We start from the raw sequence: 108,895 nt of genomic DNA on the forward strand, positions 1-108,895 counted from the left end.
CCAGCCAATCATTACCCGATCACCAATTTTTAAAACTGGCACTGAACGAGCACCAAGCGCATCAAGTTCTTTGCGACCGCGTTGCATCTTAGCATTGCACAAACGATAGTTAATATTTTTCGAATCCAGATAACGTTGAGCATCTTTGCAGTGAGGGCATTTGTCTTTGACGTAAAGGACGACACGTTTCATTGAATTTCTCTCCATTATCATTGGGAGGCGAAGTTTAACGGCCTTTCGTCATAAATGAAAGGCGAAAGCTAAGGTGAAACTGTCCTTTATCTCAGGTATATTGAGCGCCTTTATTTTGTCATAACAGACGTTAACTCTATGCATCCGTCACTTCGATACATTCAAGGCTACCCACAAAACATCGTAGAGCAGGTGAGCTCATTGATAACGAGTGGCAAGTTTGTTCCTTGGTTCGAAAAGCGTTATCCCGATAGGCACCAAATCAAAAGCGAAAGGGCGCTCTATGAGTACGCCATGGCAATCAAAAACCGCTACATGAAGAAAGCCGCGCCAATCAGTAAAGTTGTCTACGATAAGAAAATTCATGCGGTAAACAATGCGCTTGGTTTGCACAGTGTTATCAGTAGAAACCATGGCGGTAAGCTGAAGTCGAAAAACGAGATTCGCATTGCCAATGTATTTAAGGATGCGCCCGAGCCACTATTAAGAATGCTGGTGGTACATGAGTTGGCGCATACTCGTGAGAAAAACCACGACAAGGCGTTCTATCAGCTATGTTGCTACATGGAGCCTGAGTATCACCAACTCGAATTTGATGCTCGTTTGTTTATGATTTACCTCGATTTAAAAGCGAATTTGAATGAAGAACAATAATCACAACGCGAAGCAAGCAAAGCCAAAGGCTTCAAAGGCGGCTCAGAATACAGACGCGAATAAAGCCAAGCCGAAGCGTGTTAAAGACAAAGTTGCGCGCAAATCTCCGCAGCCTGCAGGAAAGAGCGAAGTCGAGTTCATAAAAATAGCGAAGAATGGTTTGCATGAGCGTAATGTTCATCGAGGTCGTTACGATTTTAAAAAACTCGTGGAAAGTGAACCACAGTTAAAGCCATTCGTTATCAAAAATCCGAAAGGGGAAGACTCCATAAACTTCTCTGATCCTAACGCTGTTAAAATGCTCAATAAAGCATTGCTTGCTGCGTATTATGGTATCAAGTTCTGGGACATTCCCGACACCTACCTTTGCCCACCGATTCCGGGCCGCGCTGATTACATTCACCGAGTGGCAGAGCTACTTGATGGTGAAGTAAAAGGTCAGTACACGCACCAAAAAGTGAAAGCGTTGGACATTGGCGTGGGAGCAAACTGTATTTATCCGATTGTTGGTGTAACAAAATACGGTTGGCACTATACGGGCAGCGATGTCGATCCAAAATCCATCCAATCGGCTCAAACGATCGTAGAGCACAATCGTGTTTTGACGGGAAAAATTGCACTAATACAGCAACACAATGATGCCAATATTTATCGAGGTATCATTCAACCGAATGATCGTTATGATGTGACGACATGTAATCCGCCATTCCACCGTTCGGCGGAAGATGCCGCTATGGGCAGCCAGCGTAAAATCGATAATCTAAAAGCAAACCAGCGTAAGAAAGGGCTAAAACCTCAAACCGCACAAGTAAAGACAAGTAAGCCTGCGTTGAATTTTGGCGGTCAAAACGCTGAATTGTGGTGTGAAGGCGGAGAAGCGGCGTTTATCCGAAAAATGGCGAATGAAAGCCAAGCTTTTGCCGCACAGGTCTTGTGGTTTACGACACTTATATCCAAAAAAGACAACGTTCGCCCGATGCGCAAGCAGCTTGAAAAATTGGGTGTGAAGGCCATTCGTGTGGTTGAAATGAGTCAAGGGCAGAAAGTGAGCCGCTTTGTAGCTTGGTCATACATGGATAAGCAACAGCGCAAAGCATGGATTGAACTAAAGTAACGTTGACCGTTTCACACTGAACAATAAAGTAGAAAGCCCGCTGATATCAGTGGGCTTCTATTTTGGGAGATCTAAAACTTAATGATGGGCTCACAATCTAGTGAACTGAGAGAGACAAAAGTATCTGTTTTGGCATAGTACAAGCCACAGGTTTCACCTCTTATCTGCAACGTATATTGGTCTGGAAGATCCGTATAGCTGCCATCCAGCAGTTGATTGTTGTTACCTTTTACTCGTCCTTTTTCAATCAACAAATGCGGTGAGGATTCAAATACGTTATTTGCGATTCTAGGTGCTGGTGTCCCTTGGATTTCTGCGATCGCGTTTTGAATCTCTATGACTGTTTCCGGAGAGTTCTTTTTACTCAATGCTTCAACGGGTTCTTGTGACATAGCTTGGCATCCAATCAAAGAAATCGAAGTGCCTAAGAAAAGCGCAACCCGAATCAGCATTCGTAAAAAGTTAGTTGATCTCAACATGAATTGCCTCTGTTCGTAGCGGAGAGCGAAGATCGCTTAACTCCGGAGATGAAATGTTACGCGGCATGGCGTTGAAACTTGAAGGGGATACTGGCGGACAGGTTCCTGTTTCCATGTAGTTTAGCGCCGCAGAAAGCATACCTTCAGACGGATCGCCTAATGGTTTTGTTAGGTCGTCATTGACCCAGCAACCTTCCACTCTATTGTTTAAGCCTAGCTCGGTATTGATTTGGCTCTTTGGAGTAGGAATAAAACCATCAGCGAAGTCGCCAAATTTTTTCTCGTTCGCCGACTTGAACTGAATAGTGTAGTACATAGTGCCGCAGTTTTGTTCTGGTGAGAACCCGTACGGTTTACCTGTGGTTGTTGAGCCTATTTGGATAACCTCGACATCAATGCCGCGCAAAGCGTTGATTAACAGTTCACTTGAGGAAGCCGTGCCTCCTGAAGTCAGCACATATACGCGCTTTTTGTTCAGTGTCGGAAGCACTTGATCCGAATATTTCTGTGCTGCCCAGTCTATTGCTAGATTCGTAAAGCGATAGATGTTATCCCCATCTTTAATGGTACGCATCACTTTGTCATTATGAATCAACTCACTGAAGACTCGGTTCTGACCAGCACCGCTTAGCATGTAGCCTACTTGCGAGGACTGAAGGACTAAACCACCGCCGTTGTAACGTAAATCAACGACGATCTCGTCAACATTCTCTGCTGAGAGCGTACTGAATGCCTCAATAAGCGGGGCTTGAGCGCTTGGTTCAAAGGAGTTGTATTGCAGATAGCCGATCCGCATACCATTGTGTGTAATCACTTTGGCATTTTTAACTGGAGAGGTCATGACATCAGAGGCGGTAAGCGTCACGGTTTTCTCTAGACCGTCAACACTCTCAAATGTGAAGGTGTAATCTTGATTGATGTCAGGGTTAAAGAGCGTTTTGTTGATAAAATCAATGTCGGACTGACTACCGGTGTTAACCACATCAATATTATTGATTTTCAGAAGCTTATCACCACGAGCAATGCCGCTTCTATCAGCTGGCGAGGCTTCTTCAGTGTAGGAAATACGAACGTCTCGAGGTTGTACGCCACGTAGGAATGCCCAGTTAAAACCAAATCCAGCAACTAAACCGGATTGCGATGATTTCATATCATCCTCATAAGGGACGGTAAAATGGAAGCGATCTTTTGGTTTACCCGTCGCGGTAGTAGCAGAGGTGACCAGCGTATTGAAGTAATCAGTAACAGTTTTGTAGTTTGCTGGATTATTATCAGGAACCTCGTCATACCATAGATACGTTTCGTTAGTAAAAGCTCTTAAAAAGAGTTTTTCGTGTAATGCAGAGCCCAATTTATCTGGATAGGCGGCATAGTTGTCATATGGGTCCAGTCCGACGCGGGGCGTTTCACATTGGTTGATAAACGTTTTCGACGATTGGCTAAAATCATGAACTTTCCATGTTGGACCGTTTGCACTGCTAGTGGACGGAGTAGGTGATGAGCTATCACCGCCGCCACCGCCACAGCCTTGTAATAATGCGAGAGTGACTGCCGTTGCTAAAGAATACTTAAATTTCACTTTTCTATGTCCTTATAAATAATAGAATTATAATTATGTGTTTTGCTTTTGTTTTTATTAGCTAGGTGAATGTATTAATTTAATTTGTTCGTCTGCAAATTTATAGTTAAATAGTGTGAGGTAAATAACGTAAAAAAGTTGTCTTTTATCCTTAAGCTAAATTAGTCATTACTTAAGTTTTCTGTCTATTTCAAAAGATCTAACAAGACAATTAATAAGTGTGAAATTAAGACAAGTTCTTAGTTGACTAAGCGATGCTTGCTAAATAAAAATCAGAATTAGATTCAGGAAACGCTTTGAATCAATAGTTTGGTAGGGGTATATGATGTTATCTGGGATTTGTTTGATTTATTTGTCTGATGCTTTAACTTAATTTAGTGAGTTGAGCGACGTGCTTTAATAGGCTTCCGTCAATGTTAGGTAAATCATCAGCGAAAAATATCTGAGCACCGGGAGTGCAGCGCATTAATATATTTGTTAGTTCACCTTCATTGTTGGAAGTGTTAACTGCGTTAAGTTTCGCTAATTTATTACAAAGCTCGTCCTCTATTTGCACTTTCTGCTCTTCGGTGAGCCTAATGCGACCTATACATACGCCTGGGTTGATATCATGAGAAAGCGAATCTTGTTGAAATCGCTCTTTGAATAAGGTGTCTAATGCCGTACCTTCTTCCATAATAAATCGACGGCCAGAACGGTAAAACAAGCCGTCTCCGAAGTTTTCGACATATCCTAGAATTTCCGCGATACGCAAATAGAATCGTAAGCTTGTATCAGAAAGTCCGTAAGTTTGGGCTATCTCTTGCGGTTTAATATCACGAGAAGTCAGCATATAAATAAAATCAAGTAAATAAGGATGCTCAACGAAAAGGGCGCTCTCTTCATCTGTTAGCATTTGCTCGTTTTGGTGCTGAAGCTCGTTGGCTAAGGTTGCGAGTTCGATGAGATCGGTATTCAGGTAGTTCAGATAAATAAGTACTTTATCCAAACCTAAAGCTGGATTATGTAGGTGGCGTTTAATACTAGATAAAGGGATGCCACTTTTTTCTGACAAGGAATTGTAGCAAAGCCCTTCTTCTTTAATCTTTTGTCGTAGCGCTGCGAGTAAAAATTTTGGTCCAACATTCATCCTTGAATATCACCTTATTCGTTATTCCGTTTACAGGCTGATATTTTGCCTTTCAAGCAGCAGGTTTCGAATCGCTGTGCCTGCTTCTAGAATGTGTTTTTTCAGCAGGTACTTGGCGCCTTCGATATCACGATTTTGGCACATTTCAAACAAGCTTAAGTGCTCTTCTTCTGCCTTTTTAATGCCTGTAGTAAACAATAGCTGCATGCGTATGTATCGGTCACACTTTGTGTTCAGGTTGTAAATGACGTCCATAGTTTCAGGCATGTTGGCTGGCGCATATAGGGCTTTGTGGAACTCGTAGTTGTAGTTGCTCCATTCTTCTACTTCGTCGCCACTGTTCACTACTGACTCGAAACGTTCGCGAACTTCGCGCGCGCGTTCAAGGTCAGCGTCTGTCATATTTTGAATCGCGCGCTCTAAAATGTGGCATTCCACGACAGCGCGCAGTTCAAATAGCTCATTGATTTTCTCTGGAGATAGCTCAGTGACCGTCGCACCTTTGTGAGGTTCAAAGCTAACGAGTCCTTGTGCTTCCAATTGAACTAACGCTTCACGCACAGGAATTCGGCTAACATTAAACTCTTTTGCTAACGCATCTTGACGTAAAGGTTGACCAGTTTTTAACTCGCCCTTCAAGATCTGAGTTCGAATTGCTTCCTCAACGAGCTGAGTGCGCGTTTTAAAAACAGGTTTCTGTGACATTGAAGTCTCCCGTGAAATTAATATTGTATCCAATCCATTTTACTTTAGTAGTTTATTGTTTTTCTGGCACAAACCAACTAGGAAAGAAGGTTTTGAGAAGTAGAGTGAAATAAAAGGCATCAGTTGATGCCTTTTTGAGCCATTTGTTGATCTTATTGGGACACACTGCCATCTATGGCGCGTTGGATACCCAGTGGGTTCGACGCTTTTAATGAATCCGGCAATAAAGATTCTGGCAAAGCTTGATAAGCGACCGGACGCAACCAACGATGAATAGCCTCCGCACCGACAGATGTTGAGGCAGAATTGGTTGAAGCCGGATATGGTCCACCATGAACCATAGCGTAACCAACCTCGACGCCAGTTGGCCAACCGTTGAATACAAGGCGTCCGGCGATTTCTTCCAAACTTGGAAGCAGTTGCTTGGCTTGTTCTTCGTCTTCAGCGGTAGCGTGAAGGGTTGCGGTGAGCGATCCAGTCAGTGAATCACTCAGTTTCAACATGTCATCGAAATCTTCACAGATTACGATTAACGATTGAGGACCAAATATTTCTTCCTCCCATTGTGGGTTTTTACGCCAGTTTTTACTGTCCGTCACGAACAGTGCTGGTGAGACATTGGTCGCTTCTGCTTGTTCAGAACGAGTGACGTTAATGCCTGTTTCGGAAGTTCGCTTATCCACTTCGGATTCATATGTTTCTCGGATTCCTTGCGTTAGCAAAGTGGCCGTTGATTGTTGTCGAATTAACCCTTGAGCGGTTTCGATAAAGGCTTGCGTTTCTGGGCAATTCAAGACAAATACAACGCCTGGTTTTGTACAAAATTGTCCACAGCCCAAAGTCATAGAAGCCACAAATTCTTCAGCCAATGATGCGTTTGCCCGTATGGCTGAAGGGAGAATAAATGTTGGGTTAATCGCCCCTAGTTCACCATAGAAGGGGATTGGCTCTGGTCTTTGCTGAGCTAGATTGAACAGCGCACGGCCACCACCGACGGAGCCTGTAAACCCAACCCCTTTAATTTTTGGATGGGTAACGAGTGCTTGGCCAAGTGCGCGTTTGTTGCCTTGCAATAGCGTGAAGATGGCTTGCGGTAAGCACTCTTTCTCAAGTGCAGCCTCAATACACTCGGCAACAAGTTGACTGGTGCCAGGGTGGGCGGTATGGCCTTTTACAATCACAGGACAGCCAGCAGCCAGTGCCGAAGCCGTATCACCACCTGCCGTAGAAAATGCGAGCGGAAAATTAGACGCACCAAACACGGCGACAGGGCCAATTGCGATTTGTTGACGACGAATATCTGGTTTTGGCAGTGGTTGGCGGTCTGGGTTTGGCGTATCGAAGATTGCTTGATAGTGATTACCCGAGCTCACAACCTCGGCAAATAGTCGTAATTGGTTGGCGGTACGTCCTATTTCACCGCTTAAACGTGCTTCGGGAAGGGCAGTTTCTAAATGAGCACGAGCAACGATTTCTTCACTCTTCTTTTCCAATTCAGAGGCGATAGAGCAAAGTAAGCTCGCTCGCTTTGCATTGCTTAGTTGGCGAAACTCACGCGCAACGCTTTGGGCGGCTGAGGCGGCTTGATTAACTTCTTGCTCCCCATGCACCGGAAACTCTGTGGGTAGAGGCTCACCAGTAAAGGCGTTGACTGCGTAAAAAGTGGTTGGTTCTTGTGGGGTCATCATTCTTCCTTACTATCCTTATTACTTCACTTCAAATCCGTACGCATATGGGTCTTCATCGTTTACCCATATCGTGTTGTGACCGTATACTTGTGCCCATCCTTCAATGCTTGGCAAAATAGCGGCTTTGCCATTCACTTCGGTAATGCCTTCTATACGTCCTTGAAATAGGCTGCCGATGATACTTTCGTGAACAAAGTCTTCTCCTTGATTGAGTTTGCCTCTTGCATGCCATTGCGCCATGCGCGCACTTGTTCCCGTACCACATGGCGAGCGATCCAACGCTTTGTCGCCGTAAAACACAGCATTTCGAGCGGTAGCGTTTTCTTGAGTGGGCTCTCCGGTCCATAGCACGTGAGAAACACCGCACACTGTCGGATCTTCTGGATGTACGCACTCAACCGCTCGAGATACCGCTTCGCGAACTTTTGGAGAAAGCATCAAAATTTCATCTGGAGAGTAGTGTTCAAGTCCGGCGTAGTTTTCTTGAGGATCGACGATTACGTAATAGTTTCCGCCATAAGCAACATCGACAGTGAGCTCACCTAAGCCCTCTATGTTCACGGTTACGTCTTGGTGGGCAAGGTAAGCTGGTACGTTAAATATCTTCACCGACGTGACCTTGTCACCTTTTGTTTGGTAGTGCACTTCGATTTGTCCTGCTGGGACATCAAGTATCAAACGACCTTCTTTTTGGGGAGTGATAAGGCGATTTTCGATAGCGGTGGTGACGGTTCCAATGGTGCCGTGGCCACACATTGGTAAGCAGCCACTGGTTTCAATAAACAGAATTGAAGCGTCTGCGTTATCGCTGCAAGGAGGCAAGACAACGGACCCCGACATCATCGAGTGTCCGCGAGGCTCAAACATGAGTGCCTGACGAATCCAATCATAATGCTCAAGAAAGTATTGGCGCTTTTCGCTCATGGTATTGCCTTCGAGTGGAGGCACACCGCCTGCTACCAGCCTAACTGGGTTGCCACAGGTGTGGGCATCAATACAGAAAAAAGTTCCTTGTCTCATTTTTCGCTCCTTGCTGAAAAAATGGTTGAATTAAACAATAGTGATGTTAACGTAATGTAAAATATATTGTATACAATCTACGTTTTCAAGTGTGACTCGGAGCATATTTATGTTGGTCAAGGATGAAACTAAAAAGGAAAGGATCGCTGTGATAGGTGCGGGGATTATTGGCTTATCAATTGGCTTGAAATTGCAGCAGCAAGGTTATCAAGTCACGATTTTTGATCCCAATGGCGTGGGGAATGGATGCTCTAAGGGAAATGCAGGCCATATCGCGACTGAGCAAATCTTCCCTCTTGCAACGCCAGCGCTGCTTCCACAATTACCTAAAATGCTGCTAGATCCCAAAAGTCCGGTTTCGATCCGTTGGCAAGATATTCCAAACACAATCGGGTGGATGATTCGTTTTCTATTACAAACCAAGCCATCAGCCGCGGAGCGGGCAAAAAACGCGATTAAGAGTCTTAACGAGCGGTCAGTGGCAAGTTGGCGTGGCGTGCTTGATTCAATCGGAAAAGCGCATCTAATAAAAATGAATGGTTCATTGCTCACTTTTGAAAACGAGAAACTGTTTCAGAATTATCAAAGCACGCTTAACTCACTGGCTAAAAACGGTGTGGCGTATCAAGTTTGGACACAAGAGGAGATTCGAGAGCGGATACCTGATCTCAGCCATAAGGTTCGTGTCGGCGTCTTTTTTCCCGATACAGGTCATACGCTAGACCCCTATCAGCTCTGTGTTGAGCTAAGTGAAGCTTTTGAAGTTATTGGCGGTAAGGTTTTACAAAAAGATGTATCTGCGTTGGCGAAAAATGGCGAGGTGCTGGTTGAGTCTCAAACGTATTCATTTGACCGAATCATTGTTGCTGCTGGTGTACATTCTAAGCCTTTGATACGGCAGCTAACCGGAGTCAAAGTGCCTATTCAAGCCGAGCGTGGTTATCACCTAATGGTGGATGACAAGCGTGATGTACTGCCATTTCCTATTAGCTCTGCAGATAGAAAATTCATCATGACTCCGATGTCTGGCGGGCTACGCTTGGCAGGCACTGTTGAGTATGCCGATGTAGAATCACTACCCAATATGAAACGTTCAGAAATGCTTTTTCAGTTAGGTGATGAGATGTTTGAATCGGAGTTAAATCCACTCAAGCAAGGAGAAAAGTGGATGGGTAATCGGCCTTCAACAGTCGACTCGTTACCGGTTATTGATAGCATTTGGGATGGAAATGTATTACTGGCATTTGGCCACCAACACCTTGGATTAACTCAAGCGGCGATTACGGCAGATCTCCTTTTAGAGCTTATCGAAGGAAAGCCGACATCGATTGATCTATCACCTTTTTCATTACAACGATTCGCCTGAAAAATTTAATATTAAATATTGTATAAAATATATTAAATGCTAATGTTAACTTAATTTTAACAAAAATGGTGTCCAACAGCCGTACTCGGATGCCTCCAGAAAAACAACCAAAAGGAGTAAAACATGTCACGAATGACCAAAGCACCATTGGCGCTGTTGATTTCAGGAATGCTGTTGGGGGCCTCTGCTTATGCTGAAGACAAATTGACGGTCGTATCTTGGGGTGGTGCATTCACCAAGAGCCAAGTGGAGGCATATCATAAGCCTTTCATTAAAAAAACAGGTGTTGAGATCGTATCCGAGGATTTCAGCGGCGGATTAGCTGAAATTAAAGCACAGGTGGAAGCGAACAACGTGCGCTGGGATTTGGTTTCTCTCGACAAGCCAGACATTGTTCGTGGTTGCGCCGAAGGGTTACTAGAACCAGTGAGCCCAAGTATTTTGCCTCCGGGCGCAGATGGAACACCAGCACAAGAGGATTTCATTGATGGTGCGATTCACGAATGCGCAATCAATACCATCGTTGTGTCCACAGTATTAGCGGTGAACGAAGACGCGTTTAAAGGTAAGGCTTTGCCTAGCAAGTTGACCGATCTTTTTGACCTAAAAACTTTTCCAGGTCGACGTGCATTGCAAAAACAACCTCAGGGCAATCTTGAGTGGGCACTATTGGCTGATGGTGTAAAGCCAGAAGAGGTCTACAGCCTGCTCGAAACCGAAGCGGGGCGTGAGCGTGCTTTTGCTAAGTTGGATACGATCAAATCAGAAGTGCTGTGGTGGACAACAGGTGCCCAGCCACCTCAAATGCTTGCAGATAAAGAAGTGGTGATCGCCTCGGCGTTTAACGGCCGAATCCACAATGCCCGTAAAGATGAAGGTCAACCATTTCGGATTATATGGGACCGTCAAATGGGTTACATGAATGGATGGGCGATACCTAAAGGGAGTGAGAACACAAAGCTTGCATTGGACTTCATTGCTTTTTCTTCAGGAACAAAACCATTAGCTGATCAAGCTAAGTACGTTGCCTATGGGCCTACGCGTAAGTCGTCTTCGGCGGAGGTGAACCCAGACATTTTAGCGAACCTTCCTACCGCACCTCAAAACTTCCAAACCGCCTTCCTGATTAACGATGAATGGTGGTCAGACTACGCTGATGAACTCAATGAAGAGTTCAACACCTGGCTGCTTAACTAGGCGTTAATTTTTGTATGGGGCCGAGTTTTCATCCATAAGCGAGGTTCCGTACTTTTCCTCAACTGTATTTATGTTTTCGGAGAAATGATGAAAGTCATCGAAGCACAGCAAGTCGCGCAATGTTTAACAATGAAGTCTCTTATTGAAACGATGCGTGAAATGTACTCGCGGCCAGCAACAATACCTCAACGCCGAGTCATGCCCTTAGAAGAGGGAGAATACGAGGCGTTTGCGCTACTTCCAGCTTGGAACCAGGAGTTGATTGCGGTGAAAGCCTTTACGTATTTCCCGCATAATCCCGAGCAAGGCAAAGATACGCTTGCATCTAAGCTGCTTGTTTTCAGACGAAACGATGGTGAGCCGCTCGCACTCGTGGACGGTAAAGTTTTAACGTTTTGGCGCACCGCCGCAGCTTCTGCGTTGGCAGCTGACTATTTGGCGCGTCCCGATGCTGATCGTCTGTTGATCTGCGGAACGGGCAATCTTGCGCCTTATTTTGCGTGGGCATACGCTGCGGTTCGCCCACTTAAGCAGGTTTATATTTGGGGGCGTAACTCAGATAAAGCCGAGGCGACGGTAGATGCCATTGTGTCATCTTCAGAGTATCAGTCGCTTCCTGATGAGCGTCGGTTCCGTGTTTCAGTCGTAGAAAAAGTGGACCACGTTATCAAACATGTTGACATCATCAGCTGTATTACTGCATCAGCAGAGCCTTTGTTTAATGGCGCAGACGTGCAGCAGGGCACCCATATTGATTTGGTCGGTAATCATGACTTGGACAAGCGTGAATGCGACTCCGAAGCAGTGCAACGAGCACAGGTGTATGTTGATAGCCGTATTAATGTATTAGCCGAAGCGGGCGATCTTCTCATTCCAATTCAAGAGGGCGTGTTCACTTCAGACGATATCAAAGGGGAATTACCGCAGCTTTGCGTCCAACAAATCTCAGGACGTCAAAACGATGAGGTCATTACTTTATACAAATCAGTTGGCAGTGCTTTGGCTGATTTGGCCGCTGTAAAGGCGGTGTTGTTAGAAAATGGCATAGATAGCCATGTCTGAGCATTTTCGCTCGTTCATTTAAATTGCATACAATATACATATAAGGAAAGTAGTTCATGAAAATTGATTGGAAAGGTGTTTATCCGGCGGTCAGTACGCAATTTCGTCAAGATCAGTCAATCGACTTAGACGCAACGCAAACCGTTATAGATAACCAAATTAAAGATGGTGTGAATGGTATTATCTGCCTGGGTACCGTCGGTGAGAACTGCGCGTTGTACCCGGAGGAGAAACGCCAGGTCTTGCAAGCGGCAAAAGAAGTCGTAAATGGTCGTGTGCCTTTGATTGCTGGTACAGCAGAGTCTATTACCACAGCAGCTGTTGATTACATGCAGGATGCGTACAAAATTGGTATCGATGGTTGTATGGTGATGCCTGCCATGGTTTACCGCACGTCTGAGAGCGAAACGTTCGAATATTACCGCACACTAGCAGAAGCAACGCCAGAAATGCCAATCATGATTTACAACAACCCGGTTGCTTATGGTGTCGATGTAAACCTCGACATCATGGCGAAACTGGCTGAGTTTGAAAGTATTGTAGCTATCAAAGAGTCGACCACTGATACTCGTCGTATCACCGAGCTTTACAATAAATTTGATGACCGCTTTACCGTGTTCAGTGGTGTTGATGACATCGCTCTTGAATCATTGATGCTAGGTGCGACCGGCTGGATTTCTGGTTTAACCAACGCATTCCCAGAAGAGTCCGTTGCGATTTATAAACTGGCAAGCCAAGGTCGTTATGCTGAAGCGTTAGAGATCTACCGTTGGTTCTTACCCCTACTGCGTTTAGACACCATTCCTACGCTGGTTCAGTGCATAAAATTGGCCGAGCAAGTCTGCGGACGTGGCTCTGAACAAGTTCGTGCGCCACGCCAACTCTTACAAGGTGAAGAGCGTCAACAAGTCATTCAAATGGTTGAACATGCGTTAGAAACCCGCTTAGACCTATCCAAATACAATCTGTAATTGTGCTGTTTAGTAGAGCGTTAACTGACGCTCTACTCATTCGTAATATTCAAAAAATGAGAAGAGGGAAGTCATGAGCACGGAAAACAAGGACTATGTCAGCTTTCAACACGTTAAGAAAACCTACGATGGCACGAATTTGGTGGTGAAAGACTTCAACTTAGATATTGCTCCTGGAGAATTTGTTACTATGTTGGGGCCGTCAGGATCGGGCAAGACCACTTGCTTGATGATGCTAGCAGGCTTTGAAACTGCGACCGGTGGAGACATTTATATCGATGGCGTTCCTGTCAATCATCTCGCGCCGCACAAGCGCGATATTGGTATGGTGTTTCAAAACTATGCGTTGTTTCCACATATGACCATTGCTGAGAATCTTGCGTTTCCTTTAAAGGTGCGAAAACTCGACAGTGACACGATTCAAAGCAAAGTTCAGAGTGTATTAGAAATGGTCGAGCTTGAGCATGTTGCGACTCGATACCCGAAGCAGTTATCAGGTGGTCAACAACAGCGTGTTGCGTTAGCGCGAGCATTAGTGTTTGAGCCTAAACTCGTATTGATGGATGAACCACTAGGCGCGTTAGATAAGCAGCTGCGTGAGCAAATGCAGATGGAAATTAAACATTTGCATGAAAAGCTTGGCATTACCATTTTGTATGTGACGCACGATCAAGACGAAGCTCTCACTATGTCCGACCGTATTGCGGTTTTTAATCACGGTGAAGTGCAACAACTCGCGACATCAACCGAGCTTTATGAATCTCCGAGTAATACGTTTGTTGCGCAGTTTATCGGAGAAAACAACCAACTCTCAGGTTTAGTCAAAGAGTGGAACGGAAAGTATTGCCAAGTGCTCGTTGGGAAAGAGTTATTTACTGCGAAACCTGTCAGAGTCTCTGAGCAAGGGCAGAGAACAACACTTTCCATTCGACCAGAAAAGATTGTTATTCAACCAGAGAAAGCGTCTTGCGAGAACCAAGTCTCGGGCGTCCTACGAGAATTGATTTATCACGGTGATCATTATCGTCTGGTCGTCGAAGTAGAGAGCGTTGGTCACTTCATCGTTAAAGTACCTAACGATAATCGTAAACACTTGCAGTTAACGCCTGGCTCAATTTGTCGTATTGGTTGGCAAAGTGACGATTGCCATGCTCTTGATGGGACACAAACTCAAAGTAGCGAGGTAGCAGCATGAGTCGAGAGCTAACCGCATTAGATTCTGTATTGGAAATCGAACGCCAAGTTCATGAGCAAGAAACCAATCTGAAAGCGCAGTTGCAAAAGGCCGAGCGCCGAAAAAAGCTTCGCTCCATTATGCTCACAACGCCATTGGTGTGTTTTATTCTGCTTACGTTTGCTTTTCCTATCCTCGACATGCTTTATCGAAGCGTGGATAACCGAGAAATATCCCTGTCACTACCACAAACTATTCAAGCCTTAGAAAGTTGGGATTATCAAGGTCAGCCTCATCAAGAAGTCATTGAGGCATTCTCTGTTGAGGTACTTGCGCTTTATCAAAGCAAAGAGCTACCGAAAATAGCCAACCGGATGAATATTGAAGAGTCTGGTATGCGCAGTTTACTCATGAAAACCGGCAGAAAGTTGTCTCGTTTGACGTCGCTGCCGAGCTCGGTGACACAACTAGCTAAGCTGGATAAGCGTTGGGCTAATCCTAAATATTGGGCGGCGTTTAAGAATCTTAGTGGCGCATTAACATTCAGTCATTATCTTGCAGCGCTAGACTTGCAAGTGAATGAGTTTGGAGACATTGAGCCCCAACCAGAAAAACGCCAAATATACGTCGACCTTTTCTTTAAAACTTTTTGGATGTCTATTTCAATCACCTTAACTTGTTTGGTGATGGCGTACCCCGTTGCTTACCTGCTTGCCAATTTACCTGATAAGCGCGCGAACTTACTTTTAATTATTGTGCTGCTGCCATTTTGGACATCATTGTTAGTCAGAACCACGTCTTGGATTGTTCTGCTGCAAAACCAAGGGGTCATTAATGATCTCCTTATTTGGTCGGGTTTTACTTCTGAGCGAATTCAGATGATTCACAATACCTTCGGAACGGTGGTGTCTATGGTGCACATTCTGTTGCCTTTTATGATCCTGCCTCTGTATAGCGTAATGAAAGGAATTAGCCCAACTTATTTCCGAGCCGCTCGTTCTCTAGGCGCGACGCCTTTCATTGCGTTCATCAAAGTTTATATGCCGCTTACGTTACCGGGTATAGGTGCGGGGGCCTTGCTTACTTTCATTCTTTCTATTGGCTTCTACATTACGCCCGCTTTGGTTGGTGGAAGAAGCGGACAGATGATCTCCAATATGATTGCCTATCATATGCAGACATCACTGAACTGGGGGATGGCTGGCGCATTGGGTGGACTGCTTTTGTTCGTTGTACTGGTTCTGTTTTATATGTTCAACCGTGTGGTTGGCATTAACAACCTTAAGGTAGGGGGATAACCATGGCATTACCAAACTATGCATCAAAAGTAGAGCGAGTTGCTTACGCAGGTTACTTAGCTTTTTGTGGGGTGGTGCTGTTCTTTTTAATCGCTCCAATTCTGACCATCATCCCGTTATCGTTTAATGCAACGCCTTACTTTACTTTTACCGAGGGGATGTTAAACCTTGACTCGGCAGCGTATTCTACTCGCTGGTATCAAGAAATGTTTACTAGTGATCAGTGGCTGTTGGCGCTGAAAAACAGCACGTTTATTGCTTTTATGGCGACACTCGTTGCAACAGGGCTAGGAACTCTGGCGGCGTTGGGTTTAGCAAGTAGTAACTTGCCTTTTCGCAATACGATTATGGCGCTGTTGATCTCACCCATGATCGTACCAGTCATTATCTCTGCTGCTGCGATGTACTTTTTCTACACACGCTTTGGCTTATCACAAACTTATTTAGGCATCATTTTGGCACACGCTGCGTTAGGTACGCCTTTTGTCGTCATTACCGTTACTGCGACGTTAAGCGGCTTTGACCATAGCTTGGTAAAAGCGGCGGCTAGCTTAGGCGCAAACCCTGTTTATACTTTCAGACACATTACCTTTCCGCTGATTCGTCCGGGGATGATATCTGGCGGCTTGTTTGCTTTTGGCACCTCGTTCGACGAGGTTGTGGTGGCGTTATTCCTGACTGGGGCAGAACAAAAAACCGTTCCGAGGCAGATGTGGTCAGGAATTCGAGAGCAAATTAGTCCGACCATATTGGCGGTCGCTACGTTGTTGATTTTTATGTCGGTGTGTTTGCTCGTGACATTAGAAGTTTTGCGTAGACGTAATGTACGCATTCGAGGCATTCAAGAGTAACCAAACTTTTTCTTTGTTGGTCACTTTGCACTTTTGTTTAGGGGCACCTCAATTTTTGACCAAATGCGCCTCATTGTAGGCGCTTGTCTTTTTTGTGTATCTTCAGCGATGACTGACATATCACTCTGGTAGCTTAATGCCAGCTTGCTCGAAACGTGCCAAAGGCGACTTGTTTGATTGCTGATACCAACTAGCTGGCATGTTTGATTTAAGTCGCGCTTTTTCTTCCTTGCTAATCACAACATAATGCAAAAACGTATCAAGTGTGGTTCCCATCACGTCAAATGTCATTTCCCCATCTTTGCTGATGGCTTTCAATAACCCAACCACGGCTTCCTCGAGGACTAACGGTTCAACCACCGCCTTTTTTCGCTCTTTTATTGATGTTGAAGCGGGCAGTCTTGCACGTGCCGTCTCCCAGCAAACTTTGTTGGTTTTACTGACAAGGTTGTGCTTGTAGCAGTAGTAACTGAATAAAAAGCGTGGCAGATTTTGCCAGCGTTCGGTTTGGACTTCTAACCAAAGGTGTTGTAGCTCAATATCAGCGTCGGTCATAAATATTATGGAAGATTATTAAAGTAGTGGCATTCTAACGTTTCATCAGCGATGCCGTCTATGATTCGGTTACTTCCCATCTTTATGTTGACACTTTGATTTTCAATGAAACAGTGACTTCTTATTACTGTAAATAGTGAGTGATTTGTCCAGTTTCTGACATTAGTGTTTGACTTGGGTAGTAGAGTGTGGGCGTTTTTTGTTTTGAAGCGTCAATATACATCATCACATACTTACGTCTTACTCTTTCTGAAATAAATACTTTTATCAAAGTAACTGTGTGATTTTCATTCAAATAGTATGTGTTTCATGGTGATGAAAATTCTGTTTATTGCGCTACAATCGAGTGTCGTTCGTAGAATGTAGCCTAATGACGAAAACCTTGCGTCTTCTATCTGGCTTTTTGTGTGCTACTTTTTAATAAGTATCTTTTGGGTGGGTTTTTATGTTTGGAGTTAAAAGAAATGCTGCTATCTCTGGCTTGTACCAAGCGAGTGAACTTAAAGCAAAGCTGTTCTCCAAGGATTTGGAAATCTTAAGACTTAGAGCTGAAACTGAGTTTAATAAAGTGCTTGATGAGCTACTAAGAATTAAAGATAACAATTCAAGGCTTCGTGAAAGTGGGCTTATTGATAAGCTTGAGCAAGAGAAGTCTAAATGGAACAGTGATCAGCTCAAAGACATCGAGCAACGTATAAGTAATGTCGAGTTCTGTATTAAGGATTGTGCTTTATATGTCAGCAACATTGAGTCCCAATTCGCTGAGGATAGCGGTTTAGGATATGGTGAACTGAGCAGTCGTTCCCTTGAAGACGAGTTGGAAACACTATCTTTTAGTAAGATCCTTAACGCATCTGCACATGAGTACTTTTATAACTCTAAAGAGTATGAAATGTACCTTGAAAACACACCAAATACCGAATTTTTGCACGCGTTAAAAGAGCAAATTACCGCACTTTTCGACCACAAAGCAGCCTAGAACCTACAAAGTATTCGCCCATTGCCCGATTCCTTCTGCAGGGGCTTTGATTCGCGAATTTTTACCGACCCGCTTTGGAGTATACCTGGCCATTTAACGTGCTGGGTATACCCGTTTAACTACACGTTTCTTCTCTAGCTCATCTCTATTTTTTAACAAATACGAATTTTAGAAGCTCACTCCGTGTTCCTTCTAGTACCAAAAACTGACACCGCTACGTTTGGTTGTTAATAAAATGTTTCATCTTGTCTTGCGAGTAGATTATATGGAGATGCTCTTGCAGTAATAAGGGCAGTGGCGATGCAAAAGACGTAATGCATCTAAGGAAAACTCAATATAGAAGAAATTAGATGGAACTGAAGACTTTGAGTGTCGCGATTGCGACAACATTAACCAGCACTGGCGTATTTGCGTTAAGCGAGCCAGTTTCTCAAGTTACAGAGCAACATGCACATTCGGCTCATACACACGGTGTTGAATCCAATCGAGTTGAATACCAACCAACCGCAACTCTCCCTATTCAGCCTTCCAAGGCAACTCGAGTACAGTCACTTGAAAGCCTTGATGAGTCGAGCACTGCTTGTGATTTGGAAGCATTGGTTACCGAAAGCAGTAACCAATTGATCGGCGAAATTTTAAGTCAGGGCGCGACATGTGTGAACCAGCTATTCTCTGCTGAAAGTCGGATTCAAGAGTCGGTATTTAGCTCCGCTCATATGTACAACATTGCGAAGCGTACTACGACATTGGCGAAGGGGTATACAGGTGGCGGGAGCGATGAACTAGAAACGTTGTTCTTATACTTACGCGCGGGTTATTACGCCGAGTTTTACAATGACAACATCTCATTTATTGAATGGGTCACACCAGCGGTGAAAGAATCCGTGGATGAGTTTGTTAATAACGCAAACTTCTATGAGAACAGCGACCGTCACGGCAAAGTGCTTAGTGAAGTCATCATCACTATGGATAGTGCGGGCTTGCAGCACGCGTACTTACCGCAAGTGACCCAATGGCTTACACGTTGGAATGATCAATACGCCCAGCACTGGTATATGCGCAATGCAGTTAACGGTGTTTTCACTATTTTGTTTGGTGGGCAGTGGAACGAGCCATTTGTGCAAATAATTGGCAACCAAACGGACCTTGCCAAAGCTTTAGGCGATTTCGCTCTAAGGGCGTCATCAATCGGTGCTGAAGATGAGTTCATGGCCGCGAATGCGGGGCGAGAGCTCGGGCGTCTGACCAAGTATACGGGTAACGCGAGTTCTGTTGTGAAGAGTCAGCTGAGTCGAATCTTTGAACAGTATGAAATGTATGGTCGGGGTGACTCGGTTTGGCTTGCGGCGGCGGACACCGCCTCATATTACGCAGATTGTAGTGAGTTCGGAATTTGTAATTTCGAAACTGAGCTAAAAGGCTTGGTGCTATCGCAAACTTATACTTGTAGCCCGACAATCCGAATTTTGTCTCAGAATATGACGCAAGAGCAACACGCGGCCGCATGTTCTAAAATGGGCTACGAAGAGGGTTACTTTCATCAGTCTTTAGAAACTGGTGAACAACCAGTAAAAGATGACCACAACACTCAGCTCCAAGTCAATATCTTCGATTCAAGCACTGATTATGGTAAGTACGCAGGGCCAATTTTCGATATTAGTACTGACAATGGCGGTATGTACTTGGAGGGCGATCCTTCCCAGCCGGGGAATATTCCCAACTTTATTGCTTATGAAGCCTCTTATGCGAACGCGGATCACTTTGTCTGGAACCTAGAGCACGAATACGTGCATTACTTAGATGGTCGATTTGATCTCTATGGAGGGTTTAGTCATCCAACTGAAAAAATAGTGTGGTGGAGTGAAGGCATTGCAGAGTATGTCGCTCAAGAAAATGACAACCAAGCAGCACTTGAGACGATTCTAGACGGTTCGACATATACCTTAAGTGAGATTTTCGAGACTACTTATGATGGGTTTGATGTCGATCGAATTTATCGTTGGGGGTACTTAGCTGTACGTTTTATGTTTGAAAATCATAAAGATGACGTAAACCAAATGCTGGTGGAAACACGCCAAGGGAATTGGAGCAATTACAAAGCAACGATCACCCAATGGGCGAATTTATATCAAAGTGAGTTTGAGCAGTGGCAGCAAGCCCTTGTCTCAAATGGTGCACCTAATGCAGTCATAACCGCAAACAACAAGGGGAAAGTCGGTGAAAGCATTACATTTAGCAGTGAAAACAGTACAGACCCAAACGGGAAGATCGTCAGCGTCTTATGGGACTTCGGTGATGGCTCGACAAGTACACAAACCAAGCCGACGCACCAATATGGGAGTGAAGGGGAGTATTCGGTCAGCCTAAGTGTGACAGACAGTGAAGGCTTGACGGCAACCGCCACTCATACTGTTGTTATCTCAGCGTTGGGCGGTAATGACACATTGCCACAAGACTGCGCGGTGCAAAGTAAAGTAAGCGGTGGGCGCTTAACAGCAGGAGAACCAGTTTGCTTGGCAAATCAACAAACCATTTGGCTGAGCGTGCCAGCGGTGAATGAGAGCTTAAATCTGGCGATAACGACGGGGAACGGTACGGGTAACTTAAAGCTTGAATACAGTAACTCCGGTTGGCCGGATGATACTAATCTTCACGGGTGGTCAGATAATATTGGTAATGGAGAGTGTATTACGTTGTCAAATCAGAGTAACTACTGGGGCTACGTTAAAGTCTCTGGGGACTTTGAGAATGCCGCCATCGTCGTTGATTTTGATGCTCAGAAGTGTCGTCAGTAGGGCATTTTAACTGCATCATTTTAATTTAATTGATCGCCTCGCTAACATTGCGGGGCGTTTTTGTTTTTCACGCCGTTATCTCTATAAAAAAAACCAGCCCGAAGGCTGGCAAACAAGGAGTTTGAGATGAAAATGAAAACGTTATAAAGCTTGCTGATATCCTATTTCTCAATAAGTTGGGTTGTGCGTTGAAGCCAGTTTTTATCTTGCGTATCAAGAAAAGGGCTAAGTGCTTGATAGACTCGTGAATGGTAATGATTGAGCCAGTCTAGCTCTGCTTGATCTAGCATTGATAAATCAAGGGCGTTGGTCGCAATTGGAGCAAGAGTGATGGTCTCAAAACCGTAAAACGTGCCGAACTCATTTTGTTCTACTTCTACAACTTTAAGAATGTTCTCTATTCTTACTCCGTACTCACCTTCGCGATACACGCCTGGTTCATTAGTAATGACCATACCCGGTTTTAGCTCAACCTCGCGGTGGCTTTGCGAGAAATTTTGTGGGCCTTCATGAACATTCAAGCAAATGCCTACGCCGTGTCCAGTGCCGCACTTGTAATCAATACCATGTTGCCATAAGACGCCGCGCGCCATGATATCAAGATTGGCACCCGTAGAGCCTTTCATGAATCGAGTCTGAGTCAGTCGGATGACCGCTTTGAGCACCAAGGTATAATCTTTGCGCTGCTTAATGGTCGGTGACCCGAAGTGGAAAGTACGGGTGATGTCTGTTGTCCCGCCAAGGTATTGGCCACCAGAATCGACAAGAAAGAAGTTGCTTTCATTGACCGCCGCATTACTCTCTTCATCGGCGGCATAATGCATTTTTGCCCCGTGAGCTGCGAAGCCTGCGATAGTGCGGAAACTGTCACTCACATAATGTCGGGTTTGACGGCGATAGTGGTTCAGTTGTGCCTCAGCAGACAATTCTGTAACGAATCCGCTTGGAACTTGCTCTTCTAGCCAGTTCATAAACCTTACGATTGCCACACCATCATCTGTTAATGCCTGCTCTAGGCTGGTTAGTTCGGTCTCATTTTTTATGGCCTTCATTGCCGTTACAGGGCAAGCCATTGGTTTTAGATTCACATTCCGTTCAATCGAACTTACCAATAAGCTGTCTGTGTGGGTAGGGCTAAAAGCGAGCGATAATCCCTCACATTGCTGATTCAAATACTGACTTACGTAGCTGTAATGGCGAATGTGTACACTCTGCTCGGTCAGTGCTCTTTCAACTTCTTGAGGCAGTTTGGCTTTATCAATAAACAGTGTCGCAAGTGATTGCTCTACGATTAGATAGGCTTCAGAAACTGGGCAGTAATTAGTATCACCACCTCGAATATTCATTGTCCACATGACATCATCTAGCGTTGACACTAATAAGCTATCTACTTGGTTCTCGGATAACCAAGAACGGATTCTTGCTAACTTATTTTCTGTGTCAACGCCAGCAAAAGCGGTGGGATGCTCGAATACGGGTGTACTTGGGCGAAGTGGTCTTTCAAGCCAAATCGGTGCGAGTAAATCCAGGTCGAGAATGATCTTAATACTTTTCGCTTCAAAGGCATGTTTGAGGCCTTGATAAAAAGCGTAACTGATGGCGCGCCCGTCAACCGCGACAATACTGTTTTCTGGGAGCGTGGTAGCTAGCCATTTGGCAATTGTCGGCGTTTCTGGTTGTTTGGCTTTAAACAGTTCCAACCCTGTGCCGTGTAACTGTTCTTCAGCTTGAATATAGTAACGACCATCAGTCCACAGGCCACCACCTTGTTGGGTAATGACGACATCGCCTGCAGAACCGGTAAAACCTGAAATCCAGCTTCGCGCTAACCAATGATCCGCTGAGTATTCACTGTTATGTGGGTCATTGTTGGTCACGATATATGCAGACACGTTGTGAAAGGACATTGCCTCACGCAATAACGTAAGGCGTTGGTTTACTGAGTTAGTATTGTTCATTAAATGGTTCCTAAAGTCATATTTGAGCAATAGATATGATGCTGCTCCGAGCCTGTTTTTATTGGGTTCTGTTGCCCGCATACTTCTGTGGCTTCTGGGCATCGAGTACGAAAAACACAACCGCTAGGTGGGTTAAGTGGAGAAGGAAGATCGCCGGGCAATAGTTGTATTTCACGGTCACGTGCTAATTGCGGATTAGCTATCGGGACAGCAGATAACAGTGCTTTGGTGTAGGGGTGCTGTGCATCATCAAATACTTTATCGTAACGTCCTACTTCCATAGGTTTACCAAGATACATCACCATAACGCGGTCGCTGATATGGCGCACCACGCTTAAGTCATGCGCAATCATCACCAGTGTTAACCCCATTTCTTGTTTAAGATCATCTAGAAGATTGATGACCTGAGCTTGTATGGAGACATCTAGCGCACTAACGGGTTCATCACACACGACCAAATCTGGATTGAGAATTAATGCTCTGGCAATGCCCACACGCTGGCATTGACCTCCGGAAAATTCATGTGGATAGCGGTTTCGCTGGCTCGCCAAGAGACCCACTTTATCCATCATAGCGATGACACGCTTTTCTACCTCTGCCTGTTTAAGCTTTGGCTCGTGGGTGAGCAGTGGTTCGGCGATGCATTCTGAGATGGTTAATCTCGGATTCAAACAAGCGGATGGGTCTTGAAACACCATCTGAAATTCTCTGCGTCGAGAGGAAAGCTCTTTTTTACTAAACCCGAGCATGTCTTGACCTTTCCAAGTCAACTCGCCATGTGTAGGTTCAATTAAGCGAAGTAAGGCGCGTGCAAGTGTTGATTTTCCGCAGCCTGATTCCCCCACAATGCCAAGTGTCTCACCTCGGTAAACATCTAAGTCGATACCATTGACCGCTTTCACGATTTTACGTCGACTTGGAATAAGATGACGTGAAACAGGAAAGTGGACGTTTAAATCACGAGCAGACATGAGGACTTCTTTTTTATTCATAACGCCTCCTTAAGCTTTTATTTGAATAGGAGTGATAACACTGGGTGCGTTAACGTGACAGGCAATGGACTGGCTCGTGTTTAATGGAGAAAACCGTGGGGTTTCGTATTGGCAACGCGTCTCTCGATGCTCGCACCGCACTCTAAACGGACACCCTTGATGGTTAATCAACGCACTTGGTGGGTTACCTGGGATGGTTGGTAAACGTGGCATATCTTCAGTGATAGAAGGAATTGCCTTTAGCAAGCCTTGAGTGTAGGGGTGCGCAGGTTGAGCGAACAATGTCTCCGTATCGGATTGCTCCATTTTTTGACCACCATACATGACCAATACGCGATCACACATCTCGGCGACGACGCCCATATCGTGAGTGATCAGTAAAATGGCCGTATTGAACTCTTGTTGTAAGTCTCGTAATAGCGTCAAAATTTGAGCCTGAACGGTTACATCTAATGCGGTGGTTGGTTCGTCTGCAATTAACAACTCGGGCTTACACAACAACGCCATCGCTATCATGATTCGCTGACGCATTCCGCCAGATAATTCGTGAGGGTATTGATTCATCCGAGTTTCGGGAGAGGGAATACGCACCGCATCCAACATGTGAATCGATTCAATTTTTGCTTGTTTTCGGCTCATTCCTTTATGAATCATGAGAACTTCACAAAGCTGCTTGCCAATTTTCATGAATGGATTAAGTGACGTCATCGGATCTTGAAAGATCATTCCGATTCTCTCTGCACGGATGCGGTTGAGCTGCTTTTTCGACATCGCGAGTAAATCATCACCGTGGAACATTGCGCTTCCAGACACGGCGCCGTTATCCGCGGTTAACCCCATTAATGCGAAAACAGACTGGCTTTTTCCCGAACCTGATTCCCCAACAATCCCAAGAGTTTCGCCCGCTTTAATCGAGTAGGAGAGATTACTGACCGCTTGCACTTGCCCATCTGGCGTATCGAAGCGAACGTTCATGTTTTCAATAGATAGCATGGGTTTGTCCTTATCGGTCTTTCGGGTCAAGAGCATCACGCAAGCCATCGCCGATGAAGTTAAAACAAAAGAGGGTGGCAACCAAAAACAGAGAGGGAAAAAGCAGCATCCACAATGCAACGTCAATCGTTTTTGCGCCTTCGGAAATTAGGATTCCCCAGCTCGTGTCGGGTGGTTGAACACCAAGCCCTAAGAAGCTCAAAAACGATTCGAACATAATGAATCCTGGTACCATTAAGGAGGAATAAACCATCACGATCCCAAGCACATTAGGCAGAACATGGCGTCGGACAATTGTCAATTTAGAAACCCCAATAGAGTGTGCGGCTTCGATGAACTCTCGCTTTTTTAGACCGAAGGTGACACCACGTACAACACGGGCAATGCCCAGCCAAGATACCATTCCGATCACGATAAAAATCAGGTAGATGTTGTTGCCAAAAAGGGTAACAAACAGGATAACCATAAACATAAATGGCACCGAATCGAGCACCTCAATAATGCGCATCATTACGCTATCGACAACGCCGCCAAGATAGCCGGAAATACTTCCCCAAATCGTACCAATAACAACGGCGACTAAGGCGCCAACAAAACCTACCAAAATAGAGAGCCTGCCACCTTGCATCGTGCGAGCGAAAACATCTTGCCCGAGATCATCGGTACCAAAGTAATGGCCACTGCTCAGTGAAGGTTTCCCTAGCTCGTATGGATCGATGAGCACTTCCCAGTCAATTTCATCATGGCCAAAAGCGGCAAGAGAGGGGCCGAAAGTGATGCATAAGGTAATGAAAGCCAAAACATACACTGATGTCATCGCGGCTCTGTTTTTACGAAATCGAGTCCATGCATCCTGCCAAAGACTGCGACCTTCGACGGCTTCAATATTGTCGACGACTTGATCTTGAAGAGCTTGTGTATCCAGTTTTTTTATCGTTAACATGCCGGACTCCTAAACGCGTATACGAGGGTCGATAATCGTATATAGCAAGTCGACCACAAGGTTAAAGAAGATAGTGAGTGAGGCGACAATCAGAGTAATGCCCATTACTAGGCCGTAGTCGCGGTTGAGAGCCCCAGACACAAAGTGTTGTCCCATGCCACCTGTACCAAAGAAAATGTCGATAATTACCGAGCCTGTCACGACAGACACAAACGCAGGGCCGAGCATCGCAACGACGGGAATCAGGGATGGTCGCAAAGCGTGATGGAATAAAATGTAGGTTGTGGACAAACCTTTGGCTTTTGCCGTTCGAATGTATGGTTGGTTGAGCGTTTCAATCATTGCGCCACGCATGACGCGTGCAATACTCGCAATGGAGCCAATCGCCAGGCTGAGCACGGGAAGAACAAGAAAAGCCAGCTTTCCTCCTTCCCAACCACCAGCAGGGAACCAGCCGAGCTGAATAGCGAAGATCATGACTAAAACTGGAGCAAGCACGAAAGCCGGAACTACAACTCCAGTCATCGAAAGTGTCATCAGGCCGTAATCTAGGCGGCTATTTCGGTTCAATGCCGCAATGGTGCCAAGCAACATGCCAAGTGGAACGGAAATACAAAAGGAGAGTACGCCTAATACTGCTGAAACTGGCCATGATTGTGCGACGAGCTGTGTAACACTGAAGTCTTGATAAACGAAGCTCGGACCGAGATCTCCTTGTATGAAATTACCAATGTAAATCCAAAACTGAGTAAGGAAGGGCTGGTCCAAATGGAATTTTGCTTCGATATTCGCACGTACCACCTCTGGCATAGGCCGTTCCATATCAAATGGCCCCCCTGGTGCAATGTGCATCAGCCAAAATGATACGAGTGCGATGAATAGAAGCGTGGGGATAGCGATAGCTAATCGCTTAACAATGTACCAAATCATGATCCATCATCCTTTGGTCATCCGAAATCACTTCGAACGGTTATGAATAAAAAATGGTCTGAGCTCAGGTTGCCTTCTCCACCGAGAGATATGAGGAACGGCAAATAAACATTGAACTTGCCGACTCAGACCGAAACATGCTTTTAGTGGGCTTTTACATAGACATTCTTGCGGTAGTACGACGACTCAGGGTTTGTCAGTTCGTAGCCGCCCACGTAAGGCTTGATGAGGTATTGATCGTTACCCGGACGATAAATAGGAATAATGGCCATGTCTTCAATCAGCATGCTTTCTGCTTGTAGATACAGTTCTGATGGGTTGCTCATGGTCTTTGAGCGAGCCATTAACTCGTCGTATTGCGGGTTGTTATAACGAGAATCGTTGTACTCGCCACTAGAAACGAAGATATCCAACCATGTAGAGGCTTCATTGTAGTCGGCCGTCCAGCCGCCGCGAGTAATGTCGGTCGGCTCTTTAAGTGCGTAGAACACTTTCGGTTCTAGCTGTTTTATCGTGACTTGCGCACCCAATCGGCTTTTCCACATGCCTGCCATGGTGGTTGCCATTTTTACGTCCATCGAGAAAGTTGGTACGGTAAAGGTTAACTTAAGCGGATTGCTTTTATCGTATCCAGCTTCTGACAGTAATTGCTGCGCTTTTTCGATACGTTTATGGCGGTTCCAAGTTGCGAACTCAGGAGTGTGAGATTTAAAACCATCTGTTTGAGGTGGCACAAGGGTATACATTGGAACCCCACCGTTTCTCAAAATAGCACTCGTTAACAGTTGACGGTCAATGGCATATGAGAGGGCTTTACGAACTCGCACGTCTTTTGTTGGTCCTTGTTGAGTGTTGAGGTAATAGAATGTGGAGCCAAGAGACGCACTGTTGCTTGCCACTTCTTGTGGGCGTTGTTGAATTAACTTTTTCTTCTGAGCGGCAGGAATGGAAACCGCTTGGTCTATCTCACCAGCTAGGTAGCGGTTTAGCACTACGTTTGCATCACCAATTGGTAGCCAGGTGACTTTTTCCAGCACTACATTGCTTGCGTCCCAATAATGTGGATTTTTAACCATCACCAGTTTTTCGTTAACTTTCCATTCAGAGACAGTAAACGCACCATTTGTAACGATATGCTCAGGCTGGGTCCAACGGTTGCCATGTTTTTCAATGGTCGCTTTATGAACGGGGGCAAGCACTGGATGACTTAATAGTTTCGTAAAGAAGGGAATAGGCTCTTCGAGTGTTACCTGGAACGTTTTTTCATCCAGCGCCTTCACGCCCAAGGACTCGGGTGCGGCGTCGCCTTTCATAATGGCTTGCGAGTTTTCGATATTTGGAATGGCCGCAAACCAAGCGTAGGGTGAAGCAGTGCTTGGATTCAGTAAGCGTTGCCAGCTGTAGACAAAATCTTGTGCAGTGACCGTTTCGCCATTTGACCATTTTGCATCACGTAAGTGGAAGGTATAAACCGTATTGTTGTCATTGACTGACCAAGACTCAGCAACACCAGGAATGGTTTTACCTTGCTTATCTTGAATGACCAGACCTTCAAACAGGTCTCGACCAAGATTAAAAGCGGGCTCTGCGGCTTGCTTGGCTGGGTCAATAGAAGTAACTTCAGCCCCATTGTTTAGCGTAATTTCTTGTGTCTCATCGAGGGTCACACCTACGGGATACGGCGCGGCATAGCTTGATGTTGCCAGTATTGGACTCATCATCGACGCTAATAAAAGCAACTTAGGTAATTTCATCCTTGTCTCACTCTTTTCATCCTGAAAGATGCCAAAAATGTATATTGTATAAATTGTCTACACAATCGAGTTTTAACATTACTGTAACAGGGTGTCAGGTGTTGAGCTGTCGGGTCTCAAAAAGTGAGCTAGGGGAATTTCTTTGAAGATCTGATATCAAGTTGGCATGACGGGAAGTAATTTTGCTTCGATACAAATTAAAATCCCCTTCAAGCACAGGCTAGAAGGGGAAGATAGTCAGTCTGCTCTTCAAAAGGCACGACGTTAACTGACTAGGAAATGTTTCACGAACTCAGTGATTTTGACCATATCACTTACCGCGATAAACTCTTCTGTCGTGTGTACTTTTGCCATGCCAGTTGAAAGGTTGACCGTTGTGAGACCTTTCTTGTTAAAGTTATTGGCATCGCTACCGCCGCCAGTGCCTTTTGTGAAGGCGTCAATTCCCAACTCTGAAAACGCTGTTTTTATAGCGTTTAAGTGTGGGTGGTTTTCTTCAATAACAAAAGCGTCGTAGGCTCGGCTAGATTCAATTTCGACTTCTGCACCGTGTTTTTTACAGACAGACTCTAATGTTGAGATCATATGATTGACCTGAGCATCTAGTTTATCGCCATTCAGGGAGCGTGCTTCTGCCACGATTTTTAATTCAGGCATAACAATGTTTGTGGCCTGACCGCCGTTAACTATACCGATGTTGGCTGTCGTTTCTTCGTCGATGCGAAGTAGCTTCATTTGGTTGATGGCATCTGCCGCCACCATGATCGCACTGATGCCTTCTTCTGGCGCAAGCCCTGCGTGTGCTGGTCGGCCTTTGATTTTTGCCATGATCTTTTGCTGGCCTGGGGCTGCGGTCACAATGGTGCCAATAGGGCCACCTGTGTCTAACACGATTGCTTCCGTTGAAGTGACGTGTGACATATCGAAGTATTGTGAACCGAATAAACCGCCTTCTTCATACACGGTGAAAGCAAGTTCTAACGTTTTGTGCTCACGGTTTTCCGCTTGAATACAACGAACGGCTTCCATGATGGCAGCAATACCAGATTTATCATCGCCACCAAGAATCGTATTGCCTTTTGAACGGATAACGCCGTCTTCGATGATTGGCTCAATGCCAATACCTGGAGTGACCGTATCCATATGACAGCTCATTAGAATAGAGCCGTCTTTTTTGCCGTCTAAACGGGCGTACACGTTAAAACCGTTAGAAATGTGCTCAGGTACTGGAAGTTTGCGTACGGTAAAGCCTAGCTCGCCTAGCTGTTCTGCCAGTGTTTCTGCAATTTGTTTTTCGTTTTTTGATTCGCTGTCGATACGTACTAGTTGGCAAAAGTGTTCAACTAAGCGTTCTTGATTGATGTGTGTCATTAGATGTCTCTTTTTCTGATCGAGCGTGAAGCCTTGTGGCTCGGCTCGATAGGGAACAGAGCACCACTTATGGCACAGTTACTTTTGAATAAAACTGAGGTGAATCAATAAAGGGGTATCCATGACACGATTCTGACCGATGAGCCTTTCGAACTGTATGAAGCGTCACGAAACATTACTTTTGATGTTTTGTAGGACCAAATGAATGAAGCAGATAGAAATAGGGGGCAATAGGCTTTCTATCCCTCTTTTACTTTTTGAGCTACGTTGCCAAGATAAAATGCCAAAGTAACAACTTGTTTACATTTTTCATGTTGGCGTAAAGCCGAAAATATCAATCTAATGTATTGAAAATAAGCAATTTGTTTGATTTTTGCGAAAGTGGATTCGATGCGCCTTCTGTGTGTAACATATATTTTACAATTATGCGTAAAAGTCGCCAAGATAAAGATTTCTCCCCACGTATTCCAATTTCTCAAGACCTGCGCCAAGTTAGACAAATAAGTCCAAACAAAAGCTACTGAGACAAGGAGAAAGTCATGGTTGATGCATATAACCCACTAGGAACAGACGGATTTGAGTTTGTTGAATATACCGCTGCAGACAACAAAGGCATTCAACAGCTTAAAGATCTGTTTATATCGTTAGGTTTTGCGGAGATTGCAAAGCATCGCTCAAAAGAAGCGTGGTTATATCGACAAGGTGACATTAGCTTTATTGTGAATGCGCAGCCGCATAGCCAAGCTGAGGGATTCGCCAAAGTTCACGGTCCGTCGGTTTGTGGCATGGCATTTCGTGTGAAAGACGCCACCGTTGCTCTGGCGCATGCGTTAGAGAATGGCGGTAAAGAATATAAAACGGAAATTGGGCCGATGGAGCTAAGCATTCCTGCTATTTATGGCATCGGTGAAAGCTTGCTTTATTTTGTCGACCGTTATGGAAAGCAGAGTATTTATGATGTCGATTTTCGTTTTTATGATGATGCTGATGAGCGTTTATCAAAAGCGAATGTTGGTCTTTACGAAATCGACCACTTAACGCACAACGTTAAGCAAGGCAACATGGATGTCTGGTCTGGTTTCTATGAGCGCATTGGTAACTTCCGCGAAATTCGTTATTTCGATATCGAAGGTAAGCTGACTGGTCTTGTCAGCCGTGCGATGACCGCACCTTGCGGCAAAATCCGAATTCCTATCAATGAGTCGTCAGATGATAAATCACAGATTGAAGAGTTTATCCGTGAATACAATGGCGAAGGTATTCAACACATCGCATTGACCACAGACGACATCTACGAAACGGTCAAAACCTTGCGTGAGCGAGGCATGGACTTTATGCCAACGCCAGATACTTATTACGAGAAAGTCGATCAGCGTGTTGAAGGCCACGGTGAAGATGTAAGCAAGCTTCGTGATTTGCAGATTCTTATTGATGGTGCGCCAACGAAAGATGGCATCTTGCTACAAATCTTTACTCAAACCGTTATCGGCCCTGTGTTCTTCGAAATCATCCAACGTAAAGGCAATGAAGGCTTTGGCGAGGGTAACTTCAAAGCGTTGTTTGAATCGATAGAAGAAGACCAAATTCGCCGAGGAGTATTGAGCGATGCATAAATGGATCACATTCCCTCATCGGGAGGGAGTCTGCTCTAAACAAGCACATGCTGACTTCCCGGAAGAGGCAATTTATGAACGTGAGGCAGGTCGAAGTGGCTTCTTCGGCCCCGCAACACATTTTCATCATCAACATGCCCCAACGGGGTGGTCTGAGTGGGAGGGCGAGCTACGTCCACGAGCGTTCGATTTTAATCTAGTGGAGAAAGTCAGCCATATTACCCCGTGGGCAGTCCCGCATCTATTACACAACGCGAATTGTAAAGTTCGTGTTTGGCGTATGGATGAAAAAATGGATTTCTTGGTGAGAAACGCTGATGGCGACGAACTGCTATTCATCCACCAAGGTACGGCAGATCTCTACTGTGATTATGGTCATTTGAAAGTGAGCGAAGGGGATTATGTCATGATCCCTCGCTCAACGAGCTGGCGTTTAGAGCCAAGCGAGCCGATGTTCATTCTGATGATCGAAAACACCGATGCGGCTTATACATTGCCCGAAAAAGGCATGGTTGGAAACCACGCGGTGTTTGATCCGGCGGTTTTAGAAACGCCGTCGATCAACGATCAGTTCCGTGCTCAATATTCTGAGAATCAAACACAGGTTCAGGTGAAACGCCACGATAAAGTCAGTGTTATCACTTACCCATTCAACCCGCTGGATGCGATTGGCTGGCATGGTGATTTGGCGGTAGTAAAAGTGAACTGGCGTGATATTCGTCCACTTATGTCACATCGTTACCATTTACCGCCTTCTGCACATACTACATTTGTAGGAGCAGGATTTGTGGTGTGTACCTTCGTTCCTCGTCCAATTGAAAGTGATCCTGGAGCGCTCAAAGTACCGTTCTACCACAACAATGACGATTATGACGAAGTCTTGTTCTACCATGCAGGTGATTTCTTCAGCCGTGACAACATTGAAGCAGGTATGGTGACATTCCATCCAGCAGGATTTACACATGGCCCTCACCCGAAAGCATTCAAAGCAGGGCGAGAGCACAAGAAGACTTTCACCGACGAAGTTGCGGTCATGATCGATACGCGTCACGCACTTCAGTTTGCGGATGAGCTGGAAAAAGTAGAAAACAAAGAATACGTCTATAGCTGGCAAGAGAAGTAAGAGGCAAGGATGAAATTAGCAACCAAGAAAAATGGCACTCGTGACGGTTTGTTGATGGTCGTGAGCAAAGACTTAACGCGCTGCGTACCTGCGACAGAAATTTTCCACCCCATGAACTTAGCTCCGACGATGCAGGTGGCGCTTGATAACTGGGATACGCTAGCACCACAACTGGAAGAGCTATACGTTGCACTGAACAATGGCACGGTTGCAGGGTATGAAGAGTTTGAAGCGCACTACTGTGAGTCGCCGCTTCCTCGCGCTTATCAGTGGGCTGATGGCAGTGCTTACGTAAACCACGTTGAGTTGGTTCGAAAAGCTCGCGGCGCTGAAATGCCAGAGAGTTTTTGGACGGATCCGTTGATGTACCAAGGAGGCTCTGATGCCTTTATTGGTCCTTGTGACAACATCGAGTTTGCGAGTGATGAATGGGGTATTGATTTCGAAGGTGAAGTTGCTGTGGTAACTGGTGACGTACCAATGGGCGCGAGTGTTGCAGAGGCTCAGGAGTCGATTCGTTTGATCATGCTGGTGAATGATGTCTCACTACGTGGCCTAATTCCGGCAGAGTTAGCTAAAGGGTTTGGTTTTTTCCAATCTAAACCTTCTTCTGCGTTTTCTCCTGTGGCAGTAACACCTGACGAACTCGGCGAAGCGTGGTACGAAAGCAAAGTGCATTTACCATTGCTCTCGACCTACAACCACAAGCCGTTTGGTCGCCCAAATGCGGGTATCGATATGACGTTTGATTTTGCAGACTTAATTGTTCATGCGACTAAAACGCGCCCGCTATCTGCTGGGGCAATTATAGGTTCTGGCACGGTATCTAATAAGCAAGGCACCGAACATGGCACTTCGATTGAGGAGGGTGGTGTTGGTTATTCATGTATCGCGGAAGTTCGCATGATTGAAACCATTCGTGATGGTAAGCCGTCGACTAACTTTATGTCGTTTGGAGATTCAATCAGATTGGAAATGTTCGATGCGGATGGCAACAACATATTCGGTTCGATTGACCAACAAGTTAGCCAATATCTCAAGCACTAATAGTGCTGGTTGGGAGACGATATGAGCGATAGCATGATTTTATACGGATACTGGCGATCATCGGCGGCGTATCGTGTGCGTATTTGCTTGAATCTTAAAGAGTTATCGTATGATTCAAAATCGGTACACTTGGTGCGCAATGGTGGCGAACAACATAGTGACGAGTACCATGAGTTAAACGCTTCTGAACTGGTTCCTTTGCTGGTGGATGGGGAGGTTCAGTTAACCCAGTCACTGGCGATCATTCAATACTTAGAAGAACACTACCCGGATGTCACTGTGATCCCCGAGCAAACGCCGCTTCGATACCAAGCGCTAGCTTTGGCTCAGGATATTGCAATGGAGATTCATCCCCTGAATAACTTGAGAGTTCTACAGTATTTAGAGGGGGAGTTAGCTTGCGAGCCAGAGCGCAAAGTCGCTTGGATTCATCACTGGATCCACAAAGGTTTTACAGCATTAGAAGAGAAACTTCAGAAGCATCGTAAACTAAATGGTGATTGCAAGTTTAGCCTGACAAGCTCGCCATCTATTGTCGATATTTGTCTGGTACCACAATTTTATAACGCACAACGCTTTGGTGTAGATACCTCTCTTTATCCAACCATTAACGCTGTTGTGCAGTCATGCAATCAACTGCCCGCTTTTATTGATGCGATGCCAGAGAATCAGCCAGACGCTAATAGTTGATTCTTAGCATACATAATGTATTAACAAAATTTAAACGAGCCAATCCAAGTGTGTGATTGGCTTGTTTTTATTGGTGAGCAAAATTTTCTGTTTCTCGCTATCGTCGTGGCGCCTCAAAATTGCGAGGTTTTGTTGCTCTGCATAACATTTCCATTTACGCTTTGAGCAACGAGTTGTTTTGGATGCACTTTATTTATGACCAACATTTTTATCATTGTTGTTCTTCTGGTTTTATTCTTCTTTGTTATTCAAAAGTACGTGATTAAGCACGATGACACGCGTGATTATCCTTATCGCTCGAAAGGCCCTCTGCTCAGAGGTCAAGAGGGTGCGTTCTATAATGCGTTAAGAGCTGCGGTCGGGGAGCATGCCGTAGTATTCGCGAAAGTAAACATGTCCAGTTTGGTTACGCCAAAAGAAATCAAAAATAAGAAGCAGTTTTTTGTCGCGAACAATCGTATATCTCGAAGCTATTTTGATTACGTTATTTGTGACCCAAGGACACTAGAGCCGCGCGTTATCGTTGAATTGGATAATGGGCAGGAGCTAAACAAGGGTAAGATAGAAAGACAAAAGTTATTGATTCATGTTTGTAAGACGGCCAACCTGCCTTTAATTGGCGCCTCGGTAAAGCACAGTTATCAAGTTGGGCGATTACGTCGTTTGCTTGCGGCACACATTGATTTGATTGAGCCTGATAAAGAAGTGCGCTTTTGCAAAAAATGCGGCAGTCCGATGATCATTAAAACCGCAAGCCAAGGTGAGTTCAAAGGGAGACGTTTCTTTACTTGTAGCCGTCAGCCGAATTGTACATACACCGAAAATTATAACGTTGTGTTTGAGGCGGACGACTAAACACGACAATTAACCTGCAGAAATAAGGGGCTTTGATTAGAGATGATCAAAGCCTTTTTTGTATCTGTCCTCAAGGCAAGACCTATACTTTGAAAAAGAGTGCAGAATAGGGCAGCCATATGCGATACGGATGGATTTTGTCAGCATTGTTCATCGCATCTAATGTTAGTGCGATACCTAATTTGAAACCACTGGAGTGTGAATTGACAGAGACACCCCAAGATCATTTCTTGTTTTACCGAGAGCAAATGGTTTACCACAGTGAGCAGTTTGTCATATTTCAAAACTTCAAAGGCAGGGTGAGCACTCAAGTGGACGTCAAAACAGGAGAGTTGATTCGTACAACCTATATCGGCGAACCATTTAAACCTAAATATCAGATTTTGTTCGGCACTTGCCCTAAGGTATCGCAAACCTTACAGATTTGGATGCTCAGTGAAGTGCCTTACGACAATTAAGTGAGATAATAAAAGTTATATAGATCACACTTTTAAACCCTGCAGGCTCAGTCCTTGTCGATAAAATCATCTGAAAACGCGTGTTGAGTTTACATTTTCGCCAAACGGTTCAAAGTTGGTAAATTTGTGCTTGCACCGTCGTTCGCTTATAGCTAATATCCTCGTCGTTCCAGAGAAATGCGTCCGTAGCTCAGCTGGTTAGAGTATCGCCTTGACATGGCGGGGGTCGGTGGTTCGAGTCCACTCGGACGCACCATTCTGAATTGAATGGTTAGGAACATAAAAATTTGGGTCCGTAGCTCAGTTGGTTAGAGTACTACCTTGACATGGTAGGGGTCGGCGATTCGAGTTCGCCCGGACCCACCAAATTTTAAAAAAGCCCACCTTTTGGTGGGCTTTTTTGTGTCTGTAATTCATTGATACTCAAGTAAAACTACTTCTTTTCTTGCCCCTTGTTTTTGCTCTGCTTTAGCCCCTTGTCAGAGATAAAAGCGCACTACTTGATCCGCAACACAACCTCAAAACCCTAAATGCAATGCATAAGGTGCATACGCTTCAAACCCACTAGAGCCGTCTATAAATCATGTTGCGTGCCACTAGCCGTGGCATTAGAGACACTGACTATTAATCTAAATTATCTGGCGTGTGAAGATTGGTGCCGCATATTGTACATTTGTAGTCACCAGTCGCTTCGCCTTCCATTAATGAGCTAATTATTGCTGCAAATAGACCTGAGAAGAAACCTTTAGCTTTTTTCTCGGTCTTTTCCTGCGCTTTAGAGAAGCTTTCGTACCGATGTAGCGTTACTTCTTTACAATTACAGCAAAACGCTCTTGTCTCTTCAGAACCGTACATTTTTACCAATTGATTTACTCCCTGTAAGTTAATTTCCCCAAGTGGCGTTATGTTCAAGGGTAAGTCACACAAGACTGATGTGTGACTTACCCTAAACACTAAAACTAACGTAATGTAAAACACCACATGTTATGAATGATTATTTAACGCCTTGTTATCCGAGCTTGCTAACTCTGCTGATTGAATAGTTGTGGCAATAAGCTCTTCAAATAGAGCTAATTGCCCAGCAGGTATCAATTGATTTTGTATAGCTTTTCGTTTGTTTGAGTCAAATAGCCGCTCTGTTAACCAACCAATTAGATACATCAGTGAAAGACAGCCACCAGCCGTCGCTACATTACCGTCTATCACGAGAGGCAGATCCTGAACATCTCCTCCCATACTTTGTAGAACGTCCTTTGCATCTGGGTTTGTTGTTAATCGCTTGCCTTTTAGTAAACCGAGTTCATGGAGGATGAATGATCCCGCACAAATCGAACCTATTAGCTGCCTATTTGGATCAAGATTCAACGCCGACATAAATTCAGCATCTTTTAAAGCGGCTGGAATACCCCGTTTGCCGCTTGTAATAAGAACGACATCTTGATTCGTCACCTCAGAAAGGTGTCCGTCTGTTTTAACTTTCATACCGAGGTGGGAATGATGTTCAGATTTAGTTCCAAGTATACTTACTGTCCAACTGTCGGTTGTGCGCCCCAGCAAGTCATACATAAGAAAGAAATCGACATCCGTGAAATCATCAAATAAAACAACGCCGATTTTATACATAACATTTATCCTTTTGGACTTACTCGTAAGTCGCAAAATCTGTAGTAGGAGGGGAGGGGCATTCGATACACAAGCTTCTGCTAAGCACCTTAAATACCAAAGGCGGTGCAAACTAACAATGCCATGTGTACCAAATCCCTATTATAAAACTTTGTTATGTTTGTTTTATGAGCCCGCCCAGAAAAACTCAACCCTAATACCACTTGGGTCGTAACACATTAAATGTTTTGCGGGTCCTGTTTTAACAAGCTCGGGACCAAACTCAATTTCGATTCCCGACGCCATAAATTGATCACGCAACTCATAGAGTTGCTTCTCAGTCTCTACGAGTAAAGCTAAGTGATGCAAACCAATATTCGTTTTTCTGTCAAATGGAGTGGCGGCATCAGCCTTAGCCGCCCATAGTGTAAGCATGATATGCCCATCACTCACAAATATTGCCGGGTAGTCTGGATTTCTTTTTACTTCACTCCAACCTAATTGTTCAGTGAAAAACTTCGCGCTTGCTTCTAGGTTAGATACGGTTAAACCTACGTGGTGTATGCCTTTTGTTAACACAGTCACTTTGTTTCCTTACTCGTTTTAATGGCTATCAAACAAAGATAACTCGATAAAAAGTAAGCATCAATACACATATATTGATTAACTTCGTCAATCTATTCGAATACGGTAATCCAACTGGAAACATAACATTGTAAACAAGAAACCCAATCTTGAACTAAAAATTAAACTTAGAGTTCATTCTTAAGTCCTGTATTAATCAAATACATTAATAGCCATAATATTTAAGCCAGCCTATAGGGCATATCATTCCATTAAAGGTTTGAATGTTCTTATTCAAGCTAACGTCTTCCAATTTGTAACAGTGAACAACATTACTAGTCGAAGTAGATGCTGGTGTTGAATACGTCACAGGTTTAGAAGCGTTTGCTTTATGTATTTCATGTGCTCGCTGTTGGTCTATCGCCACTTGATTCTTATGATTGTTAACTTCTCGCAATCCAGATTCTAGGGATAGGTGCCAATCCTTACATGTTGTTCCTAAACCATCATTCTGAGACTGATATTCTGATAACGCTACACGAGCTTCATTTACCGACTGATCGATATCGGACTGATCGACTAGCCAAGTAGAAAAAGAATAGTTAATGGCTTCTCGATAGTTTACCGATTGCTCTAAGCTATAAGCATCGGAATGAAAACAGGCCTCTACCACTGCCCATTGAGTCGATAGGTTTGATAATACGTTTTCAGGTATAGGCTGTAGCTGGCTTTGCGTAGACTGGCAACCGGCTAGAAGAAAAGGGACAGGGAGTAGTTTTAGAAAAAATTTTTGGTTCATTTTAATCTTAAAATTAATGCAATCTTTTTCATTATCATAATACAGGACGATTGAAGAAAGTAGCATTTCTATCAGTAAGGGAATGTGGCTAACGCACTGATAAGGTGTGAGTAAAGCGATATCAAAGCCCTCAACACACCTTAACTACGAATACTACCGCATAACAAAGATGCTATGCGGTAACGGTAGTATTCAGGCTTGAACAGTTTGTCGCACGTTGTTCTCGCCTGCCAGCACGGAAATTCTCTCAAAATCTCGACTCGGGAAGTCAGGATCTACGTACACAAACATACGACTTATCATTTTTCCTTCAAACTCAAATACACTACAAAAACGCCCTGTGGAAACTTTGTTGTCCGGCCAAGAGGTACCATCACTCATTACGCCGCCTTCCTGTCCTTCAACAATGACCTTGTTTCCAGCAGTCGTTATTTGAAAGCCGTCTATGTCGTGCCAGATATTAATCAACGAGCTACCAATCCTATTGCCAAACTCCACTAAGGCACTCTTTCCTTTCGCTTGCCCAAATTTAGGAAAGAAAAAATCAACATCCTCTGAGAATAGATCCAGATAGCTAGGATCACCGGCATCTATTTTCTCGAAATACTTAACTACTAGCCCAACTAAATCGTCTTTTTCCATAATTATTTCACACCCATATTAGCTTTACGCACAACGCAGAGTTAAATAGTAAGCGGAGCGACCACTCAACCTGAACGTTTGCATCTTAAACACCGAGTACATTTAAACTGAAATTGCCAAGAGTTGCGAATCTTATTGAAGTGCTTTGTTAGATGTAATCCGTTTAGCCTACGTATACACCATTGAAGTATTCGACGCGTTCTAACGTCATTCTTAACTTACATTCTTCAATCTGGACACCTTGCCAGGGTGAGGGCGTGGAAGACAGGCCCGTAAACTCACATTCGGCGTCTCTGTATTTTAGCCAAGCTCTTTGGGCCTTTCGAAATGGCTCTACCAGTTCGGTCTGAGACCATGTTTCCCTTAGTGCTTTTTCTTCCTCACCTATTCTAGCGATTGCTTCCTTGTAACTTTCGTTAAGCTCTTTATCTGCAGATTCCATTTTCTTTTCTACACACTGATAACCAGCCATAACGCCACCGCCTTTTACTTTGCAGGGATCTTCAACATCATCAGAGGCCAAGCAAGGTAAAGAAACCAACGCAAATATCATAAGTAATTTGTTCAAAATTGCCTCCAAGCTCCGAGTGCTTGTTAAACCGTTATCAGCTATTTTTCCTTTTTAATCATGCAGCTTTTTGCCTGTGCCTTCAAAGATAAAATAGAAGGTTAGTGATTCTAGTGCCTAAACAGAAGGTAAAAGAAGATTGATACACGGGTTAAATGACGCCTTAATCTGAGTTATTTTTAGTGGGCGTTTTGTATCAATTTTTTCTGTGGAATCATTAGTTTGATGGCGTCTGAGGATGTTAAGATGACTCCCATTGAATTTATTATCGCCCTGAAACACCTAGGTTGAATTAAGTGGTGACTATTCCCCTCCAATCATGGAGTTGATTCAAAGGTAGGGCGATAAATGTTGCGATTCGTAATAAAAATTTATGCCAAGTGCAGTTCGCTATCGCGGCTTATATTGAGTTGGGCAATAACCTCTAATGATGTCTGAGTTTCGTAGCTTGTTGTGTTTTGTATTGCGCCCCGAAACCCTTTTACGCCACAATTTAAAGCTACTTGATTTGAGCCGGCTACGCATAAACTGAATCACGTCGGATTCATTCAAACCAAATTGAAATTCGATAGCCTCATATGGGGTGCGGTCTTCCCATGCCATTTCTATTATTCTTGACTCAGTTTCCGAGGTCAGTTTCATTTCAAATAACCTATTTTAGAAAAGAGAATTCTACGACGGAAATTGAGTCTTGGTTCAAATGTTCTTATATGCGTGCTTAGTGTTTAGCGACTTAACACCTACAAAAACTTCTCAATGAGGACTTCGTCTACGTATCTCCCACGAACTTTTGCATGCTTCTTCGCGGTCCCTACGATTTCAAAGCCTTGTTTGAGATAGGCTGATAACGCTCGCTCATTATCGCTGCGAACGTACGCAAATAGTTTTTCGTAACCCTTTTGTTTGGCTACTTCGAATGTCGATTTGAAAAGCTGTTTAGACACACCTTGGCCACGAGCACCGTCACTAACAAACGTACCAATTATGCCAACATGGTCAAAAGCTTTTGTATATTGTGCAAAGGGCTCGATATTTTGGAAACCAATGACTTGTGAGCTATTTTCGGATAAAGCGACTGTAAACACGCCCCGTTCTGGGAAATGAGTAATGAACTCTTTTTCTTCTTCAGGTGTGAAAGGCGTATCTAATACAGTGTATAAACCTTCAATAATGATGGGATTGAGGACGTTTGTAATGCCTTCAGCATCACCTAAAGTTACCTGACGTACAATTAAATTCATGCCACTTAGCTCCTATTAAATTTAGGGCTGTTTTGTACATGAGTTGGAGACTTGCAGCAACAAGTAACGTCATTAAGTCGTAAAGAATATACCTATTGCACTTAAACGGCGGTTAATAGTGCTGATTGTTATTTGGTATTTCTGATATATCACTTTTTAAGTGACGGCTTAACTTCTACAGAATATTTCCACATCACGACCCCGTTTTCTACAAGATCATAACTCGCGCTTTGACCCTCGGAGTTGAGTACAAATACCGGCATTTCCATCCTTGACGTAGCGCCATCTCGGTTGCATGACATGGTAGCTTCAAGCTGTATGCTATTTTTGCTCGGTTCTGAAAGGGTTCCTAAGTACGCGCAGCCGTCGACAAAACTGGTTTTGCTTTTTCCTTTAGAGGATATTTCAAAAGTCGGAAAAATGAATGTTGATTGAGGCTCTGTTACTACCACATTGACTTGATAGTTCGTCGCTGAAAAAGCATTGAAATGAGCTCCAAGCATAAGTAAGAACAAGATTTTTGATTTCATAAACTCTTCTTTATTTCGATATTACTAGTTTGGTAACGGCGCTATTAACGTGACCACTTAATCTAAAACTTTACTGCGTAAGCATTAAAAAGGATACAAAGGTAGAGTAGTTGAATATGGTTAATCGGCCGTAAATAGTTTTATTAAGCGATCTTACATACCTAAAAGAGGTAAGTTCTTTCGCTTTTGATAGGTTAATGCTAATTCTAAACAGGTCTTGATTGAAGCTTCTGGCAAAGGAGCGGATAAAGATAGAATTATTGCTCGATTACCCTGAAACTCAAGTGAGTCACTATACAGTTCGCGGAATGTGTCGACGAGCTTAGTTTGGCAATTAAAGAACAGATAATAACGACTAGGCGTTTTCTGTTTCCAATCCATCCTTACCGGGCTACCTGTTTTCACACTGTAGCTTGGCTCTCCCCATTTTAGAGATTCTTCAACTTCCCCCAGTTTTAATTCAGAAGCGATAGTTAAGACGATATTTCGTAGCTCTTCTATCCGAATACGCACATGTTTTGGATACTCATCAAATCTTGCCTTCACTGCATGGTTCATTGGTATCTCCTATAAATAGCGCTGTTTTGGGGTGAAGCCCAAGCATACTTTGGCTATGTAGCAATTACGTCATAATGTTATTAATCAATAAATCTAGCACATAGCCAAAATACTAAGCGTAAGGGTTTCCCTCGGTTACGTTTAGGATGCTCTGGGTGAAAACATGATGATTGACATGCCAAGCATAGCGACAGAAACCCCCACTATGTCCCAGAGCGTTGGTTGAACGCCGTCGATACACCACAACCATAGAATTGCGACAAAAATATAGACACCACCGTAAGCGGCATAAACTCTGCCAGTTGCGGTAGGATGTAAAGATAGAAGCCAAGCAAACATAGCAAGGCATAGCGCTGCTGGTACCAAAAGCCAAACTGACTTATCTTCCTTTAACCAGAGATAAGGTAAGTAGCAGCCTAATATTTCTGCAATGGCGGTTATAAAGAAAAGCCCAATGGTTTTGACTTCAGTCACTTAAACATTCCTATCTTTCTCTACAAATATATGATGCTTGTTAAATGGGCAATTGTTCGGCTCATTACATTTCGCCCAGCTTAATCTTGGATTGAGCCTCACTCACGGTTTGTTTACCGAATAACAGATCCATCATCGAAATGATTCGTTTGTTGTCTTTACCCCATTTATCTGGATTCGCGCTGTTTGGTGCTTTAAATTCAACTTGTCCTACTTTTTCGTTATTTTTGTAGGCTTTGATCTGAGCATCAGCGATAAATGTTCTAAAATCCCAGCTCCAGCGTGATACGTAAGTAAGTGTCAGCTCAGAGCTAACAGGAGGCGTGCCGTCGCTTACGACTGTGCATTTATGGGCGGTATCCAAACACCAGTCTTGCATCGAATCTAAGAAAACATCTCGCGTGGCGTTGTCTTTTACGATGGTGATTTCCTTGCTCTGATTTTCTTTCGAGATTGTTTCTACCGTATACTTTGGTGCCGCACATGCAGCTAATAGAATAGGCAAGCTTAGAATGATGAGTTTTTTGTGCATCTTATGTCTCTTTTTTTTTAAATTTATATATTCAAACAACTTCAAGATACTGAGTTCAACGAGAATAACTAACAAGCATGGCAACTGTTATTAACAAAACCTTTAGAGTAGAAGGGTTTGTTTCGGGAGTATGCCAATGTCTCGATGCAAAATAATTAGTAAGAGATTGCTATTGCGTTACGTTAACTCTTGAACTTATGTCCGTATCAATGTCCAGAATTCTTCGCATTGAAGTTTTTGAAGTGCAATTCTAACGGAATTTTAAATTGCTGCATAATGCTCAATTAAGAGGAATAGGGGAGCTTATCGTTAAACATAACGTGTAGTGCTGTAAATTCGTCCCTAAGACTAAGCTAAAAGGGCCTAATGTTTTAAAATAGCTTCTTGTCTATTCTGTTGAGTGAGTTTTCAATGTTGTCTCATACTAGCCACTTAAAAGAGCGCTGTAAGAACTCGTCTGCATTATCAAGGACGATTTCACCGTGAGCCATAACCAATATATTAGGTTTCCAAGACAGCAATTTATTTAAGTGTTTTCGAGCCTCTTGTTTGCTAAACATAAAACTTAGGCGCCAATCCAAAGGCATTTTTCCATTCGGAGCAAGAATACCGGCCCCTTTAGCCACAAACCGCTGCCAGTAGTTAAAGTCCTGGCCAGAAAAATTCTCGACGAGGTCAGTAACAATTAAGGTCTTTGAAAGTCGATGATAAAACACACACTCTTCCATTAATGGAGAGCCAGAAAATAGTTCTTGTTCAATCTCAGAGTTCCAAGCATTACCGCCTTGGTTAAGTGAAGCGTGAAAGTGTATATCACGGCACTTCTTAATGACTTCATTTGTGCCATAAACTTCTGCGCTAGGATAGGCAGATACCCATTCAGATAAGAACAAGTGGTGTAAATGATTAGGAGCGATTAAGTATTTCACTTGGCCTAGATTGTTGATTTGCTCTCTAATCGAATTTGATAACTTAATTGGACTATGAATCCAAAGGCCACCATCAGAAAGCCTAACAATAGTCATACGAGTGGTGTATGGGAGTCCTAAAAATTGGACGGGATCTCCGTCAAATATCCATATCTCATGGGCTAGCTTTTTCATGTCTCTCCAACCGTTAACACTGTATTAAGGCGGCATTTAAGTTACTCAAAAGCTGCCTTGTTGCACAATAAACGCTTCGCTAAGCGTAAACCAAAAATATTAGGTTTACCAAACCCTTATTGAGTGCAGCTGTATATCTTTGAGTATTTTTATACTGAACGGGCGTAAAGTAGTTTTAAGAGGATCATTTGACTTGATAGAACAAAACCCCGCTATTTTTGAGCAGGGTTTTGCAATTAGATAAAGGGGCTAACCGATGATGAAGAAGAAAATCGCGGTTGCAACAATACCAATCAACGCATAAGGAAACTGTGTGGTTGCGTGTTGCATTGCTGTACAGCCCGAACCTTGTGCAGATAACACGGTTGAGTCACTAAAGAAACAAGAGTGGCTCCCTGCCGCTGATGCTGAAAGCAGCGCTGCAACGGTTAAGTGTAGAGGCACACCAAGCTGTTCGCCCAAAGGTAGAACAATTGGCATCGCTACTGCAAACGTTCCCCAAGACGATGCCGTTGCAAATACCAACGCACCCGTAATCATAAAGATAATCGCCGGGAAGTAAGACGCTGACAGGTAAGGGCTGACGGTCTCAATGACATATTGTGTGACGCCCAATGAGTCGTTGACCGATTTCAACATGAAACCACCAATAACGGTCGCAAGCGGCAGTAGCATAACTTTAATGCCATCATAAACAGCTTCGAACATGTCGTTCATCGAGATCAGTTTTTGTGCGCCGTAAAAGCTAATAGTAAAGATTAACGCGACGAAAACACCAGCAAGTAGATCGATACCAAAGTACCAACTTGCGGCAACAAGTACGATCATTGGTAACAAGAAGTTGACAAGGCCCATGGTTGGGTTGGTATGTGCAGATACATCGGGACCAAAGTCGACATCTGTTGCACCGTCTGGACGAACTTGACCATTCTTCGCACGCTTTTCTGCCTTTTTCATCGCACCTAGATCTGGGATCTTTTCCATTGCAACCAGCAAAACAATCACCAGCGTTACCCAGCCGTAAGCCATGTATGGAATAGCTTCAATGTATGCTTTGATACCATCTCCCGCTTCTGCTACTCCGTTTGCTTCTAGCAACGAACTGAAGAAAATTGCCCAAGTGGAAATTGGTACGAGGATACAGATAGGTGCGGCGGTTGAATCCACAAGATATGAGAGTTTTTCACGCGAGATTTGGTAGCCGTCCGTAACTTTTTTCATTGAGGAAGAAATTGCAATCGCATTCAAATAATCGTCGATAAAGATCAGAATACCTAAAGCAAAGGTCATCAGCATCGATTGCTTACGGCTTTTTACTTTCGTGACTAGCATGTCGGAGAAGCTTAAGATACTGCCGCCTTTCTCCAAAATAGCAATTAGGCCGCCCATCAAACCACAAACTAGGATGATCCAGGCAATAGTTTCATCCATCATTACACTCATGGAAATATCAACAATCTGTTCCACCGCTTCAGTTGGGTTAAGCAGAAGAACACCGGCAATAGCGCCGCTAAAGAGGGCTTCCACAGTTCGGTGTGTTGTCAGCGCAAAGACCAATACCAACGCCGTTGGTAAAAGACTCATCCATCCGTAGGCTTCGCCTTCCTCATGGTTCAAACCGATTGCGGTAAAAAAGACAAACGTCGCAACCGAGATTAAAGAAACAATAATGTGTTGAGAGTTGATTTTAAGAGGCGCATCCAGCGCCTTGGTCTGCGTAGTCATAAAGTTCATTTCCTTTGTTTATGCCGAGTGCAACATCCAGTCGATTTCCAATGGAGTAATCGCTCGCTCAAATTCTGCGAGTTCACTCTGTTTGCAAGCTAGATACAAATCGATAAAGTCTCTTGAGATGTATTGAGCCAGCTCACTGTGCTCCAGTCGCTCTAGAGCTTCTGACATACGCAGAGGTAACTCAATTGCATCATCACTGAGAGTCGGTGGACATTGATCTTTGGTGTAGCTTTCACTCGCTAATACTGCGGAAAGTACTACTGCAGCGAGAATGTATGGGTTAACGTCAGCGCCTGCTATACGATGCTCTATACGGCGATTTTTGCTATCGCTGATAGGCACACGCAACGCAACACCGCGGTGGTTTTCTCCCCAATCGGCTTTGGTTGGGACGTAAGCGCCAGGAACAAAGCGACGGTAAGAGTTAACGTTAGGACAGATTAGGGCCATGGCATCGGATGTTTGTGACAGCATCGCTGCCATGGTTTGATAGAAGAAGGCGCTCGCTTGACCGTCTGATTGGCTAAAGTGGTTGTTACCATCTGTATCAACCAAGCTGAGATGAATGTGCATGCCATTACCCGCTTGCTCACTAAAAGGTTTCGCCATAAATGTGGCGTCAAATCCGTGCTGATGAGCGACCTGGCGAATCAAGCGTTTTGCGATGATGATTTCATCACATGCTCGAAGTACATCTTTAGAATGGTTGAAGTTGATTTCGAACTGCCCTGGTGCCGATTCAGATAGGGCTCCGGAAGTGTTTAAACCTTGTTCTAATGCAATTCGATTAAGGTCGGCCAAGAAATCAGCGTAGTCATCTAGTCCATCAAGGTCGTAAACCTCGGTATCTTTTTCTCGAGTTTTTTTCGTGGGGTTAATTGCCGTTAATGGTTCGCCATTTTCGCCGCGGGTTTTGTCTATTAAATAGAACTCCAGCTCGAGCGCGACACAAGGATATTGGTCTTTAGCATGCAGTGTTTGCAATATAGAAGCGAGAATGTTTCGGATGAACAGTGGGTTAGGGTGCTGCCCGGTTTCATCCATCATACTAAGCAGTAGCTGACCAACTTGTTCTTTTGCCGTCGGCATTAAGGTGCCGCTGATTGGATAGCAGAGATTATCTGGTTCTCCGAGATCTTCTCCCAACCCGGCCGTTTCAACGACGTTACCTTTGGTATCTAGGGTGATGGTCGAAAGGGGGAGGGCAACACCTTTATTCAGTTTTTCTAGAGCATCTATCGGGATGCGTTTTCCTCTTGGGGTGGCATTTATATCGGTAAAGATGAGATCGATAAATTCAATATCGGGCCATTTTTGTTTAAAATTTTGTACTTCCTGTAGATACGATTCCATTTTCTTCTCCAAATAGCCTGACGAGTAGAAATTAGAAATAACCAAATTAACAAATAAATTACAGCACTCTGAACGAGTTGTTTGTTTTTTAGGTTATTTTTAATTTAAACATGCACTTACACTGTGTTTTTGATGTTTAACGGCTGGTTTTTATGTCTTTCTGTTAACTATTTTGTAACAGTTGGTTTTGTTTTGTTCAATATAATGAGCATAAATATTCAGTTTTGAAGCCTAAAAAGTGCGTCAGATCACGTTGTGACGATAATAATGGTCATCTGTGTTGATAATTTTGTACATGGTTTGTAGGGTTTGTGTTAAATAAATTGAACACGGACATATCATGGCAGATACACACAAACCCATCATTGGTGTGGTTAGCTGCGCTAAAGAGTTGGGTGGCTATCAGATACAAGCGGTCAACGACTTTTACCTTCGCGCCATAAAGGATTTTGGAGGACTACCGATTATGTTGGCTCCCGACATGTCGGGCGATGACGTAACCACCATCCTAGACATATGTGATGGTTTTCTTTTTCCTGGCAGCCACTCTAACGTTGCGCCACATCGATACAATGCAACGCACGAAGAGAGCTACAAAGATGAAGCTCGTGATGAGCTCTCATTCACGTTAATTCGTCATGCGGTTGACCAAAACATTCCGTGCCTTGGTATTTGCCGCGGTTTTCAAGAGATGAATGTCGCACTTGGTGGCTCGTTAAACCCAGCCGTTCATGACTCCGGCTTCAATGACCATCGTGAAGCGCCTGTTGAAGATTTCGAACAAAAATACGCGCCAGCACACGCTGTGCTAGTTCAAAAGCAGAGCTTATTTGAACAATGGCTGGTGCAAAATCATTGGGAAAATACCACCTTCTTTGAAGTGAACACACTACACAACCAAGGCGTCGATCAGCTTGCTCCTCTCTTACAAGTAGAAGCTAAAGCCCCGGATGGCTTGGTAGAAGCATTTAGTCTTCCTAATCAAAAATTTTTCGTTGGCGTGCAGTGGCACCCAGAATGGGAAGCAAAAACCAATCATTTCTCTCAAATTTTGTTCAATGAATTTATGATGGCTACCTCTCGTTAAACGTTTGGAGCTGTATGAATGGACAATCAAGAGATTGGTAAAAATATTGTTCAGTTACGAAAAAAACATGGATTGTCACAAAGGGAACTAGCCGAGCGCGCTGGTATTACCCATAGTGCAATCTCATCCATTGAAAATGGCAAAGTGAGCCCGTCGGTCAGCTCACTACAAAAAATCGTTAATGTATTTTCTTTATCGTTATCAGAGTTTTTCACTTTTGAACAACCTTCGAACGATGAAGTGAAAGTAGTCATCAAGCCGTCAGATCTTGTGGAAATCGGGAGCGAGACGGTGTCCATGAAACTGGTAACGAATGGCGACAAAGATCAAGTCATCGGATTCTTGATCGAGGAATACGCACCTTATGGAACCACTGGTGCGGCAGAAATCAAACACGAAGGCGAAGAGATTGGCACCGTATTAGAGGGCGAAATCACTCTGGAATATAAAGGGCAATCTCATGTCATAACAGCGGGCGAGTCGTACATTATTGATACGACGAAGCCCCATCGATTTACAAATCACACAGACAAGGCTTGTCGAATGATAAGTGCGCATACGCCAACCACATTTTAGTGGGGGCTTGCCTTGTGTGATCACAAGGAGAGCGTATGAAAACCCAAGAGCAATGGATTGAACTAAAAAACAATCTAAACATCGAAAACAGGGCGTACATTAACGGTGAATACAGTGCCGCTTTAACAGGGCAAACCATCCCGGTAGTTAACCCAGCAACAGATGAGATATTCACCGAAATCGCCCGTTGCCAAAATGAAGATGTTGATCTCGCGGTTTCATACGCTCGCCAAGCATTTCAATCCGGTCAGTGGAGCGAGAGTAGCCCAGCTCATCGCAAAGCAGTGCTTAAACAGTTTGCTGACTTGATTGATCAAAACCAAGAAGAATTGGCTCTGCTAGAAACGCTTGATACCGGTAAGCCTATCTCTCACAGCTTCTCTACCGATATTCCTGGTGCGGCGAGTGCATTACGCTGGTACGCAGAAGCAATCGACAAAGTATACGGCGAAGTTGCCCCAACCGAAAAAGATGTACACGCTTTTATTTCTCATCAACCAATTGGTGTGGTTGCTGCGGTTGTACCGTGGAACTTCCCCCTTTGGCTTGCGTGCTGGAAGCTTGGTCCTGCTTTAGCCGCTGGTAACAGCGTGATTCTAAAACCGTCAGAAAAATCTTCTCTCACCGCGATATTTCTAGGTCAACTTGCTTCTCAAGCGGGCTTACCAACAGGCGTTTTCCAAGTCATTACGGGTTTTGGTCATGAAGCTGGCGACGCGCTGGCGAAACACCAAGACGTAGACTGCATCGCCTTCACAGGCTCGACGCGCATTGCAGGTCAACTGATGGTCAGATCGGGTGAGAGCAACCTAAAGCGCGTGTTTGCAGAAGCGGGCGGCAAGAACGCGAACATCGTGTTTGAAGATTGTGATGATTTAGACCGCGCAGCAGCAGAAACCGCTGCAGGGTGTTTCTACAACCAAGGTGAGGTGTGCGTCGCGGCAACCCGCCTGCTTATTCACGAAAGCATCAAAGATCAGTTCATAGAAAAAGTTATTCAAGCGTCGAAAGCGTTCACGCCAAAAGACCCAATGGACCCAAGTTCATCCATGGGTGCGCTTATCGACCAAGATCATAAATCAAAAGTGTTGGAATACATCTCGTTAGGTGAATCAGAAGGTGCAAACGTACGTTGTGGCGGCGATGTCGATGGGCAAGGTGCATTTGTTTCCCCAACCATTTTAGACAACGTCGACAACAAGATGCGTGTTGCCCAAGAGGAAATTTTTGGTCCGGTGCTGTGTGTCATTCCATTCAAAGACGAAGCGCAAGCAATCGAGATCGCTAACGATTCGAAGTATGGCTTAGGTGCTGCACTTTGGAGTAGCAACATCAACCGCGTTCATCGCGTAGCAAAACGACTGCAAGCCGGCTCGGTTTGGGTCAACAACTACAACGAAGGTGACATGACGGTCCCATTTGGCGGATTCAAAATGAGCGGAAATGGTCGAGACAAGTCTCTCCACGCGATTGAAAAATTCACCGAAACGAAAACCACTTGGATTCGCCTCCATCCTTAAGCCTGCTGACGATTAAGATAAATAAAGGAATAGTTCTATGAACAAGCATACGGATTCGTTCTACGCGCACTCTGTGCCAAACATGCCGGAATACCCACAACTGCAAGACAACATCGAGTGCGATGTGTGTGTAGTCGGTGCGGGATTCTCTGGTCTTTCTTCTGCGCTGCACCTTGCAGAAAAAGGTTTTAAAGTTGTTGCGTTAGAGAGCGCAAAAGTGGGCTTTGGAGCAACTGGTCGTAACGGTGGCCAAATCGTTAACAGCTACAGCCGAGATGTTGACGTGATTGAAAGCCGTTACGACCAAAACCAAGCTAAAGCTCTGTGCGATATGATTTTTGAAGGCGGCGATATCATCCGTGGTCTGATCGACAAATACGACATCAACTGTGATTACAAGCAAGGCGGCTTGTTCACGGCACTGAATAGTAAACAACTCAAAGGGCTAGAAGAACATAAGAAGAACTGGGAGCGTTACGGCAACGACCAACTGACTCTGCTTGACGCAGGAGAGGTAGAACAAGCGGTAGGCACGAAAGTGTACACTGGCGGTTTGCTGGATATGCGCGGTGGTCATATTCACCCGCTGAAACTGGCATTAGGTGAAGCCGCTGCGTTCATTTCTCTAGGTGGTCAAATCTTTGAGCAGTCGGCGGTCGTGTCGATTGACAAAGGGATTAACCCAGTAGTCAAAACGGCGCAAGGTAGCGTGAAGAGCAAGTACGTGGTTTTGGCAGGTAACGCGTATCTTGGTGGGTTGGCTCCAAACATCAGCAACAAAGCGATTCCGTGTGGCACACAAGTGGTGGCGACTCAACCTTTGAGTGATGAGCAGCTAAAACAAGTGCTGACTAGCGACTACTGCGTTGAAGACTGTAATTACTTACTTGACTACTTCCGCTTAACTGCCGACAAGCGTTTGTTGTTCGGAGGCGGCGTGGTTTACGGTGCACGTGACCCAGAAAACATTGAAGCACTGATCCGTCCGAAGATGGAAAAGGTCTTCCCACAATTGAAAGGCATCAAGATTGATTACACCTGGACAGGTAACTTCTTGCTGACTTACTCACGCATGCCGCAATTTGGCTCGTTTGCAGACAACATTTACTACCTCCAAGGCTACAGCGGTCACGGTGTAACGTGTACTCATCTAGCAGGCAAGTTGTTGGCAGAAGCATTGACCGGACACGCTGAACGTTTCGATGCGTTTGCTGCACTGAAACATTACTCCTTCCCAGGTGGCCGCCACTTCCAAATTCCGTTTACGGCAATGGGTGCGGCTTACTACAACCTACGTGACAAACTGGCGATTTAAGAGATAAGGAATATCCAATGAGCAAAGTGGTGAAATTTGCAGCCCTTCAACTGACGAAAAGCTGGGATCTGGAAGATAACTTAGCCAAAGCAAAAAAGGCGATTCGTGAAGCAGCACAAAACGGTGCGAACGTGATTCTTCCGCAAGAGCTGTTCGCTGCGCCTTACTTCTGCAAAAAACAAGAAGCAAAGTATTTCGAGCTTGCAGAAGAAACGGAGAATTGTCGTCTTATTAAAGAGATGAGTGCACTGGCTAAAGAGCTCGGCGTCGTTATTCCAGTCAGTTACTTTGAAAAAGCGGGCAATACGTTTTTTAACTCGCTAGTAATGATAGATGCCGATGGCACGGTACTAGATAACTACCGCAAGTCACACATTCCTGACGGCCCGGGCTACAGCGAGAAGTACTACTTTAGCCCTGGCGATACCGGTTTCAAAGTGTGGCAAACCAAGTTCGGTAAGTTCGGTGCTGGCATTTGCTGGGACCAATGGTTTCCAGAGCTTGCACGCAGCTTGGCTCTGCACGGCGCGGAAGCGATTTTTTACCCAACTGCAATCGGTTCTGAGCCTCAAGATCCGACACTGGATTCACGTGACCACTGGCAACGTACAATGCAAGGTCACTCGGCAGCAAACCTCGTTCCAGTGATTGCGTCAAACCGAGTGGGCACTGAAGTCGATGATGGTATCGAGACGACGTTCTACGGCTCTTCTTTTATCACTGACCACACTGGTGCAAAAATTGCCGAAGCACCGCGTCAAGGTGAAACCATCATTTACGCAGAAATCGACCTAGCTACGACAGCGAAAGCGCGTCACGCGTGGGGCTTGTTCCGCGACCGTCGTCCAGACCTTTACACCAGCGTTGGCAAACTAGCCGTTTAAAGAGGCGTTAAAATGAAGTTATCGACAACACCAGCGCAAGATGGCTTCTATTTTCCGGCTGAGTTTCAGCCGGTTAGTGAAGTTTGGCTAGCGTGGCCAGAAAGGAAAGACAATTGGCGTGATGACGCATTACCCGCGCAAGAAACCTTCGCCAGAATCGCGAACTTAATCGCGGAAGTGACCAAAGTGTGTGTGGCGGTGTGCTCGCACAACTTTGACCGAGCGCGTCAAATGCTTCACTCAGATGTACGTTTGGTGGAAATCCCATTTAACGATGCGTGGATGCGAGACATCGGGCCGACCGTGCTTGTTAACCAAGCGGGCGAGCGCCGTGGGATTAGTTGGCAATTCAACGCGTGGGGCGGCGAATACAACGGCCTTTACGACAACTGGCAGCAGGACGATCTTGTCGCTGGTTCGGTGTGCGACATCATCGGTATTGATCATTACCGCGCACCGTTTGTACTTGAAGGTGGGGCGATTCACACCGATGGTGAAGGCACCCTTTACACCACAGAAGAGTGCTTACTTAGTCCGGGGCGAAATCCACAGTTGAGCAAAGCGCAAATTGAAGAGCAGTTAAAGGCGTATCTCGGTATCGAAAAAGTCATTTGGTTGCCAAATGGTTTATTCAATGACGAAACAGACGGCCATGTTGACAACCTGATGCACGTTATCGCTCCGGGTAAGGTGGTACTGAGTTGGACCGATGACCCAAGTGATCCGCAATACGCGTTATCTCGTCAAGCGGAACAAGTACTGAAATCTCAGCACGATGCGAAAGGGCGCAATATTGAAATTGTCCGTTTGCCATTACCGGGTCCGTTGCATTACAGCGAGCGCGAAGCCAATGGCATTGACGCCAGTTCGGGAATGAGTCGACAAGCTGGCGAACGCCTAAGTGCCTCTTATGCGAACTTTCTTATCGTCAACGAGCATGTGTTCTTGCCGATGCTGGACGAAGAGACCGACGCTATGGCGATCGATATTTTGCAAAACGCGATGCCGGAATACCAAATCATCGCGATACCGTCGAGAGAGGTTCTACTCGGCGGAGGGAACATTCACTGTATTACGCAGCAGATCCCTGCTTAAACATGAACTCGCCGCTGGCTTAGCGGCGATGATGAGTTGTCAAAAGGAATGACCATGCAACAGATACAAAACCAAAGCCTTGTTTCGTTTATGGTAGCGAATCCACAACAGGGCATTGCAGTGACTAATCCGGCGACCGGAGAACTCCTCGGGTACGCACCAGTTTCAACCGAAAACGACATTTTAAATGGCATTGAACGTGCCAGTGTGGCGCAGAAAGAGTGGGCGGCACTGCCAGCAAAAATGCGTGCTGGCATGCTCAATCGTTGGTTCCAACTCCTGTTAGAAAACAAAGCCGACCTTGGCCGTTTGATGACGTTAGAGCAAGGTAAGCCGCTAGCGGAAGCTCAAGGTGAAGTGCTTTACGGCGCGAGCTTTATCGAATGGTTTGCTGAAGAAGCGAAGCGTACCTACGGTGAGACGATTCCTGCGCCAAGTGCGGACAAGCGTTTGGTGACCATCAAACAGCCAATTGGTGTCGCCTGTGCGATTACACCTTGGAACTTCCCAATTGCGATGATCACGCGCAAAGCAGGGCCAGCTTTAGCAGCAGGCTGTAGCTTTGTGGTAAAACCATCTGAATCTACGCCGCTGTCTGCGTTTGCGGTTGCAGAGCTTGCCTATCAAGCGGGTATCCCACGCGATGTGCTGCAAGTGGTATTGGGGGAAAACTCCCGTCAGGTCGGTGCTATCTTCACTTCACACCCGTTGATTCGTAAGTTGTCTTTCACTGGCTCTACTCAAGTCGGTAGCGTGCTGATGCAGCAAAGCGCGGCTGACATCAAACGTACCTCAATGGAGCTCGGTGGCAACGCGCCATTTATCGTATTCGATGATGCGGATATTGATGCAGCTGTGGCAGGCGCGATGGCGTCGAAATTCCGTAACGCAGGTCAAACGTGTGTTTGTGCGAACCGTTTCTATGTACACAGCAAAGTGTATGACGAATTCGTTGCTAAGTTTGACGCTGCGGTTCAGCAGCTCAAAGTTGGTAACGGATTGGAAGAGGGGGTCAACATTGGTCCAGTGATCAGCGAGTCAGCGAAGCAAGGCATTCAGACGCTTATTGATGGTGCTATCGAGCAAGGCGCGAAGCCGGTTTCAGAGCTTAAAAAGCTCGATGGTCTATTTATGCAGCCAGTGGTTCTCAAAGACGTTACTCACGACATGAAGATTGTTTCCGAGGAAATCTTTGGCCCTGTCGCGCCAGTGATTCGTTTTGACAGCGACGAACAGCTAGTCGAAATGGCGAACGACACCATCTACGGTCTCGCGTCGTACTTCTACAGCCAAAACATTCACCGTGTTTGGAAAATCGCAGAAGCGCTCGAATACGGCATGGTCGGCATTAACGAAGGTATGATCTCTACTGAAGTGGCTCCTTTCGGTGGTGTTAAGCAGTCCGGTATCGGACGTGAAGGTGCAAAACAAGGTATCGATGAATACATGGACGTGAAATATCTCTGCTTTGGCGGCAACTAATTAAGGACAAAACAATGACAAACCAACAACTACACGAAAGAAGAAGCCAAGTTATCGCTCAAGGTATGGGCGCACTGTACCCACTTTACGTCGAGAAAGCAGAAAACGCTTACGTATGGGATATTGAAGGCAATAAATACATCGACTTTGCAGCGGGCATCGCGGTAACTAACACCGGGCATTCTCACAAGCGCATTAGCGAAGCGGTAAAAGCTCAGCTGGACAATTTCTCACACACGTGTGCGATGGTTACGCCATACGCGTCATTCGTAGAGCTGGCTGAAAAGCTGACAGAACTTGCACCGGGTGAGACTAAGAAGAAAGCGATCTTTCTAACCACTGGCGCCGAGGCGGTCGAAAACGCAGTGAAAGTAGCGCGCGCTCATACTGGTCGTAGCGGCGTGATAGCGTTCAAAGGCGGCTTTCACGGTCGCACAAATATGACGATGGGGTTAACCGGTAAAGTAGCGCCGTACAAAGCAGGTTTTGGTCCTTTCCCGAATGAAATCTACCACGCGCCGTACCCAAATGCGTTCCACGGCATCAGCATTGAGCAAAGCTTACAAGCGATCGACGACCTATTTGCGTGCGATATTGAACCTTCACGCGTTGCGGCGATCATCTTCGAGCCAGTACAAGGCGAGGGCGGCTTCTACAAAGCACCTGAAGCGTTTGCACAAGGCTTGCGTCAGCTGTGTGATAAGCACGGTATTATGCTGATTGCCGATGAAATCCAAACGGGTTTTGCTCGTACCGGTAAAATGTTTGCAACAGAATACCTAGGCATTGAACCTGACCTAATGACAATGGCGAAAGGCATTGCTGGTGGTTTCCCAATCTCAGCGGTAGTTGGGAAAGCGGATGTGATGGATTCTGCACTACCTGGTGGTTTAGGTGGCACTTATGCGGGCTCGCCACTTGGCTGTGTTGCTGGTCTTGAAGTACTGAAAATTATCGAAGAAGAAGACTTGTGTGCTAAAGCAATGGGTATCGGTGAAGTGGTCAATGCTCGTATGACAAAACTGCAACAGTCAGTGCCTGCTATCGGTGAAATCCGTACTACAGGTGCGATGATGGCGATTGAATTTACTGATCCTGAAACGGGTGAGCCGCTACAAGAGATGACCAAAGCGGTGATTTCTAAAGCGCAAGAAAATGGTCTGATTTTGCTTTCTTGTGGGGTAAAAGCGAACGTGATTCGCTTGTTGCCGCCGCTAACCATTGAGCCTGAAGTGCTTAGTGAAGGTTTAGATAAGTTGGAAAAAGTGATTCTTGAAGTGGCGTAATTCACGCGCTTTTAAATAGCAATAACAAATCAAGGAAGCGGTTGGTATCAATCGTTTCCTTTTTGTTTTTTAGCGTATCTGCTGCCTATCTAAAAAGTATTGCTCAAGCTCCAAGTCGTCACTTTTATTACGGATGACTTAACAATTGGGCTCGTTCTTACTTTCCACTTAGTCGCTACTTTGTTCTCCTCGAATGTGGTTTGGTGCTCACATTCTAAATCCCGACATCTGAAAGCCACTTGAGTCTATAATTTTATTGAGCGTCATTCCTCACTTTTTGGACTATAAAAATGAGATAGTATTCATATCCCACTTAGGTTGCTTGACAGATTAGCAGGACGAACTTTGATAACAAAGAATACAAGGTATGCCATTTTACTCGGCTTAGTTCCCATCGCCATATTTGTAGTGGCCTTTCATTCGATAACCAACTTTTACGTCAACTCGGTAAAAGCGTCGAAAATAGATGCTTACGTAGATTATTTAAATCAAAGGTCTGCCTATTTGGACGGAGCAATAGTGAAGCAGATTGCTCAGTTAGATTTTACTTGTAGTGATAGTGATGTAAGAACTTTACGCGACCCACGTTTTTATAACCGTTACATTCGTTTTATTGCGATGACCACAGAAGGCGGAAAAACGTGTTCCACGGTTGGTAGTGAAGTGTCTCGCCCATCTAGTAGTGAACGATTTCAGATGGATGAAAACTTTTTCGCATCACTTATTTTGCCGCAACAGAATGACCAAATAGAGTGGATGGTCATTTATGATAATGAACACGTTGAAGTCTTCTGGGTACTTGATAACAGTTGGGTTAACGAGGTAATAAAAACGCCTTGCAAAGACTGCCTATTTGTAGAGTTTAAGTATGATGAACCAATATTTGGTGATTTAACGATAAGCCGTGGCAAAGCGAATATTGCAGGAGAAGAAAACGCACTGTCAAAAGAGTTTTTCTTTTCAGGAGAGTCTCAAGCCAACATGCTCATCAAGATATACAGCGGTGAAAAACTTAAAAATTATGCTCAGGAAAGAGTACTTTTGTGGGGCGGTCTTGTAAGTGTGCTTGCTGGTCTTGTGACTGCCTTTGCATACATATCTGGTAAAAGCTTGAGAAAATCCATTACAGGTCTAATTGAAAATGGGATTAGTAATACAGAATTTATTCCTTACTACCAGGCGATTGTCGATAGTCGCGATGGTAAGACAGTAGGATATGAAGCTCTGATTCGATGGTCGCGACGTGATGGAATGGTGCCACCAAATATGTTTATTGGTGCTGCAGAAGAAAGTGGCCTGATTATCCCGATGACCAATCAGCTTATTCGTAAAATCATACAAGACTTAAGTGACTTGCCCGAGCATACGTGGGTCAGCATCAATATTGTTTCCTCCCATTTAGAGTCAGGCGTATTAACGAAGTTGCTGTCGGAGTTAAATTGGCCAATCTCGAATAGAATTCATTTTGAGTTGACCGAGAGAATACCAGTAAAAGACACTGAGGCCGCGAAAAAAGAGATTTTGTATTTAACGAATAAAGGCTACAAGTTCAAAATTGACGATTTTGGTACCGGATATGGTGGCTTTTCTTACCTACAAGATTTGGGCATCCGGTGTGTAAAAGTGGATAAGATGTTCATTGATCCAATAGGATCTGACGATCAAAAGTTGAAAGTGCTGGACTCAATTGTGTCTGCAGCGAACAAAGCGGAATGTGAGATGATTGCAGAAGGTGTAGAGAGCCAGGCTCAAGTCGAATATCTGGCTCAGCATGCGATTTACCTTATTCAAGGTTATGTTTACGCTAAACCAGAGCCCCTGACTAACCTTGCAAGCGCTTAACAGCCATAATGTCAAAACGTACCGTTTTAAAGGTGTCAGTTGCCTAGGTTAGCGCTGATTTCTGCTGATGGGGTTACACTTGAGGATTCCTAACACTCTCATTACTTCTAGAGTGTTAGGAATTAACGTTACTTAGGAGGAGAGTGCGGCTCTTTTCGTTTTGATTGACGTAATGAGCTGAGGTAGTAATGACATTACGATCATTCCTAGCATTAAGCTGTATTGCAGAGGAGTGAACGTTTCCCCCAATAGCAGTAGGCCCGAAACAATGCCTGCGACTGGGTTTGCAATACCACCAAAGGTAAAATCTACGACCGACATCCGCTGTAATAACCATACATACATGCCATACCCTAATGCGGTGTTCAGAATAACTACCCACAGTAACCCTAGAATATTCGTCATGGATACGTCCTGAACGACCGTAACATATGGCTCTGGATTGTTTATCGCCAGCACACTTGTTGCGATAGACATAATCACGCCACCCAAAATGAGCTGCCATGTTAGCACTGTCCACCAGTGCATTTTTGTACCTAGTGACTTTGTTACGCTACTTCCTATCACGATGCACATAATGGCGGAGATCATCGCAAGTAAGCCCACGGGTTCGAGAGAAATAGAGCTAGGATCAAATAAGAACCAAGCTAAAGCAATCAAAGTTGCGCCGCTTATCGCTTGAGTGCCACTAGGCTGACGTTTGTAGACCGCCCAACCAAACAGCATCGCAAAAACGGGGACCGAAACCATACCAACACCAGAGATGGCAGAAGGAAGCGTCAACGCCATGACAAAAATGAGACCAAAGAAGCAAGCGATGTTGATGGTTCCTAAAACAAGCAGCACTTTCCACTCACTTCTTTTTGGAAACGAGGGCTTTATTGCCAGCAACAAAAGACCCGCAGGCAGTGCCCTTAGAGCACCAAGTAAAACGGGAGGCCAGTCCGGTAGAGTAAACTGAGTAACAGCATAAGTCGTCCCCCAAAAAAAGGCAGGAATCATCGCAAGTAAAATGTTCATGTTAAATATCTTTATGTAGAGATAATTAAATGTAACGATATCGGCAAGGTGGCTTTTTGTAAAGTATCTTTATGTTAAAATAAAAAATATATGATGTTTGGAGAGAAATAATGGATGCAATTGATAGAGTGGTAGAGCAGTGGGCTAGGGAGAAGCCAGACCTCGACACTGAACCGATGGCAATAATGGGTCGACTAATGCGAATTGCAAAACACATGGAATCTAGGGTCGCCGAGCTACATAAGAAGTACGATCTGAAAATGGGTGAATTTGATGTGTTAGCGACACTGCGTCGAGCTGGTTCACCATATTGTCTTACTCCCTCAGCGTTAATAGAGTCAATGATGCTCACTTCGGGTGCGATGACCAATCGCTTAGATAAACTAGAGAAGAAAGGGTTTATTACCAGAACCCATAGCAAAGAAGACCGACGTAGCGTCACCGTTGAACTAACAGAGCAAGGCTTAACCTTAATTGACAAGCTAATTTTGGAGCATGTAGACGTTCAGCAATCGTTATTGCATGGTTTAGAAGGCAATGAAAAAGAGCAGGTTAACCAGGCGTTAAAATTGCTATTGCCACAATTTGAGTGAGAACGCAGAAGGAGGTAGGGGATATGAAAAGCAAAGAACTAGAACAATACTTAAGTACCTTCATGTGTGCAGAAAGTGATTTCCCATTTGGGCCTGAAGCGCTTGTATACAAAATCAAAGGCAAGATGTTTGCCATCATTGCAGAGAGAAACGGTCGGGAGTATGTCAGCGTAAAAGTAAAACCAGAAGATGGAGAAGTCTTAACGTCGCAGTTTACGGATATTATCCCGGGTTATCACTTAAATAAGCGTCATTGGATAACGGTTTATTTTAACGGTGATGTCGAGGATGGGTTGATTCAAGATTTGTGTGAACGCTCTTATGCTCTTGTCGTTGCCAAGCTGCCGAAAGCACAACGAGCGTTGCTTGGTGAGTAATCGGCAACGCACTGGCCTCTGTTGTCTTGTCGCTCGTTGCTCGTAGCCTTTACGGAAAAATTCGCACCTTTTTCATCCTCGGGCTATATAAGAATAAGAAGGTGGAAAAGGGGAATGATATGCGAGCATTATCTGAATGGCTAAAAGAATATGGTGAGAGTCACCAAAACCCTATCAACCAAAAGATTCACACAATCGCAGTTCCAGGTATTTACCTTTCTGTGGTTGGACTTATTTGGTCGATTCCCCAGATTTCATTATTAGGCTTCGAACTTAATTGGGTTTGGGTAGCGGTGATCCCCACTTGGGTTTTCTATTTTCGTTTGTCTCTGAGCGTATTCATGATGATGATCGGCTACACATTAGCGTGCATTGGCCTTATTTGGTCTCTAGAGGTATTGATGTTGCCCGTTCTGCATATTTCTATGCTTTTGTTTGGCGTATTGTGGATATTGCAATTTATCGGTCACAAGATTGAAGGTAAAAAACCGTCGTTTTTTGAGGATTTACAGTTTCTACTCATCGGCCCGATTTGGGTGTTCAGAAAACACTAGCGATAAGCAAAATCAGGCATCATCCGAATGACACAAGACATATAACGTTCAGAGATTATGTAGCTCTTACTACAGAATACCTCTCCTTCTTATTGCCACGACAAGCATTCACTTTAGATACGCACTATGATTAAAGAGGTGCCAACGCACTTTACGCTATCGAGATGCTTAAACTTACGGCAAGTTTACTTTAGGGGGGGATGAATGTACGATCGACAATATAAATATGCCTATTGGAGAGAAGAGCGTAAAAAAGGCAAATGGCACTATATATTAAAGTCCTTCTTTATGATTTGTTGTGCATTACTGCTTGGTAAAGTCATCGGTTTGTTCATTTTTGGAGAGCTGCATTCTTTAAGCGACATTTGGGAACAACTCCCAGCGGATGTTTTTATTATGATGCTCGTGGGCTTTCCAATTAGTGTCCTTGGTTGGTACCACGAAGAGTCAAAGTTTTTCCGGGCACTGCGACGCAAAGAAAAGCGGTTAAAAGGCAATCAAAATAAACCGAAATAGAGTAACCTTTGTCTCTGTTTGGATTGCCACTTACCTATCTGATCGATTCTATCCCTTCCAGTTGTTTAGCGTTTAGTTACGTGTTGCAAAAAGCCTTCTTAATACAACAAACAGCCCCCAGTGTTGTGGAAGTTGGTACTGTAAGAAACATTAAAAAACGAAGTTGAGCATTAGCGTATAAAGGCTCGCACTGTCATCCTTTGGGGCTGATGAAAACGCGCCAGAGCTATTATTGTAGGCGTTGAACCTTTGCCATTCTGCGTTTAGGGAAACGTTGTAATCTAGGTCGTATCTCAATCCGAGTAAGAAACTGTCTCCACTTTTTTTATCCCGACTATTAAACTGCTGACCGTAAACAATATAAGGAGTCAGCTTGTTTACATTATAACTTGTTGTCGCGTACCAAGATGAGGAAAGATTGCTGGTCTGTCCTTCTACCATAATCACAATGTTATCGAGCTCGTATCTTAACCCTAGAGAGAACAGATCGATCGTGTTGTTTTTTTCTGTTTCAACTAGACGGTCAATGATTGTGGTTCCGCCACCGGGAGTGGACTGCTCAATGTTAGAGAGCGTCGTTGTTTGATCATAATCGCCGTGGAGGTAGGAAAAATTCCAACGATAGCTCTCTCCGCTTAGCGTTAAGTTCATCCCTGCAGTATTGTTTGACTCAATTTCCAATTCAGTACGTTCATTGATGGTTACGTCACTATTGTCTTTAAACCCGACAAACGGCATGGCAGTAAGTACGACTTGCTCATTGAGGTCATGAATCCAGCGTGCAGATAGGCCGTTATAAGCCGTGATACCTAGAATGCTGTCATATACCTCATTCGGTGGGCGGGCTTGGGTAAAAGCGTGGCCGACATAGTTGTACTCAGACATCAAAAACAGTGGCAGTCTTAAGCGTCCTCCTCGTATTTCTATGTTTTGATAGGTATAAGCCAAATACGCCCACTCGAGCTGAGGCGAGCTCCAATGGTCTTGCGGGCGCTTTACGACTTGTGCGGATGCCCGAAATGCCTTGTGAAAATAATCGAGCTGCATGCCGAAAGTGGTATCGCAATCGAAACAAGATTCATCGCCAATAAAGCGGTTAACTAGTAACGTAGTTGGGTTATCGGATTTTGCCCACGAAGTAGAGCCAAAACCACTTAAAGAAAGTTGTTCTGTTAGTTCAATCGTGGCTGAGCTCGGAAAGGTCGCGATACTCAGCGATAACATGGTTAAATATTTTTTCATATCAATTCTCCGAGCTAACCACACATAAAACATGAGCATTACTAGGGACGCTCGATGTTGGGGCATAACCAATTCTATTGGGCTTCTCTTGCATCCATGCTATGAGGTCATCAATGCTGGAGCGTGCAATCACTTTTGGCGGTCTAGCTTTACCTGAAAAAGACAAGCTTGCCCAATGCGCGTTCATTTGCGCTAAATTTTTGTTGAGAAGATAACGATAGAACTCAGCTCTTTCTGTTGATGTCGCAGGCCAGTCAGAGAGTTCAATTCGCTGGCCTTGTAAAAGTTGCGTCTTCCCTCTGTACAACTTTCGCGCTTTATTGACAGTGAGCGGAGAGAATTCGTCATTAAATGAGAAAACGGCGTAGCTCTCTGCAGCGAGAGCTTGGCAATTTAATGAAAGAAGGGCAATCAGAATAAACAGATAGCGTTTTATGTAACGCAAAGGAAAAGCAACGCGAGAATGATTTCTACTCATAGAATCCACCTACATTGCTTGTTCAATTTGATACAACAGTTTTTCTTTGCGCACAGGCTTTGGTACGTAGGCATCCATTCCTGAATCAAAGCAGCGTTGAATATCATCATCAACGACGCTTGCTGTTAATGCGATAATGGGCGTCTTAGCTAATCCTTTACTCGCTTCATAAGCTCTAATTTGCCTAGAAGCTTCAAACCCATCCATTATGGGCATCATGCAATCCATCAAAATAACATCAAACTTTCCATCTTTTTGGAACATTTCGACTGCAATTTGTCCGTTTTCTGCGACTTCGAATTGATAGCCTGCTTTAGATAGCAATAGAGAAGCCACTTTCTGGTTCACTCTATTGTCTTCGACAAGCAAGATACGTTCGGAGCGAATAGGCGTTACCGTTGCTTCTGGTTGCTCTGAACTCGCAGGTAGTTTATGAGTTGTATCGAGAGTAGTGTTCTCTTGGTGTGGTTCAGCAGGCGTCGTGTTGGAAACACGTAACCCAATTGCCTTATCTAACTTCTCTTTAAGCAATCCTGCTTTAAACGGTTTGGGCACATAGTCATCCATTCCAACGTCAAAGCATTTTTGTATATCGTCATCGACCACACTTGCCGTTAGAGCAATAATCGGAATTCTGAAAGCGCGTTTTTCTTTTACTTCTATTTGACGAATTATTTGGGTGGCTTCAAATCCATCCATTACGGGCATCATGCAGTCCATTAAAATTAGGCTGTATTGATTCTGTTGAAATTTCTCAACCGCTTCTTGTCCGTTTACTGCGACATCAAAGTCGAAGCCAGCTTTTGTGACGTGTAGCCCCGCGATTTTTTGATTGACCGTATTGTCATCAACGACCAAAATTTTCGGCAAAGATTTAACATGTTGCGCTGAAATGCTCTCTTGTTGTGCGTGCGAGAAATTTGCCGCACAACTTTCAAGTGCTTTAATTAAGCGCTGCCCTAGTAGTGGCTGAGTGACCAAGGCGCTGATACTGCTTCTAAAGTCGAATTGTGGGCTATGAAGGTGCTTGATGAGGCAGACACGAATGTTTCGTTTACAAAGGCTTTCTATCTCATCGATATGCATCGCCGCTGCATTTGGTGATCCTTCTACATGAATAACGATAACGCGCTCGTTATCAATCCACGTTGGCAACGCACTTAAGGTATCTACTGACTGCGTTATATTGATGTTGAAAAAACTTAACTCGTTACGCAGTTTTTGTTCTAGTTGAGTACTGCTGCATACAATCCATATGTCGTTGTGATTCAGAGCGTGATAAGCGTTAAACTCTTGCGTCACAACAGGAGCAGTTAGTTCAAAGAAGAAGCGACTGCCTTTACCTTTCTCGGATTCAAGTTGAATTTCTCCACCCATTAGCTCAACTAATTGCGTGCTAATGGCAAGCCCAAGCCCAGTTCCCCCAAATTGTCGGGTAGTAGAGTTATCCTCTTGGGCAAATGGAGCAAATATTTTCTTTTGCTGCTGGGCATCAATACCAATCCCAGAATCTTTAACGGAAAACTCGATGACCGCTTCACCATTTTTTATTTCGCGGGTGATGACCGATAGCTCTACACTGCCTTGTTCGGTAAATTTTACCGCGTTAGACATGAAGTTCATGACAACTTGGCGTATACGATGGTCATCCAACATTACGTGGTAAGGCGTGTTACGGCTAATGTTGACTTGCACATCGATGCCTTTTTCCTTTGCTTTCGGTGAAATGATAGAAGCAATGTCATAGATAGACTCTCGAACACAAGTTGAATGTGGGCTAATGAGCAACATCCCAGATTCAATTTTTGAGAAGTCTAGAACGTCATTAATTAAACTCAAAAGCAGTTGGGAGGAGGTTTCAATCGTATCGACGTAATCGCGTTGTGTGGCAGTCAGGGAAGTATCGGATAAGACTTCAGAGATACCAATAACGCCATTTAGCGGCGTGCGGATCTCGTGGGACATGTTGGCCAAAAAGCTACTTTTGGCTTTACTCGCCTTAATTGCATCATCTTTTGCTTGTTCTGCATCTTCTTTAGCTTGTGTGAGCTTTAGTCTGGACAACATCCGCTCATCACTAAGCTTTTTTACCTCTCGAGCAAACTTACTCAGCTCGTCTTTACCCTTTATTAGTTGAGCAAGAGGTGAATTTTCAGTGTTACTTTGTTCATTGCTTTCGTTACTGAGAAATTTGAGGACTAGATTCAAGTTTCCAGTAACTTTTCGCACCAATCTTAGCGTTAAACTTACGACCAACAGCGTTAAAAGGCTCATCATTGCGATAAAGGTAAAGCGGTGCTGTGTCGTCGTGTTGATTGTCTTTGATATATCATCACTCAGCTGCTGTTCCATTTTGTCGTCAACACTTTGTAATAACGATAAGCGTTTGTTGAGTGCAGATAACCCCGCATCAATCTCATCCGGGGTTAATGATTTGAGTTGAGCTGGTTGCAATAAATAAGCACGAAACTCTTGGCTTTTGATAAAGACTTCACCCGTAAACGTCTCAATGAGCAGATCTACTTGTTGTTGATTGGCATTTAGCGTCACAAAACGCTCTAGAAATAGTTGTTGGTTCTGGATTAAAGATTGGATAGAAGCCTGTGTTGTGAGGTCATACTCGTTATTTTCCTCTGAAGATCGAATCAAATATTCGCTTAATCTATGCTCTTCAGTGGACCAAAACATCAACCATTCAAGTTGCATCAAAGAAGAAAGGTGAGTGTTTGTTTCATAACTCACATTTCTAAAATAGACTTTGTCTAAGCTCATGAGGATTTCTTTGAACGTATCAGCGCGCCACTCTGCCGCATCTAACTTTTCTTCTTGATTTTGCGAAGAGAGCATCGAGAGGGTTGCTTCCTCAAAGCTTGTCAACTGGTTTAGTATCTCAGCGTTTTCACCGAATACTGGTGCTGCAGTGTCGCGTAACAATTGAGATATCTGCTGAGTTTTTAGTTGCTTATCTATTACATCAGGGTTATTCGGTAGGTGATAAAGCGAAGATACGCGGTCTATGTAGACAGAGAATAACTGTGCTTTTTGTAGTTCCTGAGCCTGGATAGAAAGGCTTTGTACATGTTTACCCGCGAGGACAAGCAACAATAAAATTGGCAGCAAAACCAACCCAAATAGCTTTTGTTTTACCGACAGGTTGTTCCAAGAAAAGATTCCTACCACGCGCATTTCCATATCCAAGAAGTTGATATGAAAAGTGTAGTTTATTTATCTCAGATGTTAGATTTTAAGAGAAAATTCATATTAATGAGGTGGGGAAGTGTGACCGATATTGCATTACGAGTACTAACGCGCTAAGCGGCAATAGTTAACAAAACGGCGTTCTAAGCAAAGTGATTGACGCTTTGAGCGCCACTCCCTCGTTGGTATTCAAATGCAATCAATTCCTCGGCAGGTACAGGTCTACCTAAGAAAAAACCTTGTACGACGTCACAGTGGAGAGACTCCATTCGTGTGAGTTGAGTTTGAGTTTCTACGCCTTCGGCGACTACTTTCATTCTTAGGTTGTGAGCCATGGATACAATCGCGCGAACTAATGAATCGTCTTGATCGCTTTTTCGAATTTGAGCGATAAATGAACGATCAATCTTGAGCCCGTCAAAAGCCATATGTTGCAGGTAGGCAAGGGCAGAATATCCTGTGCCAAAGTCATCTAGCCAAACTTCCACTCCGATACTTTGTAGTTTTTTAAGCACATATTGAGCTTTCTCTGTATCATCAATAAAAAGTGACTCTGTCACTTCAACATGAATGGTTTGAGGGGCGACATCATGTCGTCGTAAATACTTAGAAAATAATTGACTTAAATCTTGGCGATAGATTTGTCTTGGGGACAAGTTTAATGCGATGTGAAAATCAGTACCGAAATGTTCTGCCCACATTGCCCGCTGAGCAACTGCTGTCTCAATGATATGTTCTCCAAGCTCCAATATTAAATCACTTTGCTCTGCGATCGGGATAAACGATTCTGGACTGATATAACCTTTCTCGGGATGATTCCACCTAACCAATGCTTCGACCCCAATTAGGCGATAGGTTTTTAGATCAAATTGTGGTTGATACCACAGCTCGAATTGAGACAAGTCACGTACTGAACGACGCAGTTCTCGTTCTATGTATAAACGTTGTTTAATCGTTTCATCAAACGTGGAATCGTATATCGTCATAATGTCTTTACCGCGTCTTTTAGATTCCTGCGCCGCAAGAGAGGATAGCTGTAAAAGAGACTCAGCGTTTGAACCAAATTCTGGATACACAGCAATTCCGAGGCTTGCCGTAATTTGAATATCGTTCTCTTCCAAACTAAAGGGAGAGAGTAGTTGGCGATGAATATCGTTCGCTTTTTCTCTAGCTTCATGACTGCCCGAGCACGGAAAGGCCAGTACAAATTCATCCGCACCTACTCGACTTACGATGGTCGAAAGGCGGTAAAGCGGCTTAAAATAACTCGGCAAACGGCCTTGAAGCTCTGAGGCAAGATGGCCTAGCAATTTATCCCCAATGTTATGTCCGTAGTTATCGTTAATGTGCTTAAAGTCATCCAAGTCAATAAACACAACCGCGAGTGAGGGGGATTTGTGGTCAGTTATTTGCGTTTGAATATCAATGAGTAACTTTTCTCGGTTTGGCAGGGAAGTCAGAATATCGTGGTACGCCATGAACTCAACTCGGCTGGTGTATCGGTTCACTTTGTTTGACATTTTGTTGTACGCCGAAATAAGTTCTCCCACTTCATCTTTGCTTTGTATGTCGGTGACTGGCAGCGCTTGGGTATTTGACTCTGAAAATTGATCTTTTAGTTGCTTGAGTGGCTTAGTTAACGACCGCCCCAAAGCATAAGCGATGATGCTACCGAATAGAACGGATATCCCACTGATCGTTAGCAGCAAGTTAAACATCTTCTGTTTATCGTTTGAGGTAATCGCTTGGACTTGTTCAATGTTCTGTTCTTTCTCTTCCAGTAGATGTATCAAGTTAAGCTCAAGATATACCGCCCCAAGAGTAATGTTTGATTGCTGAATCGGCGCTGCGATCTCCAACTGATGCTTGGAAAAGGAAACGAGAGTTCTGGATTCTTCTATTGCTTTCAAAATAAAAGGAGAGCGGTAATGAGGTTGGGCAAACATCCTTAGCTGAGTAGTGCCGTCGTGAAAGATTAGCCCTTCATTGTCAACAACATGTATTTTCGAGACATCTGGCTGGCTCAATGTTGCCTTAATTTGCTCATACGCTTGACTGATATTGTCTGTATAGAGTGGATCAAAAAGCTGTTTTGATAATAGCTCTGCATAAACCAACCCTTTTTGCTTAACGTAAGATTCTGTTTTTTCTTGAGAGTTGTTCGTGATCTGTTGAGTTAAGCTATTTGAATACGCATCGTAACCGTGCATGTATAACGCAAGATTTATCACCACAACAAACAAGACAACGAACATTGTCGAGCAAATGTATTTGGTTTCGAGTGAGAGCTTTTGAAACATCAATCCACCTTCGGTAACAAGTGAACTGACTTGCGCACTGTACTTAAGGAGGCTCGCATTTCTGGAGTAAGCGCGCTGAATTTTTTGGTGTTCTGAAACTTTTTAAGTGCGAGAGAGCCTTCGTGAGTTGTATCCATATCAAGCAGTATGGACGTGATTTTACGCTGTTGCTCTAGGCTCATGCTTGGAGAAGCGAGAATTAAATCCCTGGGTATTTCAACAGAACGAGAAAAAATCGCTAGTTTGTCTTTCATGTTCTCTGGCAAATCTTTGGGATTGTTCCAGTTGAAGTTACTGAATGCTCCTGCTGCAACTCTCTGTTTATATACCCATACAGATAGGTTGATTTCATTTGACTGAGCGAGTTGCTCATCAAGGAATAAATAACCAATACTGTCTTTGGCCGGTTTGTCATCAGGAGAGGGAAGGTATTGCAGTTTTTCTCCGTGGTTCAGCAATGTAATCGCAGGTAGGTAATAGCTGCTGGTAGACGTGCGCTTTTCGAAAACAAGCGTTTTTCCGCGCAGGTCAGAAAATGACTCAATGCCACTCTCTTTATTAGTAAAGAACACCGTATGATATTTTTGCAGGCCTTTTTTCCATCGTATAGCGAGGACTTGGCTATTAGACTCCTTTTCTAAGGTCATCGCATTAAAGGGGGTCGCCGTTGCAATTTGAACGGTGCCATTTTCAAGCGCAACCGCGAGCTGACGATAGTTTTTAAATACCTTTACCGCCCCTTTTGCGTAACCATATTCAGCCATATTTTCAGTTACATACTGAGTAAGGGGCGTCGCTTTTTTGATTTTGCTTTGGGCTTTATTGGACACAATGCCAAATGTGAATGTTTTCTCAATATTTTCTTGTGCACTGACGACAAAAGGTGAACTCAGCAAAGTGAGTAATAACAGAGTGCAGGCAGGTTTCATCCGGCTTCAACTTCCTTCTGGTGCATGTCAGTAATATTTAGTATTTATCAATGTGCCGAAATCAATCTTAAAAACAGTATGATGTACAAATTTCGTTGTGTGCGCACTTTTTATAATGTGACTTGGTCACTTATTCCGTTCAAATAGTACCGAATTTGACGTTTATGTACAGGATGAATGTATCACCGTGAGTCTGAATTCACTGGATTCTTGGTCAAGCGCTGTATTGGCTGTGAGCTAATGCGCCTTATGTATCGCTATTTTGTACTAAGAAAATTTTTCCAATTGTTTTTGATACTTTTTCTCGAGAGCTTCATTGCCTGCTGCACGTTCAAGTTGAATCATGAGTTGCAAAGAGGGCTTCTTCACGCCATACATTTGATTGAATCTCATTAATCGAATTCTAGCTTCAGTATAATCACCGCTATCAATTTCTATTTTAGCGAGTTGCAAAATCGATTTTGGTCTATGGGGATCATGATCGATAGCTCTAGTAAAGTAGTATCTCGCTTTGTCTTTATCTTGTGATTTTAGAGCACAAAAAGCTGCATTCTCATAGCTCGCTGGAATAAGGTAGTAATAAGGCTGCTCAATGGCTCGATTAAACATCTGATCGGCTTTTTCGAAGTCACCTCGCTTGCAAAGAAAAGTACCGTAGTTATTGAGCACATTTCCGTTTTTAGTGTGTTGGCGTAGAGAGCGTTTATACATCTGTTCGGCTTTAATATCTTCACCAACCGTTTCGTAGTAGTGAGCCATAGATAATTGCGCGCGATAGTATTGAGGTGCGTGGTTTAAGGCTTGTTGTAAGTTATCATGCGCGCGAATCATGTTACCGCCGTCTAAATAACCTAAGCCAAGTGCGATACGTGATTCTGCCATTGCCACAGGATCGGCTTTAACGACAGGGCTTCCATCTTCTTTCACCGTCACGCAACCCACGAGTGCAAACTGAGACAATAATATTAGTGCACCGAGCTTTGCTGTTTTCATTCTTTATCCCTACATCCCTGAATCTTTCTGCATGATATGAATTACTTAGCAAAAGCCTATTGAGGAAAAAACACTATGCGATCAGGTTTGCAAACTGTTATGAAAAAGCCGCCATATGGCGGCTTGGTTCACATATTACATTTCGGTAATGATGAGTGCTTTGTTTGCTTATTTTGAAGCTAATCGTCTTTAGTGAAAGCATCTTCACTGAAGTGATCGAGGTCGTACGGTGTTTGCTGATAAACACAGTAGTTCAGCCAGTTTAAAAAGAGGAGGTGTCCATGGCTTCTCCAGCTTGCAATTGGTGGGTTATCTGGGTTGTTGTTTGGGTAATAGTTGACAGGAATAGCGGGCTCCATACCTTCGCTTAAATCTCGGATATATTCATTATGTAAGGTGTGAGAATCATACTCAGGGTGTCCTGTGACAAAGACATTGCGTTTGTCTTTTGTGGTGGCCAAGTACACACCTGCGACATCCGATGTCGCTAAAATGTCTAAGTCAGTATGCTCTTCTAGAAAGTGAGGCGAAAAATCTGCGTAACGCGAGTGAGGAGCCAAAAACGTGTCATCAAATCCACGTAAGATAGGGTGAAATTGATGATGGATTTGGTGATGATACACGCCTGAAAGTTTTTCTTTACGCGTTTTTTTAGGTAGATCGTAGAGTAGCTTTAGTCCCGCTTGCGCAGCCCAGCAAACATAAAGAGTGGATGTCACATGATCTTTTGCCCACTCCATGATGGTTTTGAGATGATCCCAATAAATGACATCTTCAAATTGTACCAAACCTAATGGAGCCCCAGTAATGATCATGCCATCGAAGTTTTTATCTCGCACCATTTCAAATTGGCGATAAAACGTGTCTAAATGTTCAGTTGGCGTATTTTTACTCGGGCGGTTATCAATGCGCAGTAATTCGACGTTAACCTGTAGTGGGCTGTTTGAGAGTAGACGCAGAAACTGAGTTTCAGTCTCTATTTTTTTTGGCATCAGATTAAGGATCAGCACTCTTAAAGGACGTATTTCCTGACTCGCTGCACGCGTTTCACTCATCACGAAGATGTTTTCTGTCCTTAATACATCGGTAGCTGGTAATTGATCTGGAATTCTAATTGGCACGACTTTCTCTCCCTAAGTATAGTCAATCTAGACGTCTATACTTCTAAAGCTAACTTAATTAAGTTTAGATGTCGATACGAAATCCGACTTTTCAATCTACTCTTTACATTATGGTAAACCGTACTCGGGGTTGTCACACAATTGTGACTAAAGCAGAGTTTCTGATGAGATAGGTTTGAAACGCAGTGTGTACTATTTGCTGGTAATTATGCGATCACGTTAATATGTGAAGGTGACTTCGTAGTAAGGAAGTCTCAAATTAATGAGCCATACTAAAAACAATCAGCTCACCATTTTGCATTAATGTGCATATTTGGAAACATCGTCAGTGGAGGACATTATGTTCGGTATTTTCAAGAGAAAGACAAAGATTCAGAGCATAGCTCAAGAAGTTCCTTGCGTGCTACTGCATTCGTTTGGTGATAAAGACATTTATACGCCGGAAGAGATTGATCAAGCTCTTCAAAAGCTGGGTTATGATAAGAGCAAGGATATCAGTCATTATCAGTATGCGTATGGAATGTTTGCCGATGAAGCCTCTTACGAGCTCCTAGAACTAACGGATGAGCTAGGTAATTATGCTCATTTCCAACGTGAAGTAGGTAAGATGCTACTCAATACACCTGAGCCGATTGATATGCATATCTACTTTGAAATTTCTCGTCAGCACCAAAACGTCAGCCTTTCACCTGGTCATCAAAAAGTAAGCGAAAGTGATGGTGTGTAAACATCGTTAGTGGTATTCCATCGTGAGATGAGTTGGGTATAATGCGCGGCCTAATTATCCGGACATGTTGTCGGTTACATTTCTGTTGAGCGTTAATGCCTTATGTTCAAAATGCTTGTCTCTATGCCACCAATGTTGGCGCTGTCGATAGCGATTGTATGTGAAGTGATTGCCACTTCTTATATTCCCAAAACAGAGCAATTTACGAAAGTAATGCCGAGCACAGTCGTTTTGATTGGTTACGGCATCGCTTTCTTCTTGCTTTCCGTCACAGTGCAAACAATGCCTGTCGGGGTTGTTTATGCCATATGGAGTGGTGCTGGGATCGTTTTGGTTGCGACGGTTGGTTACTTTGTTTACGGACAGCGTCTAGACTTACCAGCCCTAGTTGGTATTGGGTTTATCATCGCTGGTGTGTTGATCGTAAATTTATTATCCAAAACAGTAGGGCACGAATAACGCCACTCTACTTGTTAAGTGAATAAGAAGCCGCAGCGAGAAATTGCTGCGGCTTTTTAGTACAAATTCAATCGCTAATGGCGAGTATTGATATGACGTCTTATTGTTGTATTCATCACGGTCGCATTATGTGATTGAAAAACAGGCATTATTTAGCGCATTGAAAATACAAAGTTATGTTTCTTCAAACTTTAGGAAAGGGCAGTAGATAAATCACTCCGATAGATGTTAACGTGGCGACTCATCTTTACTGCTTTTTCATTCCCTACATATTTCTGCAAAGTTCTTATTGTGTAGTGTGTCGAAGAACCATAGAATCCGCGCGCTTTAATTTATGTTATTAGCGTTATCAATGATAAAAGTGCAGTCCATTATCATTGTTTTTATCACTTATAGATGGGCACATCTGACAATACTTACATGAACAAATACAAAAAGCCTGCATTCAAGGCCGAATTTCTTTTGCCTCGTTACTGGGGAACGTTAATTATCATTAGCGTGATGTACTTACTTAGCCTCCTTCCTTTTAAAGTTCAACTAGCTTTGGGACGCAACATTGGTCGTTTAGCTATGCGAATCATGAGAAAACGTCAAGTTACTATCAGACGCAATCTTGAGCTTTGCTTCCCTCATATGGAAGAATGCCAACGCGAAGCAATTCTAAAAGACAACATCGACAATACTGGCATCGCACTTTTTGAGACCGCAATGGCATGGTTTTGGTCAGATAAACGGGTAAACAAACACGTCACGATAAAAGGCATGGAGCATCTAGAGGCTTTAGAGAAGTCAGGCAAAGGTGCATTAATGTTGGCCGTACACTCAATGAATCTAGAGTTAGGTGCTCGAGCTTTTGGCATTAAAAAGTCTGGAACCGGTGTTTATCGCCCAAACAATAATCCGTGCTTTGATTATTTTCAGTATAAGGGACGCTCTCGCTCTAATCGTACACTGATTGATCGTAAAAACGTCAAAGCCATGCTTGAATCACTTAAAACGGGTGAGCGGGTTTGGTATGCACCGGACCACGATTATGGTAACCGACGCTCGACATTTGCACCGTTATTTGCCGTTAAAAATGCTTGTACTACGACAGGTACAAGTTTGTTGGTTGATTCTACAGATTGCGCCATTGTGCCTTTTACGATGGTAAGAGGAAAAGACGGACACTATACCCTAACCATTAGTGCGCCCGTCGACGGTTTCCCGAAAGAGGATCATCAACGCGCCGCCGCATTCGTGAATCAAATAGTTGAAACATCAATCATGGCAAGTCCGAGCCAGTATATGTGGCTTCATCGTCGGTTTAAAACTAGACCAGAGGGTGAGGACTGTTTGTACAAGCCTAGGCTCATCCCTAGCTTGGCATAACACATAGATAGCCTACAAAAAGCCCAAGGAACATACGAACCTTGGGCTTTTACTTTCTATTCTTTTCGCTTTATAAGTAGCGATCTTTTAGGTGAGCTTGAAAGTGTTTAGCATTCAGTGTTTCACCCGTGGCTTGTTTTACCAACTCATCAGTGGTGAATAAGCTACCTTTACTCCAGATGTTTTCCGAGAGCCAATTGAATATCAGAGCTAAGTCGCCAGAACGAATAACCGCATCTACATCGACGGTTTGTTTCATTGCTGCCATAAATTGTGCAGCGTACATCGCACCGAGCGTGTAGGACGGGAAATAGCCAAAACTTCCGTCTGTCCAATGGATATCTTGCATACAGCCATTTTTGAAGTTTCCTTCGGTTGATAGCCCCAAGTACGCTTTCATCTTTTCGTTCCAGAGTTCTGGTACATCTGTATGTTTGATGACGCCGTTCATGAGATCTCGCTCAATTTCATATCGAAGAATAACGTGAGCAGGATATGTAAGTTCGTCAGCATCTACGCGAATAAAGCCTTTTTCTACGCGAGTGTAAATTTTGGCTAAATTGTCTTTTTCGAATTCACTACCAGAAAAATGGTTAGAAGCCAGTCGAGCGAGGTGATCGATAAACGCGCTGCTTCGTCCTATTTGCATTTCAAAGAAGAGTGATTGTGATTCATGAATACCCATAGAGCGAGCTTCTCCCGCGGGTGTTCCTGATAAATCTTTTGGTAGCCCTTGCTCGTATCGAGCATGGCCAGTTTCGTGGACAATCCCCATCAATGATTGGACAAACTCGTTTTCATTATAACGTGTCGTAATACGTACATCTGTCGGTACACCGCCACAAAATGGGTGGGTACTCTCATCAAGTCGACCGTGTTCAAAATCGAATTGAAGTAGCTTCATGACTTCCAAACCGAGCGCTTTTTGCTTTTCCGCAGGGTAGTGTGCAGTTGGCAATAAGATGTTGTCTGATTGTTGTTTTTCAAGCGCTTCATCGATCAAAGTAGGAAGCCAGGTTTTCACGTCAGCAAAAAGAATGTCTAACGACGCAGACGTTGTGCCAGGTTCATAAACATCGAGCATGGCATCATAAGGAGTCGTGCCATTTGCTTCGGCTCTAATTTGCGCTTCTTCCTGCGATAGCTTTACTACTTCAGCCCAGTTCTTTTCAAAACCAGCCCAGTCATTTTCTCCACGTTGTGTACGCCATGCATGTTCACATTTGGAGCCAGCAAGAGATTGAGCTTGAACTAATGATTCTGGTAGTAAGTTAGCTTGCTGCCACCCACGCTTCATTTCTCTTAGGATAGATTTTTCTTTTGTAGACAGCGTCTCTTCTTCTGCCTGAGCGAAAAGCTCTCCCAAGTGCGGTTGAGTCATTAAAGAATGGATATGTACATCAAGCTCTGCCGTGGCATTCGAGCGTGCTTCAGCGCCACCAGGTGGCATGACCGCTGCTTGATCCCAATCTATGATGGCAGATAGATGCTCAAAATTTGCCACTTTTTTGGAATGTTCAACGAGTTTTGTAAATGCGTTCATGTGACTACTCTTATTCTTTTGTTCTTTCCCTAAACACCCGATAACGGGTCCTTCATATGGTGTTGCACTAAGCAACCTGCGTTAATTTACTAATAATTAACAATTAACTCCAACCCATTGTCCATAAACTCACCCAGTTGTATAGCTCTCTTAAAAAAGAAGCTTGCGAATCTTGTGGATTGGCGGTATTGATGAAGGATTGACAATTAATTATCACGATAATATGGATATTTTGAATTTCGAGGCATTTATTATTGCCATTACGATTTTAACGTTAACGCCAGGTTTAGATACTGCACTTGTTATCCGTAACACTAGCCGCTCGGGCCTAAAAGATGGATGTACAACCAGTCTAGGGATTTGCTTTGGCTTATTCGTACATGCTTTTTTTTCTGCGGTTGGTATCTCGGCGATTCTTGCGCAATCAGCAGAGTTGTTCCAAATCGTAAAAATGATTGGCGCAGCTTATCTTATCTGGCTTGGTTTGAGCAGTTTAAAAGCGCTAATGTCGTCGAAAGATGGATTGACCGTGACCGAGCAGATTCACGAAGTGTTTAATGGTAAGCGCTCTTTTAGAGAGGGCTTTCTTTCTAACGTCTTGAACCCGAAAACGGCGGTCTTCTATTTGGCTTTCTTGCCACAGTTTGTGAATCCAGAAGGTTCACCCTTGCTTCAATCAATGATGATGGCATCTGTACACTTTGCTATTGCGATGGTTTGGCAGTGTGGTTTAGCTGGCGCGCTTAACTCGGCTAAAAATCTACTAAAGAATGCAAGCTTTATGAAGTGGATGGAAGGCGCGACGGGCGCAGTATTAGTCGCACTTGGTGTGAAGTTATTAATTGAAAAACCCGTTTAATGCGTAATATTTATCGATTGTTGATACTACTCGCTGTATTTATTGTGGGGATAGGTGCCGCTGTTGCTTGGCATACGTGGCCACAAGTACAGTTTGCGCAACGCGGCATGATCTGGTCTTGGCACTGGGGCTACTTCGAACCTTTTGCTAATGGAATACAACAAACGCGAACTCAAGACACTAAACAGTTATTGCTCAGGCGTGTGTATTTGCATGACGCTATTGTCGTTTTTGTTTCGACAACTATGGACAATAAATTTGAGGTCGACGTTGTAAAAGAGCAAACCTGTGAACCTAAAACGACGACTTGGGCTTCGGTCTCTGTCAATCATCAACGTGTCAGGCATGTACCTATGGTGTGCGATGCGTTTGGGCAAGGCTACTTTTATCGCTACATCGGGAAACATCTGGAATCGATTGAGGTTGGTGTCGGCGACTCGTTTGTAACAGAAGCATTTTTAGACTGGCCGCTATCAGAGTTGAAAGCGGATCAATTCAAGCAAAAAAATGCGAAGTTTTTTGAAGAACGTGGAGAAAACGTTGAGCATCAATGGTTGAGAGATTAACCATTTAACCGAAGATAAATAAAGCCCGCTAAATAATAGCGGGCTTTATGTTTTTACCATTTCTAATGTGCTTTGCTCTCCGTTACTGGTAGTTTGTGACCGAACAGCTGTCGTTTCACTAAGCTTTCACTGCTTCACCTGATTGCGATGTTGAGCTAAAGAACAGTTTGGTTTCTGCCAGTACGACGTGACGCAGTGCGATCAAACCAATCAGGTTAGGAATTGCCATCAGACCGTTTACGATATCAGCCAGTAGCCAAATCATATCGAGGTGAAGGAATGCACCAGATGCCACCAAGCCAACGAAAATCAGTTTGTATGGAAGCACAGCTTTAGTTCCGAACAGGAACACAACGCAACGCTCACCGTAGTAGTTCCAACCAAGAATGGTGGTAAAAGCGAAGAACATCAAACCGATTGAGACGAGCATAGGGCCAAATGTATCTGCATTTAAACCCACCGCAAAAGCATGAGTCGTCATCGCGGCACCAGCAAGGTCACTTTGCCATGCACCGGTCAGGATTAGAGCAAGGCCTGTCATGGTACAAATAATGATGGTATCGAAAAAGGTACCCGTCATTGAAATTAGGCCTTGTTTAACACAAGAGTCTGTCTTCGCTGCTGCTGCTGCCATAGGCGCGCTACCCAAACCAGATTCATTTGAGAACACACCGCGAGCGATACCTGATTGGATTGCCAACATGATGCTTGCACCTAGAAAACCACCAGTCGCTGCTGTTGATGTAAAGGCTGAAACCAGCACTAATTCAACGGCATTGAACAATTGGTCTGCATTCATGATGATCACGCTTAAACACGCCAACACATAAAATACAGCCATGGTAGGAACCACTTTTCCTGCAACGTTAGCAATGGATTTGATGCCACCCAAAGTTACGAAAGCAACCAAAAGAGTTAGTACGAAGGCAGATAGCTCACGGTTAACACCAAGAGATATCTCACTTGCATCCAGAATCGCGTTTACTTGTGGAAACGTACCGATACCAAAACAAGCAACACCCAAAGCAAACACTGCAAACATGATCGCGAGAGCTTTTGAGCCAACACCGTATTGCAAGTAATACATTGGGCCACCAATCATTTGGCCTTTATCATCGACTCTTCGGTACTTAACCGCCAACAAACATTCGGCGTATTTAGTCGCCATTCCGAAAAGGGCAGCGAGCCACATCCAGAATAGAGCGCCTGGTCCACCGAGTTTGATTGCTGTGGCAACACCAACAATGTTACCAGTACCAATTGTTGCTGAGAGCGCAGTACAAAGAGCTGCAAAGCTAGAAACGTCACCTTGAGTATTAGATGACTTATCTTTACTGAATACCATCGCTAGCGCTGTTGGGAGGTGTTTAAACTGGATCAAGCCAAGGCTAAAAGTGAAGTAAACACCTGTACCTACTAGCAAAATAAGCAGCGGTGGACCCCAGACAAAATTATCGATGGTTTGTAGTAAAGATTGTAGGTTGTTCATGATTTCCCCTTAATAAAACAACTAATAAGGAGAAGAGGGAAAGGACGAGATCAACGATCTCTAAAAGAACTAAGCTATTGGTTGTAGGCGGGAAGGCCAAGCAAAATAGTTAGGTTGTAACTTTCCACTCCTCTGTCCTTTTGCCTGAGAGTTTCACCTTGCGTGAGTGCAAGACTTGCTCCTTCGGCGACCGATTTAACGGTTCTCTCCAGAGGTTCCTCCAACTACAGTCCCCGCTACCTAGGTAGCACCTGAAATAGTTAATTCTTCGGCGAGTTATGCTAATCAAATGTTAAAATTTGATTAATAACCACTCTCCTGCAGTCTTCATCGGAACAATTACTCAATTAAATGAGTAAAGGTTAGTTAATGATGCTGGTCATCATTAACGTGTGAACTCTATCATGTTTTTGGTCCATTTCAACACCCTATGTCAATTTATTTTTAATGAAATAACCTCATCAATTTTCATGAAGGTATGTTTGCCAATCTTTTTGTGCGAGTCACGGCATAAATAAAATTTATTGGGTTAGGGAATGGAACCCAAAAACACTTCAGAACGATAAATGTGTTTCGATTGTTACGACATAAGTTATTCAATTAAGGACACAAAATTGATTAAAATCGGAGCACTTATTTTAAAATCTACGCTAAGTTGACCTTATGGTACGTATAAATGGGTTACAATGAACCTTTGTGAAACAGTCTACGGACCTAGGCAGTTTTTCATGAGTGGACAAGGAGGCGGTATGACCAGATTATTAGCCATTGCGGTGTTGATTGCAGTAGCATTTGTGCTGTTTCGTTATCGAACCAATGAAAAAGTCCAAAAAGCGACCGTTATAACATTAATTGGCGCATTTCTGATTTATACAGCATCAATTATGTTTGCGGAATTGATCCGCTAGCAAAGTAAAAGAGTCCTTGGAGTAGTATACGGTGAGTTCTCAGAACAAAATGGAAGAGCAAGACGACGTAGTTGTCATTGAAGAGCGTGACAAACGTACGCATATCTATATCGCAATCGCTGCGGTGTTAGGCTTGGCATTTGGTGGCCTTGTTGGATCGGTTGTCACTGCGAACAAGTGGGAATCGACTTACCACGTATTAGAAGAAAAGTATCAAGCACTAACGCAAGATAAAACCCAGTTGGCATCTCAAGTAAAAGTGCGTGAAGAGGCGCTCGACCAAGAAATACAAAACCAAGTTAGTGAGTTACTCGCCGCGAAAGATGAAGCTCATCAGAAAGCACTTAAGAAGTTGCAAAAGCAATTGACTGAGGTCGAGAAGGTCAACTTGTCACTAGAGTCTCAATTGAAGCAGCAGGCAGATAAGATCAACACGACGAAGTCAGAAAATGAGAAGTTGAGTCGTCAAGCGGATATGCAAGCGACTATGTTTGAGCGGTCCCGCGAAGTATTCCAGAAAGAGCTGAAAATTTCGCAAGAATTAGAGTCTCTCGAGAAAGAACGGTCGAAATTATTACCTAAGATTGAGAAACTCAAGAAAGAGTGTGACGTATTTTTAGAAGGCAAATCTTGGGACGTGAAGTCGGACGCGTGTGATAAACATGATGAAGCTAATTCACGACTAAGTCAGGTCGATCAAATGATTGAAGTCTATAAAATGGACCTCAAACAAATCAAAGCAATAACGGAAGATATCGGCCTTTAAGTCTTTTGTATCCGATTTTTGAAAAGCAAAAGGAGCTCTTTAAGAGCTCCTTTTTCGTTGTTAGCTATGACTTTTAGCCTGTCGCGTATATTAGATTCGTGAGGCGTCATAGCCTGAGGCGAGCAGGAGCTCTCGTTCGTGTTTAATCAGCTGAGCTCGATCTTCAATTAGTTCATTGAGTGCTTGAGATGGCTTACCTGCTAATGCTTTGAACGAAGCAAAAGATTCCGCGGTGTCGATTTTATCAATCATCTGACTGATGACATTACGAGCCTCACACGGGTTACTCGTCGTTGTAAAGTATTCTACTTGCTTTGCTGCCGATTTCATCTCAGTTAATAGCTCAAGCGGGCTACTTTCTTTGGCTACTGCCATGTAGTTATCCAGCACGCGCTTTGCGTAAAGCAGTTCTTTGAGGGGGATATCTCTTCCGCTCTCGATTAGGGATTCGCTAAGGATCATACTTGAGCTCATGGGCATTCCTTCTTATTACTACGCCGCTTTTAATGTTTCCTTGAGTCTAATTTATTGAAGTCACATTGGGAATGGGTAAAAAGCATTTTTAACGCATTTTTATTCATTTATGAAAACACGAATGCGATGCTTATCTGGATCGATAGCCATAAAATTTAACCCATACACTGATGTCGCTGGTGGTTGAACAAACTCAACACCTAGGTCTTTCCAGCGCTTGTAAATGCGCTCTAACGTATGCCTGTTGGGCACTGATAAAGACAGCTCGGTGCCACCACCTCTAATTCCGCTGTGGGGTGAAAGATTATCTCTTTGCTTGAGTGTCAACGTTAAGCCTTCGGTCATTGGAATAGCGGCAAAGGTTGGAGACAACTGCGTGACTTTGCGTTCGAACAGTTTCGAATAAAAAACTTGGCTTATGTGGATGTCCTCAACGTAGAGAACGAATGAATTGATAGTCAGCATGGTTTGTTCCTTAATCAATTAGAAGTAGTAGGGGCAATCTAACGGAAAGGAACGACAGGAGTTGTCAGTAGAACATTCTCGAAGGTAAGTGAAAGAATAAGAAAAAGGAGCCGTTTAGCTCCTTTTTATCAGCGCAATCATTGGTATTAATGAGTGTGTTTGGAGGAATACCAGTTGTTTTGATACGCTTTAGATGCAAATAATGCGTTTGCTTTTGCACGCTCGACAATAGACTCGTCCACCTCTAGCGGCTCCATGGTTTGGTCTTTAAAGTCGTACGCCAGGGTCGATACCTTTTCACCAGGGGAAAGCACAACGAGATTGTCGCGCGTTAAATAACCAAAGTTTTTGTCGTATTGCATCATTGCGCGTTCATCTTCGCGAGCCAGTGGCTTCGTTAAATCACGACCAATCATCGGTGTTTTAGCATCTACCCCAATCAGAGATAACAGTGTAGGCGGCATGTCTATGTTGTTTGCTATGCGGTCATCTTTACGTGGTTGAATGCCTTTACCAAGGATCAATGCTGGAATGTGAAAGTGCTTAACCGGAACAAGGTTAGCGCCAGAAACACGTGCATCATGATCTGCAATTACAATGAAAATGGTATCATCCCAATAAGATGACTTTTTCGCCTTTTCAAAGAAAGTGCCCAAAGCGTAATCGGAATATTTTACGGCGTTGTTACGCGTCATATATTCTGAATCGTATGGCTCAATTTTGCCTTTCGGATACTCATAAGGGCTATGATTACTTGACGTAAAAACTAAGCTAAAGAAAGGTTTGTCGCTTTTTGAAAGGCGTTCAAACTCTTCGTTTGCTTTGTTATATAGATCTTCATCACTAACACCCCAAGAGCCAACAAAGCTTGGGTTGTTATAATCATCTTCTTCTACTATTTGATCAAAACCGTTACCAAAGAAGAAAGTTTTCATGTTGTCAAAGTTGGCTTCACCGCCGTAAATAAATTGCGTGTGATAGCCTTGAGCTTTCAGTAAGTCCGCGATGGTAAAGAAACCCGTTTGGCTTTTACTCAGCTTCACTACCGCGCGAGACGGAGATGGAGGAAAGCCCGTGGTTACAGCTTCAATTCCACGAACAGAACGAGTACCAGTGGCGTACATTTGTGTGAACTGCCAACCTTCCTTCATGAGTTCATCAAGGTTTGGTGTTAGAGGCAAACCACCCAAAGCACCGACAAATTGGGCGCCTAAGCTTTCTTGTAGCAAAATCACTAAGTTTTTATGTTTACCTTGGTAAGTCGCGGGGTTACTGTTCATGGTTGGGAGTAATGAAGGGTTGAAGTCGGATTTTGTTGATGAAGTGCGAACTAATTCCAACATCTTTTGAGTGTCCATTTTTCCGTAGAACTGCTCCGCACTCTTTTCTGACTTCATGCTATTAACCGCAAACAACAATGAGTAAGATGAGTTCAGTGCTAAGTCGTTAAGCAGTGGATCGTTAGAAAAGGCGACCATAGCAGGATTTAGCGGGCGGTGCCCTAAAGATGAGCGAGCACCTGCAACCCCAAAAAGAACAACGAAAAGTGCCAATAGTGGTCGCCATTTCCAGTTGACCTGCTGCGCCTTATCGGTCAGTTTCTTACTCCACTTCCAACCTAAAGTGATGGTTAAAACTGTACCTAACGCACCAATAAACAGTTCTAATTTGTAGCCAATCCAGAGCATACTCAAGACTTCTTTTGGGTAGATTAAATATTCCACAAACAGGCGGTTTGGACGTAGGTCGTATTCCTGAATGAATGGCGCTGTTGCTAGCTCCATGTATACAAGCACCCAAAGCCCTAAAACCATCCATATGCGTAATATTCGCTTCCAACACTCTCCCATCTTACCGGTTAATGGCATGAAGGTTGAAACCAGTGCTGGAAGAATAAATAACCAGCAAAGCGTTGCAATATCTACGCGCAAACCTTGACCTAGGATGTAAATTAAGTCGTTTAGAGAGTCAATACGGTCAATCTTCCAAAAGGCTAGCAAAACTCTTGAGATAGACAGAAATAGAAGCGAAAACAAAGAAAAGGCAGCAATTGGCTGCAAAGGCCCCCACACAGAGCTCTTTGATAAGTTTTTCATATTTATTCGAATAGTTTAATTGTTATGTTGTGTTGTTTTTAGCAAAGCAAGCGTGAAATAAACGTGAATTATAATGTGGGTTTATGGTCGAGTAGTGTAAGTGTTGGTATGTCTATGTAAGGGGGAGGGGCGTTTGTGTAAAAAAAAAGAGCCAGTTGATAACACCAACTGGCTCTAGAGGTTGATAAAGGCATGATTACATTGCGGCTTTCTTCGCTTCTTCGACCCATGCGTCGAACTTTTTCTGGTTCGCTTTGATCCAGCCATTTACATGAGACTCGATGTCCGCTGAGCTGTTCTTACCTTGGCTCATCATCATATTCTGAGCACTAACATCATTGATATTTAGTTTGATGATTTCAAACAGCTTTGCAGCAGCAGGGTTGTTTTCTGTAAACTCTTTATTAGCAACGATGCGCATAGAGTTCATCTCGAAGCCGTAGTTCTTACCGTTCTCTAGTGTCGTATCAATGTCCTTACGCTCACCAGGAAGTGAAGAGAATGGCACTTCTAACCACACAACATCTTTCCCTGGAACTAAAACGCCACTTACCCAGTACGGTGTCCAAGTGTAGTAAAGAATCGGATCGCCTTTTTTGTAACGTGAGATTGTATCAGCGATAATCGCCGCGTAGTTACCTTGGTTGTGTGTTACTGTGTCACGAAGTTTGAAAGCATCCAACTGATGTTCAACAACCATTTCACAACCCCAACCTGGGTTGCAGCCAGTTAAGTCCGCTTTGCCATCGCCGTTTGCATCGAATAGCTTCGCCAATTTTGGATCTTTTAACTGACCAATGTTCGTGATGTTATATTTTTCCGCGGTTTTCTTATCGATCAAATAACCTTGCGCAGCACCACTTACGTATTGGCCTTTACGGAAGAACTTATCATCACCGCCAGACATCGTGTACTTATCGGCGTGAAGAGGGAACCAACCAACCGCTAAGAAAGTAGCATCACCTTTAGCAATAGAGGTGTAGCCTACGTTGTAGTCCACTTCTTTGGTCGGTTTAACATCGTAACCAAGCTCTTCAAGTGCGCGGTTTACGATCAACGTTTGAAATGTTTCTTCTGCAACGGTTGATTGAACAGGCTGAACAGTGACACCTTCACCCGGTAGTTCACTTGCCACACCATAAGTTGAAAATGCGATAGTACTTAGAGCTCCAACAGAGAGCGCTTTCTTCCATGAATTATTCATTGATGTTTCTCCTAAGTTTTAGATCGTCTTGGTTCGTCTTTGTTTTCAGTTTTAATAGGTATGAAACAGGACCTGTGTGATACCAGCGAAGTTTAGTGTTTCCCGCATTAACCCCTAACACCTGGGTGATACGGTCTAACAAAATCGCAAGAATAACGATGCCTAAGCCACCAACGGCAGCAAGACCCATATCAAGTCGGCCAATACCACGAAGTACCATTTGGCCTAAGCCGCCAACAGCAATCATTGAAGCAATCACTACCATAGAAAGTGACAGCATTAAGGTTTGGTTTACACCTGCCATGATGGTTGGTAACGCCAACGGTAACTGGATGCGATAAAGCATCTGTTTTTTGTTTGCCCCGAAAGAGTGGCCAGCTTCGATAAGCTCTTCAGGTACTTGCTGAATACCCAAAATAGTCAGGCGCACAACGGGAGGCAGGGCGAAAATGATCGTTACTACTACGCCAGGAACGTTACCAATACCAAACAACATAACAATTGGCACAAGGTAAACGAACGCGGGAGTCGTTTGCATTGCATCTAATATTGGCCTAACAAATTTGGCAGCGGTTTGGCTCCTTGCCAACCATATCCCCATTGGTAGCCCTATAAGCAAACAGAAGAAAACGGCGGTTAACACCAGTGCTAGCGTTGTCATCGCTTGTGACCACGCACCAATTAGGCCGATGAAAACAAGGGATACAAGAGTAGAAAAACCAAGTTTTACATTGGAAAACTGCCACGCTAGCAAAAATAAAATGAGTACCATTATAGGCGCAGGTGTAGACACCAAAGCAGTTTCAAACGACGTTAGAATAAAGTCGATTGGAACTCGTATTGCTTGGAAAACAGGTCGACCATGTTCCACCAGCCAGTTCAAACCGGACTCTACCCAGCTATCGAGGGGTAAAACCGCATCTTGGAATGGGTTCATAATATCGAATGGTGCTTGCTCTAAAGTTTCTGAGTTGAGCCAATCATTACTTGGCGCGGCCTCTGTACCTTGCGACCAAGGATCATCTTGCGCAGGAGCAGTATTTGACCAGGGATCATTGTTAGTTTGCTCTGAAGACATCGTGTTAATCCTTATCTAGTGTTTGTAGAAGACGTGATTTAGTCACGACACCAAAGTAAGTTCCTTGCTCATCTACGACAGGCACGGCATAAGGAACACCAGCAACCAGACCCAAAATGTCATTAATTGACTGATCAGGCTGAAGAGTAACTTCATCCGGTAATTGAGCACTGGCTAACGAACGGTTTTCTTTATGAGCCAAACGTAGTGAATCAAGAGATACGATGCCGGAATATCGGCTAGATTTATCGACGACAATACCGTAATCACGGTCGTGATCCATCAGAATCTGCATCGCAGAGCCTGGACCGTCATTTTCCGATTTCTTAAAAACAGCCGCTGGCTTCTTGCGCGCGATATCTTTTGCTGTCAAGACACTTGCGATGTTTACGCCGCGGAAAAAGGCTTCGACATAATCATTTGCTGGACTGTGTAATATTTCATCAGGTGTACCAACCTGAACAACCTCACCGTTTTGCATGATGGCGATACGGTCGCCAATGCGCATTGCTTCATCCAAATCATGAGAAATGAAGACAATTGTGCGTTTGTCATCGTTCTGTAGACGAATAAGCTCATCTTGCATCTCAGAACGGATCAATGGGTCTAAAGCGGAAAACGCCTCGTCCATTAATAGGATGTCTGGATCACAAGCTAACGCTCTCGCTAAACCAACGCGCTGTTTCATACCACCGGATAATTCGTCAGGGAAAGATTCTGCATAAGGGTCTAAACCCACTCTTTCTAAGGCGGAAAGGGCACTTTTCTGACGCTCATTAACGTCGATGCCGGCAAGTTCTAAACCAAAGGCGGCATTTTCAATCACCGTCATGTGTGGCATGAGTGCGAAACTTTGAAACACCATTGAGATATTGTTACGACGAACTTCTCGAAGTTCATTTTCGGAGATGTGGGCGATATCTCTTCCTTTGAGATAAACACTGCCTTTAGTCGGCTCAATGAGCCGGTTAAGAAGTCGAACAAGGGTGGATTTCCCGGAGCCAGAAAGGCCCATGATTACGAAAATTTCCCCTTCATTTATGGTGAGAGATACATCGTTTACGCCGACTGTTAAACCTGTCTGTTCAAAAATACCGTCTTTATCGACGCCTTTGTCGATAAGCGAGAAGGCTCTCTCTGGGTCTTCTCCAAACACTTTATACAGTCCCTTAACTTCCAGTATGGGATCCATGTTATCTGTCCTTTTCGTGTGTTTATAACTGTTTAACGATTTGTACTCTAATTAATTTTAGTTCAACTTTCAACGAAAGGGGGTTGGTTAACTAGTTCTGCCGTGCATAGAGAATTCGTTGAGCAAGGTATGTTCAATTCTTATTTTTTATATTTAAAACAATTGCTTGAGATGCGTTTTTATTCGACATAACGTTGCCCTGACGTAGGGTTGAATTTATTTTGAATTTTTTTGTACATTTCAACTCAACTCGCTTGCATAGATATAAGCTGTGATAGCTTAGAACTCTACATATAAAAAGGTTAGAGCTCTAATTTTTGGTTAAGGCTTGGTCCTGTGAAATCGGTTAGGTACTGTTATCCTTAGATTTATTTATTGCTTGATTTCACTCAGGGTGATATTTATCGCTGTAGTTTAGGCAACGTATGGAATAAAAAATGGAAGCCGAACAGTTAGAAGTGCTCAATTTCATTAGCCAGTACCCACCTTTTGATGACCTACCTGAAGAGCAGCTTAGAAAAATTGCTCTCAATGCCGAGGTTGCATACTTTCGGCAAGGAACAAAAATCCTTAACTTCGGAGATACGATCCGCGACTTGTATATGGTGAGAAGTGGGGCGGTAGAGATTTATCGACGTAAAGGTGAACTCTATAACAGGATTGATGCTGGTGGACTGTTTGGTCAGATGGGGTTGTTGATGAACAACCGCGTACGGATGCCAGCCAAAGCGATAGAAGACACTCTCGTTTACTGTATTCCGGAAAACATCTTCAATGAACTTTGTGATGAGTTTGAAAACTTTGCGGACTACATGGAACTGGAAGATAGCGCGCGTTTGCGAAGCGCAATATCTAGCCGCTCCGAAAGCAATGACTTTACCACCGCTAAGGCACGTAAAATCTTAGCAAGAGATCCAGTAACTCTGGAGGCAACGGCTTCAATTCAGGAAGCTGCGATACTAATGGCAGAGGAAAATGTCACCTCTCTGCTCATTATTCGCCCGACAGAGGAGCTCACAGAAGAAGATGACGAACAGCTGCTTGGAATATTGACTGATCGCGATCTTTGCATTCGCGTACTAGCTCAGGGTATTGATACCAATATTCCAGTGAGTGAGGTCATGAGTTATGACGTGGTTTCATTGGATTATAACGCCTATGTGTTTGAGGCCATGTTAACCATGTTGCGTTACAACGTGCATCATTTACCAATTTTAAAAGATAAAAAGCCGATAGGAATTATTGGCATGACGGACATCGTTCGTTATGAATCTCAGAACAGCCTATTGCTAGTGAGCTCTATTTTTCAGCAAACCAGTGTCGAGGATCTCAAGCAGGTTTCTGAACAAGTAAAAGACTGTTTCGTAAGAATGGTCAATGAAGATGCCAACGCGCACATGATTGGTCGAGCCATGTCGGTTATAGGCAGTAGTTTCAAACAACGCCTCGCTGAATTAGCTGAGCAAGAGTTCGGCCCAGCGCCCATTCCTTATTGTTTAGTCGCAATGGGTTCAATGGCGAGGGATGAGCAGCTAATTGTAACGGATCAAGATAACGCGCTTATTCTCGATAACAGTTATGACGTTGAGATTCACGGAGAGTACTTTGAAAAGTTTGCTAAATTTGTTTGTGATGGTTTAGCGGTATGCGGCTATGCTTATTGTACTGGAGACATTATGGCTACCAACCCAGAATGGCGAAAAACTCGTGCAGAATGGGAAGAATGCTTTGGAAACTGGATAGACAATCCAACCCCTGAGAGATTGTTAAATAGTAATATCTTTTTTGATCTCCTCGGTGTGCATGGGCGAGTGAAATGGGCGGAGCAATTAAGCAGCTTTATTGTGAGACGAGCGAAAAGAAATAACCGCTTTCTTGCTTGTATGGCGTATAACGCAATACGTAGGACGCCTCCACTGGGCTTTTTCAAAGACTTTGTGATGGAGAAAGATGGTCGTCATCGCAACTCGATTAACTTGAAGCGAAGGGGGACGGCTCCGTTGGCCGATTTAATACGGGTGCATTCTCTGGCAATCGGTTCCCGATCGCAAAACTCTTTCGACCGTTTAGATGACATTAATGATGCTGGCATTTTACCGAAAGGTCGAGGTTTGGATTTAAGGGATGCGATGGAGCTAATCTACATGGTTCGAATTCGTCACCAAGCCCTTGATATAGAAAATGGAGAAGAGCCAGACAACAATATTGAGCCGGAGAACATGTCTGAATTTGAACGTCGAAACTTAAAAGCAGCATTTCAAATTCTAAGTAACGCTCAGAACTTCATTAAGTTTCGATACCAGAGAAGTAGCAAATAATGTGGTTCTCAAAAAATGTAGAAAAAGAACAACCGTTGTTGGATACATCCCAGACGCCAGAGTGGTCAATGTTGTTCAAACAACTCGCTAAAGAAGCGAAAGACGAGAGGCTCAAACGCTATTATTCGACACCGATGGTTAATGGGGAAACACCAATTGAACAAGTGCCATTTGTCTCGGTAGACTTTGAGACAACAGGATTGAACTCGGAAGAGGATGTTATTCTCACGATCGGACTTGTGCCGTTTACTATTGATCGTGTTCAATGTAATGGCTCTGCTCATTGGGTCGTTAACCCAAACAGAGAGTTAAACCACGAGTCTGTCATTATTCACGGTATCACTGACTCAGAGGTAAAAAACGCGCCGCAGCTGTCTCAGATCTTGGGTGAAATATTGGATGCGTTGTCAGGCAAAGTGGTACTTGTTCACTATAAGAACATTGAAAGGCAGTTCTTTAATAACGCCTTGCTAAATAGCATCGGAGAGGGGATACAGTTTCCTGTCGTTGATACGTTAGATATTGAGTATGCGATACAACGCCGTGAATGCAGAGGTTTTATCAATAAGTTGAAAGGCAAGAAACCCGGTTCTGTACGATTAGGGCACGCTCGTGAAAGATATGGCCTCCCTGCTTATCAACCTCACCATGCCCTGACGGATGCGTTAGCAACTGCGGAGCTGTTTCAAGCACAACTGCAGTATCACTTTAATCGAAACATGCCAATATCTTCGGTTTGGCAATAGGCGTTATTTATGGTGAAAACAATAAAATGCAATGAGAGATAGGGGGCTTTAAGATTATGATGGCGGATTGAGTAACCGCTTATAAGAACAATGTTTTATGAACATGTGCTTGGTAGTGATGAAGACGTTTCATTACTCGAACTCCGACGAAAGTAATTTAAACTTGGTCACGTATTTTTAAGGAGATTATCCGTGAGCACCGATAATAACGGTGGCATTCAACGCCCCGATGGAAAAGTAAACGCAATAGATACTGACTATCAAATTGGTCAGGATAACGTTGCGCTAAAGGTAGGCCCATTTGGCCTTGATATTCACAACCGTGTTTTTGCAATTTCTGGCTTAGCAATCGTCATGTTTGTTGTGATAACACTATTATTCCGAGAACAGGTAGAGCCGTTTTTTGCAGACCTACGAGCGGGTTTGTTGCACAATTTAGACTGGTTTTTTCTCGCTTCAGGTAATATTTTTGTCATTGTCTGTGTCGGATTGATCTTCACACCATTGGGCCGTGTGCGAATCGGTGGTACTGAAGCAACACCGGATTACTCCTATGCCGGATGGTTGGCAATGCTATTTGCTGCAGGTATGGGCATTGGTCTCGTGTTCTTCGGTGTATCAGAACCGATGTCCCATTTTAGTTCTGCGATTGGTGGCGTGAGCGTTGAGAATGGTGTACGTACTGACTGGGCACCGCTAGGTGGTGCAGAGGGCGATGCAACTGCAGCTTCGGCATTAGGGATGGCTGCGACGATTTACCACTGGGCACTTCATCCGTGGTCAATATACGCGCTCTTGGCTCTTGGGCTGGCTATCTTTTCATTTAACAAAGGTTTGCCACTCACCATGCGCTCAATTTTTTACCCTTTGTTTGGTGAGCGTGTATGGGGTTGGACTGGTCATATTATCGATATTCTTGCAGTGGTAGCGACGGTTTTTGGTTTAGCAACATCGCTAGGCTACGGTGCATCTCAAGCCGCAACGGGTTTGAACTTCCTGTTTGATGTCCCAATGACCAATACGACGCAGGTTATATTGATTATTGGTATTACTGCGCTCGCTTTAATCTCTGTTGTGGCTGGACTCGATAAGGGCGTGAAGATCTTATCTGAAATCAATATGGGTCTTGCAGCACTGCTATTGCTATTTGTTATTGTTGTTGGCCCGACGATTGCGATTTTAACTGGTTTCTTCGAGAACATCGTTTCCTATGTGGCTAATATCCCTGCCTTATCTATGCCATTTGGACGAGAGGATGTGAATTACTCTCAAGGCTGGACGGCGTTTTACTGGGCGTGGTGGATTTCTTGGTCACCATTTGTGGGTATGTTCATCGCACGTGTGTCTCGCGGTCGTTCGGTTCGTGAGTTTATTATTTGCGTTATTCTTATCCCATCTTCAGTTTGTGTGTTATGGATGACGGCTTTTGGCGGTAACGCAATTAGCCAATACGTTAATGATGGCTATGAGGCGGTGTTTAACGCAGAACTGCCTTTAAAACTTTTTGCCATGTTAGATGTTATGCCATTGGCTGAGATAACATCTTTTGTCGGCATTATCTTAGTCGTGGTGTTCTTCATTACCTCTTCTGACTCAGGATCACTGGTTATTGATACTATTGCTGCGGGCGGTAAGGTCGATGCACCAACGCCACAACGCGTGTTCTGGTGTACGTTTGAAGGTTTGGTTGCGATTGCATTGATGTTGGGTGGTGGTCTAGCTGCTGCTCAAGCAATGGCGGTGACGACTGGTTTACCATTTACTATTGTTTTGCTTGTTGCAACGGTATCTTTGATAAAAGGTTTGATGGATGAACCTCGTCCAAAGGCGGTTTCTAAGAAATCAAAATAACTAGTATCAGCAGTTAAATTATTGATAAAAGCGGTATGCGAAAGCATGCCGCTTTTTTTTGGATTTCTATTTTTCTCTGAGAAATGAACAGCATGGAAAATGGTCTTATTCTGGTTGTTTTTTGTACTGTGCATTTAGGTGACTATTTAATAAATTAGACCTCGAACTATTTTAACTTTTGGTTAATAGGTTTATTTTTGTGATCTATATCACAAAAATACCGATAAAAAGGCGGATTATTTGATTTTTAGTCGCGAGGGATGCCCATAATAAAAAGGAAATTTAATTAGACCTCAAAGGATATGTATTTTCACATGATCACATCAGCACCTTGGGTCCTTTATCCAGAGATTGGAGAAGACTCAAGTAAAAAATGGATTTTTCGTGAGCCTAAAATCTCTGATGGTGACGACATTTACAGCTTGATTGCAGACTGTCCTCCATTGGACATGAACTCATCTTATTGCAATTTCCTACAGTCTACGCATTTCAGCAAAACCAGTATTTTGGTTGAGCAAAAAGGCGAAATCGCAGGTTTCATTTCCGGTTATCAGAAACCAGACGAGCAAGACGTTTTATTTGTCTGGCAAGTTGCAGTCTCACCTCGCTTTAGAGGTCATGGTTTAGCATTCCGCATGTTGAAAGAACTTCTCACCCGAGAGGAATTAGGCGGTGTTAAATCGGTAGAAACTACCATCACGGAAGATAATAAAGCCTCTTGGGCACTGTTCAAAAAGTTAGATGCGATTAACGGCAATTCTGGCCAAGTAAGCACATTTTTGGATGAAGAAGCCCACTTTAAAGGCAAACACGATACAGAATATTTGTATCGCATTCCTCTCAAATAATCCTCAAACAATAGGAATTAAAAACGGTCTCATCATGGATATTTTCAAAAAGCAGGAATCCAACGTACGCTCATATTCAAACAATTTCCCGGTCGTTTTTCGTAAAGCGAAAGGCTGCTGGCTAGAAACAGAACAAGGTGAACGATACTTAGACTTCCTTGCTGGAGCGGGATCTCTAAATTACGGCCATAACAATCCAGTACTAAAACAAGCGTTGCTTGAGTACATTGAAATGGACGGTATTACTCACGGTTTGGATATGCACTCAGAAGCGAAAGCATCGTTTCTGGAAGCGTTGGATACTTACATCCTTAAACCAAGAAACTTGGATTACAAGGTTCAGTTTACGGGCCCAACAGGTACTAACGCTGTTGAGGCGGCATTGAAGCTGGCTAAAAAAGTAAAAGGCCGCGACAGCGTCGTTGCGTTTACTAACGGCTTCCATGGTTGTACTGCTGGCGCACTGGCTGCAACGGGTAACCAGCATCACAGACAAGGTAATGGTTCTAGTCTAAGTAACGTCACTCGTATTCCATTTGAAGGTTACGCTGGCGTAGATGGTCTCGCGCTGTTCGAAACCATGCTAAATGATAACTCTGCAGGTATGGATAAACCAGCCGCTGTACTTCTTGAAACTGTGCAGGGTGAAGGTGGTTTAAATGCTGCTTCAAACGAGTGGTTACAACGTTTGAGCAAAATCTGTAAAGCCAATGACATTCTTGTGATTGTCGATGACATTCAAGCAGGTTGTGGACGTACCGGTACTTTCTTTAGTTTCGAGCCGTCTGGTATCCAACCGGATATCGTGACGCTATCGAAGTCGATCGGTGGTTACGGTTTGCCGATGGCTGTCGTATTACTTAAGCCTGAGCTTGACCAGTGGAAGCCAGGCGAGCATAACGGTACGTTCCGTGGCAATAATCACGCCTTTATTACTGCTGCAAAAGCACTAGAAATTTACTGGGCAAACGATGATTTTGAAACACACATCAAGCAGTGTTCAGACAAGGTAAGTGCTGTTATTGACCGTTGTGTTCGTCGCTTTCCACAAATGTTTGTGCAGAAAAAAGGCCGCGGCATGATGGTTGGTATTGAATGTATCAATGGTGACATGGCATCTGAAATTGCGAAAAACTGTTTCGAGAATGGAATGGTGATAGAGACAGCGGGTCCAGACGATGAAGTTGTGAAGTTCTTCTGCCCACTAACCATTAGCGAATCAGAGCTAGATCAAGGACTAAGCATCTTTGAAAATGCAGTAGAGACTATCGCTGCGAAACATTTCAAACAAGCATCTTAATAAGGATTTTAATTATGATCGTCAGAACTCTAGATGAATGCCGCAACAGCGAACGACGTGTTGTTTCAGATAACTGGGAAAGTGTCCGCATGTTGTTGAAAGACGACAACATGGGTTTCTCTTTCCACATCACAACGATTTATGAAGATACAGAAACTCATATTCACTATCAAAACCACCTTGAATCGGTGTTTTGTATGAGTGGTGAAGGTGAGATTGAAGTTGTAGGTGGAGAAACGTACCCAATCAAACCAGGTACATTATACATCCTTGACAAACACGATGAGCACTACTTGAGAGCTTATAAGAATAAAGAAATGGTAATGGCGTGTGTGTTCAACCCACCGATTACCGGCGCTGAAGTGCACGATGAAAACGGTGTTTATCCTCTCGTTGACTAAAAGATGATGGTGGGGTGCTTTGCCACCCCACACTTTACTATCTCTTCTTTTTTCTTTTTAAAGTTACCAATCAAAAAAGGCTTATCATGACATTTACCGTAGAAAAAATCGGCGGTACATCAATGACAGCATTTGATGCTGTTCTCGACAATATTATTCTTCGTCCCAAAACACCATACAATCGTATTTTTGTCGTATCTGCATACGGTGGTATGACCGATGCGCTGCTCGAGTGTAAAAAAACCAATAAACCAGGCGTTTATCAGCTTATCGCGAAACGTGACGACAAATGGGAAGAAGCGTTAGCGTACGTTGAAAGCCGTATGCTGCTGACCAATGAAAATATTTTTGCTGACCCAATGAATCGTATCCGTGCGGATAAATTCATTCGCTCCCGCATTGCTGAAGCGAAAAACTGTATCGCGAATATTTTAGAAACCTGTCAGTACGGTCAATTTTCGTTGCGCCAGTACTTGCCTCAAATTCGAGAGTTTCTCTCGTCTATCGGTGAGGCACATAGTGCTTACAACACAGCACTAAAACTAAAAAATATGGGTATTAACGCTAAGTTCGTTGACCTGTCTGGTTGGGATAATCAAGCGCCAAGAAGCCTTGATGAGTCGATCAGTGACGCGTTTGCTGATATCGATGTATCAAAAGAACTGCCAATCGTGACAGGTTATGCTTACTGTAAAGAGGGCCTAATGCACACTTATGACCGAGGTTATAGTGAGATGACATTTAGCCGAATTGCAGCAATAACAAAAGCGGATTTAGCAGTAATTCACAAAGAGTACCACTTGAGCTCAGCAGATCCACGCGTTGTTGGCCCTGAAAAAGTATTACCAATTGGTAGTACAAACTATGACGTAGCAGACCAACTTGCCAACCTTGGCATGGAAGCGATTCACCCCAATGCCGCTGCGGGTTTACGTGAAAGTGGTATTGAGCTACAGATTAAAAATACATTCGAACCTGAACACGAAGGTACTTTGATCTCTTCAAGCTACCGCCCAGAAGAAGACAAAGTCGAGATCATCGCAGGTAAAGAAAAAGTATTTGCACTGCATTTGTTTGACCAAGCAATGGTGGGAAAAGCCGATAACGTTAGTTACGAATTGATGGAAATCATCTCAGATGCTCGTGTAAGTTTGGTTGGTAAAGAGATGAACGCTAACTCTATTACTTACTATCTAGGTGGCAGTTCTGATAGCTTAAACAAAGTATTGTATAAAGCCGAGAAACGTTATCCGAATGCCTCGATTAAAGGCCGTATGGTCGCGCTTATCTCAGCCATTGGTTCTCAAATTGATACCAACAAGACGTTGGCAAAAGGTGTACTTGCATTGATGAATAATGGCGTTACGCCAGTTGCACTGCACTCATCGTTGAGAAATGTAAATGTTCAATTTGTTGTCGGTGATAAGGAATACCAGCACGCGATTTGCGCATTGCATGATGAGTTTTTCCAAAGTAGCAGTTTAGCTAAATCGGTTAATGTGGCTTAGTTTATCCACGGTTAAAATACAAAGGAGAGCAGGTTAGCTCTCCTTTTTTGTTTTTCAGTTTGTACTCACAATGCCCACTTTGTATAGGCTAAACAGGCGATTGAAGTAAGTTCCTATGTGGCGATACACATAAGCCAGCAGAATGGTCTGCTGGCTTATGTTACTGATTAACTAACGTTAACTTAGTTTACTTAAACTTGCTGATTTCTTGTTCAACTTTGTCTAGTTGTTGCAGCTTCTCTTGCATTTTTAGAGAGTTGTAGTTTAGTGAAGCAGGGTTCATCGCTGTGCCACGTTGCATTGGGTATTCTGGAAGTGTTTTAAAGAACTCCCCCACAACGTCTTGTACAGGTACAAATAGCCACATGTTGTCAGCCATCCAACGCAAGTACATTTGTGATTCGCTTGGGCCTTTTTCGAATGGGTCAGCGCGTAGGTGGATGATTTTAGGCCAGTTCGGAGCAAAACGAACTGCGTTACTTAGGTTCCCTTCAAGCGTTGCAAAGTGAAGTTTCCAGTCATTCCAGCGGACAGCGTTTAATTCACCATTAGACGTAAAGTAAAGCAGCGACTCACGAGGGCCTTTTTCTTCCTTACCTTCAAAGTATGGCATGAAGTTATAACCATCTAAATGTACACGCCACTCTTTGCCATTTGCTTTGTAGCCTTCTGCCAGTTTTTCTTTTACATCAGGTACGCCAGCAGCTGCCAATAATGTAGGCAACCAGTCTTGGTGTGCCATCATTTCATTGATCTTGGTTCCTGGCTTAATTACGCCTGGCCAACGAACCAGTTGAGGAACACGCATACCGCCTTCCCAAGTTGTACCTTTTTCACCATGGAATGGTGTTGCGCCACCATCTGGCCAAGTCATGGTTTCTGCGCCGTTGTCCGTTGAGTAGATAACGATAGTGTTGTCTGCAACACCTAGCTCATCCAGCTTGTCGAGTAAAACACCTACATGATCATCGTGTTCCAGCATACCATCGGCATAAATGCTTACGCCTGATTTACCTTGGTATTTTTCCTGCAAGCGAGTCCAAACGTGCATACGAGTGGCGTTATGCCAAATAAAGAAGGGTTTATCCGCCTTAACTGCTTTTTCCATAAATGCCAAAGAGCTCTCTAGGAACTCTTCATCTGCGTGCTCCATACGTTTTCGTGTCATCGGGCCAGTGTCTTCAATCTTACCGTCGGCATAAGACTTAATGACACCACGAGGGCCATAGTTTTTACGAAACTCTGGGTCTTTAGGGTAGTAATAAGTTTCAGGTTCTTCTTCTGCGTTTAGGTGATATAAGTTACCGAAGAATTCGTCAAAGCCGTGTTTGGTCGGTAAGTGCTTATCTTGGTCACCTAAGTGGTTTTTACCAAATTGACCCGTCATGTAACCTTGTTCTTTTAACAGATCTGCAATGGTTGGCGCCCAATCAGGTATGCCGTGGTCAGAGCCTGGCATACCAATTGTTAACAAACCCGTACGAAATGGCTCTTCACCCGTAATAAAGGCCGCGCGACCAGCAGTACAAGACTGTTGTCCGTAGTGATCTGTGAACAACGCACCTTCATTCGCGATACGGTCGATGTTTGGCGTTTTGTAACTCATCATACCTTGGTTGTATGCGCTGATATTCCAGTAGCCGATATCGTCACCAAAAATTGCCAGAATATTCGGTTTGTCGGCTGCCATAGCAGCACTGGACGCCGCTAACAGTCCTGCGCCCACAGCGATTTTGCTCAATTGATTTGCCATAAAAACTCCAGATTGTTGAGAGTAAAGATAAGCACAAGTGAGCCTTATGCTTAGTTGCTGCATAAGTTAATGATGTATATAGAAAAATCCTCTTATACTCGATATAACCATAAGTTATTGCTAGGTTGTAACCATTTGTTAATTAAGAAGAAATAGGATTGTTCTATTAGTTTGTAGAGATTCGTAAAGTAGATTTAGATCACTTAAGAGCCTTATTTTTATTGCGTAGTAGAAGAGGGGATGGAAATGAAAAGCAATAGGATGCTCGCTTGTTTTACGGTCCTAAAGCAATACTAAAGTCGTTATGTATTGCTTGTAATTATTTGTATAACCAGTGATTTAGTGTCTATATTGATTTAGGTTGTACATTATAAATATAAGGATATCTATGAGTCAGTGGGCAGGCCGGTTTCGCATTTTATTGCTGGTCAACGTTGTTGTCAGTTTTATGGCTTTTTCTCAAGAGTTATTAACAGAGAAACCAAATATTCCTTTAGGCTTAAATCCAGAATATGCTGGCACACAAGCTTGTATAGATTGCCACCAAAACGAGGTGGAGGCCTGGAAAGGGTCACATCACGATATGGCCATGAAGCATGCAAGTACAACCTCTGTGCGTGGTAATTTTGATAACCATGTTGTAACACACAAAGGAATGCCTAATCGTTTTTTTAAAAAAGGCGGCGAATATTGGGTCAACATTCAAGGCTCTGACGGGCAATGGCATGACTATAAGATCAGCTATACATTTGGCTGGGAACCATTACAGCAGTACATGGTCGAGTTTGAAGATGGCCGCGTGCAGCTTATTCCTTTTGCTTGGGACACAAGAGCTAAAGTTGAAGGGGGACAGCGTTGGTTTCATCTTTATCCAGAAACGACAACAACGGATGAATTCTATTGGACCAATACCGGGCAAAATTGGAACTTCATGTGTGCTGATTGCCATTCAACGAACCTAAAGAAGAATTACGACGCTGACAAAAACACTTACAACAGCTCATGGTCAGAGATTAATGTGGGATGCGAAGCATGCCATGGTCCCGCTAGTCAGCACATAGAACTGGCCAAGAAATACAAAAATGCTGGCACTTCTTTTGAGCATGACAGCCATTATGGCTTTGATCGAAACTTGTCTAAAGCAGTGTCGGACTGGGTGTTTGAGGAAGGCCATAGTACGTTACAGCCGAAATCAATTGAAGCAACCAATCAAGTGCAAACATGCGCTCAATGCCATAGTCGCCGAACCCAGTTAAATGAAACAGGTGATCATGTTAAAGGTTCCTTTTTTGATAAATATCGCTTAAGTCTTATAACACCTGAACTCTACTATCATGATGGACAGATTTACGACGAAGATTATGTTTATGGTTCGTTTCTTCAATCTGAAATGGCGGAGAAGGGGGTCACGTGCACTAATTGCCATGATCCACACACGGCAGAATTAACGATCCCAGAAGAGGCAGTATGTTCGCAATGCCATATTGCATCTGAATATACACCTGAAAAGCATACCTTTCATAAGGCTGGATCTGAAGCATCGCAATGTACGACCTGTCACATGCCAGAAACGACTTACATGCAAGTCGATCCTCGTAGAGACCACAGTTGGCATATTCCACGACCGGATTTGAGCAAACATATTGGAACGCCCAATGTTTGCATGTCATGCCATGAAGATAAAAGCAATCAATGGGCCGATGAACAGATAGCAGAATGGTACCCGAATTCGAAGTATCGTAATCAGCAACATTTTGCTGTCGCATTTTATGCGGATTCAATTGGTCATCAAGGAGCAGCAAATGCGTTGGCATACTCTGCTCAGGATTCGTCTTTAAAAGACATTATTCGCGCCTCAGCCCTGGAGAGAATGGGGGGCAACACTGACCAAAATACAACAGTATCTTTGGCTAGGGCCGTTAAGAATGAGAATGAAATGGTTCGATTAGGGGCAATTTCAGGCTCGTCTGGTTATGAATTTCATGATCGGTGGCGGATTCTAGAGCCATTGCTTGGTGACCCGGTGCTTTCAGTGAGAGCGGAAGCTGCCTCGGTGCTGGTAGCGAACTACGCACAAATGACCCCTTTACAAAAAGATATCATTAAATCACCTTTAGAAGAGTACATGGAAATTCAAGAGTTTAATGCCGATCGTGGTTTCGGAAGAACCAATTTGGCGAATGTGTACCGCAGCTTAGGTGAAATCGACAAAGCGGCCGAGCTGTATAAACAAGCGATCAGCATCGAACCCTATTTCGAAAATAGCTACGTTAACCTAGCAGATTTGTATCGTCACCTAGGTAAAGAAGAAGCTGCGCTCACGGTGCTACAACAAGGGATGAAAGCTCAACCTAAATCCAGCACGTTACCATACAGCGCAGGTCTTTCTTTGTTGCGTCAAGGCAAAGCTGATGATGCGAAAAAGCTACTTAGACGCGCCGCAGAAATTGGTGAAACTAATGCTCATTATTGGTACGTGTACGGTCTAGCCCTAGAAAAAAGCGATGTTCTAGAAGCCAGTAAAGCGTTGCAAACAGCATTTGAAGTCGGTGGCAATCCACAGCACTTGTATGCTCAATGCGAGGTTCTAGCGAGAAATCATAAAAAAGGTGCTGTCGCTTTTGCTTTCGATAGGTGCATACAAGAGCTTAGTCACTATGCACCTAAACAAGCTATTGATCAGCTTAAAGCCTCTATTGTCGGGGTCAATAGGAGCTAATTACCAAAAGTGGAGCTTTTATCGCTCCACTTTTTTCTTGCTTAGTTTAATCAGCGTCTTTCGCTAATCTCAGCCCCATGTCGGACATGATGACTGACTGGCTAGCAAAATCGCGACGATAGTTTTCGGATTCGTCAGCATCATAGGCAAAGCTACCACCTCGTACAGACTTGTGTGCAAGGCTTTCTTTTTCATCTTTTGCGTTTACCGGATTATCACTTGGTGCTGATTTGTAATAGCCTTCATCAAACGCATCAATAACAAACTCACCAACATTACCCGTCATATCGTATAAGCCAAGCTCATTCGGTTTTTTCTGACCTACCTTGTGTGCCTTATTGTTTGAGTTACTGGCATACCAGGCAACGTCGTTAATATCATCAGACCCCGCGTAAGTGAATCCTTGACTTAGATTCCCCCCTTTCGCTGCAAACTCCCATTCTGCTTCTGTGGGTAAACGATAGTGCTCTCCCGTTTTTTCATTCAATTTCTTTATAAAATAATTGGCTTGTTGCCAGCTAATGTTATTCACGGGCGTATTTGGGTTTCTAAAATAACTCAGAGAAGAGCCTGTAACCGATTCGAATAACTCTTGGGTTACCTCAAATTTTGCCAAATAGAAATCTTCCACGCGAACGGTGCGGGCCGGGCGCTCGGATTTATTTGCTGATGGATTATCCGAGCCCATCGTAAATTGTCCGCCTTCAATAAGAACCATATCTTGATCGATTTTTTGAGCAAGAGGGCTAGGTTGTGTTGTTGCACATCCAGTCATAATTAGCGAAATCGAAATAGCGGCACCAAGGTAAAGAGTATTACTTTTGGAATGCTTCATAGGGGAGCTCCATCAACATTTATGATCAAAGAATTTTATCAGGCAAGTCTATGAAAAACAGTTATACACACTATAACAAGCGCCACGAATAATTGAACATTATCATCACACTAGGCGATTAACTTAATAATTAGTCTTAACGCCGTTGGGCACAGGCTAGCAACTAAGAAGGTGATGAATGCACATAACTCAAGGTCCGCAGTTCAATGGAAAAGCATCCAAGCGATTACATGTCATGGCGAAACCTATCGGTGCAGTGTGCAATATCGATTGCACCTATTGTTATTACCTAAGCAAACAAGATTTACTTGAGTACAAGCCAGGCTGCTCACCAGTCATGGATGAGGAAACGCTAGAGACCTATATCCGTCAATATATAGCGGGACAGAATACACCTGAAATCATTTTCTCTTGGCAGGGTGGTGAGCCGACAATGCTAGGTTTGGATTATTTCAAGACAATTGTTGAGCTACAGAATAAATACCGTCCCGATGGCATTACGATCTCCAATGATCTCCAGACTAATGGCACACTGCTTAACGATGAATGGTGTGAGTTTTTAAAGGCGAACAACTTTCTCGTCGGTTTAAGCATTGATGGCCCAGAAATGATGCACAACGCTTACCGAACAAACCGAGCTGGTAGAGGCACATTCCGGCAAGTTATGAATGTGGTTGAATTATTACATAAGCACGAAGTAAAGTTTGCTACGCTCACTTGTGTTAACAACTTGACCAGCCGTAACCCACTTGAAGTGTACCGATTCTTGCGAGATGAAGTACGCTCCCCTCAAATGCAGTTTATTCCAATAGTTGAACAGAAAACATTCAGAACAACCGCCCCTCAAACTTGGGAGCCAAACGAGCAACTAAAGCAAGGAGATAAACGGTTGATCCCAGGTCATAAAGATGCCGTTGTTGAGCCTTTTTGCGTTGCGGATGAAGCATGGGGAAATTTTCTGATCGCGATTTTCAATGAATGGGTTTTACACGATATCGGCAACGTGTTTGTGCAGTACTTTGAAGCCAGTATCGAAACCTGGATGGGCAGAAAAAACCCACTGTGTACGTTAGGTGAAATCTGCGGGAAGGGCTTAGCAATGGAGCCTAATGGTGATGTGTTTGCGTGTGATCATTACGTGTACCCAGAATATAAGGTTGGAAACATTCATCACGAAAAGCTCGATACGCTCGCTTATAGCTCTGAGCAGCAGAAATTTGGGTTTGCTAAAAGTCGTACGCTGCCCCAACAGTGCCTTCAATGTGATTATCAATTTGCATGTTTTGGAGAATGTCCCAAAAACCGTTTTATCCGTACTAGGCAAGGTGAGCCTGGTCTTAATTATCTCTGCGCGGGTTGGAAGAAGTTTTTTACCCATGTTGATCAGTCGATGGCGTACATCTTACGAGCGACAGGTAACCCAGTGGTTCACGGTAAATACAGTGACCAGATTCTACACCAGCAAGCTACTCAAACACAGACTGTGTTTGAAACGAAGTTTTAAGATAGTCACTACGCCTGCTACAGGCCCGGAAATGAAAGAATATAGGTTATTGAATGCAAAAAATTAAGCTGCTCTCTAAATCATTACTCGTGATCTCGATCGGCATTGCTGCGAGTCAAACAGCAGTGGCACAAGAAACAACATTGCTAGACCCAGACCAGGTATCGCCGACAACGGTTGTCACTCCACAAGAAGCTCAAATGACACCGGCGCAACGAGTCGAAAAGCTGTCTTATGATGCGCAAAATAAAAAGTTGTCTTCAGAAAAACGTATTGATGCTTTACGTGAGTTAGCCAACTATCCAAGCCAAAATGCATTGGTTGCAGTTGCGCGTGGGTTGCAGGATGAAGATGCAGGTATTCGCGAAGCTGCGATCGTGGGAGCACAACCATATATGATTGAGCACCGTTGGCGTTTGATTTCACCATTATTGAGTGATGACGCCGCCATGGTGCGAATTACAGCAGCGATTAACCTCGTTCGAGATTACGCCAATTTGAGTTCAGAGCAACAGCAGTCACTTGAAGGGCCTGTTTCAGAGCTGACAGCACACTTGTCCAGTAAGAACGATAATGTTTCCAAGTTATTACTTGCAGACGTTTACCGTTGGCATCGTGATTGGGATAAAGCGGCGCTGATATACCCAGAGTTAACTAAGCTTGAGCCAAACAACCCTCAAGTTTGGTTAAGCTATGCAGACAACTTCCGAGCGCAACAGCTAGACCAAAAAGCTATCAACGTGCTTGACGAGGGCATCAAGCTAAATTCAGAAGATGCCTCGCTGCATTATTCTAAATCTCTCGCTTTGGTTAGATTAGACAAAAAGAAAGAAGCGGCGTTTGAAATAGACAAAGCTGCGACGATGGCAAAGACGAACAGTTACTTTTGGTATTTAAATGGTGTTCTGCAAGAAGAGTTAGACTTGAAGAAGTCTGTCAACGCTTTTGAGCAAGCGTATTTGATATCCGGTGCTCCAGAACAATTGTATGCCGTGTGTGACATCTATGTCAGATACGGCAACCCTAAAACGGATGACTGTTTAACAGAGCTAACGAAGGTCGCTCCCGACTATGTTATTGAAGAGCTCAATCAGAAAAAGGGACGTAAAAGTGCCTCTACATCAGTTGAAGCCAATGAATTTAAACTCTAATCGGTAAATTCCATGTTCCTATTTCAATAAAATAGTGAACCAATTTAGTGACGGTGTCACTCTTTGGTGGCCGTTGGATATGTCAGTTCAATATGCGCCTGTTTCAATTGAACTATACTTTTGATTGGATTCGCACCTAGCACCTCAATATAAGGAATTAAGATGGCTATAAAGTTAAAGACGATTGTCTTAGCAACAGGTTTTGCTCTGTCTAGTTACGCTGTTGCTGCTGATATGCAAGATCCACTTCCGTCATGGAACAACACTGACGCTAAGCAAGCTATTATGGCGTTTGTTACGAAAACAACGACCCAAGGTTCGGATTCCTATGTTCCTGAAAGCCAACGAATCGCGACGTTTGATAATGATGGAACACTTTGGGCAGAAAAGCCTGTTTATCTACAGTTGTTTTTTGCGATCGATAGAGTAAAAGAAATGGCCTCTGAGCATCCTGATTGGAAGACAACCGAACCCTTTGCTTCCGCATTAAAAGGTGACATGGAGGGGATTGGTAAACAAGGACTCGAAGGTGTAATGAAGCTTGTTATGGCAACCCATTCTGGAATGTCTACTGAACAGTTTCATCAAGAAGTTAAGGAATGGTTGAAAACGGCTGTCCATCCAACAACGGGTAGACCATACACTGAAATGGTCTATCAACCTATGCTCGAACTGCTCGACTATTTAAGAGCTAACGACTATCAGACCTACATCGTTTCTGGAGGCGGAATTGAATTTATGCGCGTTTGGGCGCCGGAAGTATACGGCATTCCAACGCAAAACATCGTGGGAACGACGTTAAAGGCGGAATATCAAAGTGTTGATGGAAAACCTACCATCCAACGTATGCCGGAAATAGACTTTGTCAATGACAAAGCAGTAAAGCCTGTGACGATCCAAAACTTCATTGGCAAACGTCCGGTCATGGCGTTTGGTAATTCTGATGGTGATTTACAGATGTTAGAGTGGACGAAAGCAGGTTCAGGTCCAAGATTTTCTGCGATTATCCATCACACGGATGACAAGCGCGAATGGGCGTATGATAAAGATTCTCATGTTGGTAAGTTAGATAAATCGTTTAAAGTAGGTGAAGAGCAAGGTTGGCTATTTGTCGATATGAAACAAGATTGGAATCAAGTGTTTAAAGAGAGCACTAAATGATAATCTTTGTTTGACCATAAATTGCTGCAACCAAACAATTGCAACGAAATAAAAGGCCTCACAATTGAGGCCTTAGTTAATTCCACAGTAGCTTCGATACCTAGGGTCTAGTTTCTAGGTTGCTGTGTCATTGTTTCTACCACTTTTTCAATACTTAACGAGCTACCTTTCGTTGCAGGGAACTCCTTAAATGTCTCTAGGAACTTACGCACGATAGCTTGAGCAGGAACGAACATCCACATTTGATCAGCGTAAAAATGTCTGACGTAAAGTGCTGCATCTGGACCGACCTCAAATGGATCCATACGAAGGTTTACAATCAAAGGCCAACTAGGTGTTTTGCGGTATGCCTCATTAATGGCACCCTCCATAATACTGAAGTGGATCTTCCAGTCTTTATAACGAACGGCGTTTAAATTACCACCAGCATCGAAGTAAAAGATTTCTTTGCGTGCGCCTTCATCAGCTTTACCAGTCAGCAGATCAAGTTGGTTGTAGCCATCTAAATGTGCTTTAAAGGTTTTGCCCGCTGCTTTATGACCCTTCAATAGTTTTTCTTTCACATCAGGTTCGCCCACAGCTGCTAGTAGAGTTGGCATCCAGTCTTCTTGTGAAAAGATATCGTTGATAACCGTTCCTGGTTTAATGTTTCCAGGCCAGCGTACCATCATCGGAACGCGGAATCCGCCTTCCCAAGTCGTACCTTTTTCGCCCTTGAACGGTGTAGTACCACCATCTGGCCAGGTAAATTTCTCAGCGCCATTATCAGTACTAAAAACAACAATGGTGTTATCTGCTACGCCTAGCTCTTCAAGTTTATCAAGCATGACACCTACTTGATCATCTAGGTCCATCATGCCATCGGCGTATAAGCCGTAACCTGACTTCCCTTGATATTCTTCACTCAAATGTGTCCAGACGTGCATACGGGTTGAGTTATGCCAAATAAAGAATGGTTTGTCTTCTTTTACTGCTTTTTCCATAAATGCCAAGCTAGCATCCATGAACTCTCGGTCTACGTTTTCCATACGCTTACGAGTAAGGGGACCTGTGTCCTCGATTTTGCCATCCGCAGTCGCCTTCAACACGCCTCGAGGTCCGAATTTTTTACGAAACTCTGGATCTTTTGGATAAAACTCAGACTCAGGCTCTTCTTCCGCGTTTAAATGGTATAGGTTACCAAAGAACTCATCAAACCCATGGTTAGTTGGTAGGTGCTCATCTTGATCACCAAGGTGGTTTTTACCAAACTGACCAGACACATAGCCGTGATTTTTAAGTAACTCTGCGATAGTAGGATCTTTCGATTGAATACCCTCTTTTGCGCCGGGCATACCAATAGTCAATAGACCGGTACGAAACGGATGTTGGCCCAGAATAAATGAGGCTCGTCCGGCAGTACAACTCTGTTGTGCGTAAGCGTCTGTGAAAATGGCACCTTCATTGGCGATTTTATCAATGTTAGGAGTCTTCCCTCCCATCATACCATTGTGATACGCACTAATGTTGTATACACCTACATCGTCACCCCAGAACACAAGGATGTTGGGCTTATCGGCAGCAAAGGCTGTGGACGCAGCTAATGTACCGACCAATGCCATTACCTTTTTAATCGAGTTTCGCATGAAAATCCTCCGCGATAAATGAATCCATTATCGTTATATAACGTTACTAATTGTGTTCATCATGGCGAAGTCGAGTGAGATGACACCAAATGAGACAATGTAGTCAGTTGAATATAGTAGAGGTTTTTTGTTGCTTCCAAGTAATCCCTGTTTTTCAAAAATGTTAACTAACATGGACTAGACTTTAGTGTGTTTTAAGTGTGATAAGACGCACTTACAGGATTGAATTTCAATGAAAGGCGACACTATGAAAAATAAAATAGCAACTATCCTGTTTCTATGTATCCCGTTAGAAGTGGTTGCGGAAGAGACACCAAATGTCGTGGTAATGTTGGTTGATAACCTTGGGTGGGGGGAACTAAGTTCCTATGGGAGTACCAGAGGTGTTGAAACTAAAAACTTAGATCAACTTGCTAGAGAAGGTGTACGCCTTACTAATTTTAATGTGGAACCGCAATGCACGCCAACTCGCTCCTCATTCATGACGGGGAGGCGAGCGCTTAGATCTGGGACAGATAAGGTTGTTTGGGGAGTGCCTTACGGTATGGTGAACTGGGAAATAACCATTGCAGAGAAGTTTAAGGAACAAGGATATAACACGAGCCTTTACGGGAAATGGCATTTGGGAGACCAAAAAGGGCGCTTTCCAACGGATCAAGGCTTTGATGAATGGTATGGCATTGCAAATACGACGGATGAGTCAGAATATAGCTCTCAACCCGGTTATAAAGCTATATTACCTAAACCTCAAATCCTTTCAGCTAGAGCAGGGCAGGACCCTAAAGGGGTCAAAGAATATAATTTGGACTCACGTAGAACGATTGACAGTGAGCTAGTTGAACATGCCACAGATTTTATAAATCGAAATGTGAAAGAGAATAAGCCATTTTTCTCTGTAATTACTTTTACTCAACCACATTTACCGACGCTACCTCATCCTGATTTTATTGGTAAAACAGGCAAAGGAAATTACTCAGATGTGTTAGCTGAGATAGATTTTCGAGCTGGGCAAGTTATTGGTGCAATAGAAAAAGCAGGAATTAAAGACAATACACTAGTGATTTGGTTTTCTGACAACGGTCCAGAGTGGCATATGCCATACCAAGGCTCTAGCGGGCCATGGCGTGGTGCGTACTTTACGGCTCTTGAAGGGTCTCTCCGAACACCATTTATTGCCTCTTGGCCTAACCACATCAAACCGGGTAGAGTGAGTGATGAAATTATCCATGTTGTGGATCTATTTGCCTCACTTTCTCATGTCGGTGGATACAAATTACCAAGCGATAGAACAATAGATAGTATTGATCAGTGGGCCTTTTTAAAGGGAGATAGTGAAAAGTCTAATCGAGATGGTTTCATCGTTAACAATGGATCTGAAACCTACGCTTATAAGTGGGAAAATTACAAGATGCACTTTATTGATCAAGATATCATGCCGGAGAAAGGGCGCCCATTACAGATCCCTGAAATATACAATTTGATTGATGACCCTAAAGAGGAGTTTGATTTAAGAAATAATGCCACATGGTTATTTCCTATCATGATAGGAAAGAGAGTAAAGTTTGAATCTTCCGTTTCAACAAGCTGCGATACGATTCCTTTCCCTGCTCCATTTGGATATGAGCCCGATTGTAGCAAGGGGAATTTCAATCAATTTCCAGTGGATGGATTACGCCAGAAGTAGTTTACCCCAATGGCTCTTTCTCGCATACATGAGGTATGTTTTTGGTTCAATATCTCATTAGAGCCATTTAGGGCCATGTTTTTTCTAGTTTCATTTGAACAGTCATATTCGTCGACCATACTTAAAGTTCGTTGTTTCATATGGGGCGAATTATGCAGCCAATACTCTACATTCAAATCGGTAATGTTCTTTGGGCGGTTTTAAGTGACGGTTCTTGGATCCAAATGTTGCCCAACGAACAATTAGTTCCAGAAGTAGAGGTGGTTGTTCTTAATACTGACATTCTCGATATTGCATTTAATGAAGATACAACAAGTGAGGATGAATCGAGTTCGAATGATCTTTTAATTGCATCTCAAAACGGTATTGAATCCACTTTTAATCAGAGCGTTCGAGATTTTAGTGAGTCTTCTGGTGGGTTAAGTTTTGTTGCCTATATTCGCGCTGTTTTACCTGAGCAACTCGTTTCTAATGGCTATGTTACTAGGCCAGCAGTGCAAGAAAGAGAGAACCCAACTTCTGAGACTCAGGCTCCTGAGCGGTTGAATCCCGATGCTATATTAACGGTGGATACTCTTGATGGCGGCGATGGATACGAAAACCAGTTTGAAGTTCCTAGTGTCACGATTCAAGGTGACGCACTCAAGATAA

Annotated in this window: 99 protein-coding genes, 2 tRNA genes and 1 riboswitch (1 of these 102 running past the window's edge); of the genes, 52 read left to right on the plus strand and 49 right to left on the minus strand. The window is 43.8% G+C overall.

Annotated features, from left to right (window positions below; all coding sequences use genetic code 11):
• Positions 1–192: the 5' portion of a glutaredoxin family protein gene (locus tag R7093_RS18990; protein ID WP_005377871.1), read on the minus strand. 39 nt of this gene lie to the left of the window's left edge; only the first 192 of its 231 coding nucleotides appear in the window; the start codon lies at positions 190–192; the stop codon falls past the left edge of the window.
• Between the two features lie 138 nt (positions 193–330).
• Between R7093_RS18990 and R7093_RS18995 the strand changes: the two genes are divergently transcribed.
• Positions 331–846: a M48 family metallopeptidase gene (locus R7093_RS18995; RefSeq protein WP_138939949.1), complete on the plus strand. Its 516-nt coding sequence runs from the start codon at positions 331–333 to the stop codon at positions 844–846.
• Positions 833–1,960, plus strand: a complete 1,128-nt coding sequence (gene rlmF, locus R7093_RS19000; protein ID WP_206969993.1) for a 23S rRNA (adenine(1618)-N(6))-methyltransferase RlmF — start codon at positions 833–835, stop codon at positions 1,958–1,960. Before R7093_RS18995 ends, rlmF begins: the two co-directional genes overlap by 14 nt.
• A 71-nt stretch (positions 1,961–2,031) precedes the next feature.
• Here rlmF and R7093_RS19005 read toward each other — a convergent pair whose 3' ends face one another.
• From R7093_RS19005 to R7093_RS19030, 6 genes are all read right to left on the minus strand, one after another.
• Positions 2,032–2,352 carry a hypothetical protein gene (locus R7093_RS19005; protein ID WP_005397755.1) on the minus strand — a complete coding sequence of 107 codons (321 nt, stop codon included), beginning with the start codon at positions 2,350–2,352 and terminating at the stop codon, positions 2,032–2,034.
• A gap of 70 nt (positions 2,353–2,422) precedes the next feature.
• A complete protein-coding gene (locus R7093_RS19010; RefSeq protein WP_053303156.1) occupies positions 2,423–4,018 on the minus strand; it encodes a S41 family peptidase in 1,596 nt (531 codons plus the stop codon).
• 364 nt (positions 4,019–4,382) lie between these two features.
• Positions 4,383–5,147 (minus strand): hypothetical protein, encoded by a 765-nt coding sequence (locus tag R7093_RS19015; protein ID WP_005377865.1) that lies wholly within the window; start codon positions 5,145–5,147, stop codon positions 4,383–4,385.
• A gap of 30 nt (positions 5,148–5,177) precedes the next feature.
• On the minus strand, positions 5,178–5,852 hold the full coding sequence (locus R7093_RS19020) for a GntR family transcriptional regulator (protein ID WP_139060186.1): 675 nt from the start codon (positions 5,850–5,852) through the stop codon (positions 5,178–5,180).
• A gap of 152 nt (positions 5,853–6,004) precedes the next feature.
• A complete protein-coding gene (locus tag R7093_RS19025; RefSeq protein ID WP_238952348.1) occupies positions 6,005–7,537 on the minus strand; it encodes an aldehyde dehydrogenase (NADP(+)) in 1,533 nt (510 codons plus the stop codon).
• Between the two features lie 21 nt (positions 7,538–7,558).
• Positions 7,559–8,560, minus strand: a complete 1,002-nt coding sequence (locus R7093_RS19030; RefSeq protein WP_318056180.1) for a 4-hydroxyproline epimerase — start codon at positions 8,558–8,560, stop codon at positions 7,559–7,561.
• Between the two features lie 109 nt (positions 8,561–8,669).
• Here R7093_RS19030 and R7093_RS19035 point away from each other — a divergent pair, with 109 nt between their 5' ends.
• The 7 genes from R7093_RS19035 to R7093_RS19065 all read left to right on the plus strand — a co-directional run bounded on the left by R7093_RS19035 (position 8,670) and on the right by R7093_RS19065 (position 16,479).
• Entirely contained in the window at positions 8,670–9,926 is a 1,257-nt protein-coding gene (locus R7093_RS19035) for an NAD(P)/FAD-dependent oxidoreductase (RefSeq protein WP_171342700.1), read from the plus strand.
• 123 nt (positions 9,927–10,049) lie between these two features.
• Positions 10,050–11,123: a polyamine ABC transporter substrate-binding protein gene (locus R7093_RS19040; RefSeq protein WP_005377854.1), complete on the plus strand. Its 1,074-nt coding sequence runs from the start codon at positions 10,050–10,052 to the stop codon at positions 11,121–11,123.
• 87 nt (positions 11,124–11,210) lie between these two features.
• Complete coding sequence (locus R7093_RS19045) at positions 11,211–12,185, plus strand: ornithine cyclodeaminase family protein (protein ID WP_225466656.1); 975 nt, start codon at positions 11,211–11,213, stop codon at positions 12,183–12,185.
• Between the two features lie 56 nt (positions 12,186–12,241).
• Complete coding sequence (locus R7093_RS19050; RefSeq protein ID WP_005377851.1) at positions 12,242–13,156, plus strand: dihydrodipicolinate synthase family protein; 915 nt, start codon at positions 12,242–12,244, stop codon at positions 13,154–13,156.
• A 73-nt stretch (positions 13,157–13,229) separates the two neighbouring features.
• Positions 13,230–14,351, plus strand: coding sequence for an ABC transporter ATP-binding protein (locus R7093_RS19055; RefSeq protein WP_262606109.1), 1,122 nt, complete (start codon positions 13,230–13,232; stop codon positions 14,349–14,351).
• Positions 14,348–15,628 (plus strand): ABC transporter permease, encoded by a 1,281-nt coding sequence (locus R7093_RS19060; RefSeq protein WP_171344740.1) that lies wholly within the window; start codon positions 14,348–14,350, stop codon positions 15,626–15,628. Before R7093_RS19055 ends, R7093_RS19060 begins: the two co-directional genes overlap by 4 nt.
• A 2-nt stretch (positions 15,629–15,630) precedes the next feature.
• Positions 15,631–16,479, plus strand: coding sequence for an ABC transporter permease (locus R7093_RS19065; protein WP_171344739.1), 849 nt, complete (start codon positions 15,631–15,633; stop codon positions 16,477–16,479).
• A 120-nt stretch (positions 16,480–16,599) separates the two neighbouring features.
• Here the strand turns inward: R7093_RS19065 and R7093_RS19070 are convergent, their stop codons facing one another.
• Entirely contained in the window at positions 16,600–17,034 is a 435-nt protein-coding gene (locus tag R7093_RS19070; protein ID WP_258457678.1) for a hypothetical protein, read from the minus strand.
• Between the two features lie 445 nt (positions 17,035–17,479).
• Here R7093_RS19070 and R7093_RS19075 point away from each other — a divergent pair, with 445 nt between their 5' ends.
• A complete protein-coding gene (locus R7093_RS19075) occupies positions 17,480–18,013 on the plus strand; it encodes a hypothetical protein (RefSeq protein ID WP_054574080.1) in 534 nt (177 codons plus the stop codon).
• Positions 18,014–18,363: 350 nt separating this feature from the next.
• Complete coding sequence (locus tag R7093_RS19080; protein WP_258476687.1) at positions 18,364–20,808, plus strand: collagenase; 2,445 nt, start codon at positions 18,364–18,366, stop codon at positions 20,806–20,808.
• A gap of 161 nt (positions 20,809–20,969) precedes the next feature.
• On the opposite strand, the gene R7093_RS19085 is transcribed toward R7093_RS19080, so the two are convergent.
• The 7 genes from R7093_RS19085 to R7093_RS19115 all read right to left on the minus strand — a co-directional run bounded on the left by R7093_RS19085 (position 20,970) and on the right by R7093_RS19115 (position 29,749).
• Complete coding sequence (locus R7093_RS19085; RefSeq protein ID WP_171344736.1) at positions 20,970–22,766, minus strand: aminopeptidase P family protein; 1,797 nt, start codon at positions 22,764–22,766, stop codon at positions 20,970–20,972.
• Positions 22,766–23,758 (minus strand): ABC transporter ATP-binding protein, encoded by a 993-nt coding sequence (locus R7093_RS19090; protein ID WP_064353857.1) that lies wholly within the window; start codon positions 23,756–23,758, stop codon positions 22,766–22,768. The genes R7093_RS19085 and R7093_RS19090 overlap by 1 nt, the downstream gene beginning before the upstream one ends.
• A 9-nt stretch (positions 23,759–23,767) precedes the next feature.
• On the minus strand, positions 23,768–24,751 hold the full coding sequence (locus R7093_RS19095) for an oligopeptide/dipeptide ABC transporter ATP-binding protein (protein ID WP_318146780.1): 984 nt from the start codon (positions 24,749–24,751) through the stop codon (positions 23,768–23,770).
• A 10-nt stretch (positions 24,752–24,761) separates the two neighbouring features.
• Positions 24,762–25,694, minus strand: coding sequence for an ABC transporter permease subunit (locus R7093_RS19100; RefSeq protein WP_005377839.1), 933 nt, complete (start codon positions 25,692–25,694; stop codon positions 24,762–24,764).
• 9 nt (positions 25,695–25,703) lie between these two features.
• Complete coding sequence (oppB, locus tag R7093_RS19105; protein ID WP_005377838.1) at positions 25,704–26,624, minus strand: oligopeptide ABC transporter permease OppB; 921 nt, start codon at positions 26,622–26,624, stop codon at positions 25,704–25,706.
• A gap of 143 nt (positions 26,625–26,767) precedes the next feature.
• The gene (locus R7093_RS19110) at positions 26,768–28,378 is read right to left on the minus strand and encodes a peptide ABC transporter substrate-binding protein (RefSeq protein ID WP_054577897.1); all 1,611 of its coding nucleotides are present in this window, start codon (positions 28,376–28,378) and stop codon (positions 26,768–26,770) included.
• 264 nt (positions 28,379–28,642) lie between these two features.
• On the minus strand, positions 28,643–29,749 hold the full coding sequence (locus R7093_RS19115; protein WP_318146781.1) for a M20/M25/M40 family metallo-hydrolase: 1,107 nt from the start codon (positions 29,747–29,749) through the stop codon (positions 28,643–28,645).
• A 539-nt stretch (positions 29,750–30,288) separates the two neighbouring features.
• Between R7093_RS19115 and hppD the strand changes: the two genes are divergently transcribed.
• The 8 genes from hppD to R7093_RS19155 all read left to right on the plus strand — a co-directional run bounded on the left by hppD (position 30,289) and on the right by R7093_RS19155 (position 35,901).
• Positions 30,289–31,362 (plus strand): 4-hydroxyphenylpyruvate dioxygenase, encoded by a 1,074-nt coding sequence (gene hppD / locus R7093_RS19120; protein WP_005377835.1) that lies wholly within the window; start codon positions 30,289–30,291, stop codon positions 31,360–31,362.
• The gene (locus R7093_RS19125) at positions 31,355–32,485 is read left to right on the plus strand and encodes a homogentisate 1,2-dioxygenase (protein WP_213972310.1); all 1,131 of its coding nucleotides are present in this window, start codon (positions 31,355–31,357) and stop codon (positions 32,483–32,485) included. Before hppD ends, R7093_RS19125 begins: the two co-directional genes overlap by 8 nt.
• A gap of 9 nt (positions 32,486–32,494) precedes the next feature.
• Positions 32,495–33,532, plus strand: coding sequence for a fumarylacetoacetate hydrolase family protein (locus R7093_RS19130; RefSeq protein ID WP_170897123.1), 1,038 nt, complete (start codon positions 32,495–32,497; stop codon positions 33,530–33,532).
• A gap of 21 nt (positions 33,533–33,553) precedes the next feature.
• A complete protein-coding gene (maiA, locus tag R7093_RS19135) occupies positions 33,554–34,222 on the plus strand; it encodes a maleylacetoacetate isomerase (protein WP_005377832.1) in 669 nt (222 codons plus the stop codon).
• 195 nt (positions 34,223–34,417) lie between these two features.
• A complete protein-coding gene (locus R7093_RS19140; RefSeq protein ID WP_047100684.1) occupies positions 34,418–35,077 on the plus strand; it encodes a DUF2726 domain-containing protein in 660 nt (219 codons plus the stop codon).
• 119 nt (positions 35,078–35,196) lie between these two features.
• Positions 35,197–35,535, plus strand: coding sequence for a hypothetical protein (locus tag R7093_RS19145; RefSeq protein ID WP_005377830.1), 339 nt, complete (start codon positions 35,197–35,199; stop codon positions 35,533–35,535).
• 179 nt (positions 35,536–35,714) lie between these two features.
• Positions 35,715–35,791: transfer RNA gene (locus tag R7093_RS19150), tRNA-Val, on the plus strand.
• Between the two features lie 33 nt (positions 35,792–35,824).
• Positions 35,825–35,901, plus strand: a tRNA-Val gene (locus R7093_RS19155).
• A 258-nt stretch (positions 35,902–36,159) separates the two neighbouring features.
• Here R7093_RS19155 and R7093_RS19160 read toward each other — a convergent pair.
• The 15 genes from R7093_RS19160 to R7093_RS19230 all read right to left on the minus strand — a co-directional run bounded on the left by R7093_RS19160 (position 36,160) and on the right by R7093_RS19230 (position 47,235).
• Positions 36,160–36,390 (minus strand): hypothetical protein, encoded by a 231-nt coding sequence (locus tag R7093_RS19160; RefSeq protein ID WP_017820907.1) that lies wholly within the window; start codon positions 36,388–36,390, stop codon positions 36,160–36,162.
• A gap of 129 nt (positions 36,391–36,519) precedes the next feature.
• A complete protein-coding gene (locus tag R7093_RS19165; RefSeq protein WP_047100683.1) occupies positions 36,520–37,158 on the minus strand; it encodes a DJ-1/PfpI family protein in 639 nt (212 codons plus the stop codon).
• 165 nt (positions 37,159–37,323) lie between these two features.
• A complete protein-coding gene (locus R7093_RS19170) occupies positions 37,324–37,722 on the minus strand; it encodes a VOC family protein (RefSeq protein WP_031780991.1) in 399 nt (132 codons plus the stop codon).
• A gap of 205 nt (positions 37,723–37,927) precedes the next feature.
• Complete coding sequence (locus tag R7093_RS19175; RefSeq protein WP_235429158.1) at positions 37,928–38,500, minus strand: hypothetical protein; 573 nt, start codon at positions 38,498–38,500, stop codon at positions 37,928–37,930.
• A 192-nt stretch (positions 38,501–38,692) separates the two neighbouring features.
• Complete coding sequence (locus R7093_RS19180; protein ID WP_047100681.1) at positions 38,693–39,142, minus strand: nuclear transport factor 2 family protein; 450 nt, start codon at positions 39,140–39,142, stop codon at positions 38,693–38,695.
• A 163-nt stretch (positions 39,143–39,305) separates the two neighbouring features.
• Positions 39,306–39,695, minus strand: coding sequence for a lysozyme inhibitor LprI family protein (locus R7093_RS19185; RefSeq protein ID WP_017820912.1), 390 nt, complete (start codon positions 39,693–39,695; stop codon positions 39,306–39,308).
• Between the two features lie 405 nt (positions 39,696–40,100).
• Complete coding sequence (locus tag R7093_RS19190) at positions 40,101–40,352, minus strand: TIGR03643 family protein (RefSeq protein ID WP_080960059.1); 252 nt, start codon at positions 40,350–40,352, stop codon at positions 40,101–40,103.
• Positions 40,353–40,450: 98 nt separating this feature from the next.
• Positions 40,451–40,951, minus strand: a complete 501-nt coding sequence (locus tag R7093_RS19195) for a GNAT family N-acetyltransferase (protein ID WP_047100680.1) — start codon at positions 40,949–40,951, stop codon at positions 40,451–40,453.
• A 149-nt stretch (positions 40,952–41,100) separates the two neighbouring features.
• A complete protein-coding gene (locus R7093_RS19200; RefSeq protein ID WP_047100679.1) occupies positions 41,101–41,481 on the minus strand; it encodes a hypothetical protein in 381 nt (126 codons plus the stop codon).
• Between the two features lie 153 nt (positions 41,482–41,634).
• Positions 41,635–42,039: a DUF1801 domain-containing protein gene (locus R7093_RS19205; RefSeq protein WP_017633973.1), complete on the minus strand. Its 405-nt coding sequence runs from the start codon at positions 42,037–42,039 to the stop codon at positions 41,635–41,637.
• A gap of 141 nt (positions 42,040–42,180) precedes the next feature.
• The gene (locus R7093_RS19210; RefSeq protein WP_047100678.1) at positions 42,181–42,513 is read right to left on the minus strand and encodes a YnfA family protein; all 333 of its coding nucleotides are present in this window, start codon (positions 42,511–42,513) and stop codon (positions 42,181–42,183) included.
• Positions 42,514–42,577: 64 nt separating this feature from the next.
• Positions 42,578–43,045, minus strand: coding sequence for an Sbal_3080 family lipoprotein (locus R7093_RS19215; protein ID WP_005385757.1), 468 nt, complete (start codon positions 43,043–43,045; stop codon positions 42,578–42,580).
• A gap of 419 nt (positions 43,046–43,464) precedes the next feature.
• Positions 43,465–44,148, minus strand: a complete 684-nt coding sequence (locus tag R7093_RS19220) for a DUF4336 domain-containing protein (RefSeq protein ID WP_047100677.1) — start codon at positions 44,146–44,148, stop codon at positions 43,465–43,467.
• A 249-nt stretch (positions 44,149–44,397) separates the two neighbouring features.
• A complete protein-coding gene (locus tag R7093_RS19225; protein ID WP_047100676.1) occupies positions 44,398–45,873 on the minus strand; it encodes a Na+/H+ antiporter NhaC family protein in 1,476 nt (491 codons plus the stop codon).
• An 18-nt stretch (positions 45,874–45,891) separates the two neighbouring features.
• Complete coding sequence (locus R7093_RS19230; protein WP_005377815.1) at positions 45,892–47,235, minus strand: glutamine synthetase family protein; 1,344 nt, start codon at positions 47,233–47,235, stop codon at positions 45,892–45,894.
• A gap of 340 nt (positions 47,236–47,575) precedes the next feature.
• Between R7093_RS19230 and R7093_RS19235 the strand changes: the two genes are divergently transcribed.
• From R7093_RS19235 to R7093_RS19275, 9 genes are all read left to right on the plus strand, one after another.
• Positions 47,576–48,322, plus strand: a complete 747-nt coding sequence (locus R7093_RS19235) for a gamma-glutamyl-gamma-aminobutyrate hydrolase family protein (protein ID WP_005377814.1) — start codon at positions 47,576–47,578, stop codon at positions 48,320–48,322.
• Between the two features lie 18 nt (positions 48,323–48,340).
• Positions 48,341–48,898 (plus strand): HTH-type transcriptional regulator PuuR, encoded by a 558-nt coding sequence (gene puuR, locus R7093_RS19240; RefSeq protein WP_005377813.1) that lies wholly within the window; start codon positions 48,341–48,343, stop codon positions 48,896–48,898.
• A 35-nt stretch (positions 48,899–48,933) separates the two neighbouring features.
• Positions 48,934–50,418, plus strand: coding sequence for an aldehyde dehydrogenase (locus R7093_RS19245; RefSeq protein ID WP_047100675.1), 1,485 nt, complete (start codon positions 48,934–48,936; stop codon positions 50,416–50,418).
• 37 nt (positions 50,419–50,455) lie between these two features.
• Positions 50,456–51,733, plus strand: a complete 1,278-nt coding sequence (locus R7093_RS19250) for an FAD-binding oxidoreductase (protein ID WP_318146782.1) — start codon at positions 50,456–50,458, stop codon at positions 51,731–51,733.
• A 17-nt stretch (positions 51,734–51,750) separates the two neighbouring features.
• Positions 51,751–52,617, plus strand: coding sequence for an N-carbamoylputrescine amidase (gene aguB, locus R7093_RS19255; protein ID WP_047100674.1), 867 nt, complete (start codon positions 51,751–51,753; stop codon positions 52,615–52,617).
• Positions 52,618–52,629: 12 nt separating this feature from the next.
• A complete protein-coding gene (gene aguA, locus R7093_RS19260; protein ID WP_017633979.1) occupies positions 52,630–53,712 on the plus strand; it encodes an agmatine deiminase in 1,083 nt (360 codons plus the stop codon).
• A gap of 54 nt (positions 53,713–53,766) precedes the next feature.
• Positions 53,767–55,194, plus strand: a complete 1,428-nt coding sequence (locus R7093_RS19265; protein WP_017633980.1) for an NAD-dependent succinate-semialdehyde dehydrogenase — start codon at positions 53,767–53,769, stop codon at positions 55,192–55,194.
• 14 nt (positions 55,195–55,208) lie between these two features.
• The gene (gabT, locus tag R7093_RS19270) at positions 55,209–56,480 is read left to right on the plus strand and encodes a 4-aminobutyrate--2-oxoglutarate transaminase (RefSeq protein ID WP_025766730.1); all 1,272 of its coding nucleotides are present in this window, start codon (positions 55,209–55,211) and stop codon (positions 56,478–56,480) included.
• Positions 56,481–56,825: 345 nt separating this feature from the next.
• Positions 56,826–58,322 carry an EAL domain-containing protein gene (locus tag R7093_RS19275; RefSeq protein ID WP_031777195.1) on the plus strand — a complete coding sequence of 499 codons (1,497 nt, stop codon included), beginning with the start codon at positions 56,826–56,828 and terminating at the stop codon, positions 58,320–58,322.
• A 132-nt stretch (positions 58,323–58,454) separates the two neighbouring features.
• On the opposite strand, the gene R7093_RS19280 is transcribed toward R7093_RS19275, so the two are convergent.
• Positions 58,455–59,342 (minus strand): DMT family transporter, encoded by an 888-nt coding sequence (locus R7093_RS19280; protein ID WP_047100673.1) that lies wholly within the window; start codon positions 59,340–59,342, stop codon positions 58,455–58,457.
• Positions 59,343–59,452: 110 nt separating this feature from the next.
• Between R7093_RS19280 and R7093_RS19285 the strand changes: the two genes are divergently transcribed.
• The 4 genes from R7093_RS19285 (at position 59,453) to R7093_RS19300 (ending at position 61,382) form a co-directional block, all read left to right on the plus strand.
• The gene (locus R7093_RS19285; protein ID WP_017633984.1) at positions 59,453–59,935 is read left to right on the plus strand and encodes a MarR family winged helix-turn-helix transcriptional regulator; all 483 of its coding nucleotides are present in this window, start codon (positions 59,453–59,455) and stop codon (positions 59,933–59,935) included.
• 23 nt (positions 59,936–59,958) lie between these two features.
• Positions 59,959–60,312, plus strand: a complete 354-nt coding sequence (locus tag R7093_RS19290) for an MmcQ/YjbR family DNA-binding protein (protein ID WP_017633985.1) — start codon at positions 59,959–59,961, stop codon at positions 60,310–60,312.
• A gap of 119 nt (positions 60,313–60,431) precedes the next feature.
• Positions 60,432–60,866 (plus strand): DUF962 domain-containing protein, encoded by a 435-nt coding sequence (locus tag R7093_RS19295; protein ID WP_005377800.1) that lies wholly within the window; start codon positions 60,432–60,434, stop codon positions 60,864–60,866.
• Between the two features lie 204 nt (positions 60,867–61,070).
• Positions 61,071–61,382 (plus strand): hypothetical protein, encoded by a 312-nt coding sequence (locus R7093_RS19300; RefSeq protein ID WP_005377799.1) that lies wholly within the window; start codon positions 61,071–61,073, stop codon positions 61,380–61,382.
• Between the two features lie 150 nt (positions 61,383–61,532).
• Here R7093_RS19300 and R7093_RS19305 read toward each other — a convergent pair whose 3' ends face one another.
• The 7 genes from R7093_RS19305 to metA form a co-directional block, all read right to left on the minus strand.
• Positions 61,533–62,624 (minus strand): hypothetical protein, encoded by a 1,092-nt coding sequence (locus tag R7093_RS19305; protein ID WP_047100672.1) that lies wholly within the window; start codon positions 62,622–62,624, stop codon positions 61,533–61,535.
• A 1-nt stretch (position 62,625) separates the two neighbouring features.
• Complete coding sequence (locus tag R7093_RS19310) at positions 62,626–63,102, minus strand: hypothetical protein (RefSeq protein WP_017633987.1); 477 nt, start codon at positions 63,100–63,102, stop codon at positions 62,626–62,628.
• A gap of 9 nt (positions 63,103–63,111) precedes the next feature.
• Positions 63,112–66,288 (minus strand): response regulator, encoded by a 3,177-nt coding sequence (locus R7093_RS19315; RefSeq protein WP_080773706.1) that lies wholly within the window; start codon positions 66,286–66,288, stop codon positions 63,112–63,114.
• Between the two features lie 155 nt (positions 66,289–66,443).
• Positions 66,444–68,600 carry a GGDEF domain-containing phosphodiesterase gene (locus R7093_RS19320; RefSeq protein ID WP_047100671.1) on the minus strand — a complete coding sequence of 719 codons (2,157 nt, stop codon included), beginning with the start codon at positions 68,598–68,600 and terminating at the stop codon, positions 66,444–66,446.
• Positions 68,600–69,529, minus strand: a complete 930-nt coding sequence (locus tag R7093_RS19325; RefSeq protein ID WP_047100670.1) for a phosphate/phosphite/phosphonate ABC transporter substrate-binding protein — start codon at positions 69,527–69,529, stop codon at positions 68,600–68,602. The genes R7093_RS19320 and R7093_RS19325 overlap by 1 nt, the downstream gene beginning before the upstream one ends.
• Positions 69,530–69,796: 267 nt before the next feature.
• Entirely contained in the window at positions 69,797–70,522 is a 726-nt protein-coding gene (gene pilW / locus R7093_RS19330; protein ID WP_017820928.1) for a type IV pilus biogenesis/stability protein PilW, read from the minus strand.
• Between the two features lie 179 nt (positions 70,523–70,701).
• On the minus strand, positions 70,702–71,643 hold the full coding sequence (gene metA / locus R7093_RS19335) for a homoserine O-acetyltransferase MetA (protein ID WP_005377792.1): 942 nt from the start codon (positions 71,641–71,643) through the stop codon (positions 70,702–70,704).
• Between the two features lie 340 nt (positions 71,644–71,983).
• On the opposite strand from metA, the gene R7093_RS19340 reads away from it, so the two are divergent.
• The 3 genes from R7093_RS19340 to R7093_RS19350 all read left to right on the plus strand — a co-directional run bounded on the left by R7093_RS19340 (position 71,984) and on the right by R7093_RS19350 (position 74,200).
• Positions 71,984–72,370, plus strand: a complete 387-nt coding sequence (locus R7093_RS19340; RefSeq protein WP_047100669.1) for a DUF6559 family protein — start codon at positions 71,984–71,986, stop codon at positions 72,368–72,370.
• A gap of 123 nt (positions 72,371–72,493) precedes the next feature.
• Positions 72,494–72,829 (plus strand): DMT family transporter, encoded by a 336-nt coding sequence (locus R7093_RS19345; RefSeq protein WP_069593657.1) that lies wholly within the window; start codon positions 72,494–72,496, stop codon positions 72,827–72,829.
• 420 nt (positions 72,830–73,249) lie between these two features.
• Positions 73,250–74,200, plus strand: coding sequence for an LpxL/LpxP family Kdo(2)-lipid IV(A) lauroyl/palmitoleoyl acyltransferase (locus R7093_RS19350; RefSeq protein WP_031778977.1), 951 nt, complete (start codon positions 73,250–73,252; stop codon positions 74,198–74,200).
• 70 nt (positions 74,201–74,270) lie between these two features.
• Here the strand turns inward: R7093_RS19350 and R7093_RS19355 are convergent, their stop codons facing one another.
• Entirely contained in the window at positions 74,271–75,743 is a 1,473-nt protein-coding gene (locus tag R7093_RS19355; RefSeq protein ID WP_047100668.1) for a carboxypeptidase M32, read from the minus strand.
• A gap of 223 nt (positions 75,744–75,966) precedes the next feature.
• Here R7093_RS19355 and R7093_RS19360 point away from each other — a divergent pair, with 223 nt between their 5' ends.
• Together R7093_RS19360 and R7093_RS19365 are read left to right on the plus strand one after the other, a co-directional pair.
• Positions 75,967–76,602 carry a LysE family translocator gene (locus R7093_RS19360; protein WP_017820932.1) on the plus strand — a complete coding sequence of 212 codons (636 nt, stop codon included), beginning with the start codon at positions 75,967–75,969 and terminating at the stop codon, positions 76,600–76,602.
• On the plus strand, positions 76,602–77,168 hold the full coding sequence (locus R7093_RS19365) for a hypothetical protein (protein WP_005385713.1): 567 nt from the start codon (positions 76,602–76,604) through the stop codon (positions 77,166–77,168). The genes R7093_RS19360 and R7093_RS19365 overlap by 1 nt, the downstream gene beginning before the upstream one ends.
• 118 nt (positions 77,169–77,286) lie before the next feature.
• On the opposite strand, the gene R7093_RS19370 is transcribed toward R7093_RS19365, so the two are convergent.
• A complete protein-coding gene (locus R7093_RS19370) occupies positions 77,287–78,657 on the minus strand; it encodes an alanine/glycine:cation symporter family protein (RefSeq protein ID WP_047100667.1) in 1,371 nt (456 codons plus the stop codon).
• 122 nt (positions 78,658–78,779) lie between these two features.
• A riboswitch (glycine riboswitch) is annotated at positions 78,780–78,879 on the minus strand.
• Positions 78,880–79,406: 527 nt separating this feature from the next.
• Here R7093_RS19370 and R7093_RS19375 point away from each other — a divergent pair.
• Both R7093_RS19375 and R7093_RS19380 read left to right on the plus strand, forming a co-directional pair.
• Positions 79,407–79,565 carry a hypothetical protein gene (locus R7093_RS19375; RefSeq protein ID WP_005377784.1) on the plus strand — a complete coding sequence of 53 codons (159 nt, stop codon included), beginning with the start codon at positions 79,407–79,409 and terminating at the stop codon, positions 79,563–79,565.
• A 31-nt stretch (positions 79,566–79,596) separates the two neighbouring features.
• The gene (locus R7093_RS19380) at positions 79,597–80,331 is read left to right on the plus strand and encodes a chromosome segregation ATPase (RefSeq protein ID WP_017820934.1); all 735 of its coding nucleotides are present in this window, start codon (positions 79,597–79,599) and stop codon (positions 80,329–80,331) included.
• A 90-nt stretch (positions 80,332–80,421) separates the two neighbouring features.
• Here R7093_RS19380 and R7093_RS19385 read toward each other — a convergent pair whose 3' ends face one another.
• From R7093_RS19385 to proV, 6 genes are all read right to left on the minus strand, one after another.
• The gene (locus R7093_RS19385) at positions 80,422–80,805 is read right to left on the minus strand and encodes a hypothetical protein (RefSeq protein WP_005377782.1); all 384 of its coding nucleotides are present in this window, start codon (positions 80,803–80,805) and stop codon (positions 80,422–80,424) included.
• Between the two features lie 99 nt (positions 80,806–80,904).
• Positions 80,905–81,270, minus strand: a complete 366-nt coding sequence (locus R7093_RS19390; RefSeq protein WP_017820936.1) for a VOC family protein — start codon at positions 81,268–81,270, stop codon at positions 80,905–80,907.
• A 146-nt stretch (positions 81,271–81,416) separates the two neighbouring features.
• The gene (locus R7093_RS19395) at positions 81,417–83,366 is read right to left on the minus strand and encodes an LTA synthase family protein (protein WP_047100666.1); all 1,950 of its coding nucleotides are present in this window, start codon (positions 83,364–83,366) and stop codon (positions 81,417–81,419) included.
• Positions 83,367–83,562: 196 nt separating this feature from the next.
• Positions 83,563–84,570, minus strand: a complete 1,008-nt coding sequence (gene proX / locus R7093_RS19400) for a glycine betaine/L-proline ABC transporter substrate-binding protein ProX (protein WP_005385703.1) — start codon at positions 84,568–84,570, stop codon at positions 83,563–83,565.
• Complete coding sequence (proW, locus tag R7093_RS19405) at positions 84,563–85,648, minus strand: glycine betaine/L-proline ABC transporter permease ProW (RefSeq protein ID WP_047100665.1); 1,086 nt, start codon at positions 85,646–85,648, stop codon at positions 84,563–84,565. The genes proX and proW overlap by 8 nt, the downstream gene beginning before the upstream one ends.
• A gap of 4 nt (positions 85,649–85,652) precedes the next feature.
• Positions 85,653–86,840: a glycine betaine/L-proline ABC transporter ATP-binding protein ProV gene (gene proV / locus R7093_RS19410; protein ID WP_017633996.1), complete on the minus strand. Its 1,188-nt coding sequence runs from the start codon at positions 86,838–86,840 to the stop codon at positions 85,653–85,655.
• A 437-nt stretch (positions 86,841–87,277) separates the two neighbouring features.
• On the opposite strand from proV, the gene R7093_RS19415 reads away from it, so the two are divergent.
• From R7093_RS19415 to R7093_RS19445, 7 genes are all read left to right on the plus strand, one after another.
• Positions 87,278–89,158, plus strand: a complete 1,881-nt coding sequence (locus R7093_RS19415; protein WP_318146783.1) for a DUF294 nucleotidyltransferase-like domain-containing protein — start codon at positions 87,278–87,280, stop codon at positions 89,156–89,158.
• Positions 89,158–89,904, plus strand: a complete 747-nt coding sequence (locus R7093_RS19420) for a 3'-5' exonuclease (protein ID WP_196363362.1) — start codon at positions 89,158–89,160, stop codon at positions 89,902–89,904. Before R7093_RS19415 ends, R7093_RS19420 begins: the two co-directional genes overlap by 1 nt.
• A gap of 192 nt (positions 89,905–90,096) precedes the next feature.
• A complete protein-coding gene (locus R7093_RS19425) occupies positions 90,097–91,755 on the plus strand; it encodes a BCCT family transporter (protein WP_005377772.1) in 1,659 nt (552 codons plus the stop codon).
• A gap of 314 nt (positions 91,756–92,069) precedes the next feature.
• Positions 92,070–92,603: a diaminobutyrate acetyltransferase gene (ectA, locus tag R7093_RS19430; protein WP_047100663.1), complete on the plus strand. Its 534-nt coding sequence runs from the start codon at positions 92,070–92,072 to the stop codon at positions 92,601–92,603.
• A gap of 34 nt (positions 92,604–92,637) precedes the next feature.
• Positions 92,638–93,903 (plus strand): diaminobutyrate--2-oxoglutarate transaminase, encoded by a 1,266-nt coding sequence (gene ectB, locus R7093_RS19435; RefSeq protein WP_017820939.1) that lies wholly within the window; start codon positions 92,638–92,640, stop codon positions 93,901–93,903.
• Between the two features lie 14 nt (positions 93,904–93,917).
• Positions 93,918–94,304: an ectoine synthase gene (locus R7093_RS19440; protein WP_005377769.1), complete on the plus strand. Its 387-nt coding sequence runs from the start codon at positions 93,918–93,920 to the stop codon at positions 94,302–94,304.
• An 86-nt stretch (positions 94,305–94,390) separates the two neighbouring features.
• The gene (locus R7093_RS19445; RefSeq protein WP_225495601.1) at positions 94,391–95,812 is read left to right on the plus strand and encodes an aspartate kinase; all 1,422 of its coding nucleotides are present in this window, start codon (positions 94,391–94,393) and stop codon (positions 95,810–95,812) included.
• A gap of 187 nt (positions 95,813–95,999) precedes the next feature.
• Here the strand turns inward: R7093_RS19445 and R7093_RS19450 are convergent, their stop codons facing one another.
• On the minus strand, positions 96,000–97,565 hold the full coding sequence (locus R7093_RS19450) for an arylsulfatase (RefSeq protein ID WP_138939901.1): 1,566 nt from the start codon (positions 97,563–97,565) through the stop codon (positions 96,000–96,002).
• Positions 97,566–97,953: 388 nt separating this feature from the next.
• Here R7093_RS19450 and R7093_RS19455 point away from each other — a divergent pair, with 388 nt between their 5' ends.
• Entirely contained in the window at positions 97,954–100,284 is a 2,331-nt protein-coding gene (locus tag R7093_RS19455; protein ID WP_047100659.1) for a tetratricopeptide repeat protein, read from the plus strand.
• 46 nt (positions 100,285–100,330) lie between these two features.
• On the opposite strand, the gene R7093_RS19460 is transcribed toward R7093_RS19455, so the two are convergent.
• Positions 100,331–101,059, minus strand: coding sequence for a formylglycine-generating enzyme family protein (locus R7093_RS19460; protein ID WP_372034459.1), 729 nt, complete (start codon positions 101,057–101,059; stop codon positions 100,331–100,333).
• A gap of 238 nt (positions 101,060–101,297) precedes the next feature.
• Here R7093_RS19460 and R7093_RS19465 point away from each other — a divergent pair, with 238 nt between their 5' ends.
• From R7093_RS19465 to R7093_RS19475, 3 genes are all read left to right on the plus strand, one after another.
• Positions 101,298–102,623, plus strand: a complete 1,326-nt coding sequence (locus R7093_RS19465) for an anaerobic sulfatase maturase (RefSeq protein WP_047100657.1) — start codon at positions 101,298–101,300, stop codon at positions 102,621–102,623.
• 53 nt (positions 102,624–102,676) lie between these two features.
• Positions 102,677–103,774, plus strand: a complete 1,098-nt coding sequence (locus tag R7093_RS19470; RefSeq protein WP_005377763.1) for a hypothetical protein — start codon at positions 102,677–102,679, stop codon at positions 103,772–103,774.
• A 162-nt stretch (positions 103,775–103,936) separates the two neighbouring features.
• The gene (locus tag R7093_RS19475; protein WP_005385672.1) at positions 103,937–104,935 is read left to right on the plus strand and encodes an HAD family hydrolase; all 999 of its coding nucleotides are present in this window, start codon (positions 103,937–103,939) and stop codon (positions 104,933–104,935) included.
• 107 nt (positions 104,936–105,042) lie between these two features.
• Here R7093_RS19475 and R7093_RS19480 read toward each other — a convergent pair whose 3' ends face one another.
• A complete protein-coding gene (locus R7093_RS19480; RefSeq protein ID WP_005377761.1) occupies positions 105,043–106,560 on the minus strand; it encodes an arylsulfatase in 1,518 nt (505 codons plus the stop codon).
• 247 nt (positions 106,561–106,807) lie between these two features.
• Between R7093_RS19480 and R7093_RS19485 the strand changes: the two genes are divergently transcribed.
• Both R7093_RS19485 and R7093_RS19490 read left to right on the plus strand, forming a co-directional pair.
• Positions 106,808–108,244, plus strand: a complete 1,437-nt coding sequence (locus R7093_RS19485; RefSeq protein ID WP_225452467.1) for an arylsulfatase — start codon at positions 106,808–106,810, stop codon at positions 108,242–108,244.
• 152 nt (positions 108,245–108,396) lie between these two features.
• A partial coding sequence (locus R7093_RS19490; protein WP_318146784.1) for a hypothetical protein occupies positions 108,397–108,895 on the plus strand: 499 nt, incomplete at its 3' end.

Source organism: Vibrio sp. 1580 (assembly GCF_033340055.1).

Bases quoted from the DNA above. Each gene is read 5' to 3' on its own strand.
- R7093_RS19395 (WP_047100666.1), bottom strand. From the start codon at position 83,366: ATGAAAAACTTATCAAAGAGCTCTGTGTGGGGGCCTTTGCAGCCAATT.
- R7093_RS19315 (WP_080773706.1), bottom strand. From the start codon at position 66,288: ATGCGCGTGGTAGGAATCTTTTCTTGGAACAACCTGTCGGTAAAACAA.
- R7093_RS19415 (WP_318146783.1), top strand. From the start codon at position 87,278: ATGGAAGCCGAACAGTTAGAAGTGCTCAATTTCATTAGCCAGTACCCA.
- R7093_RS19350 (WP_031778977.1), top strand. From the start codon at position 73,250: ATGAACAAATACAAAAAGCCTGCATTCAAGGCCGAATTTCTTTTGCCT.
- R7093_RS19355 (WP_047100668.1), bottom strand. From the start codon at position 75,743: ATGAACGCATTTACAAAACTCGTTGAACATTCCAAAAAAGTGGCAAAT.
- R7093_RS19130 (WP_170897123.1), top strand. From the start codon at position 32,495: ATGAAATTAGCAACCAAGAAAAATGGCACTCGTGACGGTTTGTTGATG.
- R7093_RS19250 (WP_318146782.1), top strand. From the start codon at position 50,456: ATGAACAAGCATACGGATTCGTTCTACGCGCACTCTGTGCCAAACATG.
- R7093_RS19080 (WP_258476687.1), top strand. From the start codon at position 18,364: ATGGAACTGAAGACTTTGAGTGTCGCGATTGCGACAACATTAACCAGC.
- R7093_RS19485 (WP_225452467.1), top strand. From the start codon at position 106,808: ATGAAAAATAAAATAGCAACTATCCTGTTTCTATGTATCCCGTTAGAA.
- R7093_RS19345 (WP_069593657.1), top strand. From the start codon at position 72,494: ATGCCACCAATGTTGGCGCTGTCGATAGCGATTGTATGTGAAGTGATT.
- R7093_RS19115 (WP_318146781.1), bottom strand. From the start codon at position 29,749: ATGACACACATCAATCAAGAACGCTTAGTTGAACACTTTTGCCAACTA.
- R7093_RS19265 (WP_017633980.1), top strand. From the start codon at position 53,767: ATGCAACAGATACAAAACCAAAGCCTTGTTTCGTTTATGGTAGCGAAT.
- R7093_RS19460 (WP_372034459.1), bottom strand. From the start codon at position 101,059: ATGACTGGATGTGCAACAACACAACCTAGCCCTCTTGCTCAAAAAATC.
- R7093_RS19190 (WP_080960059.1), bottom strand. From the start codon at position 40,352: ATGAAACTGACCTCGGAAACTGAGTCAAGAATAATAGAAATGGCATGG.
- R7093_RS19225 (WP_047100676.1), bottom strand. From the start codon at position 45,873: ATGACTACGCAGACCAAGGCGCTGGATGCGCCTCTTAAAATCAACTCT.
- ectB (WP_017820939.1), top strand. From the start codon at position 92,638: ATGGATATTTTCAAAAAGCAGGAATCCAACGTACGCTCATATTCAAAC.
- proX (WP_005385703.1), bottom strand. From the start codon at position 84,570: ATGAATAATTCATGGAAGAAAGCGCTCTCTGTTGGAGCTCTAAGTACT.
- R7093_RS19475 (WP_005385672.1), top strand. From the start codon at position 103,937: ATGGCTATAAAGTTAAAGACGATTGTCTTAGCAACAGGTTTTGCTCTG.
- R7093_RS19305 (WP_047100672.1), bottom strand. From the start codon at position 62,624: ATGAAAAAATATTTAACCATGTTATCGCTGAGTATCGCGACCTTTCCG.
- R7093_RS19075 (WP_054574080.1), top strand. From the start codon at position 17,480: ATGTTTGGAGTTAAAAGAAATGCTGCTATCTCTGGCTTGTACCAAGCG.
- R7093_RS19295 (WP_005377800.1), top strand. From the start codon at position 60,432: ATGCGAGCATTATCTGAATGGCTAAAAGAATATGGTGAGAGTCACCAA.
- R7093_RS19090 (WP_064353857.1), bottom strand. From the start codon at position 23,758: ATGAATAAAAAAGAAGTCCTCATGTCTGCTCGTGATTTAAACGTCCAC.
- R7093_RS19360 (WP_017820932.1), top strand. From the start codon at position 75,967: ATGGATATTTTGAATTTCGAGGCATTTATTATTGCCATTACGATTTTA.
- R7093_RS19015 (WP_005377865.1), bottom strand. From the start codon at position 5,147: ATGAATGTTGGACCAAAATTTTTACTCGCAGCGCTACGACAAAAGATT.
- R7093_RS19025 (WP_238952348.1), bottom strand. From the start codon at position 7,537: ATGACCCCACAAGAACCAACCACTTTTTACGCAGTCAACGCCTTTACT.
- maiA (WP_005377832.1), top strand. From the start codon at position 33,554: ATGAGCGATAGCATGATTTTATACGGATACTGGCGATCATCGGCGGCG.
- R7093_RS18995 (WP_138939949.1), top strand. From the start codon at position 331: ATGCATCCGTCACTTCGATACATTCAAGGCTACCCACAAAACATCGTA.
- R7093_RS19215 (WP_005385757.1), bottom strand. From the start codon at position 43,045: ATGCACAAAAAACTCATCATTCTAAGCTTGCCTATTCTATTAGCTGCA.
- R7093_RS19175 (WP_235429158.1), bottom strand. From the start codon at position 38,500: ATGAACCAAAAATTTTTTCTAAAACTACTCCCTGTCCCTTTTCTTCTA.
- R7093_RS19230 (WP_005377815.1), bottom strand. From the start codon at position 47,235: ATGGAATCGTATCTACAGGAAGTACAAAATTTTAAACAAAAATGGCCC.
- R7093_RS19375 (WP_005377784.1), top strand. From the start codon at position 79,407: ATGACCAGATTATTAGCCATTGCGGTGTTGATTGCAGTAGCATTTGTG.
- aguB (WP_047100674.1), top strand. From the start codon at position 51,751: ATGAGCAAAGTGGTGAAATTTGCAGCCCTTCAACTGACGAAAAGCTGG.
- R7093_RS19060 (WP_171344740.1), top strand. From the start codon at position 14,348: ATGAGTCGAGAGCTAACCGCATTAGATTCTGTATTGGAAATCGAACGC.
- R7093_RS19450 (WP_138939901.1), bottom strand. From the start codon at position 97,565: ATGGCAAATCAATTGAGCAAAATCGCTGTGGGCGCAGGACTGTTAGCG.
- R7093_RS19465 (WP_047100657.1), top strand. From the start codon at position 101,298: ATGCACATAACTCAAGGTCCGCAGTTCAATGGAAAAGCATCCAAGCGA.
- R7093_RS19065 (WP_171344739.1), top strand. From the start codon at position 15,631: ATGGCATTACCAAACTATGCATCAAAAGTAGAGCGAGTTGCTTACGCA.
- R7093_RS19290 (WP_017633985.1), top strand. From the start codon at position 59,959: ATGAAAAGCAAAGAACTAGAACAATACTTAAGTACCTTCATGTGTGCA.
- proW (WP_047100665.1), bottom strand. From the start codon at position 85,648: ATGTCTTCAGAGCAAACTAACAATGATCCCTGGTCAAATACTGCTCCT.
- hppD (WP_005377835.1), top strand. From the start codon at position 30,289: ATGGTTGATGCATATAACCCACTAGGAACAGACGGATTTGAGTTTGTT.
- R7093_RS19320 (WP_047100671.1), bottom strand. From the start codon at position 68,600: ATGTTTCAAAAGCTCTCACTCGAAACCAAATACATTTGCTCGACAATG.
- R7093_RS19095 (WP_318146780.1), bottom strand. From the start codon at position 24,751: ATGCTATCTATTGAAAACATGAACGTTCGCTTCGATACGCCAGATGGG.
- R7093_RS19085 (WP_171344736.1), bottom strand. From the start codon at position 22,766: ATGAACAATACTAACTCAGTAAACCAACGCCTTACGTTATTGCGTGAG.
- R7093_RS19470 (WP_005377763.1), top strand. From the start codon at position 102,677: ATGCAAAAAATTAAGCTGCTCTCTAAATCATTACTCGTGATCTCGATC.
- R7093_RS19165 (WP_047100683.1), bottom strand. From the start codon at position 37,158: ATGTATAAAATCGGCGTTGTTTTATTTGATGATTTCACGGATGTCGAT.
- R7093_RS19055 (WP_262606109.1), top strand. From the start codon at position 13,230: ATGAGCACGGAAAACAAGGACTATGTCAGCTTTCAACACGTTAAGAAA.
- R7093_RS19445 (WP_225495601.1), top strand. From the start codon at position 94,391: ATGACATTTACCGTAGAAAAAATCGGCGGTACATCAATGACAGCATTT.
- R7093_RS19220 (WP_047100677.1), bottom strand. From the start codon at position 44,148: ATGAAAAAGCTAGCCCATGAGATATGGATATTTGACGGAGATCCCGTC.
- proV (WP_017633996.1), bottom strand. From the start codon at position 86,840: ATGGATCCCATACTGGAAGTTAAGGGACTGTATAAAGTGTTTGGAGAA.
- R7093_RS19035 (WP_171342700.1), top strand. From the start codon at position 8,670: ATGTTGGTCAAGGATGAAACTAAAAAGGAAAGGATCGCTGTGATAGGT.
- R7093_RS19245 (WP_047100675.1), top strand. From the start codon at position 48,934: ATGAAAACCCAAGAGCAATGGATTGAACTAAAAAACAATCTAAACATC.
- puuR (WP_005377813.1), top strand. From the start codon at position 48,341: ATGGACAATCAAGAGATTGGTAAAAATATTGTTCAGTTACGAAAAAAA.
- pilW (WP_017820928.1), bottom strand. From the start codon at position 70,522: ATGAAAACAGCAAAGCTCGGTGCACTAATATTATTGTCTCAGTTTGCA.
- R7093_RS19070 (WP_258457678.1), bottom strand. From the start codon at position 17,034: ATGACCGACGCTGATATTGAGCTACAACACCTTTGGTTAGAAGTCCAA.
- R7093_RS19390 (WP_017820936.1), bottom strand. From the start codon at position 81,270: ATGCTGACTATCAATTCATTCGTTCTCTACGTTGAGGACATCCACATA.
- R7093_RS19020 (WP_139060186.1), bottom strand. From the start codon at position 5,852: ATGTCACAGAAACCTGTTTTTAAAACGCGCACTCAGCTCGTTGAGGAA.
- R7093_RS19340 (WP_047100669.1), top strand. From the start codon at position 71,984: ATGTTCGGTATTTTCAAGAGAAAGACAAAGATTCAGAGCATAGCTCAA.
- R7093_RS19480 (WP_005377761.1), bottom strand. From the start codon at position 106,560: ATGCGAAACTCGATTAAAAAGGTAATGGCATTGGTCGGTACATTAGCT.
- R7093_RS19280 (WP_047100673.1), bottom strand. From the start codon at position 59,342: ATGAACATTTTACTTGCGATGATTCCTGCCTTTTTTTGGGGGACGACT.
- R7093_RS19205 (WP_017633973.1), bottom strand. From the start codon at position 42,039: ATGAACCATGCAGTGAAGGCAAGATTTGATGAGTATCCAAAACATGTG.
- R7093_RS19180 (WP_047100681.1), bottom strand. From the start codon at position 39,142: ATGGAAAAAGACGATTTAGTTGGGCTAGTAGTTAAGTATTTCGAGAAA.
- R7093_RS19140 (WP_047100684.1), top strand. From the start codon at position 34,418: ATGACCAACATTTTTATCATTGTTGTTCTTCTGGTTTTATTCTTCTTT.
- R7093_RS19030 (WP_318056180.1), bottom strand. From the start codon at position 8,560: ATGAGACAAGGAACTTTTTTCTGTATTGATGCCCACACCTGTGGCAAC.
- R7093_RS19370 (WP_047100667.1), bottom strand. From the start codon at position 78,657: ATGAACAACCTACAATCTTTACTACAAACCATCGATAATTTTGTCTGG.
- oppB (WP_005377838.1), bottom strand. From the start codon at position 26,624: ATGATTTGGTACATTGTTAAGCGATTAGCTATCGCTATCCCCACGCTT.
- R7093_RS19420 (WP_196363362.1), top strand. From the start codon at position 89,158: ATGTGGTTCTCAAAAAATGTAGAAAAAGAACAACCGTTGTTGGATACA.
- R7093_RS19100 (WP_005377839.1), bottom strand. From the start codon at position 25,694: ATGTTAACGATAAAAAAACTGGATACACAAGCTCTTCAAGATCAAGTC.
- R7093_RS19310 (WP_017633987.1), bottom strand. From the start codon at position 63,102: ATGAGTAGAAATCATTCTCGCGTTGCTTTTCCTTTGCGTTACATAAAA.
- R7093_RS19040 (WP_005377854.1), top strand. From the start codon at position 10,050: ATGTCACGAATGACCAAAGCACCATTGGCGCTGTTGATTTCAGGAATG.
- R7093_RS19050 (WP_005377851.1), top strand. From the start codon at position 12,242: ATGAAAATTGATTGGAAAGGTGTTTATCCGGCGGTCAGTACGCAATTT.
- R7093_RS19235 (WP_005377814.1), top strand. From the start codon at position 47,576: ATGGCAGATACACACAAACCCATCATTGGTGTGGTTAGCTGCGCTAAA.
- R7093_RS19440 (WP_005377769.1), top strand. From the start codon at position 93,918: ATGATCGTCAGAACTCTAGATGAATGCCGCAACAGCGAACGACGTGTT.
- R7093_RS19045 (WP_225466656.1), top strand. From the start codon at position 11,211: ATGAAAGTCATCGAAGCACAGCAAGTCGCGCAATGTTTAACAATGAAG.
- ectA (WP_047100663.1), top strand. From the start codon at position 92,070: ATGATCACATCAGCACCTTGGGTCCTTTATCCAGAGATTGGAGAAGAC.
- R7093_RS19200 (WP_047100679.1), bottom strand. From the start codon at position 41,481: ATGAAATCAAAAATCTTGTTCTTACTTATGCTTGGAGCTCATTTCAAT.
- R7093_RS19160 (WP_017820907.1), bottom strand. From the start codon at position 36,390: ATGTACGGTTCTGAAGAGACAAGAGCGTTTTGCTGTAATTGTAAAGAA.
- rlmF (WP_206969993.1), top strand. From the start codon at position 833: ATGAAGAACAATAATCACAACGCGAAGCAAGCAAAGCCAAAGGCTTCA.
- R7093_RS19300 (WP_005377799.1), top strand. From the start codon at position 61,071: ATGTACGATCGACAATATAAATATGCCTATTGGAGAGAAGAGCGTAAA.
- R7093_RS19110 (WP_054577897.1), bottom strand. From the start codon at position 28,378: ATGAAATTACCTAAGTTGCTTTTATTAGCGTCGATGATGAGTCCAATA.
- R7093_RS19195 (WP_047100680.1), bottom strand. From the start codon at position 40,951: ATGAATTTAATTGTACGTCAGGTAACTTTAGGTGATGCTGAAGGCATT.
- R7093_RS19325 (WP_047100670.1), bottom strand. From the start codon at position 69,529: ATGAAACCTGCCTGCACTCTGTTATTACTCACTTTGCTGAGTTCACCT.
- gabT (WP_025766730.1), top strand. From the start codon at position 55,209: ATGACAAACCAACAACTACACGAAAGAAGAAGCCAAGTTATCGCTCAA.
- R7093_RS19455 (WP_047100659.1), top strand. From the start codon at position 97,954: ATGAGTCAGTGGGCAGGCCGGTTTCGCATTTTATTGCTGGTCAACGTT.
- R7093_RS19365 (WP_005385713.1), top strand. From the start codon at position 76,602: ATGCGTAATATTTATCGATTGTTGATACTACTCGCTGTATTTATTGTG.
- R7093_RS19385 (WP_005377782.1), bottom strand. From the start codon at position 80,805: ATGAGCTCAAGTATGATCCTTAGCGAATCCCTAATCGAGAGCGGAAGA.
- R7093_RS19185 (WP_017820912.1), bottom strand. From the start codon at position 39,695: ATGATATTTGCGTTGGTTTCTTTACCTTGCTTGGCCTCTGATGATGTT.
- R7093_RS19145 (WP_005377830.1), top strand. From the start codon at position 35,197: ATGCGATACGGATGGATTTTGTCAGCATTGTTCATCGCATCTAATGTT.
- R7093_RS19285 (WP_017633984.1), top strand. From the start codon at position 59,453: ATGGATGCAATTGATAGAGTGGTAGAGCAGTGGGCTAGGGAGAAGCCA.
- R7093_RS19005 (WP_005397755.1), bottom strand. From the start codon at position 2,352: ATGTCACAAGAACCCGTTGAAGCATTGAGTAAAAAGAACTCTCCGGAA.
- R7093_RS19125 (WP_213972310.1), top strand. From the start codon at position 31,355: ATGCATAAATGGATCACATTCCCTCATCGGGAGGGAGTCTGCTCTAAA.
- aguA (WP_017633979.1), top strand. From the start codon at position 52,630: ATGAAGTTATCGACAACACCAGCGCAAGATGGCTTCTATTTTCCGGCT.